The 113,637-nt window shown below is 73.0% G+C and carries 97 protein-coding genes and 2 pseudogenes (2 of these 99 running past the window's edge); 49 read left to right on the forward strand and 50 right to left on the reverse strand.

Annotated features, from left to right (window positions below; genetic code table 11):
* A protein-coding gene (locus ACFYW3_RS14825; protein ID WP_351751324.1) for a geranylgeranyl reductase family protein crosses the window boundary here: on the reverse strand, window positions 1-396 show its beginning. The gene continues 831 nt to the left of window position 1, outside the view; only the first 396 of its 1,227 coding nucleotides appear in the window; the start codon lies at window positions 394-396; its stop codon lies off the left edge, out of view.
* A gap of 236 nt (window positions 397-632) precedes the next feature.
* Here ACFYW3_RS14825 and ACFYW3_RS14830 point away from each other — a divergent pair, with 236 nt between their 5' ends.
* Together ACFYW3_RS14830 and ACFYW3_RS14835 are read left to right on the forward strand one after the other, a co-directional pair.
* The gene (locus tag ACFYW3_RS14830; RefSeq protein WP_351751265.1) at window positions 633-1,997 is read left to right on the forward strand and encodes a dipeptidase; all 1,365 of its coding nucleotides are present in this window, start codon (window positions 633-635) and stop codon (window positions 1,995-1,997) included.
* 155 nt (window positions 1,998-2,152) lie between these two features.
* Window positions 2,153-2,851 carry an MBL fold metallo-hydrolase gene (locus tag ACFYW3_RS14835; RefSeq protein WP_389386593.1) on the forward strand — a complete coding sequence of 233 codons (699 nt, stop codon included), beginning with the start codon at window positions 2,153-2,155 and terminating at the stop codon, window positions 2,849-2,851.
* An 89-nt stretch (window positions 2,852-2,940) separates the two neighbouring features.
* On the opposite strand, the gene ACFYW3_RS14840 is transcribed toward ACFYW3_RS14835, so the two are convergent.
* Complete coding sequence (locus ACFYW3_RS14840; protein ID WP_389386461.1) at window positions 2,941-3,978, reverse strand: NUDIX domain-containing protein; 1,038 nt, start codon at window positions 3,976-3,978, stop codon at window positions 2,941-2,943.
* 198 nt (window positions 3,979-4,176) lie between these two features.
* On the opposite strand from ACFYW3_RS14840, the gene ACFYW3_RS14845 reads away from it, so the two are divergent.
* Complete coding sequence (locus ACFYW3_RS14845) at window positions 4,177-5,163, forward strand: LacI family DNA-binding transcriptional regulator (protein ID WP_351751321.1); 987 nt, start codon at window positions 4,177-4,179, stop codon at window positions 5,161-5,163.
* A 91-nt stretch (window positions 5,164-5,254) separates the two neighbouring features.
* Here the strand turns inward: ACFYW3_RS14845 and ACFYW3_RS14850 are convergent, their stop codons facing one another.
* From ACFYW3_RS14850 to ACFYW3_RS14870, 5 genes are all read right to left on the reverse strand, one after another.
* Window positions 5,255-6,553: a DUF6986 family protein gene (locus ACFYW3_RS14850; RefSeq protein ID WP_351751262.1), complete on the reverse strand. Its 1,299-nt coding sequence runs from the start codon at window positions 6,551-6,553 to the stop codon at window positions 5,255-5,257.
* Between the two features lie 184 nt (window positions 6,554-6,737).
* Window positions 6,738-7,700 (reverse strand): electron transfer flavoprotein subunit alpha/FixB family protein, encoded by a 963-nt coding sequence (locus ACFYW3_RS14855; RefSeq protein ID WP_053678303.1) that lies wholly within the window; start codon window positions 7,698-7,700, stop codon window positions 6,738-6,740.
* A gap of 56 nt (window positions 7,701-7,756) precedes the next feature.
* Window positions 7,757-8,542, reverse strand: coding sequence for an electron transfer flavoprotein subunit beta/FixA family protein (locus ACFYW3_RS14860; protein ID WP_053678301.1), 786 nt, complete (start codon window positions 8,540-8,542; stop codon window positions 7,757-7,759).
* Between the two features lie 202 nt (window positions 8,543-8,744).
* Complete coding sequence (locus ACFYW3_RS14865) at window positions 8,745-9,281, reverse strand: flavin reductase family protein (protein WP_351751260.1); 537 nt, start codon at window positions 9,279-9,281, stop codon at window positions 8,745-8,747.
* A 299-nt stretch (window positions 9,282-9,580) separates the two neighbouring features.
* Complete coding sequence (locus ACFYW3_RS14870) at window positions 9,581-9,919, reverse strand: TlpA family protein disulfide reductase (RefSeq protein ID WP_389386594.1); 339 nt, start codon at window positions 9,917-9,919, stop codon at window positions 9,581-9,583.
* A 220-nt stretch (window positions 9,920-10,139) separates the two neighbouring features.
* Between ACFYW3_RS14870 and ACFYW3_RS14875 the strand changes: the two genes are divergently transcribed.
* Entirely contained in the window at window positions 10,140-10,862 is a 723-nt protein-coding gene (locus tag ACFYW3_RS14875) for a lysophospholipid acyltransferase family protein (protein ID WP_351751257.1), read from the forward strand.
* 227 nt (window positions 10,863-11,089) lie between these two features.
* Here ACFYW3_RS14875 and ACFYW3_RS14880 read toward each other — a convergent pair whose 3' ends face one another.
* Window positions 11,090-11,707: a CGNR zinc finger domain-containing protein gene (locus tag ACFYW3_RS14880; protein WP_351751256.1), complete on the reverse strand. Its 618-nt coding sequence runs from the start codon at window positions 11,705-11,707 to the stop codon at window positions 11,090-11,092.
* A gap of 80 nt (window positions 11,708-11,787) precedes the next feature.
* Here ACFYW3_RS14880 and ACFYW3_RS14885 point away from each other — a divergent pair, with 80 nt between their 5' ends.
* Window positions 11,788-13,023 (forward strand): MFS transporter, encoded by a 1,236-nt coding sequence (locus ACFYW3_RS14885; protein WP_389386462.1) that lies wholly within the window; start codon window positions 11,788-11,790, stop codon window positions 13,021-13,023.
* On the opposite strand, the gene ACFYW3_RS14890 is transcribed toward ACFYW3_RS14885, so the two are convergent.
* The 5 genes from ACFYW3_RS14890 to ACFYW3_RS14910 form a co-directional block, all read right to left on the reverse strand.
* Complete coding sequence (locus ACFYW3_RS14890) at window positions 12,959-13,558, reverse strand: transglutaminase family protein (RefSeq protein ID WP_351751253.1); 600 nt, start codon at window positions 13,556-13,558, stop codon at window positions 12,959-12,961. The genes ACFYW3_RS14885 and ACFYW3_RS14890 overlap by 65 nt on opposite strands.
* Before the next feature lie 67 nt (window positions 13,559-13,625).
* Window positions 13,626-14,720, reverse strand: a complete 1,095-nt coding sequence (locus ACFYW3_RS14895) for a threonine aldolase family protein (protein WP_389386463.1) — start codon at window positions 14,718-14,720, stop codon at window positions 13,626-13,628.
* On the reverse strand, window positions 14,699-15,469 hold the full coding sequence (locus ACFYW3_RS14900) for an SDR family NAD(P)-dependent oxidoreductase (protein ID WP_351751250.1): 771 nt from the start codon (window positions 15,467-15,469) through the stop codon (window positions 14,699-14,701). Before ACFYW3_RS14900 ends, ACFYW3_RS14895 begins: the two co-directional genes overlap by 22 nt.
* Before the next feature lie 26 nt (window positions 15,470-15,495).
* A complete protein-coding gene (locus ACFYW3_RS14905) occupies window positions 15,496-16,902 on the reverse strand; it encodes a DUF6421 family protein (protein WP_351751249.1) in 1,407 nt (468 codons plus the stop codon).
* A gap of 278 nt (window positions 16,903-17,180) precedes the next feature.
* Window positions 17,181-18,305, reverse strand: a complete 1,125-nt coding sequence (locus ACFYW3_RS14910; protein ID WP_389386464.1) for an LLM class flavin-dependent oxidoreductase — start codon at window positions 18,303-18,305, stop codon at window positions 17,181-17,183.
* A 49-nt stretch (window positions 18,306-18,354) separates the two neighbouring features.
* Between ACFYW3_RS14910 and ACFYW3_RS14915 the strand changes: the two genes are divergently transcribed.
* Both ACFYW3_RS14915 and ACFYW3_RS14920 read left to right on the forward strand, forming a co-directional pair.
* Window positions 18,355-19,023 carry a PadR family transcriptional regulator gene (locus tag ACFYW3_RS14915; RefSeq protein WP_389386465.1) on the forward strand — a complete coding sequence of 223 codons (669 nt, stop codon included), beginning with the start codon at window positions 18,355-18,357 and terminating at the stop codon, window positions 19,021-19,023.
* A gap of 237 nt (window positions 19,024-19,260) precedes the next feature.
* Window positions 19,261-19,953, forward strand: coding sequence for a glycerophosphodiester phosphodiesterase (locus ACFYW3_RS14920; RefSeq protein WP_389386466.1), 693 nt, complete (start codon window positions 19,261-19,263; stop codon window positions 19,951-19,953).
* A 43-nt stretch (window positions 19,954-19,996) separates the two neighbouring features.
* Here ACFYW3_RS14920 and ACFYW3_RS14925 read toward each other — a convergent pair whose 3' ends face one another.
* Window positions 19,997-20,536, reverse strand: a complete 540-nt coding sequence (locus tag ACFYW3_RS14925) for a GNAT family N-acetyltransferase (protein WP_351751243.1) — start codon at window positions 20,534-20,536, stop codon at window positions 19,997-19,999.
* Window positions 20,537-20,682: 146 nt separating this feature from the next.
* On the opposite strand from ACFYW3_RS14925, the gene ACFYW3_RS14930 reads away from it, so the two are divergent.
* The 3 genes from ACFYW3_RS14930 to ACFYW3_RS14940 all read left to right on the forward strand — a co-directional run bounded on the left by ACFYW3_RS14930 (window position 20,683) and on the right by ACFYW3_RS14940 (window position 22,988).
* A complete protein-coding gene (locus tag ACFYW3_RS14930; RefSeq protein ID WP_351751241.1) occupies window positions 20,683-21,261 on the forward strand; it encodes a DUF5134 domain-containing protein in 579 nt (192 codons plus the stop codon).
* A 92-nt stretch (window positions 21,262-21,353) separates the two neighbouring features.
* On the forward strand, window positions 21,354-22,292 hold the full coding sequence (locus ACFYW3_RS14935) for a M56 family metallopeptidase (RefSeq protein ID WP_389386467.1): 939 nt from the start codon (window positions 21,354-21,356) through the stop codon (window positions 22,290-22,292).
* Between the two features lie 33 nt (window positions 22,293-22,325).
* Window positions 22,326-22,988 (forward strand): phosphatase PAP2 family protein, encoded by a 663-nt coding sequence (locus ACFYW3_RS14940; RefSeq protein WP_351751238.1) that lies wholly within the window; start codon window positions 22,326-22,328, stop codon window positions 22,986-22,988.
* Between the two features lie 78 nt (window positions 22,989-23,066).
* On the opposite strand, the gene ACFYW3_RS14945 is transcribed toward ACFYW3_RS14940, so the two are convergent.
* The gene (locus ACFYW3_RS14945) at window positions 23,067-23,828 is read right to left on the reverse strand and encodes an SDR family NAD(P)-dependent oxidoreductase (RefSeq protein WP_351751236.1); all 762 of its coding nucleotides are present in this window, start codon (window positions 23,826-23,828) and stop codon (window positions 23,067-23,069) included.
* Window positions 23,829-23,941: 113 nt separating this feature from the next.
* Here ACFYW3_RS14945 and ACFYW3_RS14950 point away from each other — a divergent pair, with 113 nt between their 5' ends.
* The 3 genes from ACFYW3_RS14950 (at window position 23,942) to ACFYW3_RS14960 (ending at window position 26,115) form a co-directional block, all read left to right on the forward strand.
* The gene (locus ACFYW3_RS14950; protein ID WP_351751235.1) at window positions 23,942-24,376 is read left to right on the forward strand and encodes a hypothetical protein; all 435 of its coding nucleotides are present in this window, start codon (window positions 23,942-23,944) and stop codon (window positions 24,374-24,376) included.
* Window positions 24,377-24,555: 179 nt separating this feature from the next.
* Entirely contained in the window at window positions 24,556-25,368 is an 813-nt protein-coding gene (locus ACFYW3_RS14955) for a hypothetical protein (protein ID WP_351751234.1), read from the forward strand.
* A gap of 117 nt (window positions 25,369-25,485) precedes the next feature.
* Window positions 25,486-26,115: a helix-turn-helix domain-containing protein gene (locus tag ACFYW3_RS14960; protein WP_351751232.1), complete on the forward strand. Its 630-nt coding sequence runs from the start codon at window positions 25,486-25,488 to the stop codon at window positions 26,113-26,115.
* A 21-nt stretch (window positions 26,116-26,136) separates the two neighbouring features.
* On the opposite strand, the gene ACFYW3_RS14965 is transcribed toward ACFYW3_RS14960, so the two are convergent.
* Window positions 26,137-27,621: an LVIVD repeat-containing protein gene (locus ACFYW3_RS14965; protein WP_389386468.1), complete on the reverse strand. Its 1,485-nt coding sequence runs from the start codon at window positions 27,619-27,621 to the stop codon at window positions 26,137-26,139.
* 76 nt (window positions 27,622-27,697) lie between these two features.
* Between ACFYW3_RS14965 and ACFYW3_RS14970 the strand changes: the two genes are divergently transcribed.
* Window positions 27,698-28,351 (forward strand): DUF305 domain-containing protein, encoded by a 654-nt coding sequence (locus ACFYW3_RS14970; RefSeq protein WP_389386469.1) that lies wholly within the window; start codon window positions 27,698-27,700, stop codon window positions 28,349-28,351.
* Between the two features lie 52 nt (window positions 28,352-28,403).
* Window positions 28,404-29,780: an FAD-dependent oxidoreductase gene (locus ACFYW3_RS14975; protein WP_389386470.1), complete on the forward strand. Its 1,377-nt coding sequence runs from the start codon at window positions 28,404-28,406 to the stop codon at window positions 29,778-29,780.
* Window positions 29,781-29,835: 55 nt separating this feature from the next.
* Here ACFYW3_RS14975 and ACFYW3_RS14980 read toward each other — a convergent pair.
* A pseudogene (locus tag ACFYW3_RS14980) lies at window positions 29,836-30,180 on the reverse strand (ArsR/SmtB family transcription factor); the annotation flags it as partial.
* Window positions 30,181-30,397: 217 nt separating this feature from the next.
* Entirely contained in the window at window positions 30,398-31,498 is a 1,101-nt protein-coding gene (locus tag ACFYW3_RS14985) for an NADH:flavin oxidoreductase/NADH oxidase (RefSeq protein ID WP_389386471.1), read from the reverse strand.
* Window positions 31,499-31,729: 231 nt separating this feature from the next.
* On the opposite strand from ACFYW3_RS14985, the gene ACFYW3_RS14990 reads away from it, so the two are divergent.
* The 3 genes from ACFYW3_RS14990 (at window position 31,730) to ACFYW3_RS15000 (ending at window position 34,563) form a co-directional block, all read left to right on the forward strand.
* Entirely contained in the window at window positions 31,730-32,818 is a 1,089-nt protein-coding gene (locus ACFYW3_RS14990) for an exo-alpha-sialidase (protein ID WP_351751223.1), read from the forward strand.
* Between the two features lie 27 nt (window positions 32,819-32,845).
* On the forward strand, window positions 32,846-33,532 hold the full coding sequence (locus tag ACFYW3_RS14995; RefSeq protein ID WP_351751222.1) for a uracil-DNA glycosylase: 687 nt from the start codon (window positions 32,846-32,848) through the stop codon (window positions 33,530-33,532).
* Between the two features lie 110 nt (window positions 33,533-33,642).
* Entirely contained in the window at window positions 33,643-34,563 is a 921-nt protein-coding gene (locus ACFYW3_RS15000; protein WP_351373039.1) for a hypothetical protein, read from the forward strand.
* Between the two features lie 95 nt (window positions 34,564-34,658).
* Here ACFYW3_RS15000 and ACFYW3_RS15005 read toward each other — a convergent pair whose 3' ends face one another.
* The 4 genes from ACFYW3_RS15005 to ACFYW3_RS15020 all read right to left on the reverse strand — a co-directional run bounded on the left by ACFYW3_RS15005 (window position 34,659) and on the right by ACFYW3_RS15020 (window position 38,783).
* Entirely contained in the window at window positions 34,659-35,726 is a 1,068-nt protein-coding gene (locus ACFYW3_RS15005; RefSeq protein ID WP_389386472.1) for a lactonase family protein, read from the reverse strand.
* A gap of 55 nt (window positions 35,727-35,781) precedes the next feature.
* Entirely contained in the window at window positions 35,782-36,921 is a 1,140-nt protein-coding gene (locus ACFYW3_RS15010; protein WP_389386473.1) for a nitric oxide synthase oxygenase, read from the reverse strand.
* Between the two features lie 219 nt (window positions 36,922-37,140).
* Window positions 37,141-37,794 carry a response regulator transcription factor gene (locus ACFYW3_RS15015; protein WP_351751216.1) on the reverse strand — a complete coding sequence of 218 codons (654 nt, stop codon included), beginning with the start codon at window positions 37,792-37,794 and terminating at the stop codon, window positions 37,141-37,143.
* On the reverse strand, window positions 37,791-38,783 hold the full coding sequence (locus tag ACFYW3_RS15020; protein ID WP_389386474.1) for a HAMP domain-containing sensor histidine kinase: 993 nt from the start codon (window positions 38,781-38,783) through the stop codon (window positions 37,791-37,793). Before ACFYW3_RS15020 ends, ACFYW3_RS15015 begins: the two co-directional genes overlap by 4 nt.
* A gap of 313 nt (window positions 38,784-39,096) precedes the next feature.
* Here ACFYW3_RS15020 and ACFYW3_RS15025 point away from each other — a divergent pair, with 313 nt between their 5' ends.
* Both ACFYW3_RS15025 and ACFYW3_RS15030 read left to right on the forward strand, forming a co-directional pair.
* The gene (locus ACFYW3_RS15025; protein ID WP_053678243.1) at window positions 39,097-39,567 is read left to right on the forward strand and encodes a cation:proton antiporter regulatory subunit; all 471 of its coding nucleotides are present in this window, start codon (window positions 39,097-39,099) and stop codon (window positions 39,565-39,567) included.
* 4 nt (window positions 39,568-39,571) lie between these two features.
* Window positions 39,572-40,834: a cation:proton antiporter gene (locus ACFYW3_RS15030; protein WP_389386475.1), complete on the forward strand. Its 1,263-nt coding sequence runs from the start codon at window positions 39,572-39,574 to the stop codon at window positions 40,832-40,834.
* Window positions 40,835-40,856: 22 nt separating this feature from the next.
* On the opposite strand, the gene ACFYW3_RS15035 is transcribed toward ACFYW3_RS15030, so the two are convergent.
* Both ACFYW3_RS15035 and ACFYW3_RS15040 read right to left on the reverse strand, forming a co-directional pair.
* Complete coding sequence (locus ACFYW3_RS15035) at window positions 40,857-42,359, reverse strand: FUSC family protein (protein ID WP_351751320.1); 1,503 nt, start codon at window positions 42,357-42,359, stop codon at window positions 40,857-40,859.
* A 303-nt stretch (window positions 42,360-42,662) separates the two neighbouring features.
* Window positions 42,663-43,121 (reverse strand): Lrp/AsnC family transcriptional regulator, encoded by a 459-nt coding sequence (locus tag ACFYW3_RS15040; protein WP_351751212.1) that lies wholly within the window; start codon window positions 43,119-43,121, stop codon window positions 42,663-42,665.
* A gap of 90 nt (window positions 43,122-43,211) precedes the next feature.
* Here ACFYW3_RS15040 and ACFYW3_RS15045 point away from each other — a divergent pair, with 90 nt between their 5' ends.
* Together ACFYW3_RS15045 and ACFYW3_RS15050 are read left to right on the forward strand one after the other, a co-directional pair.
* On the forward strand, window positions 43,212-44,216 hold the full coding sequence (locus tag ACFYW3_RS15045) for a DMT family transporter (RefSeq protein ID WP_351751210.1): 1,005 nt from the start codon (window positions 43,212-43,214) through the stop codon (window positions 44,214-44,216).
* On the forward strand, window positions 44,209-45,414 hold the full coding sequence (locus tag ACFYW3_RS15050) for an aromatic amino acid transaminase (RefSeq protein WP_389386476.1): 1,206 nt from the start codon (window positions 44,209-44,211) through the stop codon (window positions 45,412-45,414). Before ACFYW3_RS15045 ends, ACFYW3_RS15050 begins: the two co-directional genes overlap by 8 nt.
* Before the next feature lie 108 nt (window positions 45,415-45,522).
* On the opposite strand, the gene ACFYW3_RS15055 is transcribed toward ACFYW3_RS15050, so the two are convergent.
* The gene (locus tag ACFYW3_RS15055) at window positions 45,523-49,011 is read right to left on the reverse strand and encodes a M28 family peptidase (protein ID WP_389386595.1); all 3,489 of its coding nucleotides are present in this window, start codon (window positions 49,009-49,011) and stop codon (window positions 45,523-45,525) included.
* 153 nt (window positions 49,012-49,164) lie between these two features.
* Between ACFYW3_RS15055 and ACFYW3_RS15060 the strand changes: the two genes are divergently transcribed.
* Window positions 49,165-50,124: a LysR family transcriptional regulator gene (locus tag ACFYW3_RS15060; RefSeq protein WP_351751207.1), complete on the forward strand. Its 960-nt coding sequence runs from the start codon at window positions 49,165-49,167 to the stop codon at window positions 50,122-50,124.
* Window positions 50,125-50,185: 61 nt separating this feature from the next.
* Here the strand turns inward: ACFYW3_RS15060 and ACFYW3_RS15065 are convergent, their stop codons facing one another.
* The 7 genes from ACFYW3_RS15065 to ACFYW3_RS15095 form a co-directional block, all read right to left on the reverse strand.
* Window positions 50,186-52,273 (reverse strand): FUSC family protein, encoded by a 2,088-nt coding sequence (locus ACFYW3_RS15065; protein ID WP_389386477.1) that lies wholly within the window; start codon window positions 52,271-52,273, stop codon window positions 50,186-50,188.
* Between the two features lie 45 nt (window positions 52,274-52,318).
* Window positions 52,319-52,735, reverse strand: a complete 417-nt coding sequence (locus ACFYW3_RS15070; protein WP_351751204.1) for a universal stress protein — start codon at window positions 52,733-52,735, stop codon at window positions 52,319-52,321.
* A 96-nt stretch (window positions 52,736-52,831) separates the two neighbouring features.
* Window positions 52,832-54,340 (reverse strand): APC family permease, encoded by a 1,509-nt coding sequence (locus tag ACFYW3_RS15075; RefSeq protein WP_351751202.1) that lies wholly within the window; start codon window positions 54,338-54,340, stop codon window positions 52,832-52,834.
* 126 nt (window positions 54,341-54,466) lie between these two features.
* Window positions 54,467-55,996, reverse strand: a complete 1,530-nt coding sequence (locus ACFYW3_RS15080; RefSeq protein WP_389386478.1) for an FAD-binding oxidoreductase — start codon at window positions 55,994-55,996, stop codon at window positions 54,467-54,469.
* 89 nt (window positions 55,997-56,085) lie between these two features.
* Window positions 56,086-57,303: an NAD(P)/FAD-dependent oxidoreductase gene (locus ACFYW3_RS15085; protein ID WP_389386479.1), complete on the reverse strand. Its 1,218-nt coding sequence runs from the start codon at window positions 57,301-57,303 to the stop codon at window positions 56,086-56,088.
* A 4-nt stretch (window positions 57,304-57,307) separates the two neighbouring features.
* A complete protein-coding gene (locus tag ACFYW3_RS15090; RefSeq protein ID WP_389386480.1) occupies window positions 57,308-57,910 on the reverse strand; it encodes a hypothetical protein in 603 nt (200 codons plus the stop codon).
* Between the two features lie 108 nt (window positions 57,911-58,018).
* Window positions 58,019-58,468, reverse strand: coding sequence for a GNAT family N-acetyltransferase (locus ACFYW3_RS15095; protein ID WP_351751195.1), 450 nt, complete (start codon window positions 58,466-58,468; stop codon window positions 58,019-58,021).
* Between the two features lie 272 nt (window positions 58,469-58,740).
* Here ACFYW3_RS15095 and ACFYW3_RS15100 point away from each other — a divergent pair, with 272 nt between their 5' ends.
* The 9 genes from ACFYW3_RS15100 (at window position 58,741) to ACFYW3_RS15140 (ending at window position 71,598) form a co-directional block, all read left to right on the forward strand.
* A complete protein-coding gene (locus ACFYW3_RS15100; RefSeq protein ID WP_351751193.1) occupies window positions 58,741-59,715 on the forward strand; it encodes an NADPH:quinone reductase in 975 nt (324 codons plus the stop codon).
* 96 nt (window positions 59,716-59,811) lie between these two features.
* A complete protein-coding gene (locus tag ACFYW3_RS15105) occupies window positions 59,812-60,351 on the forward strand; it encodes an SRPBCC family protein (protein ID WP_351751191.1) in 540 nt (179 codons plus the stop codon).
* A gap of 42 nt (window positions 60,352-60,393) precedes the next feature.
* Window positions 60,394-61,989 carry a class I adenylate-forming enzyme family protein gene (locus ACFYW3_RS15110; protein WP_389386481.1) on the forward strand — a complete coding sequence of 532 codons (1,596 nt, stop codon included), beginning with the start codon at window positions 60,394-60,396 and terminating at the stop codon, window positions 61,987-61,989.
* Window positions 61,990-62,005: 16 nt separating this feature from the next.
* Window positions 62,006-63,985 (forward strand): FAD/NAD(P)-binding protein, encoded by a 1,980-nt coding sequence (locus tag ACFYW3_RS15115; RefSeq protein WP_351751189.1) that lies wholly within the window; start codon window positions 62,006-62,008, stop codon window positions 63,983-63,985.
* Window positions 63,985-65,469, forward strand: coding sequence for a lyase family protein (locus tag ACFYW3_RS15120; RefSeq protein ID WP_389386482.1), 1,485 nt, complete (start codon window positions 63,985-63,987; stop codon window positions 65,467-65,469). The genes ACFYW3_RS15115 and ACFYW3_RS15120 overlap by 1 nt, the downstream gene beginning before the upstream one ends.
* A gap of 88 nt (window positions 65,470-65,557) precedes the next feature.
* On the forward strand, window positions 65,558-66,940 hold the full coding sequence (locus ACFYW3_RS15125; protein WP_389386483.1) for an MFS transporter: 1,383 nt from the start codon (window positions 65,558-65,560) through the stop codon (window positions 66,938-66,940).
* Entirely contained in the window at window positions 66,930-69,020 is a 2,091-nt protein-coding gene (locus tag ACFYW3_RS15130; RefSeq protein ID WP_389386484.1) for a molybdopterin oxidoreductase family protein, read from the forward strand. Before ACFYW3_RS15125 ends, ACFYW3_RS15130 begins: the two co-directional genes overlap by 11 nt.
* Entirely contained in the window at window positions 69,017-70,399 is a 1,383-nt protein-coding gene (locus tag ACFYW3_RS15135) for an FAD-dependent oxidoreductase (protein ID WP_351751183.1), read from the forward strand. The genes ACFYW3_RS15130 and ACFYW3_RS15135 overlap by 4 nt, the downstream gene beginning before the upstream one ends.
* A complete protein-coding gene (locus ACFYW3_RS15140) occupies window positions 70,396-71,598 on the forward strand; it encodes an FAD-dependent oxidoreductase (RefSeq protein ID WP_351751182.1) in 1,203 nt (400 codons plus the stop codon). The genes ACFYW3_RS15135 and ACFYW3_RS15140 overlap by 4 nt, the downstream gene beginning before the upstream one ends.
* 979 nt (window positions 71,599-72,577) lie before the next feature.
* Here ACFYW3_RS15140 and ACFYW3_RS15145 read toward each other — a convergent pair.
* Both ACFYW3_RS15145 and ACFYW3_RS15150 read right to left on the reverse strand, forming a co-directional pair.
* Window positions 72,578-73,828, reverse strand: a complete 1,251-nt coding sequence (locus ACFYW3_RS15145; protein WP_351372971.1) for an MFS transporter — start codon at window positions 73,826-73,828, stop codon at window positions 72,578-72,580.
* Window positions 73,829-73,985: 157 nt separating this feature from the next.
* Window positions 73,986-74,438, reverse strand: a complete 453-nt coding sequence (locus tag ACFYW3_RS15150) for a carboxymuconolactone decarboxylase family protein (RefSeq protein WP_234350025.1) — start codon at window positions 74,436-74,438, stop codon at window positions 73,986-73,988.
* A 46-nt stretch (window positions 74,439-74,484) separates the two neighbouring features.
* Between ACFYW3_RS15150 and ACFYW3_RS15155 the strand changes: the two genes are divergently transcribed.
* Window positions 74,485-75,987 carry a PLP-dependent aminotransferase family protein gene (locus ACFYW3_RS15155; RefSeq protein ID WP_389386485.1) on the forward strand — a complete coding sequence of 501 codons (1,503 nt, stop codon included), beginning with the start codon at window positions 74,485-74,487 and terminating at the stop codon, window positions 75,985-75,987.
* 213 nt (window positions 75,988-76,200) lie between these two features.
* Here the strand turns inward: ACFYW3_RS15155 and ACFYW3_RS15160 are convergent, their stop codons facing one another.
* The 10 genes from ACFYW3_RS15160 to ACFYW3_RS15205 form a co-directional block, all read right to left on the reverse strand.
* Window positions 76,201-77,772, reverse strand: a complete 1,572-nt coding sequence (locus ACFYW3_RS15160) for an FAD-dependent monooxygenase (RefSeq protein ID WP_389386486.1) — start codon at window positions 77,770-77,772, stop codon at window positions 76,201-76,203.
* Window positions 77,773-77,803: 31 nt separating this feature from the next.
* On the reverse strand, window positions 77,804-79,381 hold the full coding sequence (locus ACFYW3_RS15165) for a class I adenylate-forming enzyme family protein (protein WP_389386487.1): 1,578 nt from the start codon (window positions 79,379-79,381) through the stop codon (window positions 77,804-77,806).
* A 46-nt stretch (window positions 79,382-79,427) separates the two neighbouring features.
* Window positions 79,428-81,314, reverse strand: a complete 1,887-nt coding sequence (locus tag ACFYW3_RS15170; RefSeq protein ID WP_389386488.1) for an anthranilate synthase family protein — start codon at window positions 81,312-81,314, stop codon at window positions 79,428-79,430.
* Window positions 81,311-81,934: an isochorismatase family protein gene (locus ACFYW3_RS15175; protein ID WP_389386489.1), complete on the reverse strand. Its 624-nt coding sequence runs from the start codon at window positions 81,932-81,934 to the stop codon at window positions 81,311-81,313. Before ACFYW3_RS15175 ends, ACFYW3_RS15170 begins: the two co-directional genes overlap by 4 nt.
* A 78-nt stretch (window positions 81,935-82,012) precedes the next feature.
* Window positions 82,013-82,783, reverse strand: coding sequence for a 2,3-dihydro-2,3-dihydroxybenzoate dehydrogenase (locus ACFYW3_RS15180; protein WP_351751173.1), 771 nt, complete (start codon window positions 82,781-82,783; stop codon window positions 82,013-82,015).
* The gene (locus ACFYW3_RS15185; protein ID WP_389386490.1) at window positions 82,783-83,955 is read right to left on the reverse strand and encodes a 3-deoxy-7-phosphoheptulonate synthase; all 1,173 of its coding nucleotides are present in this window, start codon (window positions 83,953-83,955) and stop codon (window positions 82,783-82,785) included. The genes ACFYW3_RS15180 and ACFYW3_RS15185 overlap by 1 nt, the downstream gene beginning before the upstream one ends.
* Window positions 83,956-84,401: 446 nt before the next feature.
* Window positions 84,402-85,025 carry an NAD(P)H-dependent oxidoreductase gene (locus ACFYW3_RS15190; protein WP_053683417.1) on the reverse strand — a complete coding sequence of 208 codons (624 nt, stop codon included), beginning with the start codon at window positions 85,023-85,025 and terminating at the stop codon, window positions 84,402-84,404.
* Between the two features lie 94 nt (window positions 85,026-85,119).
* Window positions 85,120-86,472 (reverse strand): transposase, encoded by a 1,353-nt coding sequence (locus ACFYW3_RS15195; protein ID WP_351754292.1) that lies wholly within the window; start codon window positions 86,470-86,472, stop codon window positions 85,120-85,122.
* A gap of 99 nt (window positions 86,473-86,571) precedes the next feature.
* Window positions 86,572-88,647 (reverse strand): BTAD domain-containing putative transcriptional regulator, encoded by a 2,076-nt coding sequence (locus ACFYW3_RS15200; protein ID WP_389386491.1) that lies wholly within the window; start codon window positions 88,645-88,647, stop codon window positions 86,572-86,574.
* A 134-nt stretch (window positions 88,648-88,781) separates the two neighbouring features.
* Window positions 88,782-89,375 carry a histidine phosphatase family protein gene (locus ACFYW3_RS15205; RefSeq protein ID WP_389386492.1) on the reverse strand — a complete coding sequence of 198 codons (594 nt, stop codon included), beginning with the start codon at window positions 89,373-89,375 and terminating at the stop codon, window positions 88,782-88,784.
* 70 nt (window positions 89,376-89,445) lie between these two features.
* Here ACFYW3_RS15205 and ACFYW3_RS15210 point away from each other — a divergent pair, with 70 nt between their 5' ends.
* Window positions 89,446-89,940 (forward strand): hypothetical protein, encoded by a 495-nt coding sequence (locus ACFYW3_RS15210; protein ID WP_351754299.1) that lies wholly within the window; start codon window positions 89,446-89,448, stop codon window positions 89,938-89,940.
* 161 nt (window positions 89,941-90,101) lie between these two features.
* On the forward strand, window positions 90,102-90,791 hold the full coding sequence (locus ACFYW3_RS15215; protein ID WP_389386493.1) for an RNA polymerase sigma factor: 690 nt from the start codon (window positions 90,102-90,104) through the stop codon (window positions 90,789-90,791).
* Between the two features lie 121 nt (window positions 90,792-90,912).
* Here ACFYW3_RS15215 and ACFYW3_RS15220 read toward each other — a convergent pair whose 3' ends face one another.
* Genes ACFYW3_RS15220 through ACFYW3_RS15230 form a run of 3 tightly spaced genes read right to left on the reverse strand, consistent with a single transcriptional unit; the run spans window position 90,913 to window position 95,090 of the window.
* Window positions 90,913-91,959, reverse strand: coding sequence for a MerR family transcriptional regulator (locus ACFYW3_RS15220; RefSeq protein ID WP_389386494.1), 1,047 nt, complete (start codon window positions 91,957-91,959; stop codon window positions 90,913-90,915).
* Window positions 91,960-91,995: 36 nt separating this feature from the next.
* Window positions 91,996-93,369: a deoxyribodipyrimidine photo-lyase gene (locus tag ACFYW3_RS15225; RefSeq protein ID WP_351754306.1), complete on the reverse strand. Its 1,374-nt coding sequence runs from the start codon at window positions 93,367-93,369 to the stop codon at window positions 91,996-91,998.
* Window positions 93,370-93,386: 17 nt separating this feature from the next.
* Window positions 93,387-95,090, reverse strand: coding sequence for an SDR family oxidoreductase (locus ACFYW3_RS15230; RefSeq protein ID WP_351754308.1), 1,704 nt, complete (start codon window positions 95,088-95,090; stop codon window positions 93,387-93,389).
* Between the two features lie 229 nt (window positions 95,091-95,319).
* Between ACFYW3_RS15230 and ACFYW3_RS15235 the strand changes: the two genes are divergently transcribed.
* The 11 genes and pseudogenes from ACFYW3_RS15235 to ACFYW3_RS15285 all read left to right on the forward strand — a co-directional run bounded on the left by ACFYW3_RS15235 (window position 95,320) and on the right by ACFYW3_RS15285 (window position 105,530).
* Window positions 95,320-97,410, forward strand: coding sequence for an MMPL family transporter (locus ACFYW3_RS15235; RefSeq protein WP_389386495.1), 2,091 nt, complete (start codon window positions 95,320-95,322; stop codon window positions 97,408-97,410).
* Window positions 97,407-98,693, forward strand: coding sequence for an NAD(P)/FAD-dependent oxidoreductase (locus ACFYW3_RS15240; protein ID WP_389386496.1), 1,287 nt, complete (start codon window positions 97,407-97,409; stop codon window positions 98,691-98,693). The genes ACFYW3_RS15235 and ACFYW3_RS15240 overlap by 4 nt, the downstream gene beginning before the upstream one ends.
* Entirely contained in the window at window positions 98,690-99,424 is a 735-nt protein-coding gene (locus tag ACFYW3_RS15245) for a DUF1365 domain-containing protein (protein ID WP_389386497.1), read from the forward strand. Before ACFYW3_RS15240 ends, ACFYW3_RS15245 begins: the two co-directional genes overlap by 4 nt.
* A 5-nt stretch (window positions 99,425-99,429) precedes the next feature.
* Window positions 99,430-100,638 (forward strand): class I SAM-dependent methyltransferase, encoded by a 1,209-nt coding sequence (locus ACFYW3_RS15250; protein ID WP_389386596.1) that lies wholly within the window; start codon window positions 99,430-99,432, stop codon window positions 100,636-100,638.
* Window positions 100,635-101,420, forward strand: a complete 786-nt coding sequence (locus ACFYW3_RS15255) for a DUF1295 domain-containing protein (protein WP_351754318.1) — start codon at window positions 100,635-100,637, stop codon at window positions 101,418-101,420. Before ACFYW3_RS15250 ends, ACFYW3_RS15255 begins: the two co-directional genes overlap by 4 nt.
* Window positions 101,421-101,463: 43 nt before the next feature.
* A complete protein-coding gene (locus tag ACFYW3_RS15260; protein WP_389386498.1) occupies window positions 101,464-101,943 on the forward strand; it encodes an Lrp/AsnC family transcriptional regulator in 480 nt (159 codons plus the stop codon).
* A gap of 46 nt (window positions 101,944-101,989) precedes the next feature.
* Entirely contained in the window at window positions 101,990-102,667 is a 678-nt protein-coding gene (locus ACFYW3_RS15265) for an HAD family hydrolase (protein WP_389386499.1), read from the forward strand.
* Window positions 102,668-102,898: 231 nt separating this feature from the next.
* Window positions 102,899-103,144: a hypothetical protein gene (locus ACFYW3_RS15270; protein WP_351754326.1), complete on the forward strand. Its 246-nt coding sequence runs from the start codon at window positions 102,899-102,901 to the stop codon at window positions 103,142-103,144.
* Between the two features lie 390 nt (window positions 103,145-103,534).
* Window positions 103,535-103,663: a hypothetical protein gene (locus ACFYW3_RS15275; RefSeq protein ID WP_389386500.1), complete on the forward strand. Its 129-nt coding sequence runs from the start codon at window positions 103,535-103,537 to the stop codon at window positions 103,661-103,663.
* Window positions 103,664-103,732: 69 nt separating this feature from the next.
* Window positions 103,733-104,332, forward strand: a pseudogene (locus tag ACFYW3_RS15280) (LLM class flavin-dependent oxidoreductase); the annotation flags it as partial.
* Between the two features lie 109 nt (window positions 104,333-104,441).
* Window positions 104,442-105,530: an FAD-dependent oxidoreductase gene (locus ACFYW3_RS15285; RefSeq protein WP_389386501.1), complete on the forward strand. Its 1,089-nt coding sequence runs from the start codon at window positions 104,442-104,444 to the stop codon at window positions 105,528-105,530.
* A gap of 46 nt (window positions 105,531-105,576) precedes the next feature.
* Here the strand turns inward: ACFYW3_RS15285 and ACFYW3_RS15290 are convergent, their stop codons facing one another.
* The 3 genes from ACFYW3_RS15290 to ACFYW3_RS15300 form a co-directional block, all read right to left on the reverse strand.
* Entirely contained in the window at window positions 105,577-105,927 is a 351-nt protein-coding gene (locus tag ACFYW3_RS15290) for a hypothetical protein (protein WP_351754334.1), read from the reverse strand.
* Between the two features lie 202 nt (window positions 105,928-106,129).
* Window positions 106,130-107,002 carry an endolytic transglycosylase MltG gene (gene mltG / locus ACFYW3_RS15295; protein ID WP_389386502.1) on the reverse strand — a complete coding sequence of 291 codons (873 nt, stop codon included), beginning with the start codon at window positions 107,000-107,002 and terminating at the stop codon, window positions 106,130-106,132.
* A gap of 63 nt (window positions 107,003-107,065) precedes the next feature.
* On the reverse strand, window positions 107,066-109,012 hold the full coding sequence (locus ACFYW3_RS15300) for an ABC transporter ATP-binding protein (RefSeq protein ID WP_389386503.1): 1,947 nt from the start codon (window positions 109,010-109,012) through the stop codon (window positions 107,066-107,068).
* 99 nt (window positions 109,013-109,111) lie between these two features.
* Between ACFYW3_RS15300 and ACFYW3_RS15305 the strand changes: the two genes are divergently transcribed.
* The 3 genes from ACFYW3_RS15305 to ACFYW3_RS15315 form a co-directional block, all read left to right on the forward strand.
* A complete protein-coding gene (locus tag ACFYW3_RS15305; RefSeq protein ID WP_351754343.1) occupies window positions 109,112-109,582 on the forward strand; it encodes a MarR family transcriptional regulator in 471 nt (156 codons plus the stop codon).
* A 29-nt stretch (window positions 109,583-109,611) separates the two neighbouring features.
* A complete protein-coding gene (locus tag ACFYW3_RS15310; protein WP_389386504.1) occupies window positions 109,612-112,548 on the forward strand; it encodes an FAD-binding and (Fe-S)-binding domain-containing protein in 2,937 nt (978 codons plus the stop codon).
* Between the two features lie 148 nt (window positions 112,549-112,696).
* Window positions 112,697-113,637: the 5' portion of an ABC transporter transmembrane domain-containing protein gene (locus ACFYW3_RS15315; protein ID WP_389386505.1), read on the forward strand. The gene runs 904 nt beyond the window's last position; the window shows 941 of its 1,845 coding nt (coding positions 1-941); its start codon is at window positions 112,697-112,699; the stop codon falls past the right edge of the window.

Consider the following 113,637-nt stretch of genomic DNA (forward strand, 5'->3'; position numbering starts at 1 on the left):
CTCGACGCGGGTCACGGCCGTGCCCGTACGGATCGTCGCGCCGGCCTTCTCCGCCTCCGCGACCAGCGCCGCGTCGAACTCCGGACGGTTGACGAGCCCGAACAGCATCCCCCTGGAACGCCGGGTCCGCGTCAGTCTCCCGTTCATGGAGAACGTGACCGCGTGGACGCGGTCCTGGAAGGGCAGCACGAACCCCGGCGGCAGGGCGTCGCGCGAGGGCCCGATGATGCCACCGCCGCAGGTCTTGTACCGGGGCAGTTCGGCCTTCTCCAACAGCAGGACGCGCCGCCCCGCGGTCGCCGCCGCGTGCGCGGCCGAAGCCCCGGCGGGTCCGGCGCCGACCACGACCACGTCCCACACCTCGCCGGTCCCCCCGGCGTTCCCCTCTTCCGTCACCTCGGCGGCGGACCGCTCTGCGCTTGCGTCGTGTACGTCGTCGTCGCTGCTCACGATGTGTTGCCGCTCCTGATCACGCTGTTGCTCGGATGCCGGGGAAATCCTACGGTGAGAGATCGCCTCGGCCCGCTGTGCGAGGATCGGGAATGTCTTTCGCCGTACCCGGCATACGCACACCCCTGCGAATGCGGGTGGCGTACAAACAGAACAACGTCGCACCCAAGAGGAGCGTGCCCATGTCCCAGAATCCGATCGCCGAGACCATCGCCTCGCTGATGCCCCGCGCCAAGACGGAGCTGACCGAGCTGGTGGCCTTCCAGTCGGTGGCGGACTGGGCGCAGTTCCCCCAGAGCGAGAGCCACGGCGCCGCGAACTGGGTGGCCGACGCGCTGCGCGTCGAGGGTTTCCAGGACGTGGCGCTGCTCGACACCCCCGACGGCACGCAGTCGGTGTACGGATTCCTGCCCGGGCCCGAGGGCGCCCCGACGGTGCTGCTGTACGCGCACTACGACGTCCAGCCGCCCCTGGACGACGCCGCCTGGATCTCGCCGGCCTTCGAACTGACCGAGCGCGACGGCCGCTGGTACGGGCGCGGCGCGGCGGACTGCAAGGGCGGGTTCATCATGCACCTGCTGGCGCTGCGCGCGCTCAAGGCCAACGGCGGTGTGCCGGTGAGCGTGAAGGTGATCGTCGAGGGGTCGGAGGAGCAGGGCACGGGCGGGCTCCAGCAGTACGCCGAGGCCCACCCCGAGTTGCTGACGGCCGACGCGATCGTCATCGGCGACGCCGGCAACTTCCGTCTGGGTCTGCCCACGGTGGTGGCGACCCTGCGCGGGATGACCCTGCTCAAGGTGAAGATCGACACGCTGGGCGGGAACCTGCACTCGGGCATGTTCGGTGGGGTCGCGCCCGACGCGCTGGCCGCGCTCATCAGGGTGCTGGACTCGCTGCGCGCCGCCGACGGCACGACGACGGTCGACGGTCTCGCGTCGGACGCGGTGTGGGAGGGTCTCCAGTACCCGGAGGCGGACTTCCGCACCGACGCGAGGGTCCTCGACGGTGTGGAGCTGATCGGCCGCGGCACGATCGCGGACCGGCTGTGGGCACGTCCGGCCGTCACGGTCCTGGGCATCGACTGCCCGCCGGTGGTCGGCGCCACCCCGTCGGTGCACGCCAGTGCCGGCGCCCTGATCAGCCTGCGGATCCCGCCGGGCGTGGACACGGCGGAGGCCATCAAGCTGCTGGAGGCTCACCTGGTGGCGCACACCCCGTGGAAGGCGCGCCTCGAACTGGAGGTCGTCGGCCAGGGCCAGCCCTTCCAGGCGGACACGAACAGCCCTGCCTACGCGTCGATGGCGGCGGCCCTCGAAGTGGCCTACCCGGGGCAGAAGATGCAGATCAGCGGCATGGGCGGATCCATCCCGCTGTGCAACGCGCTGACCTCCCTGTACCCGGAGGCGGAGATGCTGCTGATCGGGCTGAGCGAGCCCGAGGCGCAGATCCACGCGGTGAACGAGAGCGTCTCCCCCGAGGAGTTGGAGCGCCTCTCGGTCGCGGAGGCTCACTTCCTCGTCAACTACGCGGAGTCCAAGCGCGTCTGAGGCCCGTCCTGGACACGTACCGCGGATGCGTGGCACGCATCCGCGGTACGTGTCCGAGGCGCGTGTCCGAGGCTTGCGCCACGGGCGTACTCCGCTCCCGGTGAACCGGACGCCGGGAGCGGGGATCCTCGCCGTAGGTTCGCGACATGACTCTCATGGAGCGTGTCGAGGTACTACCCGGGCGGCTGCACATGCTGCGCTTCCCCATCGGTCAGGCCTACTTGTGGTGCGACGACGAGGCCCTCACCCTGATCGACGCCGGATACGCCGGTTCGGCCCCGGAGATCGAGGAGGCGATCCGCTCGCTCGGCCTGCGGCCCGAGCTCCTGGAGCGGATCGTCCTGACGCACTGCCACCGCGACCACGTGGGCGCCTCGGGGGAACTCGCCGCCCGCCTGGGTGCCGAGATCGTGGCCCACCGGCTGGACGCGCCGGTGATCCGGGGTGAACAGCCCGTCCCCGAGCCGGTGTTGGCGGACTGGGAACTCCCGCTGTACGCACACGGCCTGACGGCCCCCGAGGCGCCGCCGACCCGCGTGGACCGGGAGGTCGAGGACGGCGAGGTCCTGCCGTTCGGCGGCGGCGCGGTGATCGTCCACTCCCCCGGCCACACGCCGGGCAGCATCGGCGTCCACCTGCCCGCGCAGGGCGTGCTGTTCACGGGTGACTGCGTCGCGGGGATCGGGCAGGTGATGCAGGGGGTGTTCAACGTGGACGGCGAGCAGGCGGCGGCCTCGTTCCGTCGCCTGGCGGAACTGTCCCCGTCGATCGCGTGCTTCGGGCACGGCGACCCGCTGACCCGGGACACCGCCCGGATCCTCGGCGCCGCCACGACCGCACCCCAGCCGCGCTGACCGGTCGCCGTCCCGACCCCCTCCGGGGCGGCGACCGTCGGGAACACGGACCGGCGGTTCGCCTGCCGGCGCCACTTCGGCGACCCGCCCTACGGAACCGGTCGTCCCGCCTCCAGGTACAGCGCGCACCCCCGCTCCCGGGCGCGCAACGCCCATCGCAGGCGTTCGTGACGGTGCGCCGGCAGCAGCGTGGCCGCCTCCTCCTCCGTCACGAACCTCCATTCCCTCAACTCCGGCCCGGGCAGACACAGTTCAGCCGCCTGGGCCTCCGACAGTCGCCCCCCGTCGAAGAGCAGCCTCAGGCCCCCGTACGCCGGGTGGGCGGGCGGCTCCCAGTCCATCACCAGCAGTTCCGGCAGCCGCCCCAGGACCAGCCCCAGTTCCTCCTCGACCTCCCGCACGCCGGCGCGGGCCGGGGCTTCCCCCGCCTCGACGACGCCTCCGGGGAACTCCCACCCCGGTTTGTACGTCGGGTCGACGAGCAGCACCCGGTCCCGGTCGTCGAAGAGGAGGACGCCGGAGGCCACCGTCTCCCGGGTCGGTTCGGGTGTCTGCACGATGTCGCAGATGCCCGCGACGTCCGTGCGCACGGCTTCCGCGATGCGTTCGGCGGTCTCGCGGACGGTCAGCCGCCCGTTGTCGATGACGTGCGCGTCGACCGTCAGCCAGCCCAACGCCTGCTGGTACGCGGGGATGTGGTCGTACGCCCACTGTCTGACCCGCAGATCCACCTGTTCCGGCGCTCCCGGTTCCTCCCTGGTCGCGATCCGCTCCCGGAGAATCGTTTCCTCGGGGGCGAGCAGCACGTGCCGCACCGGGATCCGTCGTGCTGCGAGGCCGCCGAAGATCTCGTCCCGGTACTCCTGCCGCAGCAACGTCATCGGCACGACCAGTACCCCGCCCAGCTCCGCCAGCATCGCCGCCGCCGTGTCCACGACGAGCCGCCGCCAACTCGGCAGGTCCTGGTAGTCGGAGACCTCCGCGAGCCGTTTGCGCGGCAGCAGCACCCGCAACGCGTCCCCGATGAACTCCGGGTCGAACACAGCGCTATCCGGCAGGAGTCCGGCCAGTTCGCGGGCCGTGCTGGTCTTCCCGGCACCGAAAGTGCCGTTGATCCAGACAATCACGTCTACCCCTCTCCCGATGGCTCGCCTCGAAGCCCCCAGAGGCTTGCCCGCACCACCCTGCCACGGAAACCCATTCGGCGACCGAGTGCTTATCCTCAAGGTCACAGCCTTGCCCGAGGCTCGTCCGACCACTCCGCCGGAGATCCCGTGCCCCATTCCCGCCGCCCGTCCGAGCCCCGTTACGGCAACCGGCCGACCATGAAGGACGTGGCGGCCCGCGCAGGCGTGGGCCTGAAGACGGTCTCACGGGTGGTCAACGGCGAGCCGGGGGTGACTCCCGACACCGAGCGGCGCGTCCAAGAGGCCATCGACGCACTGGGTTTCCGCCGCAACGACAGCGCCCGCGTGCTGCGCAAGGGGCGCACGGCCACCGTGGGCCTGGTCCTGGAGGATCTCGCCGACCCCTTCTACGGTCCGCTGAACCGGGCCGTGGAGGAGGTGGCCCGAGCCCACGGCGCGCTCCTCATCAACGGCTCCAGCGCCGAGGACCCGGACCGGGAGCGGGAGTTGGCCCTCGCGTTGTGCGCCCGGCGGGTGGACGGGCTGATCGTGATTCCGGCCGGGGACGACCACCGTTACCTGGAACCGGAGATCCGGGCGGGCGTGGCCACGGTGTTCGTGGACCGGCCGGCCGGCCGGATCGACGCGGACGTGGTCCTGTCGGACAGTTTCGGCGGTGCCCGGGACGGGGTGGCCCACCTGATCGCCGGCGGACACCGCCGGATCGGTTTCATCGGCGACCATCCGCGCATCCACACCGCGGCGGAACGCCTGCGGGGCTACGAGGCGGCCATGTCCGCGGCGGGCCTGCCGGTGTCCGAGTCCCGGGTCTCGCTGGGCTCCACGACCCCGGACCGGGTCACGGCGGCGGCCCACCGGATGCTGACCGACCGGGAGCCGGTCACCGCGCTCTTCGCGGGCAACAACCGGGTGACGGTCACCCTGGTCCGGATCCTGGCCGCCGGCGGCGACCCGGTGGCGCTGGTCGGCTTCGACGACTTCGAGTTGGCCGACCTGCTGCGTCCCGGCGTGACGGTGGTCGCCCAGGACGCGGCCGCCCTGGGCCGGGTCGCCACGGACCGCCTCTTCCGGCGCCTGTCGGGGGCCGCGCTGCCCCCGGCCCGCATCGAACTCCCCACGCGCCTGATCCCGCGCGGCTCCGGCGAGATCCCCCCGAGCCCCTGACCGACGCCGAACGCAGGACAGCGGAGTCGGGATGCCGCGAGGCCCGGCCGGGATGTTCCCGGCCGGGCCTCGGGCGTCCGGATCGAGGGGATCAGGCGGTGGCCGTCAGGGTCGCGGAGCGGCGCGGGATCGCGAAGGCGTCCAGTTCCGCGCGGGTCAGGCCGGTCAGGGCGGTGACCTCGTCGGCGCCCACGGCGCCGCAGTCGAGGCCGCGGACCAGATAGCCGGCCAGGGCCTTGGCGGTGGCGGGCTCGTCCATCACGTCGCCCTCGATCTTGGCCACGTACGCCTTGAGGCGCGCGGCGGCGGTTTCCAGGCCCTCGCGGTAGAAGGTGAAGACGGCCGCGTAGCGGGTCGGCAGGTGCGCCGGGTGCATGTCCCAGCCCTGGTAGTACGCGCGGGCCAGGGCGCGGCGGGTGAGCCCGTAGTGCAGCTTCCAGGCCTCGTGGACGTGCTCGGTGGTGCCGATCGGCAAGACGTTGGTCGAGCCATCGGAGACGCGTACGCCGGTGCCCGCGGCGGCGACCTGCATGATGGCCTTCGCGTGGTCGGCGGCGGGGTGGTCGCTCGACTGGTACGCGGCGGAGACCCCGACGCAGGCGCTGTAGTCGAAGGTGCCGTAGTGCAGGCCGGTGGCGCGGCCCTTGGCGGCCTCGATCATCCGTGCCACGGTGGCGGTGCCGTCGGAGGCGACGATGGACTGACTGGTCTCGATCTGGATCTCGAAGCCGATCCGGCCCGGGCGCAGGCCGCGGGTGATCTCGAAGGCCTCCAGCAGCTTGACGAAGGCGCTGACCTGCTCGGCGTAGGTGACCTTCGGCAGGGTGAGGACGAGACCCTCGGGCAGGCCGCCGTGTGCGAGGAGACCGGACAGGAAGATGTCCGTGGTGCGGATGCCGCGGTCGCGGACGTTGGACTCCATGCACTTCATGCGGATGCCCATGTAGGGGGCGTTGGTGCCGTTGGCGAACGCTTCCGAGACGAGGCGGGCGGCGCGGGCGGCGGCCTGGTCCTCCTCCTCGTCGGAGCGGACGCCGAAGCCGTCCTCGAAGTCGACGCGCAGGTCCTCGATGGGCTCGGACGCGAGCTTGGCGCGCACCCGGTCGTAAACGGGCACGGCCAGTTCGTCGGAGATGCCGAGGACCTCGGCGAAGGTCGCGGCGTCCGGGGCGTGCTCGTCGAGGGCCGCGAGGGCCTGGTCGCCCCAGGAGCGGATGGTGTCGGCGGCGAAGACGTCACCGGGGACGTAGACCGTGTGGATGGGCTGGCGGGTGCCGGGGTCGCCCGGGTAGTGGCGCGCGAGTTCCGCGTCCACCGGCGCGAGGGAGGCGCTGATGCCCTCGCTGACCGCGCCTGCGAGGCTCGTCGCCACCTTCTCCTGCTGACCCATCGTGCACTCTCCTCTTTTCCGCTTCACGGAATCTTGGATCCGTATTGCAGAATTTAGCCACGGGGTTCCGCTCAGTCAATGGTCGCCCGGCCCTCCCGGGGAAACGACTCGGGGCCGTGTGGTGACAAACACCACACGGCCCCGGAGGCGGAGAGTACGCAGGTCAGCGAGTGACCCGGGGGTTTCAGCCCTTGCGCGCCTTGATCTCGCCGGTCAGCTGCGGGACGACCTCGAAGAGGTCGCCGACCACGCCGTAGTCGACCAGGTCGAAGATCGGGGCCTCGGCGTCCTTGTTGACGGCCACGATGGTCTTCGAGGTCTGCATGCCGGCCCGGTGCTGGATCGCGCCCGAGATGCCGGAGGCGATGTACAGCTGCGGGGAGACCGACTTGCCGGTCTGACCGACCTGGTTGGAGTGCGGGTACCAACCGGCATCGACGGCGGCGCGCGAGGCGCCGACGGCCGCACCGAGGGAGTCCGCGAGGTCCTCGATGATGTGGAAGTTCTCGGCACCGTTGACGCCACGACCGCCGGAGACCACGATCGCGGCCTCGGTCAGCTCGGGGCGGCCGGTCGACTCGCGCGGGGTGCGGGAGGTGACCTTGGTGCCGGTGGCCAGGGCGCCGAAGGTGACGGCGAGCGCCTCGACGGCGCCGGCGGCCGGGGCGGCCTCGACCGGGGCCGAGTTCGGCTTCACGGTGATGACCGGGGTGCCCTTGGAGACGCGGGACTTGGTGGTGAACGACGCGGCGAACACGGCCTGGGTCGCGACCGGACCCTCGTCGCCGGCCTCCAGGTCGGTGGCGTCGGTGATGATGCCGGAACCGATGCGGACGGCCAGACGGGCCGCGATCTCCTTGCCCTCGGCGGAGGACGGGACGAGCACGGCGACCGGGGAGACGGCGTCGTACGCGGCCTGGAGGGCGTCCACCTTCGGTACCACGAGGTACTCGGTGAACTCGGGGGCGTCGGCAGTGAGGACCTTGACGGCGCCGTGCTCGGCGAGCACGGCGGCGGTGGCCTCGGCGCCGGCGCCGAGGGCGACGGCGACGGGCTCGCCGACGCGGCGGGCGAGCGTCAGCAGCTCCAGGGTGGGCTTGCGGACGGCGCCGTCCACGTGGTCGACGTAGACGAGAACTTCAGCCATGGGAATGCTCCTGCGAATGCGAAGAGGTCAGGGGGGTGTCGAGGTGACCGAAGCTCTTAGATGAACTTCTGGCCGGCCAGGAACTCGGCCAGCTGCTTGCCGCCCTCGCCCTCGTCCTTGACGATCGTGCCGGCGGTGCGCTCCGGGCGCTTGGTCGCGGAGTCGACGGCGGTCCAGGCGCCCTCGAGGCCGACCTCTTCGGCCTCCAGGTCCAGGTCCGACAGGTCCCAGGCCTCGACCGGCTTCTTCTTGGCGGCCATGATGCCCTTGAAGGACGGGTAGCGGGCCTCGCCCGACTGGTCCGTCACCGAGACGAGCGCGGGGAGGGAGGCCTCCAGCTGCTCGCTCGCGGAGTCGCCGTCGCGGCGGCCCGTCACGGTGCCGTCCTCGACCTTGACCTCGGAGAGCAGGGTGACCTGCGGGACGCCCAGGCGCTCGGCCAGGATCGCCGGGAGGACGCCCATGGCGGCGTCGGTGGACGCCATGCCGGTGATGACCAGGTCGTAGCCGGCCTTCTCGATCGCCTTGGCGAGCACCAGCGAGGTGCCCATGACGTCGGTGCCGTGCAGGTCGTCGTCCTCGACGTGGATGGCCTTGTCGGCACCCATCGAGAGCGCCTTGCGCAGCGCGTCCTTGGCGTCCTCGGGACCCACGGTCAGGACGGTGATCTCCGCGTCGTCCGCCTCGTCGGCGATCTGCAGCGCCTGCTCGACGGCGTACTCGTCGAGCTCCGACAGCAGACCGTCGACGTCGTCGCGGTCCACGGTCAGGTCATCGGCGAAGTGCCGGTCGCCGGTGGCGTCGGGTACGTACTTCACACAGACAACGATCCTCAGGCTCACGCCGGCTCTCCTACCGCATCGTCTTTTTCTGATACCGCCTTGTGCAGGCAGCATAGGCGCCTTGTCGGGCGGATCCCGATCGGGGCGGCCCGCGCCCCGACAGGAATGTTACTCGCCAGTACACAGTTGGTCTTCCCTGGTGGCAAGGCCACCGAACTGTGATCTGCCCAACGCCGCCCGAACGGGCGCCGGCAGGGACGATTCAGTCGCGCAACGCGTTGAAGCGACCCTGGTGGTACAGCAGGGGACGCGCCTCGCCGGCCGGCCCCGAGGCGGGATCCCCGGCCACCGCCTCCGCGATGATCACCCGGTGCTCACCGGCGGGCACCCGCGCCACCACCCGGCACACCAGCCACGCGAGCACCCCCGAGAGCACCGGGACTCCGTGCGGTCCCTCGACCCGCCGCGTGCCCGGCCCGAAGCGGTCGGCCCCGCTGCGCGCGAACAGTCCCGCCAACTCCCGCTGGTGCTCGCCGAGTATGTGCACGCCGAGATGCGTGGAGTCCCGTATCACGGGCCAGCTGGAGGACCCTGTGCCGAGGGTGAAGGACAGCAGCGGCGGCTCGGCGGAGACCGAGTTGAGCGAGGTCGCGGTGAAGCCGACCGGCCGGCCGGTCGGGTCGGCGGCGGTGATCACGGCGACCCCCGCGGCGTGTTGCCGGAAGACGGAGCGCAGCAGGTCGGGTGAGCCGGGCAGGCCGGTGGTCGAAGAGGGGAACTCAGCCGTCGGGGCCGTCATGGAAGGACTCCTTCTGCCGCGCGGTCGCGGGCACGGTGGGGATCGGGCAGCCGGGGGCGTTCAGCGATCCCAACAGCGCGCGCTCGCGTACCGGACGAGGTCCACGTGTGTCCGTCCGTAAAGCAGGAGTTCGTACCGCATGTCGTCAGCCTGACGATCACCCGTGTACACAGTCAAGCCGCAGCGGCCAGATGTCAGGCGCGTCACTCTGCGTACGGGCGCGCGCACCGGCGCGATCGTGTCCGACCCCGCCGCGCGCCCGGCCGTCCGGGGGACCCCTCGGCCTCGTGTACGGGGCCTCACACGGCCGCTCCCAGGGCCGCGATCACGTCCGCCTTGCGCGGCATTCCGGCCGCCCGCCGGACGATCCGCCCGGCCGAGTCCAGGACCAGCACCGTCGGGGTCCTGTCGATGCCGAGCGCGCGCACCAGTTCCAGGTTCCGCTCGGCGTCGACCTCGATGTGCGCGACCCCGTCCACCATGGCCGCCACCTCGGCGAGGATCCGTCGCGTGGCCCGGCAGGGCTGACAGAACGCGCTGGAGAACTGGACCAGGCTGGCCCGCTCCCCCGGCTCCGCGCCCAGCTCCAGGGCGCCCAGCCCCGCCGCGTTCCCGTGTCCGCTCACCTCGGCTCCCATCGACACCCGCCCGCTTCCGTTCGTACGCTGATCCGAGCGCCCCGCGGGTGCGCCGCATTCCCCACCGCTTCCCGGCGTGACGAGAATCTCCCCGGGCACAAGCGTCTGGGCTGGCCAGCAGCCCTCGTATGGGGCACGATCCCCATGGTCAGCGTACCTACGCTTCCGTAACTTCCGGCCGGGAGCACCTCCCCAGGCAGAAAGGCGGGGTCTCCCCACCATGGCTGAGCTCGTCTACCCTCCCGTGATCGGCGCGGCGCACACGCTGTTCCGCGCGCTGGACATCCGTATCGACATGAAGGGCACCGAGAACATCCCGCGCAAGGGCGGGGCGGTCCTGGTGTCCAACCACATCGGTTACCTGGACTTCATCTTCGCCGGCCTGACGGCGCGGCCACAGAAGCGCCTGGTGCGTTTCATGGCCAAGGAGTCGGTGTTCCGGCACAAGGTCTCCGGTCCGCTGATGCGGGCGATGAAGCACATCCCGGTGGACCGGGCGCAGGGTGAGGCGGCGTACCAGCACGCGCTCGACTCGCTGCGCGCGGGCGAGATCATCGGGGTCTTCCCCGAGGCGACGATCTCCCAGTCCTTCACCCTCAAGACGTTCAAGTCGGGTGCGGCGCGCATGGCGCAGGAGGCCGGGGTCCCGCTGATCCCGGTGGCGCTGTGGGGCACCCAGCGGCTGTGGACCAAGGGCCGCCCGAAGGACCTCAAGCGCAGCCACATCCCGGTGACGATGCGGGTCGGCGAGCCGATCGACGCGCCCTCGGACCAGTACGCCGGGGCGATCACGCGCCGGTTGCGCGAGCGCGTGCAGGAGCTGCTGGACGCGGCGCAGCGCGCCTACCCGACGAAGCCGAAGGGCCCGGAGGACTCCTGGTGGCTGCCGGCCCACCTGGGCGGTACGGCGCCCACGCCGGCGCAGGTCAAGGAAGCCGGCTGAGCGGTCCGTCCGACGGGGTGGATCGGGCAGGCCGGCCGGACGGCCGACGCGGGGGCGAGTGCCGGGTCGGCGCTTTCCTCCGCCGGCCCGCTCGGCGCGGTGCGCGGCCGGGCGGCTAGCCCGGCGCTCCCGACGCGCGTACGGACCGCTGCGGCCCGGCCGTGTGGTCGGGCGGGCGCGTGCAGCGGACGGCGGCGCCTTTCAACGCGCGCCCGCGACGGCCGTGTTCAGCGCGCCGCCTCGTCCCGTTTGCGGCGTCGGTGCGCCGCCACCCGGGCCCGGGTGGCGCAGGTGGTGGAGCAGTACCGGCGGGCGCTGCCCGGGCCGGTGCCGAGGAAGAGCCGGCCGCAGCCCTCGGCGGGGCAGGCCCCCCAGGCGACGCGCCCGTATTCGGTGAGCAGGTGGGCGAGCGCCAGTGCGCCGGAGGCGAGGAACCAGCCGTCCCAGCCGGCCGCGTCGCCCCGGTCCACGTGCAGGTGCCAGGGGTGGCCGTCGTGGCGGGTCAGTCGGGGCCGGGTGGCGTGTTCGGCGAACAGCGCGTCGATGGCCTCGGCGGCCCGGTCCGCGTCGGTCTCGGCGAGGACCCGGGCCATTCTCCGTGCGGCGGACCGCAGTTCGGCGGCGGCGGTCTCGTCGAAGGCCTCCTCGGTGAGGTCCCGGGGGTGTTCCCCGTGCCGGACGAGCAGCGCCGCCAGTTCCGCGCGCGGCAGTTCCGGGTCGACGCGGACGGCCTCGGCGAGGTCGATCAGCCGTCCGGCCGCCGAGAAGCCCTTCTCCGGACGCGCCTTCGGCGGGTCGACCCTCCCGGCGTCCGTCCTCGCGGGGTCCGTCGGGTTCGCCGCCATCGGAATCCTTTCGTCCTACACCCATGACCGGTAACGTCTTAACGCGTCATCACGTTACTCGATCCGGAGGGGGCTCGCGCATGAGCGGGTTCGGGCGGTACCTGGCCGCGGCGCTCGCCGCGCGGTTCGCCTCCGAGGGCATGGGCATGGCCGTGGTGTTGTTGGCCCTGGAACGCACCGGGGACGCGGCGTTCGGTGCCTTCGTCCTGACCGCCTGGTTGGCCCCGCACGTGCTCGCGGCTCCGCTCGCCGGGGCCGCCGCCGCGCGGGCGCGCAGCCCCCGGCTGTTCCATGTGGGATGCCTGGCGGGATTCACGGCCGCGGTGGCCGCCCTGGCCCTGCTGTTGGGCCGCGCGCCGGCGCCGGCGGTGTTCGCGGTGGCGGCGCTCGGGGGTGCCTGCGGGCCGATGGTGACGGGCGGACTGTCCAGCCTGGTCGCGGGGTTGTGGCCGCCCGGCCCTGGCCGCGACCGGGCGTACGGCTGGGACGCCTCCACCTACAACGCGGCCGGGGTGACCGCCCCGGCGGCGATCAGCCTGGTCGCGGCGACGGGCTCGGCGGCTTCCGCGATGGCGCTGCCGGCGGCGGCCGGGGCGCTGGCGACGGTGTTGGCCGCGACGCTTCCGTACGCAACCCCGGACGCGGGCCGGCCGCCGGGCGGACCCCGGGTCGGGGTGGGCGGCGGTCTGGCGGCGCTCTGGCGGGTCCGGGAGCTGCGGGCCATCACCTCGGCGACGACCCTGGCGTTCGTCGGCATCGGCTCGCTGACCACCACCTCGGTGCTGTTCGCGGCCGCTCTGGGGAACCCGGGAGCGGGCGGGGTGCTGATGACCGCCTTCGCGGTGGGCGCACTGGGCGGCTCCCTGACGCTGGGTCGGATCACGGCGGTCGCTCCGGGCCGACTGGCCTGCGGGGCGTTGGCGGGAACGGGACTGGCCCTGGCGGGTGCCGCGTTCGCCCCGTCCGTCGCGTGGGCGGCGGTGGCGTTCGCGGTGGCCGGGGTGTGCGACGGCCCCCTGCTGACGGCCACGCTGCGGATCCGCTCGGACCACGCGCCCGACGGGGTCCGGACCCAGGTGTTCACGCTCGGGGCGGGACTCAAACTGACGGCCGCGTCGGCGGGCGCCGCCCTGGTGGGGTTCGCCGCCGACGCACCGCCGTGGACGCTGCTGCTCGGGATCGCCGGGCTCCAGGCGGCCGCCGCGCTGCTGTACGCGGCGCTGGTGCGTGGCCCCGTACCGCCGAAGGTCGTCACAGCGCCGTCGGCAGCCTCCGCCACAGCTCCGACCGGTCCGCCGACTCCCGGAGGGCCGTGAGCGGGGCGGGGTGGGGGGTCGCGTACAGCCCGGGGTAGTCCACTTCGCCGAGTTCGGGGCGGACGGTGAAGGCGAGCCGCTCGTGGTCGAGGGTGAACCGGGCGTCCACGCCCGGCTTGTTGCCGCGCGGGTCCACCCGGGACCAGTGCGCTCTGCCGGGCAGACGCAGGGCGACGAGGCCGTGGACCAGTGGTGCGGAGCCGTCGTCCTCGGTCAGACGCTGGTAGCAGAGGGCGGCCGGGATGCCCCGGGCGCGCAGGAGCGCGGCGAGGGCGTGGGACTTGGCGTGACAGATGCCGGTCCGCGCGTCGAGCACGTCGGAGGCGCGCCAGGTCACGCGGTCGTCGCCGGCGTCGGCGGAGTGCGCGACGGTGTCGCGGACGAACTCGTAGGCCACGGCGGCGTAGGCGTACGGGTCGCCGCCCGTGGCGGTCCACAGCGCGTCGGCGGTCTCGGCGACGAGGGGGTGGCCGTGGTCCACCGCGTCGTCGGCCGCGAGATAGGCGGGGTCGGGCTGCTCCTGGATCATTTCCATGATCCAGGAGCATGCCTGTGCATGCTTTGGCATGCCCATCGATTTATGTGCGTCGAGCGGGCGGACCCTACCGGGCCAGCTCCTCCTTCAGCGCCTGGAGGAAGACGTCGACGTCCTCCTCCTGGGTGTCGTAGCTGCACATCCAGCGCACGTCACCGGCGATCTCGTCCCAGAAGTAGAAGCGGAACCGCTCCTGGAGCCGGCGCGTCACCGCGTGCGGCAGTCGCGCGAACACCGCGTTGGCCTGCACCGGGTAGAGGATCTCGACCCCGTCGGTCTCCCGCACGCCGGCCGCCAGCCGCTGCGCCATCGCGTTGGCGTGCCGGGCGTTGCGCAGCCACAGGTCCTTGGCGAGCAGGGCCTCCAACTGCACCGACACGAAGCGCATCTTGGACGCCAGTTGCATCGACATCTTGCGGATGTGCTTCATCTGCCGGACCGCGTCGGGGTTCAGCACGACGACCGCCTCGCCGAACATCATCCCGTTCTTGGTCCCGCCGTACGACAGGACGTCCACGCCGACCGCGTTGGTGAAGGCACGCATCGGCACGTCGAGCGAGGCGGCGGCGTTCGCTATCCGCGCGCCGTCCAGGTGCACCTTCATGCCCATGCCGTGCGCGTGCTCGCAGATGGCCCGGATCTCGTCGACCGTGTAGACGGTGCCGAGTTCCGTGTTCTGGGTGATCGAGACGACCTGCGGCATCGCACGGTGCTCGTCCTCCCAGCCCCAGGCCTGCCGGTCGATCAGCTCGGGGGTGAGCTTGCCGTCCGGAGTGGGGACGGTGAGCAGCTTGAGCCCGGCCATCCGCTCGGGCGCGCCGCCCTCGTCCACGTTGATGTGCGCCGACTCGGCGCAGACCACGGCGCCCCAGCGGTCGGTCAGGGCCTGGAGGGCCGTGACGTTCGCACCGGTGCCGTTGAAGACCGGGTAGGCCTGCGCGTACGGGCCGAAGTGGCTGCGGAAGATCTTCTGCAGGTGCTCGGTGTACTCGTCGTCGCCGTAGGAGACCTGGTGGCCTCCGTTGGCCAGCGCGATGGCCTCCAGGATCTCCGGATGCACCCCCGCGTAGTTGTCGCTGGCGAATCCGCGCACCGCCGGATCGTGGTGGCGGTGCGCATCGGTCTTCCCGCTCGCGGTTCTCACGGTTGCGGAGTGAGCCACAGACGCTGTCCGTTCACATCGGGTGCGGGCCGCTCCCAGACGCCGGCGATGGCCTCGGCCAGCTCCTTGACGTCGGTGAAGCCCGCGAACTTCGCAGTGGGACGCTCGGCGCGCATCGCGTCGTGCACCAATGCCTTGATGACCAGGATCGCAGCCGCGGCGTTCGGGCCGTCCTCGCCCCCCGCCTTGCGGAAGGAGTCCGCCATGGCGAGCGTCCAGGCCTCGGCCGCCGCCTTGCCCGCGTTGTACGCGGCGTTGTTGGCGACCGGCTTGTGCGCACCGGACTGGCTGATCAGGACGTAGCGTCCCCGGTCGCTGCGGAGCAGGCCGTCGTGGAAGGCGAGCGAGGTGTGCTGGACGGTGCGGATCAGGAGCTTCTCCAGGAAGGCCCAGTCCGCCAGGTCGGCGTCGGTGAAGGTCTTGCTGCCGCGCCAGCCGCCGACGAGGTGGACGAGTCCGTCGACCCGGCCGAACTCCTTCTCGGTCCGCTCGGCCCACGCCTTGGTGGCGTCCAGGTCGAGGAGGTCCACGGTGTCGCCGACGACGGTGGCGCCGCCGTGGGCGTAGCGGGCCGCGTCCACGGCCTCCGCGAGGCGTGTCGGGTCGGCGTCGGCCGCGACGACCACCGCGCCCGCCTCGGCGAGGCGGAGCAGGGCGGCCTGGCCGGCGGGGCCACCGGCCCCGGCCACCGCGATCACCGCTCCGTGCAGCTTCCCGTCACCGTTGCCGGTGGTACCGGAGCCGTTCATCTGTGCAGCCTCCTGAGGGCGAGAGCTCACGCGGCGGCCTGCTCGGCCGTCTCGGCGTTCAGGGCGGTGATGCCCTTCGTGGAGGCGATCACACCCTTGAGCTTCTTGGCGAGGGCCTCATAGAACATGCTCAGCGGAAACTCGTCCGGAAGCACGTCGTCGACGAGCTTGCGCGGCGGCAGGCTGAGGTCGAGGGCGTCGGGGCCCTTCGCCCACTTGGAGCCCGGGTGCGGGGCGAGGTAGGTGGAGACCAGCTCGTAGGCCTTGAACCAGTGGACGAGCTTCGGGCGGTCGATGCCGGCCCGGTAGAGGTCCTCGATCTCGGCGCAGAGCTGGTTGGTGACCTGCGGCGCGCGCATCCAGTCGATCTTCAGCTTGTTGTCCGTCCAGCGCACGACGTCGTGCTTGTGGAGGTACGCGAAGAGCAGCTGGCCGCCGAGGCCGTCGTAGTTGCGGTTGCGGTCGCCGGAGACCGGGAAGCGGAACATCCGGTCGAAGAGGACGGCGTACTGCACGTCACGGCCGTGCTCGTTGCCCTCGGACTCCAGCTTCACGGCCTCCTTGAAGGCGGTGAGGTCACAGCGCAGCTCCTCGAGGCCGTACATCCAGAACGGCTGGCGCTGCTTGATCATGAAGGGGTCGAACGGCAGGTCACCGTGGCTGTGCGTGCGGTCGTGGACCATGTCCCACAGCACGAAGGCCTTCTCGCAGCGGTGCTGGTCCTCGACCATGGCGGCGATGTCCTCGGGCAGCTCGATGCCCAGGATGTCCACGGCGGCCTCGGTGACCCGGCGGTAGCGCGCGGCCTCGCGGTCGCAGAAGATGCCGCCCCAGGTGAAGCGCTCGGGGGCCTCGCGCACGGCGATGGTCTCCGGGAAGAGCACGGCGGAGTGGGTGTCGTAGCCCGGGGTGAAGTCCTCGAAGGTGATGCCGAGGAAGAGCGGGTTGTCGTACCGGCTGCGCTCCAGCTCGGCGAGCCACTCGGGCCACACCATCTTCAGCACGACGGCCTCGAAGTTGCGGTCCGGGTTGCCGTTCTGCGTGTACATCGGGAAGACGACGAGGTGCTGGAGGCCGTCGGCGCGCCCGGAGGCCGGGTGGAAGGCCAGCAGGGAGTCGAGGAAGTCCGGCACGCGGAAGTCGTCCGCGACCCATTTGCGCAGGTCCGCGACGAGCGCGGTGTGGTACTCGGTGGCGTGCGGCAGCAGCGGGGACAGCGCGAGCACGGCGTCCGTGACGCGCTCCACGACGGCCTCGACCTCGACGCGGGCGGGGGCTCCCTCGGCCTCGAAGTCGATCGAGCCGTCGGCCGACTGCCAGGGGCGGATCTCCTCCACGGCGGCCTTGAGCGCGAGCCACGCGGGCTGGTCCACTACCCGCGTTTCCGCGGTTGTCACGGCACCGCCGACGCCCGGCACAAGAGTTTCCGTCATGTCACTTCCTCCACAGGAGAACCTCACGTCAAGACAGCGTATGCATGTGAGGCTCTCCCACTCAAGAGAGAAGTCGGGAAATTATCCTGCCGCACCCCCCGCTTCGCCGAAATTCTTCCCGTCCTTCATGGTGGAAGCCAAGCCTCCGCTCTTCCCTCTCCCTACCCCGCGGACCTGCGAGAACGCCTACGGGACCGCTCCGAGCACCGAAGACGCGCCGGCTCGGGACGTCGAGGACCCGGGGCGGCGACCCCGATCACGGCCTCCCGTGATCCTGCTCACTCGGCGCCGCGGAAGTGCGGGATGACGTGCTCTCCCCACTGGCGCAGCGTCTCCAGGCAGGCCTCCTGGGGCACCGTGCCCATCTGGATCAGGCACATCACCTCGTCCGCGCCGGCCGCCCGGAGCCGCTCCACGTGGGCGATGGCGTCATCGGCGCTCCCGTAGGCGTGATCGGCGTTGAAGGTGGCCGTGGCGGTGGGTCGCACCGGGATGTCCTGCTCGTGCAGCCGGGCCACGACCTGCTCGGCGGCCCTGCGCATCTCGGCCGGCTCGTCGGCGCCCGCCACCACCGCCTCGTCCGGAACGCCCGCCCCGCCGTACCAGTGGCCGATCGACTGGGCGAAGAAGCGCTGCCCGCGGACGCCGATCCGGCGGGCCTCCGCCGGGTCGTCGAGCACGATCGTCGGGCAGAGCACCGAGAAGTGGTCGTTGACGGCGGTCGACACGAAGCGCGCCCCGTCCCGCCCCGCGATCGCCCCGTCGTACACGGCGCGCATCCGCGCGATCGACTCCGGACCCGCGAAGCCCATCACCAGGGCACCGATCCCCAGCTCGGCGGCCTGTACGAGGGTCTCGGCGCGGCTGCACGCCAGGAAGAGCGGCGGGTGCGGGGTCTGGGTCGGTCGGGGCAGGATCGGGTGCGGGCCGATGTCCAGCAGTTCGCCGTGGTACTCCAGCTCCTCCTCCTGCCAGGCCTTGCCGATGATCCGCAGCGCCTCTTCCACCTCGGCGGTGGTCCGGTCCTTGTCCACCCCGCACAGGGAGGTCTCCTGCGTGGTGCCGCCCCGCCCGGCCCCCAGGTCGAGCCGGCCGCCGGACAGCAGGTCGAGCATGGCGGCGCGCTCCGCGACCCGGACCGGATGGTTGAAGTTGAAGGGCATGCACACGACGCCGTGCCCGATGCGTATGGTGTCCGTCCGGGCCGCGACCCAGGTGAGGAAGATCTCCGGGGCCGACATGTGCGCGTACCACTTCAACGAGTGGTGCTCGACGGCCCAGATCCGGTCGAATCCCATGCGTTCGGCGAGTACGGCCTGCTCGACGCAGTCGCGGATGACCTGGTGTTCCCGTTCCGCGGTCGGGTCGGCCAGCTGCGCTTCGAAGATCACGGAGAATTTCACGATGCCTCCAGAGTTGCGTCCCGTGCCCGGCATTGCTTCGATTCGGAATATGACTAGTAGTAATAAGTCGAGGAAGCAAGACCTCCCGCAGGTCCTTCCGCCGACCGCGTGGGCGGTTCTCGGCCTGCTGTCCTTCCCCGGGGAGCGCACGGGCTACGAGCTGAAGAAGTGGGCGGACTCCTCACTGCGGTTCTTCTACTGGTCGCCGGCCATCAGTCAGATCTACGCCGAACTGCGCCGCCTGGAGGAACTGGGGTACGCGGCGTCCGTCCGCTCGGGCCCCGAGGAGGTACGGACCAAGCGGCGCTACGCCATCACCGACACGGGACGCGCGGCCCTGGCCGGCTGGGCCTCGGACACCGCCGAGGCCGGGCCCCCGGTCCTCAAACACGGACTGCTGCTGCGGATCTGGCTCGGGCACCTGGCCGAGCCGGCGCTGCTGCGCGCGATGGTGGAGGACCACCTGGAACGGACCAGGGGCGAACTGGCCGCCGTTCGGGAGGCCATGGACCACGCGGGCGGGGTGAGCGAGTGGGCCTTCCCCACCCTCGCGCTGCGTTGGAGCGAGCGGCAGCACCTGGCAGAGCTGGAGTTGGCCGAGGCCCTGCTGGCCGACCTGGCCGAGGTCGAGGCGGTCGCCGCCCCACAGGCCTCGACCGCTGCCGACGTCGGAGCGAGCACCGCCGGCACCGAGGGCGGATCCGGCGCCGGGGCCTGAGTCAGGGACGCCGGCGTGCGTCCGTCAAGCCGATGGGGACGCGCCCACGCCCGGGTGACGCGAGGACGGGCCGGCGGGCCGTACGAGCCCGACGGGAAAAGGCCGGCACGCTCCCGCGCACCCCCGCACGGGCGGTCCCATCGCACGGTCGGCGCACTAGCATGCGCCTCACCGCGCGCGGCCGGTCGGGACACCGCGACCGTGCGGGGAGCCGCCGTCGACGGAAGCGAGAGAACCTTGACTTTCCTCACCATCGGTCATCGCGGGGTCATGGGCGTCGAACCGGAGAACACGCTGCGGTCGTTCGCCCGCGCGCAGCGATCCGGCATGGACGTCATCGCCCTGGACGTACGCCTGAGCAAGGACGGCGCCCTCGTCGTACTGCACGACGAGGAGGTGGACCGCACCACCGACGGAGCCGGCCCCGTCGCCGAACTCACCCTGGCCGAACTGCGCGCGCTGGACGCCGGGCAGGGCGAACGGGTGCCGGTCCTGGACGAGGTGGCGGACACGGTGGAGGTACCGCTCCAGGTCTGCGTCCAGGACCCGGCCACCGCCGAGGCGCTCGCCCGGTGGATCCTGCGCCGCGACCTGACCTCGCGGGTCGAGGTCGCCTCGTTCCACGACGCGGTGCTCGAACAGGTCACCCGGCTGGTGCCGGGCGTGCGCGGCTGCCTCTACGCCGACCAGCCCGAGGCGCAGCGCAGGGTCATCGAGGACCGGGCGCCGGCAGCGGGCGCCGGAACCGTCGCCCTGGACATCCACCGGCTCACTCTGGCGATGGTGGAGTCGCTCCACTCGGAGGGGCTGCGGGTGACCGGTCGGACCGTCAACACCCTGGAGCACCTGCGGCTGGCGCGCGCCCTCCAACTGGACGGTGTGATCACGGACTTCCCGGAGATCCGCAGCACGGGCCGCTTCACCGCCTGACCGCTCCCGCCGAGCGCGGGGGCCCGGCCACCCGCAGGGCGTGCTACAGCGACTTGACCAGCAGTTCGAAGGCCAGGTCCTCGCGGCGCGGCTTGCCGAAACGTTCGTCGCCGTACGGGAAGGGGCTCAGCTCGCCGGTGCGCTCGTAGCCGCGGCGCACGTAGTAGGCGATGAGCTCCTCCCGTACGTTGATCACCGTCATCCGCATCTCCTTGACGCCCCACTGCTCGTAGGCACGCCGCTCCGCCTCGGCCAGGATCTCCTTGCCGAGGCCGCCGCCCTGAAGGCCGGGGCGGACGGCGAACATCCCGAAGTAGGCGTGGTCGCCCCGGTGCGCGAGGTGACAGCAGGCGATGATCTCGCCCGCGCGTTCGACGACGAGGAGCACGCTGTCCGGTCCGCCGATGACCTGGCGGACGCCGTTGGCGTCGGTGCGCTGTCCGTCGAGGTAGTCCGCCTCCGTGGTCCAGCCGCCACGGCTGGCGTCCCCGCGGTAGGCCGACTCGACGAGTGTCACCAGTTCCGGCACGTCGGCCTCGACGGCGCTGCGATAACTCAGTTCGGTGGGGTGGGCGGTCGACATCGACGGCTCCGTTCTTCCTCTGGGCACATGCCGCGCCTGGCACGGTACGGAGAGCCTAACCCGGGCCGGCGTGCGGACCTTCGGACAGGGGCATCTCTTCCGGTGAAGCCGACGAACCGGGGGGTTCCGCCGTGCACGGATCCGCGATGTCCTCCATCTCCTCCGTCTTTTCCGCCTGGCTGCTCGTGCTGCTGTGCGCCGTGAGCGGGACCTACTGTCTGCTGCGCGCGAGCAGAGCCGGCGGGGAGGGCCGGGGACCTGCGGCGGGCGAGGCCGTGATGGGGCTCGGGATGGCCGTGATGGCCGTGCCGCCGGGGACCGGGGCGTGGGGCGCGCGGATCCTGCTGGGCGCGTTCTGCGCCGCCGCCGTGCACGCGCTGTGGCTGCTGCGCGACGGCGCCCACCACGCGCACCACCTGGTGGGTTCCCTGGCCATGGCCTACATGGCCTACCAGGGCCTGGCGATGACCGCCGGGCACGGGCACGGCCCGGCGGTCGGGGCGGCGCGGGGGGTGCCGCTGGTGACCGGGGTGCTCCTCGTCTACTTCACGGGGTACGTCCTGCTCGCCGGGGCCCGGCTGACGGCCGGCGGGGGCGGCCGGCCGATCGTGTCCGCGGCGGGCGGGCGGTCCCTCGCGCCGGCCGTCGGCGGGACCGGCGACCTGACCCGGGCCTGTCGACTCGCCATGGGCATCGGCATGTTGGCGATGCTGCCGGGCATGTGAGGTGCCGGTCGGGCCGCGGCGACACGTGTCCTGCGTCACCAATGCGCCGAGGCGATACCGGGGGGCGGTCCCGCGCTCATAGGCTGGCGACCATGATGGTCCCCGCCGCCCTTCTGCTGCTCGGCGCACTGACCGCTGTGCTCGCTCCCCGTCTGCTGGCCCGGGCCCGATGGCCCGACCGTGAGCCGGTCGTCGCGCTGTGGGTGTGGCAGTGCGTGGTGGGCGCGGTGCTCCTGTGCCTGGCGCTGTCGATGGTGTTGAGCGCGGCGGCCGCCTGGCTGGCGGTCCGGGGCCGGCTCTTCGCGTCCGCCCCGCACGGGGTGGCCGACGCGTACGCGCTGGGTGCGGCGGGCGGCCCCTGGGCCATCGGCACCGCGCTGGTCCTCGCGGGCGGCGGGCTGTGGACGGGAGCGATGCTGACGCGCGAGGTGCTGCGGGCGCGGGCCCGGCGGCTCGTGGGGGCGGCCGAGCTCCGGGACCGGGCCCCGCTGTTGCCCGGCGAGGACCCCGCGGCGGCGCGGCTCGTCGTCCTGGAGGGGCCCCGGCCCGAGGCGTGGTGGCAGCCGGGGGCGGTCCCGCGCCTGGTGGTCAGCACCGCGGCGTTGGGTCGGCTCAAGGGCAGCCAACTGGACGCGGTGCTGGCGCACGAACAGGGTCACGTGGCGGCCCGGCACGACTGGTTGTTGCACTGCTCGCGGGCGCTCGCCCAGGGATTCCCGCAGATCCCGGTGTTCGCGGCGTTCGAGGCCGAGATGCACCGGTTGGTGGAGCTGGCCGCCGACGACGTGGCCTCGCGGCGCTTCGGGCGGCTGACGATCGCGCTCGCCCTGGTGGGGCTCAACGAGGACCGCGGTGTCTTCGGCCCCTGCCCGACCCCGCAGGCCCACGTACCGCAGCGGGTGCGGCGCCTGCTGTCGGCGGCGCCCCGCCTGTCGCCGGTCCGCCGGCTGCGTCTGACGGCCCTGGCGACCCTGGTCCCGGCGGTGCCGCTGCTGGTCGCGTTCGTACCGGGCCTCAGCGCGCTGACGTAGGACCCCGGTCGCGCGCGGTGCGAGGATCACCGTATGCGGAATGACCTCGTACGGATTGCCGGGATCTCCTGCGCGCTGCTCGCCGCCGTCCTGACGGCGCTCGTGGTGAGACGGTGGGACCCGCTGATCTCCTACGACGACGGGGTCGCCCGGGACCTGCACGCGCACGCCGTCACACACCCCGGGGTCACCCATCTCGCGCGGGTGCTCTCCGACTGGGTCTGGGACCCGTGGACCATGCGCGCCCTGGCCGTGGCGGCCTGCCTCCTGTTGTGGTGGCGGGGCGATCGCCATCGTGCGATGCGGGTCGCGGTCGCCGCGCTCGTGGCCTCGGTGGTGCAGCAGGGGTTGAAGGCGCTGGTGGGTCGGGAGCGGCCGGAGTGGCCGGATCCGGTGGACTCGGCGCACTTCGCCGCGTATCCGTCCGGGCACGCGATGACGGCGACCGTGGTGTGCGGGACGCTGCTCTGGCTGTTGCCCGAGAAGACCCCGCGGGCGGGGGCGGCCGCCGCGTGGATCCTCGCCGTCGTCTCCGTCCTCGGCGTCGGCCTCACCCGGCTCTACCTCGGCGTCCACTGGTTCTCGGACGTGCTCGCCGGCTGGCTGCTGGGCGTGGCCCTGGTCGCGCTCGTGACGCAGTGGCGGCCCCGCTCCGGGCGACCCCCCGCGTCGCCCGGAGCACCCGGCCCCGCCTGAGGGGTCACGGTCCCGTCGGGGGTGGCGGTCCCGTCGAGGATCGCGGTCCCGTCGAGGGAGGCGGTCCCGTTGGCGGGGTCAGACCTGTTGGGTGGGTCGGACCAGCATCTCGGCCACGGCGACGTGCCGCGGCCGGCCCACGATGTAGCCGATCGCGTCCGCGATGTCCTGCGACTGGAGCCGGTCGATCCCGCCGAACCGCCGGGTGAGGGCCTCCAGTACCGCCGGACTGTTGTGGTCGCGCAGCTCCGTGTCCACGCTGCCCGGCTCGACGACGGAGACCCGTACGTGGTGGTCCGCCGTCTCCTGGCGCAGCGCCTCGCTGAAGGCGACGACCCCGTACTTGGTCGCGCAGTACGCGGAGCTGCCCGCGAAGGCGATCCGGCCCGCGACGGAGGAGACGTTGACGATGTCGGCGACCCGCCGGGGGCTGTCGGCGGCGGCGCTCACCAGGTGCGGCAGCGCGACGTGGGTGGTGTTCATCAGGCCGGTGAGGTTGATGTCGACCATGCGGCGCCACTCCTCCGTGGTCGCGCCGGCGGCCGGGCCGAGGATCATCAGGCCGGCGTTGTTGACGAGGGTGTCGAGCCTGCCCAGTTCGGTCACGGTCCGCTCGACCGCCTCACGGACCTGTGCCTCGTCCGTCATGTCCGCGGTGAGCGCCAGGGCGGTGCCGCCCGCGTCGCGGATCCGGTCGCAGAGCTCGGCCAGCCGGTCGCCCCGACGCGCGGTGACGGCCACGGCCGCACCCTCCCGGGCGAGGGTCATCGCCGTGGCCTCTCCGATGCCGCTCGACGCGCCCGTGACCAGGGCCACCGTTGCGTTCAGTCTTCCGTCCACGATCGTCTCCTCGTCCGGATCGGGCGACGACTCCTGTGCCCAGGATGCGCTCGTCCGGCGCGCGACGCCGGTCGGGGCCCCGGCGATCCCCGGCCCTGTGGCAGGCTGTGATCATGGACGCACCCTCGCGCGGCGCCTGGTCGCGCGCCGGAATCAGCCGTGACGGCGGACCGCTGCGGGAGACCGACACCGTCGTGTGGCTCCAGAGCGGCCGGTTCTACGCGGACAGTCGCGGTTTCGCCGGCACCACCTCCTACGAGGGCGGGCAGGTCACCTTCCACCACGAGGTGGGCGTCCCCGGGCACGACGTGGGAACCCTGCGCCGGGAGGGGGCGGGCCTGGTGGAGACCGGCACGAACCTCGACGGGAGCACCTTTCTTGAGGTCTGGATCCCCCTGGGCGACGGGGCCGACGATGCCACCGGGGGGACGCGTGGCGACGAGGGATCGTGGCGTGCCGGCGGGACCCAGACGGTCCGGGTGGGTGCGCACGTCGTGCACGTGGACGCGGCCGGGGTCGGCGCGCACTTCCTGCTGCCGCGTTCCTGATCGGACCGGCTCGCGTCCCGACCCTTCCGTGCTCGCGTCTTCCGTGCTCGCGTCCCGACCCTTCCGTGCTCGCGTCCGGGTCCTCGCGGCTCCACGCGTCGAACGCGACGGTCCGGCGTACGTTGGAACGTGAGGCAGGAACCTGAGGCAGGGTGCGGGCGGCAGGAAGGCCGGAGCCCATGGCAAGAGCGACCCATTCCCCCGTCGTCGGCAAGGTGTCCGGCATCCTGAACAATCCCTTCGTCGGGATCTCCCCTTGGATCGCGTTCTCGCTGCTGGTGGGACCGGGACGGTTCGAGTGGGCGGTGGCGCTGGCCCTGGTGATCTCCCTGACCCTCGTGGTGGGGGGCCGACTGGTCGACCGCGGCTCTTCGTGGAAGCTCCTGGAACTGTCCGACCTGGTCTTCTTCGGGGTCCTCAGCATCGTGGGCCTCACGGCGAGTCCGGGCACCCTACGGTGGCTGGAAACGTATGCCGGTGAGGTCTCCAACATCGCCTTGGTGGTCATCGCGTTCGGCTCCATGGCCGTGCGGATGCCCTTCACCCTCCAGTACGCCCGTGAGCGCGTGGACCCCTCGCTCTGGAAGACGCCCGCCTTCCTGCGGACGAACTACGCGATCACCGGGGTCTGGGGACTCGCCTTCCTGGCGGCAGCCGTCGCGGGCGCCTTCGGCGACCTGGTGCTGCACAACCCGAACAACATCTGGACGGGCTGGATCATCCAGATCCTGGCCATCGTGGCGGCCCTGCGCTTCACCGAGTGGTACCCGGACGTCGCGCGCGCCAAGGCCCGCGGCCTGCCCGCGCCACCGGTCTCCAAACTGCTGCTCCCGCTGGCCGGGCTGCTGATCCCGGTGGGCATCGCCGTGCTGATCTTCGACAACACGTGGTGGCTCGGCGTCGGCCTGATCGTCGTCGGCGGTGCGATCACCCGACTGCTGCGCCGGCGCGAGGAGCCGGCCGGCGCGAGTGATCGCCAGGTACCCGGCTGAATCGTTTCACCAGACCGCTGGATCCTGCCTGCTCTGGGCGATCCCCCGCGTCGCCCAGAGCAGACGATCTCGTGCGCTGAGTATATTGGCTCACAGCCAGTCAACGCAGGAGTAAGCATGTCCCCGCGCAGCGCATCGGTCAATGAAGAATTGCGCAGACGTTCCAGGGAGCGGCTGCTGCAAGCCACGGTCGAACTCGTCGCCGAGCGCGGCTACGAGGCCACCACCCTCGGCGACATCGCGGACCGCGCGGGCGCGGCCCGCGGCCTGGTCTCGTACTACTTCCCCGGCAAACGGCAGTTGCTCCAGTCCGCCGTGCACCGCCTGATGCACCTGACCTTGGAAGCGGCCCTGGAACGGGATCCTCCGACGGATGACGGCCGCGAGCGGCTGGCCCGGGCGATCGACGCGATCCTGGGCCTGGCCCGGGACCGGCCGCGGCTGATGCGGACCCACATGGCGGGCATCCTCCAGGCCGACGGGTTCGTCCAGTGCGTCGAGCAACAACGGCTCGCGGGGTTGCTGCGGGACACGGTCACCCGCTACGGGTCGGCGGACGTGGACACCGACTATCCGCTGCTGCGGGCCCTGTTGATGGGCGCGGTGGTGGCGGTGCTGCTGCCGGGAGCGCCGATGCCGGGGACCCGGCTGCGGGCCGAGCTGTTCCAGCGGTACGCGTTGGACTGGGAGATGGGCGATCCGCCGGACGGCGGACCGCCCGGCGGATCGTTCCCCTCGGCACGGTGAGTGCCCTGTCGTCGAGCGGGGTCAGTGGTACTCGGGTTGGGTCTGGACGTTGAGGCCGTCCATCCACACCCGCTTGGCGCTGTCGGTGCGCCGGTCGTCGAGCCGCAGCACGTCGAGGCCCTTGACGATGTCGTTCGAGTAGATGTGTCCGTTGTAGTAGTACGCCGACCAGGAACCGCCGAGGCCGAGCGTGTCGGTGGTCAGGGGGCCGCGCTCGAAGTACGCGATCTCCCTGGGCCGGGTGGAGTCGGTGAAGTCCCACACCGAGATCCCGCCCTGGTACCAGGCCTGCACCATGACGTCGCGACCGCCGCCTACCGGGATCAGCGAGCCGTTGTGGGCCACGCAGTTCTCGGTGTCGGCCTGGAGCCGCGGGATCTTGAAGTAGCTCTTGAAGACGAGCTTGCGCTGGTCCCCGCGCCCGGTGATGTCGTAGATCCCGTCCGCGCCCCGGTCGGGGCCGGTGGCCTCGTTGCAGGTGGCGCCGCTGCCGCCGCCCAACTCGTCGGTGAACACGACCTTGTTCGCGCGCTCGTTGAAGGTCGCGGAGTGCCAGAACGCGAAGTTCACGTTGTCCTGGACCCGGTCGATGACCCGCGGCTGCTCGGGCTTGCTGATGTCGAAGAGGATGCCGTCGCCCATGCAGGCGCCGGCGGCGAGGTTCTTCGAGGGGAGCACGGTGATGTCGTGGCAGCCGGTGGTCTTGGAGACGCCGGGGTTGGCGGGCGCTCCCGGGTTCCCGCCGTCCGGGAAGAGGACGGGGAAGGCGACGACCGAGGCCTTCGTCGGGGCCTTCTTCGGGACCTTGATCACGGAGATGCCGTCGTGCGGCGGCTTGCAGTCGGGGAAGGCCTCGTTCGGCGAGTACGAGGAGACGTAGAGGTAGATGTCGCGGCCGCCCGGAACCAGGGTGTGGGTGTGCGAACCGCAGGCCGTCTCCACCGACTTGATGTACTTGGGGTTCTTCTTGTCCTTGATGTCGAAGATCTTGATGCCCTCCCACGAGGACTTCTCCGTGGCGGGCTGCGAGACGCTGTTGCAGGAGTCGTCGCTGCGCGAGGAGTCGGTGGAGAGGAACAGCAGGTCACCGGAGACCGACACGTCGTTCTGCCCGCCGGGGCACAGGACCGTGGTGACGGTCTTGGGCGCCTTCGGGTTGCCGATGTCGTAGATGGTGAAGCCGTCGTAACTGCCCGCGTAGGCGTACCTGCCCTGGAAGGCCAGGTCCGAGTTGATGCCCTGGGGATTGGCGCTGGGGATGTTGGCGAGGGGCTTGATGTTGCGGCTGTGCACGATCTCGTCCTGCCCGGGGATGTCCCCGGGGGCGAGTTCGCGACCTTGGGCGGGTGCGGCGCTCCGCGCGGATCCGACGCCGGGTAACGCGTCGCCCGGGTCGGGGCTGGCGACCGCCGGACCGGCGGTGGCCAGGAGCGTGGAGAGCAGCCCGGCGGCCACGAGGGCCACCCCCGAACTCCTGCGTGGCGCTCTGACGGTGTGCGAGGTCACTGTGCCTCCCGTGGGGGCCCGTGCGTTCCGCTCTTCCTGGGAACGGAACCTGGACCCCGGCAGTATCGTCCTTTCCATGGACATGGCAAACGCCTTACTCGGCCGAATCCTGGGAGCGGCTCTGACCGCCGGTCTCCTGTTCACCCTCGCCGGCTGCCGGCAGGACGGGGCGGCGGACGACGCCCGTGACGGCGCGCCGGTGGTCGTGGCCCCCGGCAGACCGGGTGAGAAGGCACGGACCCTCTCACCCGAACAGGCCGCCCGGGAGCGTCCGGACGACAGTCCCAACGCCGCCGACCAGACGTACGTGCGCCACATGATCGAGCACCACGGGCAGGCGCTGACGATGAGCGCGCTCGCCCCGACCCGGGCCTCGACCGACGGGGTCAAGCGGGTCGCGGAACGCATAGCCGCCGCGCAGCGACCCGAGATCGGCGCCATGGAGAAGTGGCGGGCCCGGCACCCGGAGCCCTCCGCCGACGCCGGACCCCACGACCACGGGGCGATGCCGGGCATGGCGACGGAGCGGCAACTCGCGGATCTCGCCGCGGCGAAGGGCGCGGACTTCGACCGGCTCTTCCTCTCCCTGATGATCGCCCACCACGAGGGCGCCGTGAAGATGGCGGGCGAGGCGCTGGCCGGGGGCAACAACGTGGCGGTCGAGGAGATGGCGACGGAGGTGGTGGCCACCCAGAGCGCCGAGATCCACCGTATGCGCGCGATGGGCTGACGGCCGGGTGGCCCGGTGTCATGCTGGGAACACCTGCGGGAGGAGCTCCGCCGTGCTTCGTGTCGCCGTCGTCGGTTCGGGCCCGAGCGGGGTCTACGCCGCGCAGACCCTGGTCCAGCAGCGCGAGGTGCCGGGTGTACGGGTCGACGTGCTGGACCGGCTGCCGGCGCCGTACGGGCTGGTGCGGTACGGGGTGGCCCCCGACCACGAGAAGATCAAGTCGCTGACCGGAAGTCTGCGCGCGGTGCTGGAGGACGAGCGGATCCGCTTCCTCGGGAACGTGGAGGTGGGCGGCCCGACCCTGACCACCGGCCGGCTGCTGGAGCTGTACCACGCGGTCGTGTACTGCGTCGGCGCCGCCCGGGACCGGCTGCTGGGGATCCCCGGCGAGGAACTGGCCGGGGTGCACTCCGCGACGGCCTTCGTGGCCTGGTACAGCGGGCATCCGGACGCGGCGGCCTTCGACCTGGGCGGGGTGCGCTCGGCGGTGGTGGTCGGGGCGGGCAACGTCGCGGTGGACGTGACCCGCATCCTGGCCCGGGGCGCGCCCGAGCTGACGGCGACCGACATGCCGCACCCGGCCCTCGGGGTGCTGGCGGGCAGTGGTCTGCGGACGGTGTCGATGGTCGCCCGCCGCGGCCCCTCCCAGGGCCGTTTCACCACGAAGGAACTGCGCGAACTGGGCACCCTGCCGGGGGTCGCCGTGCGGGTGGATCCCGCCGAACTGGCCCTGGACCCGACCTACCGCGACCCGGAGGCGGCGGCCGCGCTGCCCGCCGTGGCCCGACGGAACCTGGAGGTGCTGCGGGGCTGGGCCGAGGCGACCGTCGAGGCGGCCGAGAAGCCGGAACGGACCGTCAGCCTGCGGTTCCACCTGCGGCCGGCGATGGTGTTGGGCGGGACGGACGGGCGGGTCGCCGGCATGCGGTTCGAGCGGACCGCGCAGGACGGCGCGGGCGGGGTGACCGGCACGGGCGTGTACGAGGACATCCCGGCGGAACTGGTCCTGCGGTCGGTGGGGTACCAGGGCGTGCCCCTGCCCGGGCTGCCGTTCGACGCGGCGCGCGGCACGATCCCGCACGCGGCGGGTCGGGTGCTGCGCGCCGGCCGGGCCTCGGTCGGGGAGTACGTGGCGGGCTGGATCAAGCGCGGTCCGACCGGGGTGATCGGCACCAACCGGCCGTGCGCCAAGGAGACGGCGTCCTCGCTGCTCCAGGACGCGGGGGCGCTGGCCCGGCGTGAGCTTCCGGGCGACCCGCTGGACGCCCTGCGGGCGGCGGGGCTGAGGCCGGTGGAGTGGCCGGGCTGGTTGGCCATCGAGGTCGCGGAGGCCGACCTGGGGCGGTCGCTGGGACGCCGTTCCGTCAAGATCCCCGACTGGTCGGGGCTGCTGGGCGCGGCGGGCTCCCCGGGTCCCCCTACGCCGTGACCGCGGTCGTGACCCGAGCCGCCGCCACATCCGCGGTCGGATCCGCCGGGGTGGCCGTCGCGAGGCGGGTCTCCTGGGCGGTCGCCGCCTGGAGGACGCTGTCCAGCAGGCCGGGGAAGAGGGCCTCCAGGTCGGCGCCGCGCAGGCCGTTCAGCTTGGTGGTGCCCGCGTAGGTCTGCCGTACGACGCCGCTCTCGCGCAGCACCCGGAAGTGGTGCGTGGTCGTCGACTTGGTGACCGGCAACGCGAAGTGCGAACAGGCGAGTTCGGTGTCCGAGGAGGCCAGGTCCCGGACGATGGACAGCCGCAGCGGGTCGGAGAGCGCGTGCAGCACGCCCTCCAGGCGGATCTCGGCGCGGTCGGGGTGGGCGAGTGCGCGGGTGGTCTCACGTTCCGCCATGTCCTGCTCCACTCGCTCGGTGTGACGCGTGCCGTCACTGCTCGTGCCGCCATTGTACGAGGGATGCCGTACGAGGGATGCCGTACGAGACGGCCCGCACGGGGGCCGTCTCGCGGCGGGTCGTGTCACGGCGGGTCGTGTCAGGGCGGGGTCGTGTCACGGCGGGGTGGTTCCCCGAGGGGGTCGGCCCGGGCGTGGGGGCCCGGGCCGACCCGGTTCACCAGGCCCGGTGGTACGGGGAGGGCGTGCGCGGCTCCGCGCCCAGTTCGGCCGCCGCGCGGCGGGCCCAGTACGGGTCGCGGAGCAGTTCCCGGCCGAGCAGGATCGCGTCGGCCTCCCCGTTGGCCAGGATCTTCTCGGCCTGGGCCGGCTCGGTGATCAGGCCGACGGCGGCCACGGGCAGCGAGGTCTCGGCCTTGACCCGGGCCGCGAAGGGCACCTGGAAGCCGGGAGCCACGGGGATCTTCGCGTCGGGGGCGAGTCCGCCGGTGGAGACGTCGAGGAAGTCCACGCCGTGCTCGTGCAGCAGCGCGGCCAACCGAACGGTCTCGTCGCCGGTCCAGCCGTCCTCTTCCAGCCAGTCGGTGGCGGAGATCCTGAAGAACAGCGGGAGTTCCTCGGGCCACACCGCCCGTACGGCGTCGACGACTTCGAGGGCGAAGCGGGTGCGGTTCTCGAAGGAGCCGCCGTACTCGTCGGTGCGGTGGTTGCTGCGCGGAGACAGGAACTGCCCGATGAGGTAGCCGTGCGCGCCGTGGATCTCGACGATCTCGAAGCCGGCTTCGAGGGAGCGGCGGGCGGCGTCCACGAACTGCGCGGTGACCTCGTGGATCTGGTCGACCGTCAGCTCGTGCGGGATCGGGTCGCCCTCGTGGAAGGGCAGCGCGCTCGGTGCGTCGGGCAGCCAGCCGTGGCCCTCGGGCCCGACCGACCGGCCGCCCTTCCAGGGGCGCTCGGTGGACGCCTTTCGGCCGGCATGTGCGATTTGGATCCCGGGGACGGTGCCCTGCGACTTGAGGAAGGCGGTGATCGGGCGCAGGGCCTCGACCTGGGTGTCGTTCCAGATGCCGAGGTCGTACGGGGAGATGCGGCCCTCCGGCGAGATCGCGGTGGCCTCCTGGATGATCAGGCCGGTGCCGCCGACGGCGCGGGCCGCGTAGTGCGCGAAGTGCCACGCGCCGGCCGCACCGGCCGCGGGGCCGGTGGCCTCGGCGCTGTACTGGCACATCGGAGCCATCCACACGCGGTTCGGGATGGTCACCGAACGGATCGTGCGGGGCTGGAAAAGGGCGGCAAACGCGGCGGGGGCAGCACTCATCGGACTCTCCGGATGTCGGCGGACGCACGCCGGGCTCGGCGGCTAAGTACGAGACTTACCGTACTACGAATTTCCCCGTACTACGAGACCTCTCGTACAACTGGGGTTCGCGGGGTCGTGGGGGGCCCGGCCCGGAACCCGGAACGTCACTCCGAGCCGCTGTCGGCGGTCGGGTGCAGACTGGCTCAAAGCTGCTGTCGTGAAGGACAAGGAAGTCCGGAGGTGTCGGCCATGTCCGACGTTCTGCTGCTCGCGGGTACCCGCAAAGGACTCTTCATCGGCCGACGGACGGACGCCGGGCCCTGGCGGTTCGACGGGCCGCACTTCAACGCCCAGGCCGTGTCCGCGGTCGCGATCGACACCCGGGACCCGGCCCCCCGCCTGCTCGTCGGCGGGGACAGCGCGCACTGGGGCCCGTCCGTCTTCAGCTCCGACGACCTGGGCGCGACCTGGCGGGAGCCCACCGCGGCGGCCGTGCGGTTCCCCCGGGACACGGGCGCCTCGCTGGAACGCGTGTGGCAGTTGCATCCCGCCGGACCCGAGGCCCCGGACGTGGTCTACGCGGGCACTGAACCGGCCGCCCTGTTCCGCTCGACCGACCGGGGCGAGTCCTTCGAGCTGGTCCGGCCACTGTGGGAGCACCCGAGCCGCGGGAGTTGGGTGCCGGGCGGTGGCGGCGAGGGCCTGCACACCGTGATCACGCACCCCGGCGACCCGGACGCCGTGACCGTCGCGGTCTCCACCGCCGGCGTGTTCCGGACCAGGGACGGCGGGGCGAGCTGGACCCCGTCGAACCACGGGGTCTCGGCGGTGTTCCTGCCGGACCCGAACCCGGAGTTCGGCCAGTGCGTACACAAGATCGCCCAGGACGCCGGAAACGCCGACCGGTTGTACCTGCAGAACCACTGGGGGGTCTACCGCAGTGACGACGCGGGCACGGACTGGACCGACATCGGCGCCGGACTCCCCTCCGACTTCGGCTTCGCGGTGGCCGCCCACCCGCACCGGCCGGACACCGCGTACGTCTTCCCGCTCAACGCCGACTCCGATCGCGTCCCGGCCGAACACCGCTGCCGGGTGTTCCGCACCCGGGACGCGGGGGCCCGCTGGGAGCCCCTGGAGCGGGGGTTGCCGGACGGGGACCACTACGGGACCGTCCTGCGCGACGCGCTCTGCACCGACGACGGCGACCCCGCGGGGATCTACTTCGGCAACCGCAACGGGGAGTTGTACGGCAGCCACGACGACGGGGACAGTTGGCAACTCCTGGCCGAACACCTGCCGGACGTGCTCTGCGTGAGGGCCGCCGTTCTCCCGTGACGGGTTGAGCCAGTAGAGTGATCGACCGTGGCAGCACGACCGTTGAACGAGATCGTCGAGCCGGGCTGGGCCCGGGCTCTTGAGCCGGTGGCCGCGCAGATCGCCGCGATGGGCGACTTCCTGCGCGGCGAGATCGCGGCGGGAAGGACGTACGTCCCCTCGGGGGCGAACGTCCTGCGCGCGTTCCAGCAACCCTTCGACGAGGTGAAGGTGCTCATCGTCGGACAGGACCCCTACCCCACCCCGGGGCACGCGATGGGCCTGTCCTTCTCCGTTGCGCCCGAGGTGAGTCCGTGGCCGCCGAGCCTGGACAACATCTTCCGCGAGATGCACGCGGACATCGGGACGGGCCGGCCGCTCAACGGCGACCTGACCCCGTGGACCCGGCAGGGCGTACTGCTGTTGAACCGTTCGCTCACCACCGCCCCGCGCAAGACCGGCGGTCACCGCGGCAAGGGCTGGGAGGCCGTCACCGAGCAGGCCATCCGCGCGCTCGCCGCGCGCGGCAAGCCGCTGGTGTCCGTGCTGTGGGGGCGTGACGCACGCAACCTGCGGCCCCTGCTGGGCGACTTGCCGGCCGTGGAGTCCGTGCACCCCTCCCCCATGTCCGCGGCCAACGGGTTCTTCGGTTCCAGGCCCTTCAGCAGGACGAACGAGTTGCTGGTGGGACAGGGAGCGCAGCCGGTTGACTGGCGCCTGCCGAACGCCACTTGATCCGTACAGTTGAAACTTATACGACATTCAACGGATAAATACGGACAGAAGCCGCCGGAAGAGGCCCTGCCCGAACACTCTCTTCCGATAAGCCAGTAGCATGCGGCGCCATGAGCTCCCCCACTGGGCCCGACAATGGCCTGCCCGTACGAATGCCGCGACCCCGCCCTGCCGGACGGCACCGCCGACCCGAGCCCGCGGTGGCGCCCGAGGGCGCGCCCGCGCTGGTGCTCGCCGTGCCCGGTGCCCCCTCCGCCGCCTCGCGCGGACTCGCGGAAGAGATCATCAGCATCGGCCGTTCCGAGCTGCCGGGCCTCGACGGCCGGATCGGCTACCTCGACGGCGATGACGTCGAGGGCTCCGAGTTCCCGTCGCTGTCCGGCGTACTGACCGCCGTCGCGCACGAACGTGCCGCGCGCGCGGAATTCTCCCGCGCCGCCGGGCACGAGGTGCCCCCGGCCACCGGTCCGGACGCGGTGGTCGTGCCCCTGCTGGCCGGCCCCGACGGCGATCTGCTGCGCCGCGTCCGCCAGGCGCTGATGGACTCCTCGGCCGCCGCCGAGCTGGCCGACGTGCTCGGCCCGCACCCGCTGCTCGCCGAGGGCCTGCACGTGCGGCTGTCCGAGGCCGGTCTGGCCCGCGCCGACCGGGCCCGCCTGTTCACCGTGACCACCGCCGCCGACGGCATCATCCTGGCGACCACCGGCGGCGAGGAGGCCGTCCGGGCCGCCGGGATCACCGGCATGCTGCTGGCCGCCCGTCTCGCGGTGCCGGTCAAGGCCGCCGCCCTGGACCAGGAGGGCTCGGTGGCGTCGATCGCCGAGCAACTGCGCGCCGAGGGCTCGACGCAGTTGGCGCTGGCCCCTTACCTGATCGGCCCGGAGGCCGCCGAGGGGCTGCTGGACACGGCGTGCAAGGAGGCCGACTGCGCCACCGCCGAGGTGCTGGGGGCCTATCCGGCGCTCGGCAAGCTGGCCGTCGCGCAGTACAGCGCCGCCCTGGGGATCACCCTGGGCGCCGCGGCCCACTGAACCACCCGCTCGACACCCGTACGCGAGGGCCCGCGCTCCACGACCTGGAGCGTGGGCCCTCGGGCGTGCGGGAGCGGGCCCGCCTGCCGGGCGGGTCAGTCGAAGACCACGCACGTGGCGGCGGGCACGGGGACCGAACCGGCCCGGCGCGGCCGGCCGGTCAGCGGGTCCACGTCGAACCAGGTGACGTCCCCGGACCGCTCGTTCGCCGCGTACAGCCGGCGGCCGGAGGGGTCGAGGGCGAGGTCGCGCGGCCAGTGCCCGCCGCAAGAGACGATGGCGGTGAGCTGCGGTTTCTCGGGCCCGCCGGCGAGCGAGAAGGTGACGAGGGTGTCCGCGCCGCGCACGGCGGCCCAGACGAAACGCCCGTCGGGTGAGACGACCACGGCCGAGGGGTGGTCCCGCACGGGCCCTGAGGGCCCGCCCGCGGCGATCGGAACCTCGGCGAGCGGTTCCAGTCGCCCGGAGGTCGCCGTCCACCGGCAGACGGTCAGCCGGGCCTCCAGTTCGTGCAGGACGTAGACCACCTCGCCGTCGGGGTGGAAGGCGAGGTGGCGAGGTCCCGTCCCGGCCCGCAGCGCGGTCTCGCCGTGCGGTCGCGGCTCGCCGGTGGCCGGGTCGAGGGCGTAGACCCGTACCGAGTCGGTGCCCAGGTCCACGGCGAGCACGTGGCGGCCGGTGGGGTCGGGTACCACCTGGTGGGCGTGCGGGGACGCCTGCCGGTCGGAGTCGAGACCGGAGCCGCGATGCGCCAGGACGGCGGCGGGCCCGAGGATCCGCCCGTCGGCGGCGAGCGGGAGGCTGCTGACGCTGCCGGAGGTGTAGTTGGCGGTGAACAGGCGCCGGCCCGCGACACAGAGATGGGTGGGGCCGGACCCGCCGACCCGGACGGGGTCGCCGAGCGGGTCGAGCCCTTCGGCCGTGACACGGAAGGCGCCGACCCCGCCCTGCTCGGTCTCGCTGACCGCGTAGAGCACCCGGGTGTCCCGCGCGAGGGCGAGGTACGAGGGGTCCGCGAGGGCGGCGGTGACGGAGAGCGGGGTCAGCGCCCCGGTGGCCGGATCCACGGCCGCGGTGGTGACACCGCGGCCGCCCCCCGAGGTGAACGAGCCGATGTGGGCCCGGTGTCCGTCCGCTTGGTCCGTGCTGTGCGCGTCGTCCACAGGTACCTCAATTCCGCCGTTCCGGATCCGTTCGGAGCCGACGGTAACAGAAGGTCTAGACCAAATCCCGCCCTTGGGCCCTTTCTTGCGCGCCGCGGTGGTGGACGTAGGCCGTCGCGCTCGCCCGGTCCTCGTACGTGCGGTGGAACACGGGGGTCGCGGAACCGGAGATCGGCGGCACGATCCAGGACCAGTCCGCCCCTACCGCCCGCCCCTTGCGTTCCTCCCGTTCCAGGTGGGAGAGGAAGCGCCGGGACTCGGTGTGGTGGTCGGCGATGGTCACCCCGGCCCGGTCGAAGGAGTCCAGCACGGCCCGGTTGAGCTCGACCAGGGCGCGGTCCTTCCACAGGGAACGGTCGCTGGAGAGGTCGAGGCCCAGCCGGCGGGCGACCGCGGGGAGGAGGTTGTACCGGTCGGTGTCGGCGAGGTTGCGGGCTCCTATCTCGGTGCCCATGTACCAGCCGTTGAACGGCGCCGCCGGGTAGTGGATGCCGCCGACCTCCAGGCACATGTTGGAGATGGCCGGGACGGCGTGCCAGCGAAGCCCCCAGTCCGCCCAGTCGTCGGCTACGTCGGGGTGCCGGATCGGGACCTCCAGCACCGCGTCCGCGGGGGTCTCGAACCAGCGCGGCTTGTCGTCCACGCCCTGGACCACGAGCGGGAGGAGGTCGAAGGGGGTGCCGGGTCCGCCGGGCCAACCGAGGCCCAGCAGGGCGCCGGTGAGCGGGGCGTTGCGGGCGTCGCCGACGGTGATGGAGGGGTGGTCGCCGTACCCGGCGTACCGGACCAGTTGCTCGCTCCAGATCAGCGGGCCGGGACGGCCCGGGGCGTCCGGGGCGAAAACGGTGATGGTGGGCCGTACCCGGCCGCGGTTGGTGGCCTCGCGCAGGTGGGCGAAGCACTCCTCGGCGACGTCGTCGGCCTCGGTCAGTTCGCGGCGGTCGCGGACCCGCAGCGAGTTCCAGTAGAGCCTGCCTATGCAGCGGTTGCTGTTGCGCCAGGCGACGCGGGCACCGTGCACCAGTTCCTCCGGGGTGTGTCGGTAGGTTCCGGTGCCCGCGAGTTCGGCCCGTACGGCGGCGAGTCGAGCACGCGGATCACCGGCTTCCGGATTCTCCCGGTGGAAGAGTCGGATGAACTCCTCGGCTGCTTCCCACACCTGAGCGGTGTCGGAGCGCTGGTGAAGAATTTCCATTCCGGGCCGTTACCCCCCGTTCGACCAGATCCACCCGGTACGTGCCGGATGAACGTGCATTCACCGATCACCCGTTGTACATCTCGCAGGTCAGCGGCAGGGATTCCTCGCCAGGGGAACACTCGTCCGAGTGGTCTTCGGGAGGCGGGCCACGAGAAGGTCGGGGTGCGGAGTAAGATCCGCCGCGATTCGCCGAGTTGTGCGGCTCGGCGACGGGGGTCACGGCTCGATGAGGCCGACGCGGATGGCGTAGCGGGTGAGTTCGAGGCGGTCGCGCAGGCCCAGCTTCTGCAGGATGTTGGCCCGGTGGCGTTCCACGGTCTTGGCGCTGATGACGAGCAGGTCCCCGATCTCCTTCGAGGTGTGGCCCTCCGCGACGAGCTTGAGGATCTCCTCCTCGCGTTCGGTGATGGGCCGGGCCGGGAGGGGGTCGCCCTGGCGGGCGCGGTCGAGGTAGCCGCGGATGAGGGCGGTCTCGGCGCCGGGGTAGATGAACGGTTCGTCGCGCAGGACGGCCCGGCAGGCTTCCACGAGGTCGCGGTCGGCGACGGACTTCAGGACGTACCCGCCCGCGCCGGCCCGCAGGGCCTCGAAGAAGTACTGCTCGTTGTCGTACATGGTGAGCATCAGGATCCGCAGCCCCGGCCGGAGGCGGGCCAGTTCCCGGGCGGCCTGCAGACCCGTCTGTCGGGGCATGGCGATGTCGAGGATGGCCAGGTCCACGTCGGTGGTGCGGGCCAGGGCGACGGCCTCGGCCCCGTCGGCCGCCTCGGCCACGACGGTGAGGTCGGGTTCGGCGTCCAGGATGAGCCGTACGCCGCCCCGCACGAGGGCGTGGTCGTCGGCGAGCAGGATCCGGGCCGGTGCGGTCATCGGGCGTTCTCCCCGGGGTCGGTGTGGGTGTGGGTGTGGGCGGTGTCGGTGGCGGTGGCGGCGACCGTCAGGCGTACGTCGGTGCCGCCGGCGGCTCCCGGGGCGACGGACAGGTCGGCGCCGATCAGCAGGGCGCGTTCGCGCATGCCCTGGATGCCGGCGCCCTCCGGCGCGGCCCCGACGCCCCGGCCGTCGTCGTGGACCAGCAACACCACGCCGCCGCCGGGTCGCGGGCGCAGGTGGAGTGCGACGCGGGTGGCGCCCGCGTGCCGGGCGGCGTTCGTCAGGCCCTCTTGGGCGACGCGGTACAGGACGAGTTCGGTGGCGGGCGCCAGGGCCGGAAGTCCCGGGGTGATGTGCGCGCTCACGCCGAGGCGCGGGGTGGTGAACTCGGCGACCAGCGACCGCAGCGCGCTGTGCAGGCCCAGTTCCTCCAGGACGCCCGGGCGCAGGCGTCGGGCGATGCGCCTGATCTCGTCGAGGCCGGCGCGGGTCGTCTCCTGGGCCTGACGCAGGTCGGCGCGCACGGGTTCGGGGACCCGGTCGGCGGCGTGCTTGAGCTGGAGGAGCACGGCGGTGAGGGTCTGGCCGACCTCGTCGTGGAGTTCGCGCGCGATGCGGTGGCGCTCCGCCTCCAGGGCCGACAGGACGCGGCCGCTGCTGGTGGCCCGCTCGGTCTCCAGCCGGTCCAGCATGCTGTTGAAGGTCTCGGTCAGCTCGGCGATCTCGCCGCGGCCGGTGACCCGGGGACGCCGACCGGGACGCAGCAGGTCAGCCGTGGCCATGGCCCGGGTGAGGCGTTGCAGCGGGGCCAGTCCGATCCGCAGGAGGACGGCGTTGGCGACGAGCATGGCCACCAGTCCGCAGAGCAGGACGAGCGCCTCCCCGAAGAGGACCGGGGTCGAGACGGTGACCGGACCGAAGAGCAGCAGCACGGCCACGACGAGCACGGCGGCGTTCAACAGGAAGATCCGCCAGTACAGCGACATGGGAGCGCGCCTCTCTCGTCGAACGTCCGTCCCACTATCGCCGCCCCCGCCTCCACCACCCGCATCGGCCGCCGACCGGGTCCGGCCCGAGCCCCGTCGCGGGGCCCCCACCCGCGGCGGGATCCACTTCCCCGCCCCACCCTCACCGCTGCGGACCCGTCCTGTCCATCCGTGCCGACACCCATTTCACGCGCCTTCGGAAAGTGGCAGCATGGGCCCGCGCCGAGGCCCGTGACCTGCCCGAACACGCCTACGGCGGCCCCACGGCAACCACGGATGGATCAAGGGGGAACGGGCTGTGCCTGCTCCACGGATGAGTACGACACCGCTGCCCGGCATCGGTGTCCAGTACGACCTCACCACGCGCGAACACCGCCACCTGTCGGTGATCGCGCACCGGGACGGCACCCGCACGGTGAACGTCTACCGGGCCGACGACCCCGACGCCTGCGCCCAATCGCTGCACCTGACCGGGCCGGAGACGGCGTCGCTGATCGACGCGCTCATGCCGGCCCACCACAGTCCGAACGTCCTGCACACCACCGATCTGGGGCTGGTGGCCGAACGGATCGAGCTGTCGGCGCACTCCCACTGGAACGGCCGGGTGCTCGGCGAGACCCGGATGCGGACCGAGACCGGCGTCTCGGTGGTCGCCGTACTGCGCCGCGCCGAGGCCCGCCCCTCCCCCGCGCCGGACTTCCGCCTGGCCGGCGGGGACACGCTCATCGTCATCGGCACCCGCGAGGGCGTCGAGGCGGCCGCCGCGATACTCGGACGGGAGTGAGGCCGTGCACTCCGCTGTCTTCCTCATCGAATTCGGCGCGATCATCCTCGGCCTGGGCCTGCTCGGCCGGGTCGCGGGGCGCCTCAAGTTCTCCCCCATCCCCCTGTACCTGCTGGCCGGGCTCGCGTTCGGCAACGGCGGACTGCTGCCGCTGGGCGCGAGCGAGGAGTTCGTGGCGATCGGCGCCGAGATCGGCGTCATCCTGCTCCTGCTGATGCTGGGCCTGGAGTACACCGCCAGCGATCTCGTCTCCAACCTCAAGACCCAGTACCCGGCGGGGCTGGTCGACTTCGGCCTCAACGCGGTGCCCGGCGCGGTCGCGGCGCTGCTCATGGGGTGGGGCCCGGTCGCGGCCGTCGTCCTGGCCGGGGTCACCTGGATCTCCTCCTCCGGTGTCATCGCCAAGGTGATGGGCGACCTCGGTCGGCTCGGCAACCGGGAGACGCCGGTCATCCTCAGCATCCTGGTGCTGGAGGACCTGGCCATGGCCGTGTACCTGCCGATCGTCACGGCGCTGCTGGCGGGGGTGAGCCTCGCGGCGGGCAGCCTGACCCTGGCCATCGCGCTCGGTGTCGCCGGGGCGGTCCTGTTCGTCGCCGTCCGGTACGGGCGGGTGATCTCCCGCTTCGTCTCCAGCGACGACCCGGAGAAGCTGCTCCTGGTGGTCCTCGGGCTGACCCTGCTCGTCGCGGGCGTCGCCCAGCAGCTCCAGGTCTCGGCGGCCGTCGGCGCGTTCCTCGTCGGCATAGCGCTGTCCGGGGAGGTCGCCGAGGGCACGCACACGCTGCTGAGTCCGCTGCGGGACCTGTTCGCCGCGGTGTTCTTCGTCTTCTTCGGCCTGCACACGGATCCGGCCAGCATTCCGCCGGTGATCCTGCCCGCCCTCGCGCTCGCGCTCGTGACCGCCTGCACCAAGGTCGCCACCGGCCACTGGGCCGCGCGGCGGGCCGGGGTCGGCGTCAAGGGGCGCTGGCGGGCGGGCGGCACCCTGGTGGCGCGCGGGGAGTTCTCCATCGTGATCGCCGGGCTGGCGGTCACCGCGGGCATCGAGCCGGCCCTCGGGCCGCTGGCGACCGCGTACGTGCTGATCCTGGTGATCGTGGGGCCGCTGACCGCCCGCTACACGGAGCCGTTGGCGGTGTACCTGACCGGGCGGCGCGTCAGGCCGGGGCCGCTGTTGGCCTCGGTGCCCTCCCCGGCGAAGTCGCCGGAGGGCGTGTCCGAGGCGGTGCCGGAGCAGAACCAGGATCCGGCCGGGCGCGCCTGAGTGGCGGCCCGACCGGTCTCGCTCAGGCGCTGACCAGGGGGCCGCGCGCGGGCGTGCGCAACGGGGCGTCGAGCTGGGTCAGGAGCCGCTCCAGACCGTGCAGGTGGGCCAGGGCGTGCTCGCCGGCGCGCTGCTCGGGGATCAGCCCCGCGGCCGTTCGGCCGTCGGCGCCGGCCGGTGTCCCGGGCGAGATCAGCGCCTCGACGGCGCTCTCCACGCGCCGGCAGGCCGCCGCGAGCCGGGCGTCGTGGCCGGCGTCCGGGTCGGCGGCCACCGTGACCAGGCCCCGTACCTCCGTGGCGCACTCGTCGAGGAGGGACAACACGTGGCGCGCCCGTGCCTTGCGAGCCGTGTACGGGCTGAGCGGGTGGACGAGCGGGGCCAGGGAGAGCCGTACCCGGCCCAGCAGCAGTTCCAGTTCGGCGGCGTGCGGGGCCGGGTCGGCGAGCGGTGAGCCGGCCAGTCGGGCGGCGGCCTCGGCGGTGCACGTGCGGACGCAGAGCAGGGCGCGCTGGATCCAGGCGTCGTTCGTCGCGTGCGTGGTGACGGGCAGGACGAGGATCACGGCGAGCGCCGCGCAGACCGCGCCGACGGCCGTCTCCTGGAAGCGCAGCACGAGCAGGGCGGGGTCCAGGACGCCGAGGAGGCCGTAGAGCAGGCCGGCCATGACCGTCACGGCGAACATCATCCAGCTGTACGAGACGGGGGCCGTGTAGAAGATCCCGAAGACGCAGACGGCGACCAGCGCGGCGGTCGGCGCGGGCGCCCCGTCCAGCGGGATGGCGACGAGCAGGCCGACGCCGATGCCGATGACCGTGCCGAGGACCCGGCGGAAGCCGCGCACCAGGGTCTCGCCGCGCGAGGCCGTGTTCACGAAGATCCACCAGACGGTGCCGACGGCCCAGTACCACCGGTCCTCGGACAGCACCTGGCCCACGCTGAGCGCGACGGCGCAGGCGGCGGTGGCCTGGAGGGCCTGTCGGGTGGTGGTCCGGGCGAAGCCGGTGCCGGGCAGGCCGGGCGGGGCCGGGGGCGGCGGGGTCCGGCGCTCGATCGGCCACAGGACGAAGCGCACGGCGCCGGCGGAGAGCAGTGCCAGGCCGACGGCGGCGAACAGTTCGGGCAGTTGGGCGGGGACCGCGTGCAGGAACTGGGTGATGAAGAAGCTCATGAAGGCGAAGACCCCGAGGGCGTGGCCGCGCGGGCCCCAGCGGCGGGCGTAGACCCCGGCGAGGACGACGACGAGAAACGCCGCGTCACGCGCGAGCGTGATGCCGTGCAGGGTCGTGGCGAGGGCCAGTACGGGGAATCCCGCCAGCGGCAACAGGGCCGTGGTCACCCGCTGGGCGCGCACGGTGGCGTCGAGGACGGTGAACAGGGCCAGCAGGGCGGCCAGCCCGCCGGTGATGGAGGCGGTCAGGGACAGTCCGGCCAGTTCGGCCGAGGCGACGGCCAGGCCGATGCCGATCACGGCGCGGAGCGCGTTCCTGAGTCTCATTCGCCCCGGGTCCGGAGCCACGAACATCCTCTTCACGGCGGTGTGCCGCCCCCCTCGATACGACGCACGCCGGTCCCGCGGCCGCCCGGGGGTGGTGGGCGGTGTGCGGGCACGGCGAAGGCGCCACGGTCCGGAGCGGCCTCGTCGCCGTCCGGCGCTGCGTGGCGCCGTAAGTACATGGATACGACACAGATAACCATCCCCGGGCCCACTGGCTCAACTCGGGCCCGGATCACTGGGCCATTGGCCCTGTTCCGGGCTCGGGATGTGGGCCGGCGCGTACCAAAGGCCCGGCGTCGCAGCCGTGACCCGCCGCGACCGGGGCGGGATTCAGGCGGGGCGGGGGTAGGTGCGGGACTGTTTCACGCTGCCGTACGCGAAGCTCGACTCGATGGAGGCGATGCCGGGGATGGCGTGGATCCGGTCGCGGACCAGGGCCTCGTACGCCTGGAGGCTCTCGATCACGACCCTGAGCAGGTAGTCGCTGCTGCCCGCCATCAGGTAGCAGTCCTGGATGTGCTCGATGCCGCCGATGTGCCCTTCGAAGATCCTGACGGCCTCGCTGGTGTGGCGTTCCAGCCGGATCCGGACGAAGACCGTGATGGGGAGCCCGAAGCCGACCTGGTCGACCATCGCCGTGTAGCCGCGGATGAGGCCGGCCTCCTCCAGTCGGCGAACCCTGCGCAGGCATGGCGAGGGGGACAGTCGGACGCGGTCGGCCAGGTCCTGGTTGGACAGCCGGCCATCGGCCTGCAATTCGCGAATGATTTGCAGATCGACTGCGTCCATCGGTTCTCCTTGGCAGATTCTGCCCCAAACCTATGTCTGGGAGGCAGAACTGGCAATCGGCTGCCCCGGCTCAGGCCCTAGCGTTGCCTGGTGGCCGATTCCGGCCCCCTCATGCTGGAGGAACCCTTGGTCACGCAGAGCGTCCTGCCCGCGACGGCTCCCCCGCGCGGGTCCGTCGCGCGCCGGCTCTCGCCCCAGGCACGGGGCACGGCGGCGCTGGTGGTGACCGTGCTGATCTGGGCCGCCTTCGCGCTCAGCGCCCGGGCCCTGAGCACCTCGACCCTGCTGCCCGCCGACGCGGCCCTGCTGCGGTTCGGCGTCCCGGTCCTGGTGCTGGCGCCCGCGCTGTGGCGGCGGCGCGCCCGGATCGCGGCCGTACGCCCGGCGGCCGCCGCGAAGATCATCTGTGGGGCGGGCGTCCCGTTCTTCCTCGCCGCCATGCAGGGCGGCTCGCTGACCTCGGCGGCGTTCGTCGGGTCGATCGTTCCCGGCATGGTCCCGCTGTTCGTGTCGGGGCTGATGGTCGCCGGCGGGCGCGGGATGCCCCGGGGGACCCAGGCGGCCGGACTGGCGCTGATCGCCGCCGGTGTCGGGGCCCTCGTCTGGCGCCACGTCGTCCCGCTGAACACGGACGTGCTGAGCGGCTCGGGGCTGCTGCTCGTGGCGAGCGGGCTGTGGGCCCTGTACACGGTGGGCCTCAAGGAGGTCGATCTCGATCCGGTCGGGTCGATCGGGCTGCTGTGCCTGCCCTCGGTCACGGTGATGGGCCTCCTCGTCCTCACGGGCGTGCTCCCCACCGGCATGGCCTCGGCGACGGGCGGCGACATCCTGCTGTTCCTCGTGGTGCAGGGGCTCGGGGTCGGGCTGTGCGCCGGCCTGCTCTACGCCTACGCCATCCGGGCGCTGGGCGCGGAGCGCAGTTCCGTCGTCGGGAGTCTGAGCCCGGTCGCCGTGGTCCTCCTCGCCATACCCCTGCTCGACGAGTCTCCGACGCTCGCCGTGCTCGTCGGTGTCCCCCTCATCACCACCGGCGTCGTCCTCGCCAATCGGCGCTCGCGCCCCCGATCCCAGCCCGAGGTCCCCGCAGATGCTTGAGCTCCTCCTTCCGCCGCCCGTCGACCCGCTCTGGGACCTGACCGAGGCGTTCTGGGCCGACGCACGGCCCGAGCGGCTGAACCTCGTCCTCGGGGTGTACCGGGACGAGACGGGCGGCACGCCCGTGATGGCGGCCGTGCGCGAGGCCGAGATACGCCTGGCGGAACGTTCCGCCTCGAAGGAGTACCGCGGTCTGTCCGGCAACACCGCCTTCAACCGCGCGATGGTGTCACTGGTGCTGGGGCCCGGTTTGGGCGCGGCCGAGGCGCCGGCCGAGCGGGCCGTCGCGGTGCAGACCGTCGCGGGCAGCGGGGCCCTGCGCCTGCTCGCCGACCTGATCTGCCGGACCCGTCCGGGCACCACCGTGTGGATCAGCGACCCCGCCTACGTCAACCACCGGCCCATCCTGGAGGCGGCCGGACTGAACGTGCGCACGTACTCCTGGGTGGACGCCGAGGGCCGCCACGACACGGCCGGCATGCTGGCGGACCTGGCGCGGGCGCGCCGCGACGACGTCGTGCTGATCCAGGGCTGCTGCCACAACCCCAGCGGGGTGGACCCGTCCCTCCGGGACTGGGAGGCGTTGGCGTCGCTCGCGGAGCGTGCCGGCTGGGTTCCGTTCGTCGATCTGGCGTACCACGGGCTCGGCGACGGTCTGGAGGCCGACCTGGCCCCGACGCGCATGCTCGCCGAGCGGGTGCCGGAGATGCTCGTCGCGATCAGTTGCTCCAAGAACTTCGGCCTCTACAGCGACCGCACCGGTTGCGCCGTCGTCATCGGTTCCTCCCGTGCCTCGCTGCGGCACGTGGAGACCGCCCTGCAGAACGCCGCGCGCACGCTCTACTCGATGCCGCCGGAGCACGGGGCCGCCATCGTGACGGCGGTCCTGGAGGACGAGGGACTGCGGGCGACCTGGCGGGCGGAGCTGACCGCCATGCGCGACCGGATCACGGACAACCGGCGCGATCTGGTCGCGGGCCTGGAGGCGCTCGGCTGGGGTTCGCAGGCGGACGTGCTCGCAGGGCAGAAGGGCATGTTCTCGATGCTGCCGCTCGACCCGCGCCAGATGCTGCGGTTGCGCGGCGGATTCGCCATCTACGGGACCACCTCGGGCCGGATCAACATCGCGGGCATCCCCTCGCACCGCATCCCCTGCCTCGCGCGGGGTGTGGCGGCGGTGCTGGCCGAGTCGAACTAGTGCTGTCGTCGAAGTCCCGCCCGGCCCGCGGCGCGAACGCCGCGGAGCGGCACGCCCCCCGGCCGGTCGGCCGGGGGGCGTGCCGCTCGTGGGCGGGAGCCCGGGACGTCAGCTCACCTGGAGGGTGACGTCGTCCACCACGAAGGAGGTCTGGAGGGACTGGTCCTCGACCCCCTGGAACTGCAGGGTGACGGTCTGGCCGGCGAACCGGGAGACGTCGTAGGTCTTCAGCGCGTAGCCGGAGTTCGCGTTCACGTTGGACAGCGTCTCCAGCGTCTGGCCGCCCACCGAGACCTTGAACGTGTCGTAGACGACGTTCTCGTTCTCGTCGGTGTCGATGTGGAGGTAGAAGGAGAGTTGGTGGACGGAGCAGCCCGCCGGGATGGTCAGCGACTGGGAGGCGCTGTCCGTGCGGCTGGTGCCCCAACCGTTCAGCCATGCCTTGTACGAGCCGCCGTGCGGGGTCTGGCCGGCCTGGTTGGTGATGACGTCCGAGGAGGCGGTCCAGGGGCTGGAGCCGTTCTCGAAGCCGCCGTTGACCACGACCTGGCGCGGGGTGCAGGTACCGCCGCCACCCCCGACGGTCAGGGTGTAGGTGGTGCTGTGGCTGGTGGTGCCGGTACCGGTGACGGTCAGCGTGTACGTGCCCTGCGCGGTGCCCGCGCCGACCTGTACGGAGAGCGTCGAGGACTGGCCGGACTGGACGGAGGTCGGGCTGAGCGTGGCGCTGACGCCTGAGGGCGCGCCGGAGACGGACAGGGCGATGGTCTGGGCCGCGCCGCTGACGGTGGCGGTGTTGACGGTGGAGGTGACGCTGCCGCCCGGGTTGGCGGAGCCGGCCGCCGGGGAGGTGGCGAGGGAGAAGTCCTGGGCGGGGGTCTCGCCGCCCACGGCCTGCTTCCAGATCGCGTAGGCGACGCCGTCGGCGCTGCGGTCGAGGACCGTGGCGCTGATGTTGTTCGTGGTGTCACAGGCGCTGTGGTAGCAGGAGTCGTACGCGGAGTTCGCGGTGCCGCCCCACTTGGTGGCCTGGGCGGATGTCTTGCGGGCGCTGGCGCCGGCCGCGTAGCCGGAGGTGGGGATGCCGCCCTGCTGGAAGGAGTAGTCGTCGCTGCGGCCCTGGCCCTCGACGTTCTCCTCGGGGGCGAGGTTCAGCGAGGTCCAGTAGGCCTTGAGGGGGGTGGCCGCGGCGGAGTTGACGTTGTTGATGAAGTAGCCGCCGTTGGTGGAGCCCACCATGTCGAAGTTGTAGTAGGCCTTGATGGCGGTGCGATCGGCGCTGCTGAGCCGGCCCACGTAGAACTCCGAGCCGTTCAGGCCCTGTTCCTCGTCGGTCCACCAGGCGAAGCGGACGTGCTTGGTCATGGTGGGGTTCTTCTGGGCCAGGACCAGCGCGTTCTCCAGCAGGGTGGCGGAGCCGGAGCCGTTGTCGTTGATGCCGGGGCCGGCGGAGACGCTGTCGAGGTGGGCGCCGAACATGACGGTCTGGTCGGCGGGGCCGCCGGGCCAGTCGGCGATCAGGTTGTTCGACGGGTAGGTGCAGGAGGTGCAGTTCTGCTCGGTGACGGTGAAGCCGGCGGCCTGGAGCTTGCCCTTCACATAGGCCAGGGACTGGGTGTAACCGGCGCTGCCGGCCCGGCGGTTGCCGCCGTTCTGCGAGGCGATGGTGTTGAACTGGGTCAGGTGCGCCTGGACGTTGGCGACGCTGATGTTCGGCGGGTCGTTGCCGGGCTGGGTGCCGCCGACGTTGAGCGTGTAGTCGACGGTGTGCGCGAGGCTCGGGCCCTGGCCCTTGACCACGACGGTGGAGGCGCCGGGTGCCGCGCTGGAGTTGGCGGAGAGGGTCAGCGTCGAGGACTGGCCGGACTGCACGGTGGCCGGGTTGAAGGTGGCCGTGACGCCCGCCGGCAGGCCGGTGGCGCTGAGGGTGATCTGCTGGGCCGATCCGGTGGTGGTGTTGGTGGCCACCGAGGTGGTCACGGAGCCGCCCTGCTGGACGGTGCCGGCGGCCGGGTTCAGGGCGAGCGAGAAGTCGTCGTTCTGTCCGCTCGGGGTGCAGGTCGGGTCGGCGCTCTGGGCGGGCACGCTGATGGCGTCCCAGGCGGCCTTGGTCTTGTTGAACAGGTTGCAGGTGGTCGGGTCGAGCGACTTGGCCGAGCTCAGGGTCGCCGTCCGGTACTTCTTGTACGACATGCCGCTGGTCTTGAGCAGCATGCCGCCGTAGAAGATCTTGCCGGCGTTCTGGACGCCGACGCCGGTCAGGGTGCTGGAGTTGCAGGTGCTGCTGTTGGGCTTGCCGCCGCCCGGGTTGGTGCCCTCGGCGAGCAGGTAGAACCAGTGGTTGAGCGGGCCGGCCGCCGCGTGCACCTCGGTGCCGGGTATCGCGGAGCTGTAGCAGGCCGGGTCGTTGTTGACGGCCGGCGGGTTGTACATGTTCCGGATCGGTCCGCGGCCCTGGAGGTTGATCATCTCGCCGACGGTGTAGTCCGGGGTGTCGTACGGGGACGGCTCGTTGACGTACGCCTCGGTGAGCGCGCCGAAGATGTCACCGGTGCCCTCGCCGAGCCCGGCCTCCTGGCCGCTGGTGCCGCCCGGGGTGTTGGAGTCGATGGCGTGCCCGTACTCGTGGCCCACCACGTCGATGCCGGCGATCCACTCGTTCGCGGTGTTGCGGCCGATGGTGACGGAGCTGCCGTCCCAGTAGGCGTTGAGGTCGCTCAGGCCGACCTTGCCGGGGAAGCTTCGGCCGTTCCCGCTGACGCCGTTGCGGCCGAGCCACTGGCCGAGCATGTCCCACTGCTTCTGGGCGGCGAACATGAGGTCGGTACAGCCGGTCTCCTTGGAGGTGGCGCTGGTGCTGCCCCAGGAGTCGGAGGACTTCGAGAAGACGGTGCCGGTGCTGTAGTCGGCGCAGCTCAGGCCGGTGCGGTTCGGGTCGCGCAGGGTGTAGGTGCCGCCGGAGGCGGTGGTGTCGATCGTGAGCGGGCTCGGGCCGTTCCACTTGCTGGTGCCCGTGCCGGCGACGACCTCGTCGTGGCGGTCGACGATCTTGCCGGTGCGGGCGTCCACGAACACGTGCAGCTTGCTCGGGGCGGTCCTCGTGCGGCCGGAGAGGACGGTCTCCCAGGCCAGGACCGGCTTGTCGTCCTTGAGTCGGACGACCAACCGGCTGTCGAGGACCTTGTCCACCGAGGCGAGTTCCGCGCGGGAGGTGGCCTCGGCCGTGCGCGCGCCGACGGTCGGGGTGGTCGCCACGTCGATCACGGTCGTGGAGGCCGATTGGAGGGCGCGGACCCGGCCCTCGCCGTCGGCGAGGACGACCGCGTCACCGCCGACGACCGGCAGGCCGCGGTAACTGCGTTCGTAGGCGACGGAGTACAGGTCCCGCACCCAGGGGGTGACCAGGCGCCGGTCGTACTGCTGTTGGGGAGAGTTGACGAGGGTGTCGAGTCCGCTGCGGACCGCCGCGTCGGCGGCGGCGACGGCCCGGGCGGCGGATCCGGTGGGTTGTCCCTGCTGCTGGGGCGTGGCCGAGGCGGTGCCGGCCAGCGCGCCGGCGAGGCTCGCGGTCAGCGCCATGGCGGCCACGGACGCCATCCATCTGGTGGGCTGCAAGAGTCCACTCCGATCGTGTGTGTGGGGGGTCTGGCTGCGCCGAGTATGGGCGTGGACATGGCGAGATTGGGACATCCCTGCCGGCATAAGACCCGCGTTATGGTGCCGTGGGGTCACCCTGCGTAAGCTGCCCGGATGCAGCTGGAGTTGAGACATCTGCAAGCCGTCTGCGAGATCGCCGAGGCCGGCAGCCTGGGGGGCGCGGCGCGGCGGCTGGGCATCTCACAGCCGGCGCTCTCGGCCCAGTTGCGCAGGATCGAACGGGTCACCGGCGGCGAACTCTTCGTCCGGGGCCGACACGGCGTGGAACCGACCCCGCTGGGCCAGTTCGTGCTGGCCAAGGCGCGCCGCGTCCTCAACGAGATGGACGCGCTCGGCGCCGACACCCGGGCCATGTCGACCGACGATCCGCTGCGGCTCGGCTGCATCATGCTCGTCCTGCTCGACGGCCTGCTCGCGCGCACCGATCTGGCCCTGTCCGGGCGGGAGATCACCGTGGACCTGGAGGACTCGGTGACGGCACTGGTGCGCATGCTGGGCGCGGGCCGCTACGACGTCATCGTGTACGGCGAGGTCAACGACCACGTGGTTCCGTTGCCCGGCGGTGTCCTGGCCCGGACCCTGGTCCCCAGGGAGCCCTTCTGCATCAGGATGTCCGCCCGGCACCCGTTGGCCCGACGCGAGGACCTCGAACTGGCCGAACTGGCCGACGAGCAGTGGATGACCCTGGTGGAGGACGACGACGGCGGCCCCGAGGCACTGATCGAGGCCTGCGCGAAGGCGGGGTTCACCCCGTCACTGCGCTACCGGATCATCGACCGCAAGATGCGGCACGACCTGATCGCCGCAGGCCGCGCCATCGCGCTCAGTCAGCCCACGGCCCCCGTCGTGGACGGCACCGTCATGCGCCCCCTGGTCGGCACCCCGATCACCGGACGCATCCGACTGGCCTGGAACCGCTCCTCGGTCTCCGCGCTCCAGGCGGACGTCCTGTACCGCGCGGCGGCGGGCTCGTACCTGGCCAACATCGACAACCACCCCTTCCACCGCGCCTGGTGGGACGCCCACCCGGAGGTCCACCCGGCCCTCGACTGAACCGGGGCCGTCGGCGGGCCGGCGGGACCGGAGACGGGCGGAAGCGGCGCGACCCGGGCCGTCAGCGGGCGGCGGCGACCCGCGACGACGGGTCCGTGTCCAGGAGCGCGAGGTCCGTGGTGAGGTTGTCGAGCCAGGCCATCGCCGCGAAGAACACGGGCGCCGCCGTGGCCGGTTCGGGGCGGCGCAGGGCCCGCTCCGGGGGCGCCGACGGGGGCCTGGGCGCGCCGGCGCGGTCGGCCGCCTCCCGCAGCCCGGCCGCGACCCACGTTCCGTACTCCCGGATCCCGGCCGCCTCGACCGGCCCGAGCGGCAGGCCGTCGGGGCTGTTCAGGACTCGCCGGGAGCCCCAGAGGACGTGGTGGCCCACCATCAGGGCGGCCTGCCAGTCCTGATGGGGTGCGGCCGGCCGCTGGCGTTCGGCCTGGTACTGGGCGAACGCCGTCTCCGCCATGGTCAGGGCGTGCCGCACCCGCATGTCCTCGGGGCCGGGCGGCGCCCCGGTGTCACGGGTGGTCACCTCGACGTCGTCGGCCGCGGTCCGCAACAACTCGGCGACCGCGCGCTGGAGTTCGTCGTGGGCGCCGCGCGGCCAGGCCAACACGCCGCAGACGATGCCGATCACGCTGCCGATGAGCACGTCCAGGAAGCGGACCTCGGCCAGTTGCCAGGTCACGGGCGACAACTGGGCGAAGACCATGGCGACGACCAGGGTGAACATCGCCTGCGCCCAGCCGACCCCCTTCACCGGCCCGACGATGAACGTGACCAGCATCAGCGGCGGCAGCATGACCTCGTAGACGGTGGTCGCCTCGCCCGCGAGCCCGAGCACGGTACCGGCGGCGAGCGCGCCCAGGCTGGTGCCGATCAGGGCGGTCCGTACGGTGCCTCGGGTGGCCACGGCGGTGGTCCGGGTCAGGCTGACCACGGCGAGCATCGCCCAGAAGCCGTGCGGGAGCGAGTCGACCCCGGCCACGGTGCGGGCGACGGCGAGGGCGACGGCGAGCCGGACGGCGTTCTGGAAGTGCACGGACCTCGGACCGCTGTGCCCGGCGATCCGGTGCCACCACAGTCGGGCCGTGCTCTGTCGGGCGTACCAGAACCGGTCCGCCGGGTCGCCTTCCCGCCCGGCCGCCCGGCCGTACACGGCGAGTTCCGCCGCCGAGCGCAGGACGAGCGCGGCGTCGGCGATCTCCAGCAGCGCGGCGTGCCGGGGACCGGAGCCCGGCTCCGAGATCGGTGTGTCGGCGAGCTCGGCCCGCAGCCTCCACAGGGGCGCGGAGTCCGTCGGGGGCGGGCTGCCCTCCCGCAGCAGGACGGCGGTGCCGTCGGCCGACTCCCGCACGGCCCGTACGACGCGCAGGCCGGGCTTCCGGGCGGGCCGCCCGGACACCGGCGCGGGCAGGTTGCGGAGCCGGGCCAGCAGGGTGCGGGCCGCGAGCCCGGTGTGGGCGAGTCCCCGCTCCCGTACGCCGGGGCCGGCGGGCCGTTCCGCCTCCGGGACCTTGGAGGGGCGCAGGGTCTCCGCGACGGCCTTGGACCGTTCGGCCTCGGCGGCGGGCAGGGTGTGGGGCGGGCGTTCCAGGTCGGTCGCGCAGCGGGCCGCCTCGACGGCGGCGTCGGCGGCCCGGTCCCGGTAGCCGGGCACGCGCGGGTCGGGCAGGACGTACCGCTCGGCGAGGATCAGCAGGACCAGTCCCACGAGGGTGCCGCCCAGCCGCTCCGCGAGGTCGTCGGGGGCGTACGGCGGGAAGCTCGGCAGGATGTACATCAGCTGGAGCCCGGGGGCGGCGCCGGCCGGCCGGGGCCCGCCCGCCGCGGCGAAGGCCAGGCAGAAGCCGATGACGAGCATGCCGGCGACCGCGGTCCAGGTCCGCACGGCCAGGAAGGTGCCGATCACCACCAGCACGCAGGTCACGGGCAGGACCCGCACCATGACGACGGCACGCTGCCGGCCGGTGCCGGGGATCCGGGCCAGGCCCGCCAGGGCGACGGCGGCGAAGAGGGCGTAGGTGGCACCGACGGGCCGGTCCAGGCCGTACAGCAGCACGTAGAAGGCGAGGCAGGCGGCGAGGGTGACCCGGACGGACCGGCGCGCGGCCGCCGGCACGGCGCCGGTGCCCGTCCGGAGTTCCTCCAGGGCTCGCACGGTTTCAGCGTCGCACGGCCGGCGCCGGCGGGACATTCGGAGGCGTCAGTGCTCCGTCGGGACACACAGCACGGGGACCGGCGACAGGTGCAGCAGCTTGTGCGGGGTGGAGCCGAGCAGGGCGCCGCGGATCGGGCTGTCCCCCCAGGTGCCGACGATGACGACGCGGGCCCCGTGGCGTTCGGCGGCGTCGAGCAGGGCCTGGGCCGGTTTGTCGTCGACGACCTCCACCGTCGAGGGGACTCCGGCCTCGTCGGCGGCCTCCACGGCGTGCGCGAGGGCGCTGCGGCCGGCCTGGCGGACGGCTTCGCGGTGGGCCCGGTACTCCTCCCCGGTGGCGCCGGGCGCGTTCGCCCCGTAGACCAGCACCAGGGGTTCACCGAAGGCGGCGGCCACCTCCAGGGCCACTCGCAGGGCGCGTTCGGCGCCGGGTGATTCGTCGTACCCGAGGACCACGGACATGGGAGACCCTCCGCTTCAGGGCTGCTTGGGCTTCGCTGCTTCGGGCTTCGGTGCTGTTCGGGCTTCGCTGCGTCGGGCTCCGGTGCTGTTCGGGCTTCAGTGCTGTTCGGCGTGGACGAGCGCGGGGTCGGCGACGCCGCGTCGCTCCTGCCAGAACCGGCCGTCCCGGAGCCGCCAGAAGCACATGACGAGGACGCCGACGACGGCGATGCCGATCCCGATGACCAGGGGCGGTCCCAGTCCGAACCAGGAGACGCCGCCGGCCGAGTTGGCCGGGTTCGCCATGTCGCCGATCGACTCCACGAGCAGCCAGGACAGCAGTGCGGCGCCGACCAGCGGGCCCAGACCAATGAGCAGGAAGTTGTGCAGGCTCTCGGTCAGGTGGCGCCGGTAGTAGATCACGCAGGCCAGGCCGGTGAGCGCGTAGTAGAAGGCGATGAGCAGGGAGAGGGCCGTCAGCGAGTCGAGCAGGGCGTTCTCGCTGAGCTGGTTGACGACGAGGTACCAGGCGATGGCGATGCCGGCGACCCACCAGGTGCTGACGTCCGGGGTGCGGAACCGCGGGTGGATGTGGGCGAGCCCCGGGGGCAGCGCGTGGCGGCGGGCCATGGACAGGGCGGTGCGGGAGGCGGGGATGATCGTGGTCTGGGTGGAGGCGAGGGCCGAGGTGCAGACGGCGAGGAGCACCACCCAGTCCCAGCCGCCCATCACCTCGTGGGCGAGGACGGCGAAGACGGCCTCTTCCTCGCCCGCGTTCTCGGCGAGGAAGGCGGTTCCGGCGTAGGCGACGACGGCGAAGCCCACGGACAGGTAGGTCACGAGCAGCACCACGGTCGACCAGATGCCCGCCTTGCCGGGCGCGGTGGCGGAGTTCTCGACCTCCTCGGTGAGGTTCACCGCGGATTCCCAACCCCAGTAGATGAACACGCCGAGCAGCAGTCCGCCGGTGAGGGCGGCGCCGCCCGCGCCGAAGGGGTTGAGCCAGTCGATGCTCGGTTTGATCGAGTCGAGGGTGCCGGTGCCGGCGTAGACGCGGTAGAGCGCGACCACCGCGAAGGTCAGCAGGAAGAAGACCTGGGCGATGATGAGCACGTCCTGGAGCCGCGCCGACATCTCGGTTCCGATGACGCAGACGGCCGTCATGGCGAGGATCACCAGGACGGTGAGGGTCTGTCGGATCACCGGGTCGGTCGCCCAGCCGTCGAGGCCGGCGGCGAGCAGGCCGAAGTGGACGGCCACGTCGGCGAGCGAGCCGATGACCAGCACACCGGTCATGGCGATCGCCCAGCCGCCCAGCCAGCCGGCCCACGGGCCCATGGCCCGGGTCACCCACGAGAAGGTGGTCCCGCAGTCCTGGTCGACCTTGTTGAGGTAGTAGAAGGCGGCGGCGATCAGCAGCATGGGGACGAAGGACGCCAGCATCACGCCGGGTGCGTAGATCCCCGCCAGCGCCACGATCGGCCCGATGACGGCCGCCAGCGAATAGGCGGGCGAGGTGGAGTTGAGGCCGATGACGAGCGCGTCGAGGAAGCCGATCGCGTCGGCTTTGAGCCCCGCCTCCGGGATGTCGCTCGCCGGTCCGCCGGCCGTGCCGTCCTGGGCCATGTACGCATCCTCACGCACCCGGCACCGCCGCGCGAGGCGGGCGGCGGTGCCGGTGGGCCGGTCAGTGGGCCGGTCGGCGGTGGGCCGGTCGGTGGGCCGGTCGGACCGTGGCGGGGTGGGGCGCCGTCAGTCGACGGCCTGGGCGAAGCGGAAGAAGCGGTGCGGGTCGTAGGCGCGCTTGACGCTCCGCAGCCGGGCGTAGTTGCGGCCGTAGTAGGCCTCCCGCCAGTTCGTGAGCGCCGGATCCATGTAGTTCTGGTACGAACGGCCGCTGGAGCGCGGGTACAGCGTGGCGTAGCCGCCGTCGACCCAGGCCTGGGCGCGTTCACGGTCCTGCGCGGCGGGGTCGCCGACGGGGAGGCCGACCTGGAAGCCCGCCTCGAAGAGCACGTCGCGGTGGACGAACGCGGTGGCGCCGGGGGCGACCTCGTTGATCCGGCCGCCGTACGAGAACAGGCCCAGGAAGCGGAACTGGCCCGGCCGCGGATCGCTCCGGAGGACGTCGAGGGCGGCTTCGGCGGTCGCCGGGGTCCAGCGCCGGTCGAAGTACGCGTTGCGGTAGGTGGCGTAGCTCTCCCGGGGCAGCGTGGCCCTCGGGGAGTAGCCGATCCGGTGGCATTCCTCGACGGTGGCGTCGGCGCAGCCGTACACCTTCATCATGGCCTGCTGGTACGGGAGCTGCGCGGCCTCGCGGCTCGTGGTCGGCCGGCCCGCCGAGGCGATCAGCCGGTCGAGGTGTCGGTTCGCGGCGGCCAGGGCGCCGACGTGGGCGCCGGAGACGACGACGGTGGGGGCGGTGCCCTCGGGTGAGTCCGCGGGGAGGATGACGAACAGCTCGGAGGCGAGTTCGCGCGGTGCGTCGGCCATCCAGTCCTGCCAGGCGAGCAGGACGTCGGCGGCGTGGGCCCCGTCGTAGGTGAGGGTGTAGACGGTCATCGAGGGCGCGTCGACGGGGCGCAGTTCCAGGTCGGTGACCACCCCGAAGTTGCCTCCGCCGCCGCCGCGCAGGGCCCAGTACAGGTCCGGGTGCTCGGCGGCGGAGGTGTCGACCACCGAGCCGTCGGCGAGGACGACGCGGGCGGAGACCAGCCGGTCGCTCCCCATGCCGAAGGCGCGCGCCGTCAGTCCGAGGCCGCCGCCCTGCACCCAGCCGCCGATCGCCACGGTGGGGCAGGTGCCGGAGCCGAGCTGGATGCCGAGGGGAGCGAGGGTGTTGAGGATGTCGACGCCCTGGCTGCCGGGGCCGAGCCGGACGGTGTTCCGGCCGGGTCGGATGCTGTTCAGCCGGGAGACGTCGATGACGAGTCCGGTGGTGGTCGAGTAGCCGGCCTGGCTGTGGCCGCCGCTGCGAACGGCGGCGTGGAGCCCGTGGTCCTGGGCGAAGCGGACGCAGTGGGCCACGTCGGCACTGTTGGCGCAGTAGGCGACGGCCTGGGGGCGGATCGCGTCGTAGCGGGCCATCTGGAGCTGTTTGGCCAGGTCGTACGTGGGGTCCTGGGGCAGGACCAGTCGGCCGGTCAGCCGCTCGCGCAGGCGGGCGAACGGGGCGCCGCGGTCGCTGGCGAGGGCCGCGGTCCCGAAGGCGGTGCCGGAGGCGAGGAGGCCGGCGGCCCCGGTCGCGGCGCCGGCTCTCATGAGTGTGCGTCTGCTGATCATGCGGATGGCTCCCCCGGTGGGCACGGTGAGGTGAATGTGGTGGGTGGTGAGGTGAATGTGGTGGGTGCGGTGAGACGGGTGGGTGTGGGTCAGGCGGGTGTGGTGCGGCGGGTGCGGAAGGCGGGGTCCGCCTGGCGCAGCAGTTCGTCGGCGTCGTCCAGCGGTGGGCGGATCCACTGCGCGGTGAGGGTCCGCTTGAGGGTCTTGGCCTCCGCGCCGGTCAGCCGTACGGTCCGCTCCCAACCGGTGGTGGACACCGCGCCCGCCTCTCCCAGGTCGAGGGTGGTGACGTGGGGAGCCGGGCGGAACGGTGCGGGCGCCCGGCCGGTCAGGCTCGCGGCGGCGTTGTGCCCGGCGTGTTTGCCGAGCGGGATGGCGTACTGGCAGCTCGGCGGCGCGAGGTGGTCCGGGTCGGCCCGGGCGGCGGCGGTGTCCCCCGCCGCGTACACCCCGGGGGCGCCGGGGACCCGGAGGAACTCGTCCACCTCCAGGCGTCCGATCGGGTCGCGGGCTCCGGGGACCAGCGCGGTGAGCGGGGCCGCGACGACCCCGCCGGTCCACACGACGGTGCGCGTGGGCAGCACGGCGCCGTCCGAGAGGGTGGCGTCGGCGGGGGTCACCCGTTCCAGGGTGGTGGCCGGGCGGGTTTCGACGCCGAGCCTTTCCAGCGCCTCGACGATCACCGGTCGGGGGCCGGGGCCGAGCCCGGGGGCGAGTACCGGGGCCCGTTCGACGAGGACCACCCGTACCTCGGCGGCGCCGCCGTGAGGTGCGGCGATCGCGCGGAGCCGGCCGACGAGTTCGGTCGCGGTCTCCAGGCCGGTGAGGCCCGAGCCGACGACGAGGGCGGTGAAGCGGCCCGGTGCGACGGGCTCGCCGGGCAGGCCGTGCAGGTGGGTGTCCAGGGCGGTGGCGGAGTCGATGGCGTCGACGTCGAAGAGCAGGTCGGCACCGGGCAGTTCGGGCCGCACCAGACGGCTTCCGCACGCCAGGACCAACCGCCGGTAGGGCACGGTGAGTTCGCGGCCGGTCGCGTCGGCGGCGGTGACCCGCCGCCCGACGGTGTCGATTCCCGTCACGCTCGCGGCGACGCGCCGCACCCCGACCGGTCCGAGGACGCGGTCGAGCGGGACCCTCATGGTGTGCGGGTCGGCCTCGTAGAGCCGGGGCTTGAGCACCAGGTCGTTCCCCGGGGTGACCAGGGTGACCGAGTGGTGGGGGGCGCCCGCCGCCCGGAGGGCGCGGACGGCGGACGCCGCCGCCCAGACCCCGGCGAAGCCGCCGCCGACGACGAGGATGTCCGGCATCGCGCTAACCCTTCGCGCCGTCGGCCCGAAGGCCCCGGTCCCGGGTGATCCGGTCGAGGAGGGCGTGTACCGCGTCCACTGCGTCGGCCGCCTCGCGGGCGTGTGCCGGCATCTCGGCGTCGTGTGCCGCCGTCTCACCGTCGTGTGTCGGCGTCTCGCGGGCGTGTGCCGCCGTCTCGCCATCGTGTGCCGCCGGCTCGCGGGCGTGTGCCGCCGTCTCGCCGTCGTGTGCCGCCGGCTCGCGGGCGTGATCCGCGTCGTACGGGTCCTCGGGCGCGGCCGGGCCGGCCGCTCCGGGGTCGGCCGGACCCGGGGAGATCAGCAGCTCCAGCACGGCGCCGAGGAGCAGGGCGAGCCGGCCTCCGTTGTCCGCGAGGAAGGTCATCGACCCTTCGGCGAGGGCTGCCCGCAGGCGGGGCGGGGTGAGGGCTCCGTCGCCCGCCGAGGCGGTGAGCAGGAGTTCGCCGATGCGGGCCTCCAGCGCGGTCGGCGTCCACCGGGCGCTCGTGTGGTCCCGGCTCAGGGTTGCCAGCAGGGTGCGGACACGGGTGAGGGCGGCCGGCTCCGGGAGGACGGGGCGGGTCGACGAGGGGGCGTGCGTGGTCATGTCGCCAGCGTCCCGGCCGCCGGACAGGGCGTGACCAAGAACCGGCAAGGCGCGGGCGAGGCCCGGTCGTGGGCAGACCGCCGTCCGGCGCGACGGCGGGTGCGGGTCTCAGACCTCGCCGGCGAAGTGCAGGGCGCCGATGGTCAGGCCGTGGCGGTGGTAGAAGCGGTGGGCGCCCTGGTTGGTCACCCCGGAGTCGAGTTCCACGCGGACGCATCCCTCCTCCCGGGCCCGGGACTTCAGGGCGGCCAGCAGCAGCGCGCCGGTCCCGCCCGAGCGCCGGTCCGGATCGGTGACCAGGTCGTCGACGAACAGGATCCGACCGCGGCTGGTGGCGAGGACGCGGTGGGCCGCCACGCCGAGGCAGTGGCCGGTCTCGTCGTAGGCGGCGGTGAACACCAGCCCCTGCGCCTGGGCTTCGGCCGCGAAGGCCTCGAACGCCCGCTCGTCCAGGGCGGGTCGCAGGGTCCGGATGAGCGGGCCGACGTCGGTGGTGACGCGCGGATCACCGAACGGCACCTCGTGGAGCGCCGCGGTGCGCGGCGGGGTCGTGGTCATGACCGGCATCGTAGGGATGGCGGCCGGGCGGCCGATGGAGCGGCGGCCTCGTCCGACTTGACGTCCCGGTCCCGGACTTGACGTGCGGGGCGGGAACGTGACGTCCCGGGCCCGGACTTGACGTGCGGAAGCGGGACTTGACGGACCTCGGGGGTGCGATGCGCCGTCCGGGGGCGCCGAGGTGACACACCGGGGCCGGGGAGGTGACGGACCTCGGGCGGTGATCGCCTCCGGCGGCCCGGGAGCCCTGGAACCGCACCAGAATCCGGGCCATGCGTGCTGCCTACATAGAAGAACTCGGTCCCCCCGACTCCATCCGTCACGGCGAACTGCCGCCGCCCGTTCCCGGTTCGGGCGACGTGCTGGTCGCCGTCGAGGTCACCGCCGTCAACCACGTGGACACCTTTGTGCGTTCGGGTGCCTGGCGAACCCCGGTGCCGTTCCCCTTCGTCGTGGGACGGGACCTCGTGGGGACGGTGGTCTCCGCCGGTCCCGGCGCACCCGGCTTCGCGGCAGGTGACCGGGTGTGGTGCAACAGCCTCGGTCACGCGGGCCGGCAGGGCGCCGCCGCCGAGCGGGTGGCCGTGCCGGCGGACCGGCTGTACCACCTGCCGGCGGGGGTGGATCCGGTGCACGCGGTGGCGTTGGCCCATCCGGCGGCGACGGCGCACCTCGCCCTGTTCACGCACGGTCGGGTCCGGGCCGGCGAGACGGTCCTCGTCCTCGGCGCCGCCGGGAACGTGGGGAGCGCGGCGGTGGTGATGGCCGCCCAGGCGGGTGCCCGGGTGGTGGCCGTGGCCGCCGGTCGCGACGCCGCGTACGTCCGTTCGCTGGGCGCCCGGCACTTCGTCGACTACCGCGAGGAGGACGTGCCGGCCCTGATCCGGGCCGCGGCCCCGGACGGCGTGGACCTGTACGTGGACACCTCGGGCCGCAACGACCTGGAGACGGCGGTGGAGTTGCTCGCGTCCCGGGGCCGGGTGGTCGTCCTCGCCGGACTGCGGACGCGTCCGGTGTTGCCGGCCGGCGCCCTGTACCTCCAGGACCGCTCGGTGCTCGGCTTCGCCATCTCCCACGCCCGTACGCACGAACTGGCGGACGCCGCCGCGAACATCAACCGGTTGCTGGCCGACGGGCTGCTGAAGCCGCACGCGACCGAGGTGCTGCCGCTGAGCGAGGCGGGCACGGCGCACCGTCGGCTCGACGAGGGAAAGGTCCGCGGAAAGCTCGTCCTGCGCGTTTCCTGACGCATTTCCGAATTCGTGGACGCATGGCGTCATCGACCTGACGGATAGCAATTTCGGCCGTTGACCGGCCGCCCCGACAAAGACAGGATTTCAACCATGACGAACATCATCGAAACCTCCCCGCTGTTTGAACTCCGCGCCGACATTTCGGTGAACGCCACGCCCGCGGAGGTCTACGCGGTGGTCAGCGACCTGCCGCGCAGTGCCGAATGGAGCCCGGAATGCATGGGCGGCGAATGGATCTCGGGAGAGCCCTCCGCGGTCGGTTCGATCTTCCGGGGCGAGAACCTGCGCAGCGAGCAGGTCGTCGCCTGGGCCCCGCTGATCCGCGGCACCTGGTACACGGAGGCCCGGGTCACGGCGGCCGAGCCGGGCCGGACGTTCCGCTGGATGATGCTCACGCACGCCCAGGAGGACCAGGAGAGCGTCTGGGGCTTCGACGTGAAGGCCGACGGGTCGGGTTCCGTGCTCACCCACCACTTCCGGATGGGAAAGGCGACCGCCGGAATCCACAAGATCGTCGCGGATCTGGACGAGGCGGGGCGCCGGAAGTTCGTCGACGACTGGACGGCGAAGCTGGTGCAGGATCTCGACGCCACTCTCTCCCGCATCAAGGACGTCATCGAGAAGGCCTGAATTCAGACCGGCATCGGCAATTCACGGACGAGAGAGTGACGCATGTTCCTCCAGCGCATAAACAACAAGGGAATTCGGCTCGGCACGCTGTTCGATCGAGCGGCCGCCCGACACCCCGGCAATTTCGTGATCCTCGACCACGATCTCGACATCGCCCCCGAGCTGAGCCGCAGGGCCACCCTCACGGAGGTCGCCGAACTGGTGGCGGAGCTGGCCTCCCGGCTGTGGTCGGTGCAGGTCCGCCCCGGTGACCACGTGGTGGTGCACAAGGGGGACGGGTTCGACATCACCCTGCTGGCCTGCGCCATCGCCCGCGTCGGGGCCGTCCCGGTGCTGCTGTCGCCCAAGTTGGACGGGGCGACCGTCGCCGAGCTGCTGCGGCGCGTGGGCCGGCCGTTCCTGGTCACCGACCAGGAGAAGCTGGAACACTCGCTGCCCGCCGAGGTCATGACCCTCTCCCGGGAAGTGCTGCTCGCCTCCGGAACGTACGAGGGCGCGACCGCGTTCGCCGCGCTCGCCGGGGCACCGCGGGTGCCGGCGGTCGCCATGCCCGCCGACCATCCCACCCTGATCACGCACACCTCGGGCACGACCGGCACGCCGAAGCTCGCCGTGCACACCGGCACCAGCTTCCAGGCGCGCTACCGGCCGCAGGCCACCGTGGTGTCGACGGCCGTGCGGCGCAGCGAACCGATCGCCGTGCACGTCTCGTTCGTCCACTCGCGGATGTTCACCGCCATGCCCATCGCCGTGCTCCAGGGCCATCCGCTGATCGTGTTGCGCGACGACGACCCGGAGACGGTCGGAGACCTGTTCAGCCAGGTGCCGCCGGGGTTCATCGAGGCGCACCCCAACACCTTCCTGCGCTGGGAGGTGTTGGCCGAGGACCCGCGCCGGCCGTTGGCCAACGTGAAGTACTTCTCCAGCACCTTCGACGCGATCCACCCCCGGACGGTGAACCGGCTGCTCCAGGCCTCCGGGCGGAAGAACCGCCGGTTCGCGCAGGCCTACGGCCAGAGCGAGGTCGGCCCGATCGCGGCCCGTACGTACTCCCTCAAGGACGGCGCCGACTTCAACGGCCGGTGCGTGGGCGTGCCGTTCCCCGGGATGACGGGGGTACGGGTCGTCAGCCGCGACGGCAACCCGCCGGACAAGGACAACCCGGGCTGGATCGAGGTCCGCAGCGACGGCCGGATCATCAGCTACCTCGGCGAGCACCAGCGCTGGGAGAAGCAGGTCAACGACGGCTGGTGGCGCATGGGCGACGTCGGCTACCGCACCAAGTGGGGCTGTCTGCACCTGCTGGATCGCGAGGTGGACGAGATCCCGGGCGTCAAGAGCACCCTGGAGATCGAGGACAAGCTGTTCACCCGCGTCCCCGAGCTCGTCGAGGTCATCATCATCCCCGGCCCCGACGGCACCGCCGTCCCCGTGGTCAGCACCCGGGACGACAAGCCGCTGGACCTGGCCGCCTGGCAGTCGGCCGTGGTCGGGCTGCCGCCGCTGGCGGAGCCCGTGCAGTGGCGGCTGGAGGACCTTCCGCAGACCGCGACCACGAAGATCAAGCGCCTGGAGCTGGCCCGGCTGCTCGGCGCCGGCGAGTCCACGAGCACCGCCAACCAGTCGTCCGCGCAGTAGGAATGGGAGTTCCGCAATGAAGAAGAGCCGAGTAGAGCTCGCCGTCATCGGCGCCGGACCGCGCGGCCTGTCCGTCCTGGAGCGGCTGATCGCCGCCGAGCGGACCGCGCCTTCGCGCGAGGGCGTCGTGGTGCACGTCGTGGACCCCTCCGCGCCCGGCGCCGGAACGGTGTGGCGCACGGCCCAGTCCCGGCACCTGCTGATGAACACCGTGGCCTCGCAGATCACCGTCTTCACGGACCACAGCGTCCGCATCGACGGGCCCATCGAGCCGGGCCCGAGCCTGTACGAGTGGGCGCAGGGCCTGGCCCTGCTCGGGGACCGTGACAGCCACGACGAGGCCACGCTGGCCGAGGCCCGCCGGATGGGCCCGAACACGTACCCCACGCGCGCCTTCTACGGCACCTACCTGGGCGACTGCTTCCGCCGGGTCGTCGAGAGCGCGCCCGGCCACGTCACGGTGCACGTGCACCGGACGCGGGCGGTGGCCATGGCCGACACCCACGGGGTGCCCGGTGGACCGCAGGGCGTGCGGCTGGAGAACGGCGTCCGGCTGAACTCGCTCGACGCCATCGTGATGGCGCAGGGGCACGTGCCGGCCCGACTCACCAGCCGGGAGGCCCGGACGGCCAGCCTGGCCCGGATCCACCACCTCACCTACCTCACGCCCTCGAACCCGGCGGACCTGGACCTCAGCGGCATCGAGGCCGGCCAGAACGTGCTGCTGCGCGGTCTGGGCCTGAACTTCTTCGACCACATGGCGCTGCTGACGGCGGGCCGCGGCGGGGCCTTCGAGCGGGAGGGCGACAAGCTCGTGTACCGCCCGTCCGGGCAGGAGCCCCGGCTGTACGCGTTCTCGCGGCGCGGCATCCCGTACCACGCGCGCGGCGAGAACGAGAAGGGCGCGCACGGGCGTTACTACCCGCGGCTGCTGACCGCCGAGTTCATCGCGGCGCTCAAGGAGGACGCCCGGGACGGCCGGCCGGTCAGCTTCAGCGCCGACCTGTGGCCGCTGATCGCCCGCGAGGTGGAGAGCGTCTACTACGGCACCCTGCTCACGCAGCGCGGCCGGGACGCCGAACGCGAACCGTTCGTCGAGCACTACCTGGCACTGGAGCCGGACGCCGACGCCGCGCCACTGCTGACGGCGCACGGCATCGAGGAAGCCGACCGATGGGACTGGGAGGGCCTCTCCCGTCCCTACGGCGACCGGGTGTTCACCGGCCGCGCCGACTTCACCGCCTGGCTGCTGGAGTACCTGGCCCGCGACGTGGTCGCGGCCAAGCAGGGGAACGTCAGCGGTCCCGTGAAGGCCGCCCTGGACCTGCTGCGCGACCTGCGCAACGAGATCCGGCTGGCGGTGGACCACGGCGGGCTGGAGGGCACCTCGCACCGCGACGACCTGGAGGGCTGGTACACGCCGCTGAACGCGTTCCTGTCCATCGGCCCGCCGGCCTCCCGGATCGAGGAGATGGGCGCCCTGATCGAGGCGGGGGTCCTGACCGTCCTCGGCCCCGGGGTACAGGTCCGCATCGACACGACCGCGCAGCTCTACGTGGCCGAGTCCTCGGTGGTTCCCGGGCCGGCGATCCGCTCGACCGCGCTGATCGAGGCTCGCCTGCCGGAGCCCGATCTGCGGCGCACGGCCGACCCGTTGCTGCGCCACCTCCTGGACACCGACCAGGCGGCCACCTACCGCATCGACGCCGCGCAGGGCACCACGTACGAGACGGGCGGGCTCGCGGTGACCGAGCGGCCGTTCCACATGCTCGACGCCCGGGGCCGCGCGCATCCGCGACGGTTCGCGTACGGGGTGCCCACCGAATCGGTGCACTGGGTGACCGCGGCGGGCATCCGCCCGGGCGTGGACTCGGTGACGCTCGGGGACTCCGACGCCATCGCCCGCGCGGTTCTGGACCTGCCCGCGGTGGCGCACGTGCCGGCCGGGCTGGGCCCGGTGGACGCGGGCACCGACCTCACCGGAGTGATCGTCTGATGCCCGGCGGTCTGCGCCTGGTCGACCCGGCCGCGCCCCCGCCGGCGGCCGAGGTCGAGCCGGCCGCCGCGACGGCGCCCGACGCGGGCCTGCTCTCACCGGTCCGCGCCGGCACCCCCGTCGAGGCGGTGACCGGGGACCCCGCCTGGCTCCAGGCCATGTTGGACGCCGAGGCGGCGCTGGCCCGGGCCCAGGCCCGGCTGGGCACCCTGCCCTGGCAGGCCGCCGACGCCATCACCGACGCGGCCCGGGCGGAGCGGCTGGACCTGCGCGAGCTGGCCGTCGCGGCCCGGGAGACGGCCAACCCGGTCGTGGGCCTGGTGCGGGCGCTGACCGCGGTGGTCGCGGCGGACTCCCCGGAGGCCGCCGAGTACGTGCACCGCGGTTCCACCAGCCAGGACATCTTCGACACCGGGGCGATGTTGGTGGCGCACCGCGCGCTGACGCTCGTCCGGGAGGACCTGACGCGTACCGCGACGGCCCTGGCCGCACTGGCCGGGGAGCACCGGGACACGCTGATCGCCGGTCGGACGATGGCGCTGCACGCCGTGCCGACGACGTTCGGGTTGAAGGCGGCGGGCTGGCTCCAGTTGGTGCGCGAGGCCCGGGAGCGGCTGACGAGGGTCCAGGAGAAGGGGCTGCCCGTCTCGCTGGGCGGCGCGGCGGGGACCCTGGCCGGGTACGTCGAGTACGCCGTCCTCGACGGCCCCGAGGGCTCCGAGGACGTGCTGGACCCGGGGGTCTTCCACGACCGGCTGGTCGCCGCGTACGCCGCCGAGACGGGCCTGGCCCGACCGGCGTTGCCGTGGCACAGCCTGCGCACGCCGCTCGCCGACCTGGCGGCGGCGCTCGCCTTCACGGCGGGGGCGCTCGGGAAGATCGCCGTGGACGTGCAGGGCATGGCCCGGACCGAGGTCGGCGAACTCGCCGAACCGGGCGGCGCCGGGCGGGGAAGTTCCTCCGCGATGCCCCAGAAGCGCAATCCGGTGCTGTCCACGCTGATCCGCAGCGCGGCCCTCCAGGTCCCGGCCCTGGCGGGCGCGCTGACGGCCTGTCTGGTGTCGGAGGACGAGCGGTCCGCGGGCGCCTGGCACGCCGAGTGGTTGTTGCTGCGGGAGTGCCTGCGGCTGGTGGGTGGCGCCTCGCACACGGCCGTGGAACTGGCCGAGGGGCTGGAGGTCAGGTCTGAGCGGATGCGCGCCAACCTGGACCTCACCGGCAGCGCGGTGGTCTCGGAGCGGATCGCGGCCGTGCTCGCCCCGCGGCTCGGAAAGGCGGCGGCCCGCACGCTGTTGAACGAGGCCACGGCGACGGCCGGCGCCGAGGGGCGCCCGCTCGCGGACGTCCTCGCCGAGGCCCCCGAGCTGGCGGGCGTCCTGGGGCCGGCGGCGCTGGCGGGCCTGTGCGATCCGGCCGGGTACACGGGCGCGGCCCGCGCCCTGGTGGAACGCGCCCTGGCGGAACCCGCTCCCAAACGGCCCTGAGCGTAGTCGAGTTGCCCCGAGCGCTTTGAGCGGCACCCCGTCGGGCCCGGTGCGCCGAGAGGCGGACCGGGCCCCAGAGAGGAGAGACATGAGGACCAGGCCCGCCGCCGGGCGGTGGATCGAAGGCTGGAACCCGGAGGACGAGCAGTACTGGGAGCGCACCGGGAAGCGGATCGCGCGCCGCAACCTGGTGCTGTCCGTGCTGTCCGAGCACATCGGGTTCTCGGTGTGGAGCATGTGGTCGGTGCTCGTGCTGTTCATGTCGCCGGAGATCGGCCTCGGGTTCACCCCCGGTGAGAAGTTCCTGCTCGTCGTGGTGCCGACCCTGGTGGGCGCCGTGTTGCGGCTGCCGTACAGCTGGGCGGTGACCCGGTTCGGCGGCCGGAACTGGACGGTGTTCGCCTCCGCCGTGCTGCTGGTGCCGGCGCTGCTCGCGTTCGTCTTCGTGCAGCGCCCGGGGACCCCGCTGTGGGTGTTCCTGGTCATCGGCGCCACGGCCGGGGCGGGCGGCGCCAACTTCGCCTCCTCGATGACCAACATCACCACCTTCTTCCCGCAGAACCGCCAGGGCTGGGCCCTGGGGGTGAACGCCGGCGGCGGCAACCTCGGCGTGGCCGTGGTGCAGTTGCTGGGCCTGCTGGTGATCGCCACGGCCGGGGACACCCACCCGTCGTACGTGGCCGCCGTCTACCTCCCGCTGATCGTGCTCGCCGCGCTGCTCGCGGCCCTGAAGATGGACAACGTGGACGCGGTCCGGGCCCGGCCCGGGGCGCTGCGCGAGGCCGCCGCGAGCCGTCACACCTGGTTCATCTCCTTCCTGTACATCGGCACGTTCGGTTCCTTCATCGGCTACGGGTTCGCCTTCGGGCTGGTGTTGCAGAACGAGTTCGGCTCGACCCCGCTCGAAGCGGCCTCGTACACGTTCATCGGCCCGCTGCTCGGCTCGGTGTCACGGCCGCTCGGCGGGAAGCTCGCCGACCACTGGGGCGGGGCGCGCGTGACCCTGTGGGCCTTCCTCGCGCTGGCCCTGGGAACCGCCGGGCTGCTGCTGGCCTCGCGGGCCGGGTCCTTCGGTGCGTTCGTCGCGGCCTTCACCCTGGTCTTCGTGCTCAGCGGGCTCGGCAACGGCTCCACGTACAAACTGATCCCGGCCGCGGCCGCCGCCGAGGCGGAGGCCACCATCACCTCGGGCGGCGAGGCCCGGCAGGCCTTCGCCCGGGCCCGTCGGATCTCGGGCGCCGCCATCGGGATCGCGGGCGCCGTCGGCGCGCTGGGCGGGGTCGCCATCAACCTGGCGTTCCGCGCCTCCTACCAGGGACCCCAGGGCAGCGGCACCACCGCGTTCGCCTGCTTCCTCGGCTACTACGCGCTCTGCGTGCTGCTCACCTGGACGGTGTACCTGCGGCCCGGGCGACGGGTCGCCCAGGCACCCGCCCCGGCGCGCGAGCCGAGGCCGGCCCGTGTCCGCTGACCTCGCCGCGGCGCCCGAGGCCGCCACGCACTGCGCGTACTGCGCCCTCCAGTGCCCGACCGTGCTGCGCGACGAGGGCGGCGCGGTCGTCGTCCGGCCGGCCGACCCCGCCGGGGGCGGCCTGTGCCAGAAGGGCTGGACGGCCCCCGCGGTGCTCCGGGCCCCCGACCGGCTGCGGACCCCGCTGGTGCGCGGCCCCGACGGTCAACTGACCCCCACCGACTGGGACTCCGCGCTCGACCTGGTCGCCGGTCGCCTCGCACGGCTGCGCGGGGAACACGGCGCGGACGCCGTCGGGGTGTTCGGCAGTGGCGGACTGACCAACGAGAAGGCCTACCTGCTCGGCAAGTTCGCCCGGGTGGCGCTCGGCACCAGCAGGATCGACTACAACGGCCGCTTCTGCATGTCGTCGGCCGCCGCCGCCGGGAACGCGGCCTTCGGGCTCGACCGGGGTCTGCCGTTCCCCGTCGCGGACCTCGGGCGTGCGGAGGTCATCCTGCTGGCCGGCGCCAACCCCGCCGAGACGATGCCGCCGTTGATGCGGCACTTGAACCGGGCGCGCCTCGTCGTGATCGACCCGCGCCGCACCCGTACCGCCGAGCTCGCCGCGCTGCACCTCCAGCCCGTGCCGGGCACCGATCTGGCCCTGGCGCTCGGCCTGTTCCACCTCGCCGTCACGGAAGGCCTGCTCGACGAGGCGTACCTGGCCGAGCGCACCACCGGCTTCGACGAGGCCTGGCGGCGGGCCGTGGCCTGGTGGCCGGAGCGGGTGGAGGGGATCACCGGCGTACCGGTCGCGGACATGCGCGAGGCCGTGCGGATGCTCGCCGGGGCGGACCGCCGGTACGTGCTCACCGGGCGCGGCGCCGAACAGCACAGCAAGGGCACCGACACGGTGTCCGCGTTCGTCAACCTGTCGCTCGCGCTGGGCCTGCCGGGCCGCCCGGGCAGCGGGTACGGCTGCCTGACCGGCCAGGGCAACGGGCAGGGCGGACGCGAGCACGGCCAGAAGGCCGACCAGCTCCCCGGGTACCGGATGATCACCGACCCGGCGGCGCGCGCCCACGTCGCGGGCGTCTGGGGCGTGGACCCCGACACCCTGCCCGGCCCGGGCATGGGCGCCTACCAACTGCTCGACTCCCTGGGCACGCCCGGCGGCCCCAAGGCCCTGCTGGTCCTCGGCTCCAATCCGGCGGTGTCCGCCCCGAACGCGGCGCACGTGTCGCGTCGGCTGGCCGCGCTGGACCTGCTGGTCGTCGCCGACTTCGTGCCGTCCGAGACGGCGGCCCTGGCCGACGTGGTGCTGCCCGTCACCCAGTGGGCGGAGGAGGAGGGCACCCTGACCAATCTGGAGGGGCGGGTGGTGCGCCGTCGCCCGGTCCTGGCCCCACCGCCCGGGGTACGGACCGACCTCGACGTGCTGCACGGGCTCGCGGTGCGACTGGGACAACCCCCCGAACGGTTCCCGACGCAGCCGCGCACGGTCTTCGAGGAACTGCGCCGGGCCTCCGCCGGGGGCCGCGCCGACTACGCGGGGATCAGCTGGGAACGGCTCGACGCGGGCGAGGAGTTGTACTGGCCCTGCCCGGCGGACGACGGCGGCGCCCGGCATCCCGGTACGCCCCGGATGTTCCTGGACCGCTTCGCGCACCCGGACGGTCGGGCCCGGTTCGCCCCGGTGGAGGACCGGGACTCCGCGGAGGTCCCGGACGCCGGGCGGCCGCTCCTCGCGACGACGGGCCGGGTCCTGGCCCACTACCAGTCGGGGGCGCAGACCCGCCGGGTACCCGAACTGATGGCCGTCGCACCGGAGGTGTTCGTCGAGGTCCACCCCGACACGGCCGGGCGCTTCGGACTGACCGACGGCGCACGCGCCCGGGTCGTCTCCGCGCACGGGGCGGTGGTGGCCCGGGTCCGGCTGGTGGAGAGCCTGCGCGCCGACACCGTGTTCGTGCCGTTCCACTTCCCCGGCGCGGGCCGGGCCAACCTGATGACCGGGCCCGCCCTGGACCCGGTCAGCGGCATGCCGGAGTTCAAGTTGGCCGCCGTCCGCGTCGAACCCTGGTCGGAGCCCTCGTGAACCGGATCGTCGTCGTCGGCCACGGCCCGGCCGCCCACCGCCTCCGCGCCTCCCTGTACCGGCTCGGGCACCGGGGTCCGGTGACCGTCCTGGGAGCCGAGCCCCACGCCGCCTACAACCGGGCCCTGTTGCTGTCGGTCCTGGACGGCACCCTGCCCGGCCGCGCCCTGGAGCTGGCCGCGCCGCCGGGGAACGCGCGGGTGCGCCGCGCGGCCGTCGTGACCGGCATCGACCGTGCCCGACGCGAGGTCCGTACCGCCGACGGGACCGGGTACGGGTACGAGGTCCTGGTGCTGGCCACCGGGGCCCGCCCGCGGTCCCCCGGCTTCGACTCCCCCGCCGTGCGCCGACTGGGCACCCTCGCCGACGCCGAACCGCCGCCCGAGGGGCCGGTGGTGATCGCCGGCGGCGGGCTGCGCGGGGCGGCGGCCGCCGCCGCGCTGAACCGCGCCGGGCACGAGGTGACGTTGGTGCACTCCGGGCCTCGGCTCGCCCACCGCGACCTCGACGGGCCGGCCTCCGCGGTACTGGCGCGAACCCTGGAGAAGGCCGGCGTGGCCTTGGAACTCGGCCACCGGGTGGCCGGCGCCGAGCACGGCAAGGCCGTGCTGGACGACGGCCGGCTGCTCGCCGCGACCACCGTGCTGGCGTGCGCGGGCAGCGTCCCGGAGACCGCGCCGGCCCGTGCGGCGGGGCTGGAGGTGCGGCGCGGGATCGTGGTGGACGACCGGCTGCGCACCGGCGATCCGCGGATCCACGCCATCGGGGACTGCGCCGAACACGCGGGCGCCGCCGGGGACTCCCTGACGTCGGCGTGGGAACAGGCGGACGCCCTCGCGGGCATCCTGACCGGCTCGGACAGGCCGTACCGGCCGACGCGGCGCGTGCTGCGCCCCGGGATCCGGGGATTGGACCTGACGGTCGTCGGCCCGGGCGGGGAGCCGGACCCGGACCGGGAAGCGGCCCCCGGTGAGGAGACCGTGTCGCTGTCCGATCCCGGCGGCGGGCGGCACGCCCGACTGCGGCTGCGCGACGGCCGGATCCGGTCCGGGATCGTCGCCGGGTTCCCGCAGGCCGTCGCCGCCGTGGGCCGGCTGTACGCGCGGGACCTCCCGGTGCCGAGCGACCGGCTGGCCCTGTTGATCGGTTCCGCCGGCGGGTACGCGGCCTCGGGCGCGCTGCCGGACACGGCCGTGGTCTGCCAGTGCAACAACGTGACCCGGGGGGCCCTTCGGCGGGCCTGGGACGGCGGTGCCCGCGCCGTGCCCGCGCTCGCCGCCGCGACCCGGGCCACCACGGGCTGCGGGACCTGTGTCGCGACGGTGGGCCGGCTCTGCGCCGAACTCGACCGATCCGCGGAAGGGGGGCACCGCCCGTGAGCGGGACCCTGGTCCTCGCCGGCCACGGCATGGTCGGCCACCGACTCCTCGAACTCCTGCGGGCCGACGAGCGGTTCACGTCGTGGCGGATCGTCGTCGCGGCCGAGGAACCCCGCGCCGCCTACGACCGGGTGGCGCTCTCCTCGTACCTGGACGGCCGGAGCGCGCAGGACCTGACACTGACCGGACCCGAGGTCCTGGAGGACCACCGGGTCGAACTGCGGCTCGGCGTTCCGGTCACCGCGATCGACCGGGCGGCCCGTACGGTGACCTTCGCGGACGGCTCGGAGGTGCGGTACGACGCGCTTGTGCTGGCCACCGGGTCGAAGCCGTTCGTGCCGCCGATCCCCGGTCACACCCTGCCGGGCTGCTTCACGTACCGGACCCTCGCGGACCTCGACGCCCTGCGCGCGGCCGCCGAACCGGGCGCCGCCGGCGTGGTGATCGGCGGTGGGCTGCTGGGCCTGGAGGCGGCGCAGGCCCTGCGTTCGCTGGGGATGCGACCCCATGTGATGGAGGTGGCCCCGCACCTGATGCCCCTCCAACTCGACGCGGGCGGGGGCGCGGTGCTGGCCCGCCTGGTGGGCCGGCTCGGCATGAGCGTGCACTGCGGTCGCGGCGTGGCGTCCGTGGACGCGGGCCCCGACGGGTGGGTCCGCGGGGTGACGCCGGCCGACGGCGACATGCTGCCCGCCCGTTGCGTGGTGTTCTCGGCGGGGGTCCGCCCGCGCGACGAACTGGCCGGGCCGGCCGGGCTGTCGCGCGGCGAGCGGGGCGGTTTCCTGGTGGACGCCCACTGCCGAACCGAGGACCCCCGGATCTGGGCGATCGGCGAGTGCGCGGCCGTCCTGGGCCGCTGCCACGGCCTGGTCGCCCCCGGCTACCTGATGGCCGAGAGCGTGGCCGCACAACTGACCGGCAGGGCGTCCGAGCCCTTCCCGGGCGCCGACACCTCGGCGAAGCTGAAGGTGTTCGGCGTGGACGTGGCCGGATTCGGCGACGTCCACGCCCGGGCCGCGGGCGCGCTGTCGTTCGTACGGGAGGACCACACGGCCGCCACCTACGCCAAGTTGGTCCTCGGCCCGGACGGCCGCACCCTCCTCGGCGGCGTCCTGGCCGGCGACACGCGCGCCTACGGGGAACTCCGCTCGATGCTGGGCCACGAGCTGACCGGGCCCCCGGAGCGGCTGCTCGTCTGAGACGCGGGCCGCGGATCGCGGTGGCCGAGGGGCAGGGTGAGGCAGTGAGGGGCGGGGGGGGGGGGCGGGGCCCCCCCCCCCCCGGGGGGGGCTTCCCGCGGGGGGGGTTCGGGCCCCCCGCCCCCCCCCCCCCCCGTGGGGGCGCCGGGGGCCCCCGCCCGGGCNNNTGTACGTGGGGGGGGGGGGGGGGGGGGGGGGGGGGGGGGGGGGGGGGGGGGGCGGGGGGGGGCGGGGGGGGGGGGGGGCGGGGGGGGGGGGGGGGGTGGGGGGGGGGGGGGGGCCCCCCCGCCCCCCCCCCGCCCCTTCGTGTCGTTCCCGTCGGTGTGGTTCCGGCACACCGGACCGCCCCGCGCCCTTTCGGGACGCGGTCGGCACCGGCGAGGACGGGTGGCGCGAAGGACGGGTGGTGCGAAGGACGGGTGGTGCGCATACCCTCGCCGCGTTCGGTGGCCGCGCACTGTCCGCGGGCGGCGAGGGCGCTGCCCGCCCGGGAGGCGACGTGGCCGTCTCGGGGGTGTCGACGTCCGCGCCGGTATCGGTATCGGTGTCCGTGTCCGTTTCGGGACCAGAGCCCGCACCCAGATGGAGGTCGGTGACGACAGCGCCTCCCCGGAGCGCCGACCGGGGCCTTCGGCACGCCTTCGCCGGTCAGGCCGGGGCGGGGCGGCTCGCAGCGAGCGCGCCGTGCGGCGGTCGGCGGCCGGCAGTCGGCGGAACCGGGTGGTCCTCGTACCCGACGTCCTGCCCGGCGCCCCTGACCTGCGGCCCTCATCGCGCCCGGGCCCCACGGTGTCGAGCGGCCGGGCGCGGCGTCGTCGACCGAGGCGTGGGGGCCGAAGCGTGGGAGCCCGCCCCACCCCCGAACGCGGCCCCGCCAGAAGCGCCCGCGCACGCGAAAGCGCCGGGCGCGGCTCCTCGAGGGAGCCGCGCCCGGCTGTCTGTCCCGCCCGCGGGGGACGGTTGGTCGCGGGGCAGACGATCAGTGGGCGGCCGCGGTGGCCGGGTCGGTCGCCGGTTCGGCGGCCGGGGCGGAGTCGGTCGGGCGGCCGGAGCGGCGGCCGACGACGAGGAGGGTGAGGATCGCGAGGCCCGCCCCGATGTACAGGACGCTGGCGGTGGCGAGGTTGTCCACGGCGATGCCGCCGAAGAGGGCGCCGAGGGCGATCGACAGGTTGAAGGTGGAGACGTACAGCGAGGAGGCGGCCTCGGTCGCGTCGGGGGCGGCGTCGAGGATCCAGGTCTGGAAGGTCACCGGCACGGCGCCGTAGCCCAGGCCCCACAGGACGAGGATGACGGCCGCGGTGACGGTGGTGTTGCCGACGGTGGCGAGCAGCAGCATGGCGACGGCGAGGACGATCGCGATGCCGATGACGACCTGGCGCAGCCGCTTGGCGATCAGGGCGCCGGCGATGAAGTTGCCGGTGATGCCGGCGATGCCGAAGGTCAGCAGCAGGACACCGATCATGCTGTCGCCGACGCCGTCGTCCTGGAGGAGCGGACGGACGAAGGTGTAGGCGAGGAAGTGGCCGGTGATGACGAGGAAGGTCATCGCGATGCCGATGCGGACGCCGGCGTTGGACTTCCACACGCGGGGCAGGTCGCCGAAGACGATGGTGCGCTCGGCGGGGACCTTCGGCATCAGGAAGAGCATGGCGGCGAGGGCCACGAGGCCGAGGATGCCGACCGCGGCGAAGGCGGTGCGCCAGCCGGAGAGGTCGCCGAGGAAGGTGCCGGTGGGCACGCCGAGCACGGAGGCCGTCTCGACGCCGCCGAAGATGACGGCGGTGGCGCGGGCGACGTGTCGTTCGGGCACCAGGCGCAGGGCGATGCCGCCGGCGATGGACCAGAAGCCGCCGACGCTGATGCCGATGAGGAAGCGGGCGACCAGGACCACGGCGAAGCTGGTGGCGAAGGCGGAGGCGAGGTTCGCCAGGCCGACGATGGCGATCAGGATGACCAGGACGAGCCGCCGGTCGAACTTTCCGGTGGCGACCGTCACCAGCGGGGCGGAGATCGCCGCGACCAGGCCGGGGATGGTGACCATGAGGGCCGCCGTGCCCTCGGAGACCTTCAGGGCGTCCCCGACGGGGGTGAGCAGGCCGACGGGCAGCAGCTCCGAGGTCATGAGGGAGAAGATGCCGAGGGTGACGGCCAGGACGGCCAGCCAGCCCTTGACCGCGGAGGGTTCCTTGCCCGCGGTGCGCGGTGCGGATGAATCGAGGGTGGTCACGATGTCAGTCCTTCGTCAGCGGTCCCCCTCTGGTGCCGGGAGACGGGGTGGGGGCATGGGTGGGGGCATGCGTGGGGCGGTGGCCTGGCCTGTCCGGCGGTGGCCACCGCCCTGGTGCGTCGTTATGGGGTCTGAGGGGGTCGTGGAGCGGGCCGGACTACTCGGTTCCGGGGGTCTTGCGGGTGGCGACGTTCATCCGGTTCCACACGTTGGCGGTGAAGATGAGCGCGATCAGGTGCGCGAGCTCCTCCTCGCCGAAGTGGCGGGCGGCCTCGTCGTAGACGGCGTCGGTGACGCCGCCGGGGAGGAGGGTGACCTCCTCGGTGAGGGCGAGGGCCGCGCGCTCCTTGACGGTGAAGAGGCTCGACTCCTGCCAGGCGGTGAGCTGGTAGATCCGCTCTTCCGACTCGCCGCCCTTGCGGGCGTCGCTGGTGTGGTAATCGATGCAGTAGGCGCAGCGGTTGATCTGCGAGGTGCGGATCTGGACGAGTTCCAGGAGGATCGGGTCGAGGCCCTGTCGGGCGGCCCCGTCGAGGGCCAGCACGGACTTGAAGATCTTGGGGGCGACGGCCGCGAAGTTCATGCGCTCAGGAACCTGAAAAGTGGTCATGTGAAAACTGTAGGAGCGCAATCGGCCCGCAGTAGGGTGCATTCCCATGCAGAGATCATGGGTCAATTCCGAGGGTGCGTCCGATCCCGAGCCGGCCGGTACCGGGAGCGATCTGCACCTTGAGCTGAGCGGCGAGGGCAGCCTGCGCAACCGGCTGATGCAGGCGTTACGCACGGCCATCGACTCCGGCCGGCTCGCCCCCGGCACCCGGTTGCCGCCCTACCGGGTCCTCGCCGTGGACCTGGGGATCGCCCGCAACACCGTCGCCGACGCGTACGCCGAGCTGGTGGAGGAGGGCTGGTTGTCGGCGCGCCAGGGCTCCGGCACCCGGGTGGCCCGACGGGCGGCCCCGCTCCAGCCCGACCGGCCGCGCGGACCCGCCCGGCCGACGCACCGCCGGACCGTGCACGACCTGCTGCCGAGCTCCCCCGACGCCTCCGCCTTCCCCCGTACCGCCTGGATCGGCGCCGCCCGGCGGGCGCTGGCCGCCGCTCCGCACGACGCCTTCGGGGTCGGTGACCCCCGGGGCCGGATCGAGCTGCGCCGGACCCTGACCGAGTACCTCGCGCGGGTGCGCGGCGTACGGACCGCCCCGGACCGGATCATCGTCTGCTCCGGCTTCGCCCACGGGCTGGAGCTGCTCGGCAAGGTGCTCTCCGGCCCGGTCGCGGTGGAGTCGTACGGGCTGTCCTTCCACCGGGACATCCTGGTGGCGTCGGGGCTGGCCACGGTGCCGCTGACGGTGGACGGCGGCGGCGCGCGGGTCGAGGAGCTCCCCGGGACGGGCGCCAAGGCGGTGCTGCTCACCCCGGCGCACCAGTTCCCGACGGGCGGGCCCCTGCACCCGGAGCGGCGGGCCGCGGTGGTGGACTGGGCGCGGGCGAGCGGTGGAGTGCTGATCGAGGACGACTACGACGGGGAGTTCCGTTACGACCGCCAGCCGGTCGGCGCCGTCCAGGGCCTGGACCCGGACCGGATCGTCTACATCGGCTCCGCCAGCAAGAGCCTGTCGCCCGCGCTGCGGCTGGGCTGGATGGTGCTGCCCGGCTGGCTGGTGGACGACGTGCTCGCCGTGAAGGGCCCCCGCGAGATGTGGTCGGGGGTCACGGACCAGCTGACCCTGGCCGAGTTCATCGGCTCGGGCGCCTACGACCGTCACCTGCGCCGGATGCGCCTGATCTACCGGCGCCGCCGGGACCAGCTGGCGGCCCGGCTGGCGCAGGAGGCCCCGCACATCAAGGTCAGTGGGGTGGCGGCCGGGCTGCACGCGGTGCTGGAGCTGCCGAGGGACACCGAGGAGGCGGCGTTGCGGGCTGCCCGGCGGCAAGGACTGGCGCTGGACGGGTTGCGGCCCTACCTGCACCCCGAAAGCTCCATGACCCCGCGGGACGGGCTGGTGCTCGGCTACGGCACCCCGCCCGACCACGCCTTCGCGGCGGCCCTGGACGCCCTGTGTCTGGCGCTGCCCGATCCGCCGCAGGAGGAGGATCGGGTGGGTGCCGGCGGGGAGGACCCGCCGCGCCGCCGGAGCGGGTCCGAAGCCCCGTAGGCCCCTGACCTGCCGGAACGCGCGCGAGCGCCGCCGGTCCGGCCTGAGCCGGGCGGCGGCGCTCGCGGGGGTGCTCGGTGGTGCGGGGTGCGGCGCTCGGTGAGGTGTCGGGATCGGTGGTCGGGCGTCGGGGTCAGCGGTCGGGTGTAGGGATCAGTGGTCGGGCGTCGGGGTCAGTGGTCGGGTGTACGGGTCAGTGGTCGGGCCTCGGGATCAGTGGTCGGGCGTCGGGGTCAGGGCGTGGCGGAGTTCGGCCGCCAGCCGGTGCAGGTCGTCGGTGTGCCCGTGGGCCGCCACGTGCCCGTCGGGCCGGATCAGGTAGTACCCGGGGCGGGCGCACAGCCCGCCCCGGCCGGGCAGGTCGGGTGTGGCCCGCAGGACGCGGAGCCCCGGCCAGGGGCCGACGGTGTGCTCGACCCGGGCGGTCCAGGCGGTGTCCCGGGCGGGCGGGCGCAGCAGCAGCGTCCACCCCGCCGGAGCCCGCCCCGGTCCGGCCAGGCCCAGCGCGACGGCGGCGGCCCGGGGGAAGACCGAGCCGGCCCGGATGCCGCCGAGCAGCCGGTCGCGTACCCGACAGGCACCGGTCGACGGCTGCCGGGTGTCCCGGTCCGGGGTGTAGGCGAGCCGGCGGCCCGCCATCACGGGGGCGTAGAGCCGGGCGCCGGCGCCGGTGCGGTCCAGCAGCCGGAACGCGGTGTCGCGGGCGGCGACCCGGCGCCGGGTGCGGGCGGTCAGGGCCCGGGTGTGCAGGTCGGTGTCGCGGACGATGCGGCCGGTCGCCTCGACGCGTTCCCTGCCGTAGCTCTCCAGGAGCGTGGCGGGGGCCTCGCCGGCGAGGACGGCGGCGAGTTTCCAGGCGAGGTTGTGGGCGTCCTGGAGGCCGTTGTTCATGCCCTGGCCGCCGGCGGGGCTGTGCACGTGCGCCGAGTCCCCGGCCAGGAAGACCCGGCCGCGCTGGAAGTCGGTGGCCCGCCGGGCGTGGACCCGGAAGACGGTCTCCCAGACCGGTTCGGTGATCCGTACGCCGTGGGGGCCCCGGGTGTCGATGAGGCGCTGCATGTCGTCGCGGGTCAGGGTGGTGCCCTCGGGCATCACCGACAGGAAGCGGAAGACCCCGTCGGGCTGCGGGACGACGCACAGGGTGCCCGAGGTGCTCTGGTAGTACGCGATCTCGTCGGGCGGCAGGTTCCCCTCGATGCGGGTGTCGAGGAGGGCGAAGGCCATCTCGTAGGTGGATCCCTCGAAGCCGATGCCGAGTTGCCGGCGGACGTCGCTGCCCGCCCCGTCGGCGCCGATGACGAAGGGCGCGGTGAACCGCTCGACGAGGCCGTCGCCGTGTTCCAGCACGGCGGTGACCGTGCCGCCCGGCTCGATCCGGCCGGAGTAGTCGACGTCGTCGAGGCACAGGAGCCGGACGCCGCGCTCGATCTTCCCGCCGAGGGAGTGCAGCCGTTCGGTGAGGATGCGTTCCGTCTCGGGTTGGGGGAGCTGGCGGGCGGCCAACTCCTCGGTGAAGGTGAGCGAGGCGACCGGCTTGCGGTCGGAGAAGTAGCGGAAGGCGCGTACGGGTACGGAGGCCTCCTGTACGGCCTCGCCGACGCCGAGGTCGGTGAGGATGTCGCGGACCCGGGGCCACAGCGACAGCGCCTTGGGCACCCGGGCGGCCTCGTGGGCCCGGTCGACGATCCGTACGCCCACGCCGCGCCGCAGCAGTTCGCAGGCGGCGAGCAGGCCGGTGGGACCGGCTCCGACGATCAGCACGTCGGCATCGCTGGTGGCGTTCACGGGTGTTCTCCTGCCTGTCGCCGGGCGGTGGTCAGGACGACCGCGAGGCGGACAACCGCCGCAGTCGTGCGGTGAGTTCGAGGCGCTGGACCTTCATCGTGGCCGTGCGCGGCAGTTCGGAGAGCTTCATCTGCACCGGCTCCGCGAGCTGCGGCCACGCGGCGGCGGCGGAGCGCCAGCGGGCCGGGTCCAACGGCAGGTCGTCGCGGGTGCAGAGCACGGGGACGCCCGCGCCGTCGGGTCCGGGGACGACGACGAGTTCGGTCAGTTCGTCGAGCCGGCCGAGGACGGTGTCCTCGATCTCCAGGGTGGAGTGGATGCCGGGGATGGCGTCGACCTCGCGGTCCAGGAGGTGGAGGCAGCCCTCGTCGGTGCGGTACCCGAGGTCCATGCCGCGCCACCAGCCGCCGTGTACCTGGGTGTCGTAGCGCTCGCGCTCGCCGAAGTAGCCCAGCGCCCGGCCGGCGGCCTGTACATCGATGTAGCCGGGGTTGTCGCGGGTGACCTCCTTGCCGTTGCGGCTGACGAGCCGGAACTTGGTGTCGGAGGGGAAGGCGTGGCCCTGGCAGCGGCCGTCAGCGCCGAGGGCGGTGGCGCGGGTGAAGCCGCGGCCGACGAGCGGGCCCGTCTCGCTCTGACCGTAGATCTGGTAGAAGAGCGGCGAGCTGCGGTCGGTGGCGTGCAGCAGCTTGTGCATGGTGCTGGGGTGGATGGCGTCGAAGGTGGTGCTGAAGTACTTCACGTTCGACAGCGGGCGCAGCGGGTGGTCGGCCAACACCTCCCATTCCATGAAGGAGTTGGGGTGCGATTCGATGAAGCCGGGGCGGGTCTCGGCCCACAGTCGCGCCGCGTGCTCGGGCTCGGCGTCGTTCATGATGACCATCGGGTTGCCGCGGGGCAGCAGGACGGCCAGGGCCAGGGGCATCCGCGAGTGGACGTAGCTGACGTGCAGGGCGACCGTCTCGTGCTCGCGGATCATGTCGAAGAGCTTGGCCTGCGGGCGGTAGCGGCCGTGCAGGGTGCGGGCCGAGTGCACGACCAGCTTGGGCAGGCCGGTGGTGCCGGAGGTGTGCGTCATCAGCGCGGGCAGGTCGAGGTGGGGGACGACAGGGGCCTGCCGCGGGGAGCCGGCCAGGTCCGCGAGGGAGACCGTGCCGGGGCGTGACCCGGCCACGATGATCACCTGGCCGGCGATCTCCGCGAGGGAGGTGCCGGCGAACGGTCCGTCGAGCTTGTCGGTGTCGGTGACCAGGTGGGGGGAGCCGAGCCGGCGCAGCAGCGCGAGGACGCTGTCGGCGTCGAGGTACGGGGAGAGCTGGACGGGGACGGCTCCGAGGCGGGCGACGGCGGAGGAAAGGATGTTGATGTCGAAGCCGTTGGACTTGTGGAGGGCGACATGGTCGCTGCGGCGCACTCCGGCGGCGTACAGACGGGCCGCGGTGTCGTCGATGTACTCGGCCAGTTCGGCGAACGTCAGACGTCGCCCGGCCTCGGGAAAGAGGTCCAGGTCGTGGTCGAGGATGATCAGCTGGTCGCCGTGGGCCTGGGCGGCCCGCTCGGCCACCAGACCCATGTACAGGCCCTTGTCACTGCCGTTGACGGGAAGCATCGCGGAACTCCTTCGCGGGAGGGGTGTGGGTTGGGTGGTGGGCCGGTCAGATCAGGCCGCTGAGCAGGGACTCGACGATGCGGACGCCGTCCCGGGTGAGCACGGATTCGGGGTGGAACTGCATGGAGGCGAAGTGCGGGCCGCGCAGGGCGTGCACCTCGTCGGTCTCCGGGTCGCGGCTGATCTCGAACACGCCGACGCCCTCGGCCTCGGCCTTGTCCTCGGCGCCGCGGGCGGCGAACGTGTTGTAGAAGCCGACCCGTTCGGTCGCGCCGAACAGTTGGATCTGTCGCTGTACGCCCTGGTTGGGGTGGTCGCGGCGGACCAGGTCGAGGCCCAGTTCCCGGGAGAGGACCTGGTGGCTGAGGCACACGGCGAGGAAGGGTCTGCGCTTGGCGAGCAGCGCGCGGACGTCGGCCGACAGCCGGGCGATCTTCGGGTGGCCCGCGTCGCGCGGGTCGCCGGGTCCGGGTCCCATGACGACCAGGTCGTGGGCGTGCAGGGAGTAGGGCTCGTCGAAGCGGCTCACGGTGACCCGCAGGCCCATCGAGCGGAGCTGGTGGGCGATCATCGAGGTGAAGGTGTCCTCGGCGTCCACGACGAGGACCGAGCGTCCGACCAACGAGGCCTGCGGCAGGGCGCGTTCGCCTTCCTCGGCCAGCCAGTAGCCGGCGATGGAGTCGTTGCGACGGGCCAGGGCGGCCCGGACGTCGGGGTGGGCGGAGAACCGGGTGGCGCCGTCCGATTGCAGTGCGGCGAGCAGGCCGGCGGCCTTCGCCTTGGTCTCCGCGACCTCGGACTCGGGGTCGGAGTGGCGTACCAGGGTGGCTCCCACGCCGATGGAGACCCGGCCGGCGGCGTCGATGTCGGCGGTGCGGATGAGGATCGACGAGTCGAGTTCCCGTTCGCCCGTCTCGTCCGTGCCGATGAGGGCGACGATCCCGCTGTAGTAGCCGCGGCCGCGCGGTTCGTACCTGCCGATGACGCGGCAGGCGCTCTCCAGCGGGCTGCCGGTGACGGTGGGGGCGAACATCGTCTCGCGCAGGATCTCGCGCGGGTCGCGGGTGGTGCGCCCCTCGATGAGGTATTCGGTGTGCGCGAGGCGTGCCATCTCCTTGAGGTAGGGGCCGACGACCCGGCCGCCTCCCTCGCAGACCCGTGCCATCATCTTGAGTTCCTCGTCGACGACCATGTACAGCTCGTCGGTCTCCTTGCGGTCCGCGAGGAAGTCCATGACCTGGGGCAGGGTGGGTCCGCCGGCGGGGTAGCGGTAGGTGCCGCTGATGGGGTTCATCACGGCGGTGCCGCGGTGCACGCTGATGTGGCGTTCGGGGGTGGCGCCGACGAAGGTGCGCTCGCCGGTGTGGACGACGAAGGTCCAGTAGCCGCCCGATTCCTGCTCCAGGAGCCGGCGGAAGAGGGTCAGGGCGCTGTGCGGGGTGTAGTCGGTGATCTCCGCGGTGAAGGAGCGTTTGATGACGAAGTTCGCTCCCTCGCCGGTGCCGATCTCGTCGGCGATGACGCGACGGACGATGTCCGCGTAGCCGGCGTCGTCGATGTCGAAGTCGCCGCCGGTGAGCCGGATGGGCCGGTCGCCGATGCGTGCGACGGCCTCCGCGAGGGGGACCTTCTCCTGACCGGTGACGGTGAGGGTGATGAGCGGGGAGCCGTCGTCGGCGGCCTCGAAGCCGCGTTCGCGGATCTGCCGGAAGGGTACGAGGACCAGCGCCTCGTGCCGGCCGGGCTCGGCGGCGCCCCGCTCGGGCAGGGGTACGGACGCCAGGGTCTCGGGGTGGGACACGTCGCCGACGAGGACCTCCACCAGGCCGGGCCCGGTGGCTCCGGGCCGGTGCAGCAGGGCGAAGGGTGGCGGCGAGGGGGCGAGGATCCGGGCGAGCAGGTCGCGCTCCGCCGGTTCCCGGGCGGCGGTCATGCCAGGGTCTCCTTCACGGTGGTGACCACGGCGCAGCGCCGGGCGGCGTAGTCGAGGGTCCGGTGGTGGTCCTCCTCGGTGAAGTCGGCCAGGGCGTCCGCGACCAGGAAGGTCTCCATGTCGTGGCTGAACGAGTCGACCGCCGTGGCCAGTACGCCGACGTGGGCGTACACCCCGCAGACGACCAGTTGGTCGCGTCCGGCCTCCCGCATCCGGGCCAGCAGGTCGGTGTGGTGGAAGGCGCTGTAGCGCCACTTGGTGAACACCCAGTCCTCGGGGCGGGGCCCCAGCTCGTCGGGGATCTCCCGGTCGGCGCGCGAGGGCCTCATCCCGGGCCCCCAGAAGTCCCGCAGCAGTCCGCGCTGGCGCTCCGTCATGCCGCCCGGCTGGGCCGTGTAGGCGACGGGAACGCCGAGTTCGATGCACCGGTCGCGCAACTGGGCGCAGTTGCCCACGAGTTCGCTGCGCAGGGTGTTCGGCAGGGGCTTCAGGAAGTAGTGCTGCATGTCGTGCAACAACAGGACGGCGCGGGCCGGGTCGACGGACCAGGCGGCGGTGTTGAGGGGCAGGTCCCCCGATGTCGGCATCGGGTAGGCCTCGATGGTCGGGATGCCGGCCATGGCTTCCTCTCGTGGCTCTGACGTGGTGGAGGGGTGCGGGTGAGGGGTGGTGCGGGAGCGGCGACGGGGGTGTGGCTGTCAGACGCCGAGGGTGGCGCCGCCGTCGACCGTGAGCGTGTGCAGGGTGATGTGCGCGGCCTCGTCGGAGAGCAGGAACGCCACGGCGTCGGCGATGTGTCGGGGCTGTGCGAGTCGGCCGAGCGGGATGCCGACGCGGTACGAGTCCCCGTGGCCCTCGATGGAGCCGCGCGGGCCCGACTCGTCGTGCCACATGGACCGCAGCATCGGTGTGTCGGTGGAGCCGGGGGCGACGATGTTGCAGCGGATGCCGTGGCGGGCGACTTCCAGGCCGAGGGACTTGGTGAACATGGTGGCCGCGGCCTTGGAGGCGGCGTAGGCGGCCATGTCCGTACGGGGGGTGCCGGCGGCGTTGGAGGCGACGGTGACGAGGGAGCCCCTGGCGCGCTCCGCCATCCGGTTGACCACGGCCCGGGAGACGTGGAAGACGCCGGTGGTGTTGACGGCGAAGGTGGCGTTCCAGTCCTCGTCGGTGAACGCGCGGGCCTGGCCCAGGCGCAGGATGCCGGCGGCGTTGACGAGGTGCTCGATCGGACCGAGTTCGCTCTCCGCGGCCGCGACGGTCCGCTCGACGTCGGCGCTGCTGGTGACGTCGGTGGGGAAGGCGACGGCCTTGACGCCCTGGTCGGCCCACTCCTCGACCGCCCGCCGCAAGGCCACCGGATCGCGGTCGACGGCGGCGATGCGGACGCCGCGCGCCCCGAGGGTGAGGGCGACCGCGCGGCCTATCCCGCCGGCGGCTCCCGTGACGAGTGCTGTGCTGCCGTCCATCAGAAACTCCAGCTGGATACGACGGATATGGCCTGTCCGGGGTTGAGCCGCGGGTCGCAGTGACTGGTGTAGAACTCGCCGACCCGATCGATCGCGGACGGGTCGGAGACGCATTCGGTGACGGCGTCCGGGGTGGTCTCCAGGTGGAAGCCGCCCGCGACGCCCCCGGCTTCGGTGACGGCGAAGTGGAAGGCCACGGCCTCGCGTTCGACGGTCTCGACGTAGCGGGTCTTGTATCCGTCGGGGGTGCTGACGGTGTTGCCGTGCATGGGGTCGGTCAGCCAGATCACCGGATGTCCGGCCTCCCGGACGGCGGTGACGAGCGGGGGCAGGGCGTCGGGGACGGCGTCGGCGCCCATCCGGGCGATCAGGGTGAGGCGGCCGGGCTCGCGGTCCGGGTCGAGCCGTTCGCACAGGGCGAGCAGCTCCGCCGGGCTCATGTTCGGGCCTACCTTGCAGGCGACCGGGTTGCTCACCCGGGACAGCAGCTCGACGTGGGCGCCGTCGACCTGCCGGGTGCGCTCGCCGATCCAGGGCCAGTGGGTGGAGGCCAGCATCAGCCCGCCCGCCTCGTCACCGCGGAGCATCGACACCTCGTAGTCGAGGAGCAGGGCCTCGTGGCTGGTCCACACCATGGGGTCGATGCCGGCGCCGGAGCTGCCGGGGCGCCAGCCGAGGCCCCGCATCACGTCGTCGGCGGCCATGTAGCCGGTGAGCAGCCGCAGCGGGTCGGGCCGTCGGGCGTCGACATCGGGTTCGGGTCCGTTGACCATGTGGCCCCGGAAGGCGTGCATGTCGACTCCGTCGACGACCTCGGTGGGGCGCGAGCGGGGCTTGGCGTACTGGCCGGCGATCCGGCCGACGCGCAGTACGGGTTTGCCGGTGATCAGCCGTAGCGAACCGGCGAGCAGGTCCAGGACGGCGGCCTTGCGGGCGACGTGGTCGGGCGTGCATTCGGCCGGGTCCTCGGCGCAGTCGCCGACCTGGACCACATGGGCCTGGCCGGCCGCCACCCGGGCCAACAGCCCGCGCAGGGTCCGTACGTCGTCCGCGGCCACCAGCGAGGGGCGGGCCAGGAGTTCCTCCCTGACCCGACGCAACTGCGCGGGGTCGTCCCAGTCCGGCTGTTGGAGCGCGGGTTTCAGCCGGATGCCGATGTCGGCGTTTTCCACGAGGTGCCTCCGAGTAGACGAGCGAGGGCGCGGTACCCGCTCCGCCGCGCGGTGTGGGGTCGCGGGAGCGGGGCGCGCGGGCGAAATGCGGGGGTGGGTGGTGCGGGGGTACGGGGGTGCCCGAAGGGGCGGGCGGGACGCACGGGACCGCGCCGGAGGCGGGGGCCGCGGGTGTGGGGGATGTACGGGCCGCGCGGCGATCTCGGGGCCGATCGCCCCCGAGATCGCCGCGCGGCCGGGGCGGGTCGGTCGGGGCCGGGCGTACGGGCCCGACCCCGACCGCGCCCGACGGGACACGGCGCGGCGCGGGGCGACACGGGGCGGCACGGGGCGCCGACCCTGCGGGGGCGGGCACGCGGCGGCGGGGCGCCCGTGTACGGGACGTACTCGGGTGCCCCGACTGCGCGGCGAGGCGCGCGACCGGGCGGAACCCCGACGGCGGAGACCTAGGCGAGGCCCTTGCGGAGCGCGGCGGTGATCTCGACGGTGCGGCGGGCCTGGTACTCGATGGCGGCGAGGTTGTCCTCGGTGACGTTGCCCGCCTCGTTGCGCGAGACGCTGCTCACGCCGTACGGGTTGCCGTTGGTCGGGGCCAGCTGGATCGGGTCGGCCACACCGGGCGGCACGATGATCGCGCCCCAGTGGTAGAAGGCGTTGTTGAGGGCCAGGAGGGTGCTCTCCTGACCGCCGTGCAGGGTCGCGGTGGAGGTGAACGAGGACATCACCTTGTTCAGCAGTCCTCGCTTGGAGTGCAGGGGAAGGGTCTGGTCGATGAACTGCTTGAGCGAGGCGGCGGGCAGGCCGTAGCGGCCCGGGGTCCCCCACAGCACCGCGTCGGCCCATTCGAGGTCGTCGAGCGTGGCCGTGGGGATGTCCGCCACGGCGGCGAGGTGCTCCTCCCATGCCGCGTTCCAGGTGTCGTTGCCGGGCACGACCGTCTCGGTGGTGAGTTCGGCGGTCCTGCGCAACCGCACCTCCGCGCCCGCCTTCTCGGCGGCGGCCGCGGCGGCCACGGCGAGCTGGTGGACGTTTCCCTGGGAGGAGTAGTAGATGACGGCGACCTTGGTCATGTCCGGGGTCCCTCGGTTCGATCGGTTGGAATGTCCCGATCCTGTGGGACCCGGCGGCCACGGCCAATGGCCCTCCGGGCTATCCGTCAACTGCTCAGCTCGCTAGGTCAGGTCGCCCTCCCAGGTCCGTCAGGTAGCCCCGACCGTGCCGTTCGCGGCGCGCCGGATCGGTCAGGTCCGTCACCTCCGCCGTGGCCCGCCGGGTGTTCGGCCGGCCGCTGAGCAGGGCGATGGCGTGCGCGGCCGAGGCGAGCGTGGCGTGCCGGTGCCAGCCGTTGAAGGAACGGCCGGAGAAGTCCCGGATGCCGACCTGGTCGGCCACCTCGGCGAGGTCCCGATCGACCCGGTGGGTGAGCCGGATCAACTGGGTCAGCTCCACCGGTCGCACCCCCGTCAGGTCGGTGAGCCACAGTTCGGCCGGGAGTTGCCCGCCGTCCGAGATCCCGAGGAGCAGCAGTTCCTCGGCCACGCCGGGTCGGCCGCCGGGGCGCCGGGTGTCGGCGGTCAGGGTGGCGCTGACGGCCACGAGCGAACCCGGTCGCCTGACACCGCGCAGCTGCGCCTCCGGGCCGGGTGCCCGGCGGGGTTCCAACTGACGCATGTGCCACGCGGTGGACATGATCTGTTGGGCCGTCATGCTGGCGCCGCGACGGGGGAAGGTCGGTTCCAGCACGGTGAGGCGTACGGAGGGGTCCACCCGCAGCAGCCAGGGCGTGCCGGCGGCCCGCAGCCGGTGGACGGTGCTCAGGACGTCGGCGTTGCGCGCGTCCATCACCAGAGGGCGGACCGGGAGCCCGGAGTCCCTGATCATCGCCAAGTAGGCCTCGACCGAGCACTGGGCGAGGCTTTCCTGCACGGTGGTCTCGGGGATGGCGGCCTGGCTGCGCCGGTTCTCGTCCTCCAGCCAGCGGTGGGTGAGGTGGAGCCTCCAGTGCAGGGGGGAGCTCCAGTCGTGGGCGGCGGCCCAGACGCCCACGGCCTGTTGGGCGTTGATGACCTGACCCAGCTCCGGTACGAAGCGCCGCTCGACCCCCACGGAGGTTTCGCCGGCCTTCGGGATGATCATGGGGTGGACCACGTACGCCTGCGGTGGCGAAACCCGTTCGATGTGCTGGGCCAGGGCCCGCCGGACGGGTGTCCAGTCCCAGGTCGAGCTGGAGATGAAGTGGTGGAGGCTCTGCTCGGCGGCGTCCCCTCCGAGCAGCGTCGCGATGTTGCGGATCGACTTGCGGCCCTCGGCGCCCAACAGGCCCCGCACGTAGTGGATGGCCTTCATCCGCTGGTCGCTTCGCGGCATGGACGCGAAGAGTCCCGAGCACAACTCGAAGACCACCGATTCCTCGTCACCGGGGCGTCGCGTTCCTTCGCGCGTGACGCATTCGGCGTGCTGATCGCCCGTCGGCTGCTTCCGGACCGTGCTGCCGCTCCGCAGGATCGTGCTCCTCATGGAAGTCTCCCCTCCGACCGGGGGTCGCCCGGCCAGCTGCCTGCATGTGTCTGCCGAGCGGCGGCTGTGCTGAGCACATGCCGCCACGGAGACGCAGCTTCACGCGGGGCGACCAAGCGGGGGCAAAGGATCGGGAAGCCCCGCTTCCGTGCCCGCGCGGATCGTGGCGTACGCCGCCGGCCGGCCCGGGACGGTCGGGGACCGGGGTTCCGGATCGGCGTCCGGGTCCCCGGCGAGGGCGAGCCGGATCAGTTCCGGTATCCGGAACGACGGCACCGACATCTCCCGGGTTCCCGTGGGGACCCGGCCGGAGAGTTCGACGGCGTGGTGGTCCAGCAGGGTGCCCAGGAGCTGTTCGGCGGTGCTCGTCGCCACCCCGAGGAGTTGTGCGGCGTCCCGGACCACGAAGGCTCCGGGAGCGGAGCGGCTGAGCAGGGTGAGCGCCCGACCCGCCGGGCGGGGCAGCCGCGCACAGGACTGCTCGACCCGGGCCAGCACGTCCCAGGTCCCCGAGCGCAGTTCTACCCGGCGTTGCCCTTCGTTGGCCAGTCGTTCGGCGAAATCGGCCGTGGACCACATCGGACGGGCCGCCAGGGTCTCCCCCATCGCCCTGATCCCCAGGGGGACGTGACCCATCAACCGGACGATCCCCCGGGCCGCCGTGCGGTCGCCCGGGAGCCGGCCCGCGGGGCAGGCGGCCGCGGCGAACAGCGCGGCGCCGTCGTCGGTGCTCATCGGCCCGAGCGTCAGGTGCGCGGCGCCCGGCAGTCCCGGCAGCCGGACCCGGGAGGTGGTGATGACGGTGCTGCGGCTGCCACCGGGCAGCAGCGGCAGGATCTGCCGGGCGGACGCGGCGTCCTCCAGCAGCAGGAGCAGCGCCCGACCCGCGGTGTGGTCGCGGAACCTGCGGGCCAACTCGTCCTCGGCCCATCCGGCGGGGTCCCCGTCCGAGGTGGGCACGGAGTCGAGGTGCAGGTCGCGCAGGAAGGAGCGCAGAATCAGCGTGGGGCTGATCGGTGTCTCCCGGTCGCTGTGCAGCCGGGCGTACAACTGGCCGTCGGGAAAGCGGCCGCTGAGCAGATGGGCGGCCCGGACGGCCAACACGCTCTTGCCGGTGCCGATGCCACCGAGGACGGTGACGATCCGGGGTGCGGCGCGCCGTTCGGGTTCCTCTCCGGGGGCGGCCAGGGCGAGCAGCCGGTCGAGTTCGCGACGGCGGCCGACGAAGTCCGGTGTGTCGGGCGGGAGTTGCGTCAGTCTGGGAAGGGCGGCGGCTTCCGTCGTGGTGAGGTCGCGGTCGGGTCTGCCGGGCGGGAGCAGGTGTGCGGGCGTGGGCGCGCCGAGGCGCGGGTCGGCGCTCAGTACCTCCTGCTGGAGTTTGCGGACCCAGTCGGAGGGTTCGATGCCCAGCTCCCGGACGAGGTTGCGGCGCAGTCGGGTGAACGCGTCCAGGGCGGTGGCGCGTTGGCCGGAGCGGTGTGCGGCGAGGACCAGGTCGGCGGCGAACCTCTCGTTGAGCGGGTGCTCGGCGGTGAGTCGGCGCAGTTCGTCGAGCAGCGCCCCGTGGAGGCCGAGTTGGAGGTCGGCCTGGACCCGCATCTCCAGGGCGCTGATCCGGGTGGCCTCGATCCGGCTGATCCGGGAGGCGAGTTCGGGGCCGGCGGGTACGTCGGCGAAGGCGTCCCCGCGCCACAGGGCGAGGGCCGCCCGCAGCGCCCCGGCGGCCTCGCGGGCGTTGCCGGCGTCCAGGTCCACGCGGGCCAGTCCGATCCGGCGTTCGAAGTCCCACAGGTCCACCTCCTCCGGGCGCAGCCGCAGCAGGTAGCCGTTCGTACGGGTCTCCAGCCGGTCGGAGGAGTGCGGCGCGGACGCGGGGCCGGGCGCGGGGGCCGGCCGCCGGGCCAGGGCGCGGCGCAACTGGTACACGTACGTCTGCACGGTCTTGCGGGCGAGCCGCGGCGGGTCGATCTCCCAGAGTTCCTCGATGAGGGCGGCGAGCGGCACGGGCCGGCCCGCGCGCAGCAGGAGCACGGCCAGGACCCGTCGGACCTGTGGCGCGGTGGGGGTACGGGATTCGCCGTCGAGGCGCACGTCGAGCGGGCCGAGGACCCCGATCCGCAAGACGGGTCCGCCGGCTGCGGCGGGATCCCGCTGGAGCACCGCGGTGGACTCCATGGACGGCTCCTCTCCGGACGGGGTGCCCTGCCGGCCTGCGACTGCGACTGCGAGAACAGTGGCTCACGGCGGTTTATGGCCGGTCACTCGTCGTCCTGCGTGTCCGGGGCGCGGCGGAGGGGAGGTCCGGGAGGTCAGGGCTTGGTGTTCCAGCCCGCGATGACCGGGAGCTCGTGTTCGGTCGACAGGAGGCTGACCGTTCCGGTCCGCAGCAGGAACAGCCGCCCGTCGGCGGGGGGCAGCCCGAGGTAGCGGGCCGTCAGCACCCGCAGGAAGTGGCCGTGGGCGACCACCACCACGTCGCCGCGGTCCTCCCGCAGCACCTCGGCGATCCGGGCCAGTGCGCGGTCCGCGCGGGCGCCGACCTGTTCGGCCTGCTCACCGGGGTGCGCGGCGTCCCCGGGCGGGACCCCGTCGGTCCACAGCGACCAGGTCGGCCGGGTCTTTCGGATCTCGGCGGTGGTCACGCCCTCGTAGCCGCCGTAGTCCCATTCGTGCAGGTCGGGGTCGGTGACGCCGTCATTCAGCCCGGCGAGCTGGGCCGTGGCCACCGCGCGGCGCAGCGGGCTGGTCAGCACCAGGGCGGGCTGTCGGTCCAGGAAGAACGGGGCCAGGGAGATCGCCTCCTCGACCCCGCGCGCGGTCAGCGGGATGTCCGTCAGCCCGGTGTGCTTCCCGTTGGCGCTCCACGCCGTCTCACCATGCCTCACCAGCATCAGGTCACTCATTCCCCGGACGATAGTCGCTCCGGCATGTCGTCGCCGAAGTCGCCGGGCAGGCGTGTCACTGTCGGGCGTCATGGATGTGAGCACGTTCTACGCCTTGTTCTCCGCCACCTGTTTCACCCTGGTCGGCCTGTGGTGGAACGTCGTGCAGAGCCATTCCGAGTGGATGCGCGCTCCCGCCCTGCGGCGGGTGGTCGGCGGCATCTACCTGTCCTTCCTGCTTCCGGCGCTCATGGGCTTGTTCGCCCAGGTGGGGGGCACCGAGCAGCCGTGGATCTGGCGGGCCTCCTTCGTCGTGATCGCGGTCGTCGGATGCGCCTCCACGCTGCGGTTGCTGGCCCGCGACCGGGCCGAGGGCGTCGGGGCGGGGCTGGTGTGGCACCGGGTGGGCGTGACCATGCTCTACGTGCTGATCGCCGTGGTGGGTTCCGCCCCCGAGTTGGCGGGCGTGGTCAACCTCAAGGGGATCCAGGCGGAGGCGCTGCTGCTGATCCTCCTGGTGGTGCTGGGGCACGCGCTGGTGTGGCGGTTCATGGCCGGCGAGGGCCGGGCCGCGGAGGCGACCTGACGCCTGCCGGTCCGCCGCGGCGGCGTCCGATCGGGGGCCCGATCGGGCGTCGATCGGCGCTGCGATCGGGGCTGCGATCGGGGCGTCGATCGGCGGCGCGGAAATCGATGCGGAAACGGTGCGAGTTGGTCGCGGACTGCTCCGCTCGCGAGGCTCGGGACATGGACGACCGGATCGACGACCAGACGCGCCGGCGCGAACGGCGGACACACCCGCGGGGACACTCCCCGTCGGGCGCGCCCGGCACCCTGGCGTACGAGGACGAGGCGCCGGACGAGGCACGCATCGCGGCCGGTTTCGCGGCGGGTGACGAGCGCTCCATGGAGGCCGCGTACCGCCGGTGGCGACCGCTGGTGCACTCCCTGGCGCGCCGCTCGCTCGGCGACGACCGCGAGGCCGAGGACGTGACCCAGCAGGTCTTCCTGGCCGCCTGGCGCGGCCGTGGTGGCTACCGACCGGGCCCCGGCGGGCTCGGGGCCTGGCTGACCGGGATCACCCGCCACAAGGTGGCCGACGCCCTGGAGGCCCGGACCCGGCGGGCCCGGGCGGTCGCGGCGGCCACCCGCGCCTTCCACGAGTTCGCCCGCTGGCCCGCGGCCTGTGACCGGCCGGAGCCGGAGCAGGTCGTGGACCGGGTGTTGATCCTCGGGGAACTGGCCAGACTGCCGGCGGCGCAGCAGCGCGTGATGCGGCTCGCCTTCTACGCGGACCTGACCCAGAGCCAGATCGCGGATCGCACGGGGCTGCCGCTGGGCACGGTCAAGAGCCACATGAGGCGGGCCCTGGGCGTCCTGCGCGCGTCGGTGGCGCCGGCCTTGTCGCCCCGCACACCGGAGAACGCGGCCAGGTGACGGGCCGCGGCGCCGCGGCGGGCCCACGACCGGCGGGCGCCGGAGCGGGGCTGCGATCAGCGCCGGGGCCGGGCCTCGATCGGCCCCGGTGGCGCGGCGGGGCCGGCAGGAACGGCAGGACCTACGCCCGCGTCCCGGTCGCCGGGCCCGCCCTCGTGGCCGGTTCGGCGTGGTCCGCGGAGAGCAGGGCGTTCTCGATGACGGCGAGGCCCGAGCGCAGGCCGAACAGCCGCTCGGTGCGCGGGTCCGGGGATCCCGCGCCCCAGCCGGGTCCGGCGAGCAGCAGCGCCGAGTGTCCGCGTGCGCCGCGCAGCCCCCACTCGATGGCGGTGACCGAACGCACCAGGGCCCGGTCGGCGGTGCTCCGGGACTGGGACCACAGGACGGCCGCGCGCGGTCCCGTGCGCCGGACCGCCTCGTGCAGCGCCTCGGCCGGCAGGGCGGCGCCGAACATGCGCACCGGCAGGCCCCGTTCGCCGAGCACGGCGGCCAGCGCCTCCATGGGCAGGGTGTGCTGCTCTCCCGGCGCGCAGGCCAACAGCACCGGGGAGCAGCCGAGTTGTGCCGCGGCGGGGCGTACCCGGCGCAGCGCGCACGAGACGTGCCAGGAGAGCAGGTGCTCCACCTCCACGTAACGTTCCCCGGCCGAGGCCCACTTGCGGCCCACCGCGTGCAGGGTCGGCGCGATGATCTCCTCCCAGGCGGTGACCAGGCCGTGTTCGACGACGGCGGACTCCAGCAGTTGTTCCACCGCCGGGGCGTCGAGTCGTACGGCCGCCCGCGCGAGCCCCCTGCACTCGGGGCGGACCTCCCCGAGCGGGAGCGCGTTGGGGCCGCCCGGCGCCGAGGTGGTTTCCGGGACCGCGGCCGATTCGGGGACGGCGTCGCCGCCGGGGGCCGCGCCGACGGCGGCCCGGGCGGCTTCGGAGGGCGGTACCCCCTGGGCGGTCAGCCGGCACATCAGCTCCAGCCGGGCGATGTCCTGCGCGGTCCAGCGGCGGTGCCGGCCGTCCTCGCGGGTCGCGGGGCCGATGGCGTACCGGCGCTCCCAGGACCGCAGGGTGGTGGGCGACACCCCGAGGCGCCGGGCGACGGCGCCGGTGCTCAGCGCCGCCGCGGGCAGTTCCGGGGCGTGGTCCTGGGGCGGGTGGGGCGGCACGGGGTCCACCCGCTCACGATACGACGAGGTCATGGGGGTCGGCCGTCATTCGATTCCGCGCCCCTTCCGGAAGCGGCCGAGCGCGTCCGCGAGCTCCACGAGCGGGTCCGGGTAGTCGAAGCGCGCCCGTTCCGGGGCGGGCAGCCGCCAAGGCTCGTGCACCCGGGGTGCGGGCAGGTCGGCGAGCTCGGGGACCCAGCGGTGCACGTAGGCGCCGTCGGGGTCGTAGCGCAGGCCTTGACGGACCGGGTTGAGGACCCGGTTGGGTCGGGTGTCGGTGCCCGTGCCGGCCACCCACTGCCAGTTGAGCTGGTTGTTGGCGAGGTCCCCGTCCACGAGGAGGTCGAGGAAGTGTCGGGCGCCGACCCGCCAGTCCACGTACAGGGTCTTGGCGAGGAAGCTCGCGGCCAACAGTCGGCCCCGGTTGTGCATCCAGCCCTCGTGGACGAGCTGGCGCATGGCCGCGTCGACCACCGGATAGCCGGTGCGGCCCTCCCTCCAGGCCTGGATCTCCTCCTCGGCGGCGGCGCCGGTGCGCCAGTGGTCCCGGCGGGCGCGGTAGTCCTCGGCCGCCGCGGCGGGGCGGGCGGCGAGCACCTGGTGGTGGAAGTCGCGCCAGCACAGTTGCCGGACGAAGGCCTCGGCGCCCGGCCCGCCGACCGCGCGGGAGCGTTGGACGGCCTCGACGGGCGAGATCGTGCCGAAGTGCAGGTGGGGGGAGAGTCGGGAGGTGGCGTCGCCCGCGAGGTCGTCGTGGGTCTCCTCGTAGCGGGCGATGCCGTCGTTCAGCCAGCCGGAGAGCAGTCTCCGGGCCTCGCGCTCGCCTCCGCGCGCGAGGCCCGGGGAGGTCCCGGTGACGGCGGTGCGCTCGGGCAGTGCCTCGGAGTCGATGTCGTCGGGGACCCGGACCGTGCGGGGGGCCGGGGCCGGCGGGCGCGGGGGCAGTTCGTTCCAGCGGCGCAGGTACGGGGTGAAGACGGCGAAGTGGTCGCCGCCGGCGGGCCGCACTGCCCCCGGGGCGACCGCCGTGATCACCGCGTCGTGGACGTACAGTCGCCGCCCTTCGGCCTCCAGGGCGGCGCGCAGCCGTTCCTCGCGGGCGTGGGCGTACGCGCTGACCCCGGCCGCCATGTGCACCTCGTCGGCGTCCGCCTCGCGTACGACGGCGCACACCCGGTCGACGACCTCGCCGGAGCGCACCACCAGACGTCCGCCGCGTTCGCGCAGCCCGGCATCCAGCGCGGCGAGGGAGTCGGCGAGGAACGCCGACCGGTTGGGCGCGGTGAAACCGGCCGCCTCGATGCCCCGGTCGCGGACGAAGAGCGGTACGACGCGGTCGCAGGAGGACATGGCCGCGCGCAGCGGTGGGTGGTCGTGCAGGCGCAGGTCCGAGGTGTACAGGACCACCGCGACGTTCATGGTTTCTCGTCTCCGCGTCAGGGTCGTGGGGGACGGTTGTCGTGGGGTGCTTCGGCGTGTCGGCCCGGATCGGATGCGCTCCCTCCCCCGGGTCGTCCGGCCGGGGTGGAGGGCTGCCGCTCGGCGGCTCGGGCGATGTTGCGCGCCATGCCGCCGAAGACCACGGCGTGGAAGGGGGAGACGCTCCACCAGTACATGTGCCCGAGCAGCCCGTGGGGGTGGAACAGGGCGCGCTGACGGTAGCGGGAACGCGCCGCCGTCGCGGTCCCGGTCGTCGCGGTCCCGTTCGTCGCGGCGGCGGTCGCGGTCGCCGTCCGTCCCGGAGCGTGGTCGGTGTCGGTGTCGGTGTCGGCTCCGGCTCCGGCTCCGGCGGCGGGTTCCGGGGCCGTGTCCGGGTCGGGTTCCGCGCGCAGTTCCAGCCAGGCCAGCCCCGGCAGCCGCATCTCGGCGCGCAACCGCAGCAGCCGGCCCGGTTCGATCTCCTCCACCCGCCAGAAGTCGAGCGAGTCCCCCACCCGCAGACGGGACGCGTCGCGCCGGCCGCGCCGGATGCCGACCCCGCCGACGAGCCGGTCGAGCCAGCCGCGTACCGCCCAGGCGAGCGGGAAGGAGTACCAGCCGTTCTCCCCGCCGATGCCCTCCACCACCCGCCACAGCGCGTCCGGCGAGGCGTCCACGTCCAGTCCGCGCTTGTCCTCGTACAGGCTGCCGCCGGCCCAGTCGGGGTCGGTGGGCAGCGGGTCGCTGGGGGCTCCGGGCAGGGAGGCGGAGGACCAGCGGGTGACCACGTTGGCGTCGCGGACCCGCTGGAGGGCGAGGGCGAGGGCCTGGTCGAAGCCGAACGGCGTACCGGGCGGGTCGGGGACGTACTCGGCGATGTCGTGCTCCTCGCACACCACCTCGTGGCGCAGCGATTCGGCGAGCGGTCGGGCGAGGCGCCGCGGCACCGGGGTGACCAGCCCGATCCAGTGGCTGGACAGTCGCGGGGTGAGCATCGGGACGCGCAGGATGAGTCGTTTGGGGAGCTCCGCGACGGAGGCGTAGCGGCGCATCATCTCCTCGTACGTGACCACGTCCGGGCCGCCGATGTCGAAGGTCCGGCTGACCTCGGGCGGCATCGTGGCGCTGCCGACGAGGTAGCGCAGGACGTCGCGGACGGCGATCGGCTGGCAGCGGGTGCCGACCCAACTCGGGGTGACCATGACGGGCAGCCGCTCGGTGAGGTAGCGCAGCATCTCGAAGGAGGCGGAGCCGGATCCGATGATGACGGCGGCGCGCAGGACGGTCGCCGGGACGGCGGAGGCCAGGAAGATCTCCCCGACCTCGGCGCGGGAACGCAGGTGCGTGGAGAGTTCCCGGACCGGGACCCCTGTGGGGGTGAGCCCGCCCAGGTAGACGATCCGCCGGACGCCCGCCGCGTGGGCCTGCTGGGCGAAGATCCGGGCGGCGGCGCGGTCCCGGTCCTCGAAGCCGGAACCGGTGCCGAGGGAGTGGACGAGGTAGTAGGCCACGTCGACGTCGCGCAGGGCCTCCCCCACCGACCGCGGGTCGACGACGTCTCCGCGCACCACCTCGGCCCGGCCGGCCCAGGGGTGGTCGCGCAGTTTCTCCGGGGAGCGGGCGAGGCAGCGGACCTGATGGCCGGCGTCGAGGAGTTCGGGCACCAGCCGGCCGCCGATGTAGCCGGTGGCCCCGGTGACCAGACATCGCAGGCTTGTCATGACGCGTCTCCGCTCCTGGTGGTCCCGGTCGGGGACCTCGTACGGAAGATCTCGTGGGAGGCCGGGAGATCTCGTGGGCGTGACCTCACTGGGGATTCGGCCGGGTCGCCGCGATCGGATGCGTCGCTCGCCCGAGCGGCGCATCCGAATGACGTGTCCCGGCCGAAAGGTGATCCAGAAGGCCCGTCCACCCACCTCAGCACAGACTGACCTCTTGTCCGGGAGTGCCATGCGCCCGTCACCGCGGATCACCCGCCTGGTGATTCCGATCCTGTTGTTGCTCGGCTGGCTCGCCGTCGGCGGGGTGCTCGGCCCGTACGCGGGCAAGCTCGGCGAGGTCGCCACCAACGACCAGGCCGCCTTCCTGCCGCGCAGCGCCGAGTCCACCCGGGTGGTGGAGGCGCAGCGGGCCCTGCGGCAGGCCGAGTCGCTGCCCGCGATCGTGGTGTGGACCGCCTCGGACGGCGGCCGGCTCACCCCCGCCGCCCGGGGCGCGGCGAGCGCCGCGCTGGCCTCGCTGACCGGGGGCGAGGGGCTCGCCGGCCCGGCCTCCCCGGCGGTTCCCTCGCGGGACGGGCAGGCCCTGCGGGGTGTGGTGCCGCTGCGGCCGGACCTCGGCGACGGATTGCCGGACGTACTGGACCGGGTGCGCGGGGCGGCCGGGAAGGTGCCGGGCACCGCGGTGTCGATCGCCGGTCCGGCCGCCACCCAGGCGGACCTCGGGGACGCCTTCGCGGGCATCGACGGACTGCTGCTGGGGGTGGCGCTGGCGACGGTCCTGGTGATCCTGCTTGTGGTCTACCGCAGTGTGCTGCTGCCCCTGATCGTGGTCTTCGGCGCGGTGCTCGCCCTCGGCCTGGCCTGCGCGATCGTGTACGCGCTGGCCGATCGCGGGCTGGTGCGGGTGGACGGTCAGGTGCAGGGCATCCTGTCGATCCTGGTCATCGGCGCCGCGACGGACTACGCGCTGCTGCTGACCGCCCGCTTCCGGGAGGAACTCGCGACGGAGCCCGACCGGTTCACGGCGATGCGGGCCGCGTGGCGGCGCACGCTGGGTCCGGTCGTCGCGAGCGCCGCCACCGTCGCGCTGGGCCTGCTGGCGCTCCTGCTGAGCGACCTGACGAACAATCGGGCGTTGGGTCCGGTGGGGGCGATCGGCATCGGGTGCGCCGTGCTCGCCGCGTTGACGTTCCTGCCCGCCGCGCTGGTCCTGTCGGGCCGGGCCGCCTACTGGCCGGCCCGGCCGAAGGCCTCCGACGCCGCGCATCCCGTCTGGACCCGGGTGGCGGCGCTGGTGGACCGGGCGCCGCGCCGGGTGTGGGCCGTGACCCTGGCCGGGCTGCTGGCCTGCGCGGCCCTCTCCCCGATGCTGGTCTCCAAGGGGGTGCCGCTCGACGAGATCTTCGTGAACGACGTCCCGTCGGTGTCGGCGCAGGCCACGCTGGGCCGGCATTTCCCGGGGGGTGCGGGCAACCCCGCCGTGGTGATCGCGGACGCGGACCGGGCCACCGAGGTGGTGGCGGCCGCGCGGGCCACCGAGGGCGTCGCCGACGCGGCGCGGGTGGGTGCCCCGGGGCCCGGCGGCCGGGTCCGGATCGACGCGACGCTGCACGACGCGGCCGACAGCGACGCGGCCAAGGAGACGGTGGGCCGGCTGCGGACCGCCGTGCACGCGGTCGCGGGCGCGGACGCGCTGGTCGGCGGGTACACGGCCCAGCAGTACGACACCCAGCGGACGGCGGCCCACGACCGCGCCCTGATCGTGCCGGTGGTGCTCGGGATCATCCTGGTGATCCTGGCGGGGTTGCTGCGCTCGCTGGTGATGCCCCTGTTGCTGGTGGCGACGGTCGCGCTGAACTTCCTCGCCACGCTCGGCGTGTCCGCCGTCGTCTTCCGGGGCGTGTTCGGGTTCACCGGGACGGACGCCTCGGTCCCGTTGTACGGGTTCGTCTTCCTGGTCGCCCTCGGGGTGGACTACAACATCTTCCTGATGTCCCGGGTCCGCGAGGAGACCGTGGCGCACGGTCACCGCGAGGGCATCCGGCGCGGTCTGACCTCCACCGGCGGGGTGATCACCTCGGCGGGTGTGGTCCTCGCGGCGACCTTCGCCGCGCTGGGGGTGATCCCGCTCGCCTTCCTGGCGCAGATCGCGTTCATCGTGGCCTTCGGCGTCCTGTTGGACACCCTCGTCGTGCGTTCGCTGCTGGTTCCGGCCCTGGTCAGGGACATCGGACCGAAATCCTGGTGGCCCGGTTCGCCCGGAGACACATCCGAGCACCCCTCCGGCTCCGAAGTACCGGTCAAGGAGGCAACACGATGAACGAGCGAGGACGATCGCGACCGCGTACGGCCGTGGTCGGCGGGGGTGTCTCGGGGCTGACGGCGGCATACGTGCTGGCGCGCTCCCACGAGGTGACCCTGTACGAGGCCGACGACCGGCTGGGCGGGCACGCCCACACCCATGAGCTGAAGGGGACGGACGGCGAGCTGCGGTCGGTGGATTCCGGGTTCATCGTCCACAACGACCGCACCTACCCGCATCTGTTGCGCCTCTTCCGCGAGCTGGGGGTGGCCACCCGACCGACGACGATGAGCCTGTCGGTGCACTGCGAGGGCTGTGGGCTGGAGTACGCGGGGGCGCGCGGCCCGCGCGGGCTGTTCGCGCAGCCGCGGGCCGCCGCGAACCCGGCCTACCTGCGGATGCTGGCGCAGGTGCCGGCCTTCCACCGGCAGGCCCGGCGGTTGCTGGCGACCCCGTCGACCGGTCCCGAGATCACGCTGGCCCGGTTCCTGGCGGAGGGCCGGTTCGGGGCGTACTTCACCGGGCACTTCGCGATCCCGCTGGTGGCCTCGGTGTGGTCCTGCCCGCCGGACACCGCGCTGCGCTACCCCGCCCGCTACCTGTTCCGCTTCCTCGCCCATCACGGGTTGCTGTCGGTGGGCGGCTCACCGAACTGGCGTACGGTCGAGGGCGGTTCGGCCCGCTACGTGGAGCTGCTGCGCGAGCGGCTCGGTACGGGGGCGGTCCGGGTGGGCACCCCCGTACGGGCCGTGGAGCGCACCGCGGAGGGCGTTCGGATCACCACCGCGGACGGGACGTCCACGGGGTACGACTCGGTGGTCGTCGCGGTCCACGCCGATCAGGCGCTGCGTCTGCTGGCCGATCCCTCGGACGCCGAACGCGAGGCGCTGGGCGCGTTCGGCTACTCCCGCAACCGGACCGTGCTGCACACCGACGCCTCGGTGCTGCCGCGCGCGGCCGGGGCCCGGGGCTGCTGGAACTACCGGCTGTCCGGTTGCCGCCCCCAGGACGGTCACGTCCGGGTCAGCTACGACATGAACCGGCTCCAGGGCCTGGACGCGCCGGAGTCGTACGTGGTGACGCTCAACGCCGACGACCGGGTCCGCCCGGATCTGGTGCTGGCCGAGATGGACTACGAACACCCCGTCTACACGCCGGAGTCGGTGGCCGCACAGCGTCTGTTGCCGGCGCTGTCCGGTCCGGTGACGGCCTACGCCGGCGCGTATCACGGGTGGGGGTTCCACGAGGACGGCTGCCGCTCGGGCGTGGAGGCGGCGGCGGCGCTGGGGGTGAACTGGTGAAACCCCGCCTGTACGAGGCCGACATACGACACGTGCGGGCCGGCGAACGCTCGTACGGCCTGCGCCACCGCTCGTACCTGTGGCTGGTGGACCTCGACGAACTCCCCCGACTGCCGGGCCCGTTGCGGCACCTGGCCCACTTCGACGCGCGGGACCACTTCGGCGGCGGGCTGCCGACGATCCGGGCCGGGCTCGATCGCTTCCTGGCCTCGAAGGACGCGGCGCTGCCCGCCGGTTCACGGGTGTCGATGCTCGCGCACGCCCGCGTGTTCGGGTACGTGTTCAATCCGATCTCGGTGTACTGGTGCCACGGCCCCGACGGGGAGGTGCGCCACGTGGTCGCCGAGGTGCACAACACGTACGGGGAGCGGCACTGCTACCTGCTCGGTCCGGAGGCCGCGCGGGGCACGGCCCGGGCGGCGAAGGAGTTCTACGTCTCCCCGTTCCTCGACGTGGACGGCGGCTACCGGATGCGGCTGCCCGAACCGGACGGCCGGCTGGCGCTGATGGTGCAGTTGGCCGGCGGGGCGGACGGCGCCCGGCTGACGGCCACCGTGCGGGGGGAGCGCCGGCCCGCCGGCGCGTGGGGCGTCGTACGGGCGTCGCTGCGCCACCCCTGGTCCACCGCCGCGGTGGCGGTGGGCATCCGTTTCCACGGCATCCGGCTGTGGCTGCGCGGTCTGCCGGTGCGACCGCGCCCCCGACACGTACCCCAGGAGGGTGTGAAGTGAGCACGATGACGCTCCCGGCGGTGCCGAAGCTGCCCCGGACGCGGGCGGCCGTGGGGCGGCTGCTGATCCGGCGGGCACTCGACCGGCTGCCGCTCCAGGTCCGGATGGGGCCCGGGGAACTCCTCGGCAGGGGCGGCCCGGCGATGGCGGTGTACGACCCGGCGGCCTTCGAGCGCCGGATCACCGCGGAGGGCCTGATCGGTTTCGGCGAGTCGTACCTGGCCGGGGAGTGGGACGCCCGCGATCCGGTGGCGGTGCTGACCGTGATGGCGGGGCACGTGGCGGGGCTGATCCCGGCGCCGCTGCAGAGGCTGCGGGGCCTGTGGGCGGCCCGGCACCCGGACACCGATCGCAACACCCCGGACGGCTCCCGCACCAACATCCGGCGGCACTACGACCTGTCGAACGAGCTGTTCGCCGAGTTCCTCGATCCGACGATGACCTACTCCTCCGCCGTGTTCCGTGCCCTGCCCGCCGGTCCCGGGCAGTTGGCCGACGCCCAACACCGCAAGATCGACATGCTGTTGGACATGGCGGACGTCGGTCCGGACACCCGTGTGCTGGAGATCGGCACCGGCTGGGGCGAACTCGCGATCCGGGCGGCGGCGCGCGGCGCGCGGGTGGTGACGCTCACCCTCTCCCGGGAGCAGCGGGAGTTGGCGATGAAGCGGATCGCGGAGGCCGGGCTGACGGACCGGGTCGAGGTGCGGCTGTGTGACTACCGTGAGGCCACGGGCAGTTATGACGCGATCGTCAGCGTGGAGATGATCGAGGCGGTCGGCGCGGAGTACTGGCCGGTCTACTTCGCCGCGCTGGACCGGCTGTCGGCCCCGGGCGGGCGGGTGGCGATCCAGGCGATCACCATGCCGCACGAGCGGATGCTGGCCACGAAGGACACGTACACCTGGATCCACAAGTACATCTTCCCGGGCGGCATGCTGCCGTCGGTGCGGGTGGTGGAGGACATGGCCCGGACCCACACCCGCCTGCGGGTGGCGCGCTGCGAGGGCTACGGGGCGCACTACGCGCAGACGCTGCGGCTGTGGCGGGAGCGGTTCGCGGAGCGGACCGAGCGGATCGAGGCGCTGGGCTTCGACGAGACGTTCCGCCGGATGTGGACGTTCTACCTGGCGTACTGCGAGGCCGGCTTCGCGTCGGGCTACCTGGACGTGCACCAGATCCTGCTGACGGCCCCGGACGGCGGCACGTCGTGAACTGGGGAGCCTTCGGGGTCAACCTGGCGGTCTCGGCGGCGGTGGCGCTCGCCGTCCTGCTGATCACGTTCGCGGTGGGCGTCCGGCGCGGGATGCACCGGGTGGTCGACGTGGCCTGGGGCCTGGCGTTCGCCGCCGTGGCGGTGGCCACGTACGGGATGTCGGACGGGCGGCAGCCGCTCACGGCCGCCCTGACGGTCCTGTGGGGGCTGCGTCTCGCCGGGCACATCGCGTGGCGGGGGCGCGGGCACGGGGAGGACCCGCGGTACGAGCGGATGCTGGCCAAGGCTCCCGGCAACCCGCAGTGGTACGCGCTGCGCGTGGTGTACCTGCTCCAGGCGGCTCTGGTGTGGCTGGTCTCCCTGCCGATCCAGGCGGGCCCGTACGCCACCGACGGCCCGGGGACGCTCGCGATGGCGGCGGGCACGGCGCTGTGGCTGTGCGGGATCACCTTCGAGGCGGTCGGCGATCATCAGCTGGCCCGGTTCAAGGCGGATCCGGCGAACCGGGGCCGGATCATGGACCGGGGCCTGTGGTCGTGGACCCGGCACCCGAACTACTTCGGCGACTTCTGCGTGTGGTGGGGCCTGTCGCTGACCGCGTGGGGGACCTGGCCGGCGTTCGCCGTGTCGGTGATCGGCCCGCTCGTCATGTCGTGTCTACTGATCGCGGGCAGCGGCAAACGCCTCCTGGAACGCCATATGGCGGACCGCCCGGGGTACGCCGCCTACAAGGCCCGGACCAGCGGATTCCTGCCGTGGCCGCCCCGCCGTACCGGGTGAGTGTCCGAGCCCGTGGGACGTCGCGGGCCGATACCCTCACGACATGGCGGTGGACGAGCTCGACACCCGAATCCTGCGCCTGCTGATCGAGCAGCCGCACACCAGCGTCCGGGAGTACGCCCGGATCCTCGGCGTGGCGCGCGGCACCCTCCAGGCCCGGCTGGACCGACTGGAGCGCACCGGGGTGATCACGGGCACCGGCCCCGTGCTGTCGCCCGCCGCGCTGGGTCATCCGGTGCTGGCCTTCGTGCACATCGAGGTCACCCAGGGGCATCTGGACGAGGTCGGGGACGCCCTGGCGGCGGTACCGGAGATCATCGAGGCCTTCTCCATCACCGGGGGCGGCGATCTGCTGACCCGGGTCGCGGCCCGTGACAACGGGCATCTGGAGGACGTCATCCAGCGCCTGATCCGGCTTCCGGGCGTGGTCCGCACCCGGACGGAGGTCGCGCTGCGTGAACGGGTCGCGCACCGAGTGTTGCCGCTGGTGGAGGCCGTGGGACGAGCCGCTCGCAAACCCTGACAATATGGACGGGAAACGTACACGACCGGCAGGACGGGCACAGCGGATGATCTCCGTCATATTCGATCTCGACGGCACCCTCGTGGACAGCGAGCCGAACTACTACGAGTCCGGACGCCGCACCCTGGCACACCACGGGATCCCCGACTTCACCTGGGAGCAGCACGCGCGCTTCATCGGCATCGGCACGATGGAGACGCTGGAGATCCTCAAGGAACGTCACGCGCTGCGAGCCCCCGTGGAACAGCTCCTCGCGGAACAGAACGCCGCCTATCTGGAGCTGGCCCGCGTCCGGACCGAGGTCTTCCCCGAGATGCGCAAGTTCGTCGAGCGGCTGCACTGCGAGGGCGTACCGATGGCGGTCGCCTCCGGTTCCTCCCGGGAGGCCATCGACACGGTGCTGGCCGGGACAGGGCTGGACGCCCTGCTGACGACGGTGGTGTCCGCCGAGGAGGTCCCGCACGGCAAGCCCGCCCCGGACGTGTTCCTGGAGGCGGCCCGCCGGCTCAGGGTCGAACCGGCCGACTGCGTGGTCGTCGAGGACGCCGCGCCCGGCGTGCGGGCCGCGCACGCCGCCGGAATGGAGTGCCTGGCCGTACCGTACGTCCCGATCGCCGCCGGGGATCCGGCCTTCACGACGGCCGGGCTGCTCTTCCGGGGCGGCCGGAGCGAATTCAGCGCGGACACCGCCTACGAGTGGCTGGGCGAACACCGGGCCGCCTGATCGCCGGGCCCGGGCGGGGCCGGGGCGGGCGGGGCCGAGCCGAGCCGGGTGAACGGTGCCCGGGGCGACGCCGGCGGGATCCGCGAGGCGGGAGGCCGCGGCCTCCCGCCTCCTCCCGCACCCGCTCCAACTGCCCCTGGGAACTGCCTCTTCGGGGCGGCGCGCGCCCCTACGGTCGTGCCGGTACAGGACAGCGGTGGAACCTCCGCCGCCCCACACCGGGAGAGGCCCATGAAAACGAACAAGAAGCTGGCGGCCGGCGGCGCCGCGATCGTACTGGCCGCCGGCATCGCGATCACGGCGGTCGGCGCGGCCAACGCGGCGCCCGCCCCGACGGAACGCATCACCTCCGTGAGCGGCCTGCACGAGAGCCTCGCTCAGGCCGTCGCCGAGGAGCAGGCCCTCGGACTCCAGGGCACCCTCGGCGGGCCCGTCGGCCGCGAGGCACTGGAATCGCACGACGCGATCGACGGCTGACGGGGCGGGTGAGCACCGTGGGATCCGACCAGACAGGGGCCGCGCCGGAAGCCGACGCGCCGGCGGCGACGCCGTCCACCTGGTGTCCGAGCGGTGAGGCACGGGCACCCGAGTCCGTCGTCCTCGGCGTCCGCTCGGCGACGGAAGGCCGGGTGACCTACCTCGCGGACCCGGTTCCGGCGTCGGAGGTGGCTCGGTTCGATCCCCGAGGGAATCGAACCGACGCGGGTACTCCGTTTCGCCTCGCACTGCGTCTCGAACTGCGTCAATCGACGCGGCGCGGACTGCGCCCTGGTCGAGCGGGTCCTGGCGCTGCCGCCCGCGGCCGATTCCCGCGCCGTCCCGCGGTGCCACCTTCGCTCCCGGTGCCAGTGGTGGCAGCAGACGGGGGTGGACGCCTGCCACCGCTGCCCCGCGATCACCACCGCCACCTTCCGGGAGGACGAACTGGCGACCCTGGTCGCCGATCCCAGCACCACCCCCGAGCAACTTGCGTCCTGGATCGAGGCGTCCGCCTGATCCTCTGACCCTGCGCGCCGGGGAGTTCACCGTGCTCCTGGGCCGCAGCGGATGCGGCAAGTCCGCCCTGGGGTGCGCGAGCCCGCCATCGAGTATCCGGCGCAGATCGCCAAGGCCGCCCAACGCCTCGGCTTCGAGGCGGTCCTGACGCCGACCGGGCACCTGGTGCGAGGACGCCTGGTTGACCACGGTGGCGCTCGCGCGGCACACGGAACGCCTGACGTTCCTGGTGGCGTTCCGGCCCGGGGTGATCTCGCCGACGCTCGCCGCGCAGATGGCCGCGACCCACCGGCGGATCACCCGGGGTCGGCTGCCGCTCAACGTGGTGACGGGTGGGCACTCCGCGGAGCGGCGGCGCTTCGGTGACCATCCGGACCACGATCGGCGGTACGAGCGGACCGCCGAGTTCCTGTCGGTCGTCGGGGGGTCTGGGGCGGGCGGCCGTACGGCTTCCGGGGCGAGCACCACCGGATCGACGGCGGGCTCACGGGGGTGCCGCCCGACCCACTGCCGGAGATCTTCTTCGGCGGTTCCTCGGCGGCGGCCGGCCCGGTCGCCGCCGAGCCCGCGGACGTGTATCTGACCTGGGGCGAGCCCCCGCACCAGGTGAAGGAGAAGATCGACTGGATCCGCCCGCCGGCCGAGGAGCGGGGACGTACGGTCCGGTTCCGGGCGCCGAGGGAAGAGGAACCGGTGCCCCACCCCGGCGCCGCGCCCCCGGTCGGCCCGTCCGCATCGGGTCGGGAAGATCCCCGGGCCGCCACGGGTTGGTGGAAGCGTGAACGAACTCGGTGAGCGGGAAGCGGCAGCGGTCGACGTGGTGGTCGTCGGAGCGGGGCAGGCGGGTCTGTCCGGCGCGTACCACCTGGCCCGGGCGGGCATCGACCACGTGGTCCTGGACCATGCGCCGCGGCCGGGGGGAGCCTGGCAGTTCCGCTGGCCGTCCCTCACGTACGGCAAGGTGCACGGCATGCACGCGCTGCCCGGCATGGAGCTCACGGACGCGGACCCGCTGCGGCCGTCATCGGAGGTCATCGGGGAGTACTTCGCGGCGTACGAGGAGCGCTTCGGGATACGCGTACGCCGGCCCGTGGACGTGACCGCCGTACGCGAGGGATCCGCCGGGCGGCTGCTGGTGGAGTCCGGGTCGGGCCGTTGGACGCCCCGGGCCCTGATCAACGCCACCGGCACCTGGGACCGGCCGTTCTGGCCCCGCTACCCGGGCCAGGAGACCTTCCGCGGTCGTCAGCTGCACACCGCGAACTATCCGGGGCCGCAGGAGTTCGCGGGGGCCAGGGTCGTCGTCGTGGGCGGCGGCACCTCGGCCGTACAACACCTGCTGGAGGTGTCGGAGGTGGCGGCGGGGACCACGTGGGTGACCCGCCGGCCGCCGGTGTTCCGCGACCGCGACTTCGGCGAGTCCGCCGGCCGGGCGGCGGTGGCGCTGGTGGAGGACCGGGTCAGGCGGGGCCTGCCGCCGCAGAGCGTGGTCAGTGTGACGGGCCTGGCACTGACCGACGCCGTCCGGGCGGGGCTCGACTCCGGGGTCTTGGACCGCCGCCCCATGTTCGACGTGATCACCCCGACCGGGGTGACGTGGGCGGACGGGCGACACGTGGACGCCGACGTGATCCTCTGGGCGACCGGTTTCCGGGCCGCCGTCGACCACCTTGCGCCGCTGCGCCTGCGCGAGCCGGGCGGCGGGATCCGCGTCGAGGGCACCAGGGCGGTCCGCGACGAGCGGATCCACCTCGTCGGTTACGGGCCGTCGGCGTCGACCATCGGGGCGAACCGGGCCGGCGGCGCGGCGGTACGCGAGATCCGCCGCCTCCTCAGCCGCGAAACCGCCGAGGCGGGCCGCGCCTGATCGGCCCCCGCCGGCCCCCGTGCCCCTGTCAGCGGCGATGAACCGGTCAGCACCTCCGATGCCACCACGCCAACTCCGGATCGGCCGCGGGCTCGTGGTGTGTGCGCGCGAGCAACACCGCGTCCAAGTCCTCGACCCGCGCCCGGAGTTCGCGGGCGGCCTTGGGCGGCAGCATGAACAGGGCCTCGTGCAGCGTGTCCCGGGCCCACCCCTCGCCGCAGCACGAGCAGGTGAACTCGGCCTCCCACGGCCGCCACCGGCGTGCGGTGCCGAGGACTCGCACGGACCACACGCTCAGCGCCACCGCCACGATGCCCGGCGACAACCGATCCCGTTCGAGCACGCGAACGGCGGCATTCGCCGCCCCCGACAGGCCCGGGACATCGCGATACCGCACCCAGTGACTTCCTCGGCCCCGTGCCCGCGGCCGAGGCGAAGCCGGTGATCTACGCGGCACGACCCCTTCGGATACACGTCATGGGAGGCATCCTCTCACGCCTCAAGATCGCCCGGACAGCGCCCGGGACCGGGCGGAACGCCCCCTGCGGCTCCCGTCGGGAAGGACGTCCAGGGCACGGGATCGACGCGGCGTCCGGGGATCACGGCTCCTGGCGGCCGGGAGGTCCTGCCTCGGCGCGGGCGGCCCCCGCCTGGGCGCGCAGCCTGTTGAAGTCCGCGACGTGCTTCTTGTGTTCCTCATACGTCGCCGAGAAGCGGGTGTCCCCCGGCTTCACCGTGACGAAGAACAGCCAGTCCCCGGGAGTCGGGGCGACGGCCGCCGCCATCGCCTCCAGTCCGGGGCTGTCGATCGGCGTGGGTGGCAGGCCCTGACGTTCGTAGGTGTTGAAGGGGCTGTCGATCTTCGTCTCGCTCAGCTTGGTGTCCACCGTGTTGCGGTTCAGCGCGTAGTTGATGGTGGAGTCCATCTGGAGCGGCATCGACTTCGCCAGCCGGTTGTGGACCACGCGCGCCACCTTGCCCATGTCGGCGCGGGTGTCGGCCTCCGCCTCGATGATGCTGGCGAGGGTGGCCGTCTGGTACGGGGTCATTCCGTGGGCTTTGGCGCCGTCCGCGACGGCTTTGGTGGCCAGCTTCCCGTTCGCCGTCCGCACCATGTACGCGAGTACCGACGCCGGGGTGGACTTCGAGGTCACCGGGTACGTCGCCGGGAAGAGGTAGCCCTCCGGGTTGCCCTTCGCCTCCGGAGGCAGGACCAGGCCGGCCGTCCCGACCGCCGACTTCGTGGATCCCGCGGGGAGTTTGAGCGCGCTGTCCACGGCGGCGTAGACCTGTGGGGCCCGCCAGCCTTCGGGGATCAGCAACTGGCGTGGTTTCTCCGGCACTTTCTCGCTCGGCAGCAGCGGAATCAGGACTGCGGCCCCGAGCCCGAGCAGCGTGCCGAAGAGGAGCGCCAGCCTGCCCCGGCGGGTGAGCCGGGGGTGGCGCTGCGGCGGCAGATCTTCATGACGCATACGGGCACGTTAACCCGCGAACTGCGCCATTCCCGTCATCTCCCCCACATTCCAGTCACATGATCACACATTTACCGGCGTCGGTACGGCGTCCCCGAACGTCTCACCCTTGGGAACCTTGACCGGCTCGCCCTTGACCGTGTCGCCCTTGGTCGTGTCGTTCACGGCCTTCTCGTTCACGGCACCCTCCGGCAGCACCGCGGCATCCCGGTCTCGCCGGACGAGAGCGGCGTACCGGCCGTCGGCTTCCAACAGTTCCTCGTGCGTTCCGCGCTCGGCTATTCGACCGGCGTCCAGTACGACGATCTGGTCGGCATCGCGAACGGTGGAGAGGCGGTGGGCGATGGTGATGGTGGTGCGACCCGCGGAGAGGTTGTCTATGGCTCGCTGCACCGCGTGCTCCGTGCGGGTGTCGAGCGCGCTGGTCGCCTCGTCGAGGATCAACACCGGCGGGTCGCGCAGGATCGTGCGGGCGATGGCCAGGCGCTGCTTCTCGCCACCCGAGAAGCGGTAGCCGCGTTCGCCGACGAGGGTGTCGTATCCGTCGGGCAGCGAATCGATGTGTTCGTGGATCTGGGCCGCGCGGGCCGCCTCGACGATCTCCTCGTCGGTGGCGTCCGGCTTGGCGAAGCGCAGGTTGTCGGCGACCGAGGCGTGGAAGAGGTAGGTCTCCTGGGAGACCACGCCGATGGACCGGGCCAGCGAGTCGAAGTCCAGGTCGCGCACGTCCACTCCGTCGAGGACGACCCGCCCGCCGGTCACGTCGTAGAGCCGGGGCACCAGATAGCTCAGGGTGCTCTTGCCGGAACCGGTCGGACCGACCACCGCGAGGGAGCCGCCGGCCGGCACGGTGATGTCGATCGCCGTCAGGGTGGGGCCGTTCTTGGCCTCGTACGCGAAGTGCACGTCCTCCAGCCGGACCTCGCCCTTGGCGCGCTCCAGCCGTACGGGGTCCGGGCGCTCGGTGATGTCCACCGGCAGGTCGAGGTACTCGAAGATCCGGGCGAACAGCGCGAGCGAGGTCTGGATCTGCACACCGGTCGACAGGAGGCTCACGGCGGGCCGGAACAGGCCCTGCTGAAGGGTGACGAAGGCGACGAGGGTACCGACGGAGAGCGAGGGGGAGCCGGTCTGCAGGGCGATGCCCGCCGCCCAGTAGATGAGCGCGGGCATGGCGGCCATGACGATGCCGATGGTGGACATCCGCCAGCGCCCGGCCATGCTGGAGCGCACTTCGAGGCCGACCAGCTTCTCGGACTCCTCCGAGAAGGAACGCGTCAACGAGTCGGCGCGCCCCATGGTCCGGCCGAGCAGGATGCCGCTGACCGAGAGCGATTCGGTGACCGTCGCCGCCATGGAGGCCATCTGCTTCTGCCGTTGCGTCGTGATCCGCTTGCGCTCGCGACCCACCCGCCGACTGATCCACACGAAGACGGGGAGCAGCAGGAGCGAGACGAGCGTCAGGCGCCAGTCCAGCGCGAGCATGGCCACGACCGAGGCGATCACGGCCGTCAGGTTCGAGACGAGGGAGGTCGCGGTGGAGGTGACGGTGGCCTGCATGCCGCCGATGTCGTTGGCGATGCGGGACTGCACCTCGCCGGTGCGGGTGCGGGTGAAGAAGGCCAACGGCATCCGCTGGAGCTGGGCGTACACGGCGGTGCGCAGGTCGTGCATGACGCGCTGGCCGACCGTGGTGGATATGAGGGTCTGGAGCACTCCGAAGACGCTGGTGACGACCGCGGTGAGGATCATGCCGAGCGCCAGCAGGCTCAGCAGACCGGTCCGCCCCTGGGGGATCGCGACGTCCAGGATCTCCCTCAACAGGAAGGGCGAGGCGACGCCGACGAGGGAGGAGGCGCCGACGAGCGCGCCGACGACGGCGAGCCGGCCGCGGTAGGGCCGGAAGAGGGAGACGATGCGGCGCAGCTCACGCGGCTGGTCCGCCGGGGCGGGTCGGTTGGGGTCGAGGGCTTCTTTCGATGGGGACCACTCGGGCTCTTTGGGGCGCATGGGCCTCCTTCTGACGAGACTCGCATGAGCATAGCTCATTGTTACCTATACTCACAATGAATCTGGTCCCTATACTCTTCCCATTATGAGGACCGCAGCATGAGCACCGCTCCCGAAGCCGACAGCACGGACAGCACGGACGGGGTACTCGCCGAGCAACTGCTCCGCCTGACCCGCCGACTGCACCGCATCCAAAAGCGTCATCTCGAACCCCTCGGGATCACTCCCGCCCAGTCAAGGCTGCTGCGGCTGGTCTCGCATTACGACGGCGCGGAACCGCCCCGCATGGCGGATCTCGCCGCGCGCCTGGAAGTGGTTCCCCGCGCCGTCACCACGCTGGTCGACGGGCTGGAGGCGGCCGAGTGCGTGCGACGCGCGCCGGACCCGGCGAACCGCCGGGTGATCCGGATCGAGCTGACCGACGCCGGCCGCGCCACGCTGCGCCGGCTGCGCAACGCGCGAACCGACGCCGCAGAGGAGATCCTGGCTCCACTGACCGCCGAACAGCGCAGGGTGCTCGGCGGCCTGCTGAACGCTCTGGCGGACGCCCCGGCGGAGCCCCCCTGCTGAGATCGCCGCCGAGTCGAGGGGTCGCCGCCATGCCGCTGCTGGAACCGAGGCCCGGGACCCTGCGGCCGCGCGACGTCGGCGCCCCTTCACCCGATCGGGTGTCGGACCATCGGGCGGGCGGGACCCCGGAGGCGCTGCGCGCCGACCTGTCGGAGCTGCTCGGCGCCGAGAAGGTGCTGTGGAAGGTCTCCGACCTGGTCCGGTACGCCTCGGACGCGTCCCCATACCGGTTCGTGCCCCAGGTCGTGGTCGTCGCCGAGGACATCGACGACGTCTCCGCCGTGCTCTCGTACGCTCACGGCAAGCAGCGCGAGGTGGTCTTCCGCGCCGCCGGGACCTCGCTCAACGGTCAGGCCCAGGGCGAGGACATCCTGGTCGACGTGCGCCGCCACTGGTCCGGCGTCGAGGTGCTCGACGGCGGTCTACGGGCTCGCATCCGGCCCGGCACCACCGTGCTGCGGGCCAATGCCGCACTCGCCCGCCACGGCCGGATCCTGGGCCCCGACCCGGCGAGCGCCATCGCGTGCACCCTGGGCGGGGTCGTGGCGAACAACGCGTCCGGCATGACGGCGGGAACCACGAGGAACTCCTACCGCACCCTGTCCTCCCTGACCCTGGTGCTGCCCACCGGCACCGTCGTGGACACCGCCGACCCGCTCGCCGACGAGGAACTGGCACGCGCCGAACCGGGCCTGTGCCGCGGGCTGATGGACATCAAGCGGGAGATCGAGGCGAACCCCGCCCTGGTCGCCCGGATCCGCGCCAAGCACGAGATCAAGAACACCACCGGCTACCGGCTCGACGCCTACCTCGACGGCAACACCCCCGTCGAGATCCTGCGCGGCCTGATCGTGGGGTCCGAGGGCACCCTCGGCTTCATCTCGGAGGTCGTCTTCGACACCCTCCCCCTGGACCGCGAGCTGACCAGCGCCCTGCTGTTCTTCCCCTCCCTGCCCGCCGCGGCCGCCGCCGTACCGCTCTTCAACGAGGCCGGGGCCATCGCCGTGGAGGTGATGGACGGCAACACCCTCCGGGCCTCGGTCAGTGTCGCGGGGGTGCCCGCGGACTGGGCCGACCTCCCGAAGGACACCACCGCGCTGCTGGTGGAGTTCCGTGCCCCGGACGAGGCGGGCCGGGTCGACTGCGAGCGGCGCGCGGCAGAGGTGCTCGCACGGTTGGAGCTGGTCGCGCCGGTCGCCTCGGTGACGAACGCCTTCACCCGCGACCCGGGCACCATCTCCGGGTACTGGAAGGCCCGCAGGGCCTTCGTCACCGCCGTCGGCGGAGCCCGCGCGCCCGGGACCACCCTGATCACCGAGGACTTCGCCGTCCCGCCGGCCCGGCTCGCCGAGGCCTGCGAGGCCCTCCTCGCCCTCCAGGCGGAACACGGCTTCGACGCCGCCGTCGCCGGCCACGCCGCGCACGGCAACCTGCACTTCCTGCTCGCGTTCGACGCGGGCCTCCCGGCGGACGTGGCACGGTACGCGGCCTTCATGGAAGCGTTCTGCCGGCTCACCGTGGAGCGCTTCGACGGCTCGCTGAAGGCCGAGCACTCCACCGGCCGCAACATGGCCCCCTTCCTGGAGCTGGAGTGGGGCCCCGAGGCCACCGAACTGATGTGGCGCACCAAGCGGATCATCGACCCCGACCTGGTGCTGGCGCCGCGCGTCCTGCTCGACCGTGACCCGCGGGCCCACCTGCGCGGACTGAAGACCATTCCGCGGGTGGAGGCGGTGGCCGACCCGTGCATCGAGTGCGGCTTCTGCGAACCGACCTGTCCCAGCGGGGACGTGACGACCACGCCGAGGCAACGGATCGTGCTGCGCCGCGAGATGACGCGCCAGCCGCCCGGCTCCCCCGTGCTCGAAGGGCTGCTCGACGCCTACGGCCACGACGCCGTCGACACCTGCGCGGGCGATTCCACCTGCAAGCTCGCCTGCCCCGTCGGCATCGACACCGGGGCCCTGATGAAGGACTTCCGCCACCGACGCCACGGTCCCCGCGAGGAGCGTCTCGCCGAGCTGGGCGCCCGGCACTTCCGTACGGTCGAGTCGGTCGCCCGGCTGGCCGTGGCCGCCGCCGACACGATCTCGCAGCGGGGCGGCGACCGGTTCCTGCGGGCCGTGACGGGCGCCGCACGCAAGGCGGCGAGCCCCGATCTGGTGCCGCAGTGGCTGCCTCGGATCCCCGGCGCCGCGGCCCGCGCGCTGCCCGACACCCGGCGGGTGGGGGCCGTCGCGGTGTACTACCCGGCCTGCGTCAACCGGATCTTCGGCGGCCCCGAGGGCGAGCCCGGCCCCTCCCTGCCCGAGGCCGTGGTGGCCCTGTCGGAGCGGGCCGGACTGCCGGTGTGGATCCCCCGCGACGTCCACGGCACCTGCTGCGCGACGATCTGGCACTCCAAGGGCTACGACGCGGGCAACCGGGTGATGGCCAACCGGATGGTGGAGTCCGCCTGGGGCTGGACCGCGGGCGGACGCCTGCCGCTGGTGGTCGACGCCTCCTCCTGCACCCTGGGCGTCGCGCACGAGGTGGTCCCCCACCTGACGGACGACAACCGCGCCCTGCACGCGGAACTGCGCGTCGTCGACTCCGTCGTCTGGGCGGCCGAGGAACTGCTGCCGCGCCTGGAGATCCGACGCACCATCGGCTCGGCGGTCTTGCATCCGACCTGCTCCATGGAGCATCTGGGTGACACGGCGCAGCTCCGGGCGGTCGCCGAGGCGTGCGCCGACGAGGTGGTGGTCCCGGACGACGCGGGCTGCTGTGCCTTCGCGGGCGACCGGGGCATGCTGCACCCGGAGCTGACCGCGTCGGCCACGGCCCGGGAGGCCGCGGAGGTGACGGCCCGGGCCTTCGACGCCCACCTGTCGGCGAACCGGATGTGCGAGGTGGGGATGGACCAGGCCACCGGCCGCTCCTATCACTCGGCCCTGCTCGAACTGGAGCGCGCCACGCGCCCCTGATCCCCGCCCGCGACCAGGCCGGACTCCCCGCGCCGGGTCCGCGCAGCGCGGCTCCGCGCTCTGTCGCCGACGGAAAATGGATTGCCCCGGGGCAGTCCGGAAGACGAACCTTGTGTGGTTTGAACCACTCGACCAGTCATGGGGCGTCATGCAGATCAGCGATCTTCCGTATCCGGACCCAGGGGTACCCGACGCTCGCTCCGGCCCTCGCTTCCTCGTGTGGCTGGGCCGCAACCAACTCGGCGGACAGGCCAAAAGCCTGTGCTGGGGGCTGTTGCACCACATCGGCATCGCCGGGCTGCCCTTCGCGGTGGGATTCGGCGTCGAGGCGGTCGTGGACCGCGACGGCCGACGGCTACTGCTCGTCGGGGCGTTGATCGCGGTGCTCGGCATCGCGATCTCGCTCGGCGACGCCATGCTGCACCGGACGGCCGTCACCAACTGGATCACCGCCGCCGCCCGCGTTCAGCAGCTCCTCGCCCGCAAGACCGCGGAGTTGGGCTCGGCCCTGACCCGGCGGGTTGCGGCCGGCGAGGTCGTCGCGGTGTCCACCGGCGACGTGGAGAAGATCGGCTGGTTCGTCGAGGCGGTCTCGCGTTTCCTCGCGGCGGCCGTGGCGATCGTGCTCGTCTGCGTCGGCCTGGTCTGGTACGCGCCGTCCCTCGGCGTGGTCGTGGCCGTGGGCATGCCGCTGCTGGCGCTCTCCTCCCTGCCGCTGCTCCCCCGGGCCACCCGGCGCGCCGACATCCAGCGCGAGAAGGCGGGCAAGGCGACCGAGCTGGCCTCCGACACCGTGGCGGGCCTGCGCGTCCTGCGCGGGATCGGCGGCGAGGAGCTCTTCCTCGGCCGCTACCGCGCCGCCTCTCAGGAGGTGCGCGAGGCCGCCGTGCGCAGTGCCCGGATGTGGGCGGTGATCTCGTCGATCCAGGTGTTCCTGCCGGGCCTGCTGATGATCACCGTGGTCTGGTACGGCTCCTCGCTCGTCCTGGACGGTCGTCTCGACGTCGGCGAACTCGTCGCGGTCTTCAGCGCGGTGTCCCTGTTGCTCTACCCCCTGCGGAGCGTGGAGGAGATCGCCATGGCGTACTC

This window comes from Streptomyces sp. NPDC002602 (assembly GCF_042889445.1).
Taxonomy (GTDB): Bacteria; Actinomycetota; Actinomycetes; order Streptomycetales; family Streptomycetaceae; genus Streptomyces.

Bases quoted from the DNA above. Each gene is read 5' to 3' on its own strand.
- ACFYW3_RS15010 (WP_389386473.1), bottom strand. From the start codon at position 36,921: ATGGAAATTCTTCACCAGCGCTCCGACACCGCTCAGGTGTGGGAAGCA.
- ACFYW3_RS15165 (WP_389386487.1), bottom strand. From the start codon at position 79,381: ATGCTTCCCGTCAACGGCAGTGACAAGGGCCTGTACATGGGTCTGGTG.
- ACFYW3_RS15060 (WP_351751207.1), top strand. From the start codon at position 49,165: ATGCAGCTGGAGTTGAGACATCTGCAAGCCGTCTGCGAGATCGCCGAG.
- ACFYW3_RS14830 (WP_351751265.1), top strand. From the start codon at position 633: ATGTCCCAGAATCCGATCGCCGAGACCATCGCCTCGCTGATGCCCCGC.
- ACFYW3_RS14990 (WP_351751223.1), top strand. From the start codon at position 31,730: ATGTCCGACGTTCTGCTGCTCGCGGGTACCCGCAAAGGACTCTTCATC.
- ACFYW3_RS15170 (WP_389386488.1), bottom strand. From the start codon at position 81,314: ATGACCGCCGCCCGGGAACCGGCGGAGCGCGACCTGCTCGCCCGGATC.
- ACFYW3_RS15125 (WP_389386483.1), top strand. From the start codon at position 65,558: ATGAGGACCAGGCCCGCCGCCGGGCGGTGGATCGAAGGCTGGAACCCG.
- ACFYW3_RS15265 (WP_389386499.1), top strand. From the start codon at position 101,990: ATGATCTCCGTCATATTCGATCTCGACGGCACCCTCGTGGACAGCGAG.
- ACFYW3_RS14970 (WP_389386469.1), top strand. From the start codon at position 27,698: ATGGACATGGCAAACGCCTTACTCGGCCGAATCCTGGGAGCGGCTCTG.
- ACFYW3_RS15240 (WP_389386496.1), top strand. From the start codon at position 97,407: ATGAACGAGCGAGGACGATCGCGACCGCGTACGGCCGTGGTCGGCGGG.
- ACFYW3_RS14875 (WP_351751257.1), top strand. From the start codon at position 10,140: ATGGCTGAGCTCGTCTACCCTCCCGTGATCGGCGCGGCGCACACGCTG.
- ACFYW3_RS15055 (WP_389386595.1), bottom strand. From the start codon at position 49,011: ATGGCGTCCGTGGCCGCCATGGCGCTGACCGCGAGCCTCGCCGGCGCG.
- ACFYW3_RS14940 (WP_351751238.1), top strand. From the start codon at position 22,326: ATGCGGAATGACCTCGTACGGATTGCCGGGATCTCCTGCGCGCTGCTC.
- ACFYW3_RS14845 (WP_351751321.1), top strand. From the start codon at position 4,177: ATGAAGGACGTGGCGGCCCGCGCAGGCGTGGGCCTGAAGACGGTCTCA.
- ACFYW3_RS15020 (WP_389386474.1), bottom strand. From the start codon at position 38,783: ATGTCGCTGTACTGGCGGATCTTCCTGTTGAACGCCGCCGTGCTCGTC.
- ACFYW3_RS14900 (WP_351751250.1), bottom strand. From the start codon at position 15,469: ATGAACGGCTCCGGTACCACCGGCAACGGTGACGGGAAGCTGCACGGA.
- ACFYW3_RS14850 (WP_351751262.1), bottom strand. From the start codon at position 6,553: ATGGGTCAGCAGGAGAAGGTGGCGACGAGCCTCGCAGGCGCGGTCAGC.
- ACFYW3_RS15310 (WP_389386504.1), top strand. From the start codon at position 109,612: ATGCCGCTGCTGGAACCGAGGCCCGGGACCCTGCGGCCGCGCGACGTC.
- ACFYW3_RS15015 (WP_351751216.1), bottom strand. From the start codon at position 37,794: ATGACCGCACCGGCCCGGATCCTGCTCGCCGACGACCACGCCCTCGTG.
- ACFYW3_RS14985 (WP_389386471.1), bottom strand. From the start codon at position 31,498: ATGAGTGCTGCCCCCGCCGCGTTTGCCGCCCTTTTCCAGCCCCGCACG.
- ACFYW3_RS14960 (WP_351751232.1), top strand. From the start codon at position 25,486: ATGTCCCCGCGCAGCGCATCGGTCAATGAAGAATTGCGCAGACGTTCC.
- ACFYW3_RS15075 (WP_351751202.1), bottom strand. From the start codon at position 54,340: ATGGCCCAGGACGGCACGGCCGGCGGACCGGCGAGCGACATCCCGGAG.
- ACFYW3_RS15260 (WP_389386498.1), top strand. From the start codon at position 101,464: ATGGCGGTGGACGAGCTCGACACCCGAATCCTGCGCCTGCTGATCGAG.
- ACFYW3_RS14855 (WP_053678303.1), bottom strand. From the start codon at position 7,700: ATGGCTGAAGTTCTCGTCTACGTCGACCACGTGGACGGCGCCGTCCGC.
- ACFYW3_RS15040 (WP_351751212.1), bottom strand. From the start codon at position 43,121: ATGGACGCAGTCGATCTGCAAATCATTCGCGAATTGCAGGCCGATGGC.
- ACFYW3_RS15225 (WP_351754306.1), bottom strand. From the start codon at position 93,369: ATGAACGTCGCGGTGGTCCTGTACACCTCGGACCTGCGCCTGCACGAC.
- ACFYW3_RS15175 (WP_389386489.1), bottom strand. From the start codon at position 81,934: ATGGCCGGCATCCCGACCATCGAGGCCTACCCGATGCCGACATCGGGG.
- ACFYW3_RS15105 (WP_351751191.1), top strand. From the start codon at position 59,812: ATGACGAACATCATCGAAACCTCCCCGCTGTTTGAACTCCGCGCCGAC.
- ACFYW3_RS15100 (WP_351751193.1), top strand. From the start codon at position 58,741: ATGCGTGCTGCCTACATAGAAGAACTCGGTCCCCCCGACTCCATCCGT.
- ACFYW3_RS15070 (WP_351751204.1), bottom strand. From the start codon at position 52,735: ATGTCCGTGGTCCTCGGGTACGACGAATCACCCGGCGCCGAACGCGCC.
- ACFYW3_RS15230 (WP_351754308.1), bottom strand. From the start codon at position 95,090: ATGACAAGCCTGCGATGTCTGGTCACCGGGGCCACCGGCTACATCGGC.
- ACFYW3_RS15095 (WP_351751195.1), bottom strand. From the start codon at position 58,468: ATGACCACGACCCCGCCGCGCACCGCGGCGCTCCACGAGGTGCCGTTC.
- mltG (WP_389386502.1), bottom strand. From the start codon at position 107,002: ATGCGTCATGAAGATCTGCCGCCGCAGCGCCACCCCCGGCTCACCCGC.
- ACFYW3_RS15215 (WP_389386493.1), top strand. From the start codon at position 90,102: ATGGACGACCGGATCGACGACCAGACGCGCCGGCGCGAACGGCGGACA.
- ACFYW3_RS14885 (WP_389386462.1), top strand. From the start codon at position 11,788: ATGAGCGGGTTCGGGCGGTACCTGGCCGCGGCGCTCGCCGCGCGGTTC.
- ACFYW3_RS15190 (WP_053683417.1), bottom strand. From the start codon at position 85,025: ATGACCAAGGTCGCCGTCATCTACTACTCCTCCCAGGGAAACGTCCAC.
- ACFYW3_RS15085 (WP_389386479.1), bottom strand. From the start codon at position 57,303: ATGCCGGACATCCTCGTCGTCGGCGGCGGCTTCGCCGGGGTCTGGGCG.
- ACFYW3_RS15155 (WP_389386485.1), top strand. From the start codon at position 74,485: ATGCAGAGATCATGGGTCAATTCCGAGGGTGCGTCCGATCCCGAGCCG.
- ACFYW3_RS15090 (WP_389386480.1), bottom strand. From the start codon at position 57,910: ATGACCACGCACGCCCCCTCGTCGACCCGCCCCGTCCTCCCGGAGCCG.
- ACFYW3_RS15115 (WP_351751189.1), top strand. From the start codon at position 62,006: ATGAAGAAGAGCCGAGTAGAGCTCGCCGTCATCGGCGCCGGACCGCGC.
- ACFYW3_RS15205 (WP_389386492.1), bottom strand. From the start codon at position 89,375: ATGAGTGACCTGATGCTGGTGAGGCATGGTGAGACGGCGTGGAGCGCC.
- ACFYW3_RS15150 (WP_234350025.1), bottom strand. From the start codon at position 74,438: ATGACCACTTTTCAGGTTCCTGAGCGCATGAACTTCGCGGCCGTCGCC.
- ACFYW3_RS14905 (WP_351751249.1), bottom strand. From the start codon at position 16,902: ATGACGGAAACTCTTGTGCCGGGCGTCGGCGGTGCCGTGACAACCGCG.
- ACFYW3_RS14865 (WP_351751260.1), bottom strand. From the start codon at position 9,281: ATGACGGCCCCGACGGCTGAGTTCCCCTCTTCGACCACCGGCCTGCCC.
- ACFYW3_RS15235 (WP_389386495.1), top strand. From the start codon at position 95,320: ATGCGCCCGTCACCGCGGATCACCCGCCTGGTGATTCCGATCCTGTTG.
- ACFYW3_RS15200 (WP_389386491.1), bottom strand. From the start codon at position 88,647: ATGGAGTCCACCGCGGTGCTCCAGCGGGATCCCGCCGCAGCCGGCGGA.
- ACFYW3_RS14925 (WP_351751243.1), bottom strand. From the start codon at position 20,536: ATGTCGACCGCCCACCCCACCGAACTGAGTTATCGCAGCGCCGTCGAG.
- ACFYW3_RS14880 (WP_351751256.1), bottom strand. From the start codon at position 11,707: ATGGCGGCGAACCCGACGGACCCCGCGAGGACGGACGCCGGGAGGGTC.
- ACFYW3_RS15180 (WP_351751173.1), bottom strand. From the start codon at position 82,783: ATGGACGGCAGCACAGCACTCGTCACGGGAGCCGCCGGCGGGATAGGC.
- ACFYW3_RS15080 (WP_389386478.1), bottom strand. From the start codon at position 55,996: ATGATCAGCAGACGCACACTCATGAGAGCCGGCGCCGCGACCGGGGCC.
- ACFYW3_RS14870 (WP_389386594.1), bottom strand. From the start codon at position 9,919: ATGGGAGCCGAGGTGAGCGGACACGGGAACGCGGCGGGGCTGGGCGCC.
- ACFYW3_RS15050 (WP_389386476.1), top strand. From the start codon at position 44,209: ATGCTTGAGCTCCTCCTTCCGCCGCCCGTCGACCCGCTCTGGGACCTG.
- ACFYW3_RS14955 (WP_351751234.1), top strand. From the start codon at position 24,556: ATGGCAAGAGCGACCCATTCCCCCGTCGTCGGCAAGGTGTCCGGCATC.
- ACFYW3_RS14935 (WP_389386467.1), top strand. From the start codon at position 21,354: ATGATGGTCCCCGCCGCCCTTCTGCTGCTCGGCGCACTGACCGCTGTG.
- ACFYW3_RS15195 (WP_351754292.1), bottom strand. From the start codon at position 86,472: ATGAGGAGCACGATCCTGCGGAGCGGCAGCACGGTCCGGAAGCAGCCG.
- ACFYW3_RS14950 (WP_351751235.1), top strand. From the start codon at position 23,942: ATGGACGCACCCTCGCGCGGCGCCTGGTCGCGCGCCGGAATCAGCCGT.
- ACFYW3_RS15025 (WP_053678243.1), top strand. From the start codon at position 39,097: ATGAGTACGACACCGCTGCCCGGCATCGGTGTCCAGTACGACCTCACC.
- ACFYW3_RS14890 (WP_351751253.1), bottom strand. From the start codon at position 13,558: ATGGAAATGATCCAGGAGCAGCCCGACCCCGCCTATCTCGCGGCCGAC.
- ACFYW3_RS14930 (WP_351751241.1), top strand. From the start codon at position 20,683: ATGTCCTCCATCTCCTCCGTCTTTTCCGCCTGGCTGCTCGTGCTGCTG.
- ACFYW3_RS15000 (WP_351373039.1), top strand. From the start codon at position 33,643: ATGAGCTCCCCCACTGGGCCCGACAATGGCCTGCCCGTACGAATGCCG.
- ACFYW3_RS15305 (WP_351754343.1), top strand. From the start codon at position 109,112: ATGAGCACCGCTCCCGAAGCCGACAGCACGGACAGCACGGACGGGGTA.
- ACFYW3_RS14915 (WP_389386465.1), top strand. From the start codon at position 18,355: ATGACTAGTAGTAATAAGTCGAGGAAGCAAGACCTCCCGCAGGTCCTT.
- ACFYW3_RS15250 (WP_389386596.1), top strand. From the start codon at position 99,430: ATGACGCTCCCGGCGGTGCCGAAGCTGCCCCGGACGCGGGCGGCCGTG.
- ACFYW3_RS15110 (WP_389386481.1), top strand. From the start codon at position 60,394: ATGTTCCTCCAGCGCATAAACAACAAGGGAATTCGGCTCGGCACGCTG.
- ACFYW3_RS15035 (WP_351751320.1), bottom strand. From the start codon at position 42,359: ATGTTCGTGGCTCCGGACCCGGGGCGAATGAGACTCAGGAACGCGCTC.
- ACFYW3_RS15300 (WP_389386503.1), bottom strand. From the start codon at position 109,012: ATGCGCCCCAAAGAGCCCGAGTGGTCCCCATCGAAAGAAGCCCTCGAC.
- ACFYW3_RS15120 (WP_389386482.1), top strand. From the start codon at position 63,985: ATGCCCGGCGGTCTGCGCCTGGTCGACCCGGCCGCGCCCCCGCCGGCG.
- ACFYW3_RS14835 (WP_389386593.1), top strand. From the start codon at position 2,153: ATGGAGCGTGTCGAGGTACTACCCGGGCGGCTGCACATGCTGCGCTTC.
- ACFYW3_RS15210 (WP_351754299.1), top strand. From the start codon at position 89,446: ATGGATGTGAGCACGTTCTACGCCTTGTTCTCCGCCACCTGTTTCACC.
- ACFYW3_RS15270 (WP_351754326.1), top strand. From the start codon at position 102,899: ATGAAAACGAACAAGAAGCTGGCGGCCGGCGGCGCCGCGATCGTACTG.